Genomic DNA, 113,594 nt, shown 5'->3' on the forward strand with positions numbered 1-113,594 from the left:
CCGGAATGATTGAGCCATGCTTCAAACCCGGTGCGGGTGAAGTGACAACGGTCAATCAAAAGAATCTTGAACATATTTTATTCGCAGTCGGCTAGTGGTTTGGCTTCCTGCCATCAGAAAGCACATCATCATAGAGAAGTCCGATGAGCTATAAATGCCTGAACTCCGTGCCATACTGCGGCTATTTCTGGGCTTAACGCGTTCATCAGAAAATGATTGAAAAAAAATCACACGCTAACCAAAATATGGGGTGTTATCTGCCTTGCGGGACGACCCGTAAGCGCTTCCTTCATCGGGGACGGCCCCAACTGTTTTTAAGTTAAGGAGCCCGAGATGTCCTGGATTATTCTCTTTATTGCTGGTCTGCTCGAAGTGGTATGGGCGATTGGTCTCAAGTACACCCACGGATTTACCCGCCTGACGCCCAGCGTTATTACCGTTACGGCGATGATCGTGAGCATTGTTCTGCTATCGTGGGCAATGCGTTCTCTGCCCGTGGGAACGGCCTATGCCGTCTGGACGGGGATCGGTGCCGTAGGCGCGGCGATTACCGGCATTCTGCTGCTGGGTGAGTCAGCGAGCCTGGCGCGCATTGCCAGCCTCGCTCTGATTGTTGCCGGTATCATTGGGCTGAAGCTCAGTACCCATTAACGGGGCTGTTTTACCCAGATAAGTTTCGACACATCAAACCCCTGTCGGGTCGCGACGTCCAGCATCTGCTGTTTCATTTCTGACGAAATAGTTGGCGTGCGGGAAAGTATCCACAGATAGTCGCGATCCGGCCCGCAGACCAGCGCGTGACGGTACTCTCTGTCGAGTGCTATTACGTTATAGCCGCCATAAAACGGGCCGAAGAAAGAGACTTTGAGCGCGGCCCGTCGCGGGTCGCCAGTGAAATAGGCTTTCCCGACCGACTGCTGCCACATCTCCCGATCGGGATTATAGCCCCGGTTGATCACCTGAATACCGCCATCATCCATTGGGCTGTAATTAGCAGTAACCTTCTCTAAGCCCTGCTCAAACCGATGGTCGAGGCGCGCGATTTCATACCATGTTCCAAGGAAGCGTTGTGCATCAAAAGGCGTGACGACGGTAACGCCAGGAGGTGGGGTAGGGGAACTGCAGGCCACCACTAAAAACGCGGCTGTCACCGCGGCGATAACAGGCAAAATGCGCATAGGAGTTTCCTTACTGTTTTTTGTTAAGTGTAGATGACGGCAAGGAAAATGTGGTTTTTGTGCGGTGTGTTTCGCCGGGTAAGCGCAGCGCTACCCGGCAATGTTTTACTGCAGCGCGTCGAGGATACGGTATGCCGCCTCAACTCGCGCCGGGTTCGGATAGCTTTTATTCGCCAGCATCACAATGCCGAGCTGCTTTTCAGGAATAAAGGCCACGTAGCTGCCAAACCCGCCGGTTGAGCCCGTTTTGTGCACCCATGAGGCCTTAACCGGGGGAACGGGTGGACTCACTTCTCTCGCAGGCAACGGTGCCAGCGCCACCTTGTTATCACTGCCTCCGACGACGGTTTTGGCATCGACCGGCCAGTTAAGCATCTCCCAACCTAACCCCTGATACATGGCACCCACGCGCCAGTAGCGAGACTGCGCCAGCGTAATGCCTTGCTTCAGGGACGTATCCTGCAGTGCGTCAGGGGCCATATTGGCCATCACCCAGCTCGCCATATCCTGCACGTTGGTTTTCACGCCATATGCCTCTGCGTCCAGCATGCCCGGTGAAACGTGGACCGCTTTACCGTCACGATATCCCCAGGCGTAATGCGTCTCCTCCGCTTTCGGAACGTTAATCCAGGTATGATCCAGCTTGAGCGGCTTAAAGACCCGCGTCGTCATGGCCTGCTCATAGCTCATGCCGGAAGGTTTGACCGCCAGCGCGCCAAAAAGACCGATGCTGGAGTTGGCGTAAAGACGCGTTGTGCCCGGCTTCCACTGAGGCTGCCAGTTTTGATAGAAGCGCAGCAGGGATGCGTTATCTGTGACCTCATCGGGCACCTGTAAAGGCAGGCCACCGGCGGTGTAGGTTGCCAGATCCAGCATGCGAATCCCTTGCCACTGCTTGCCGGTCAGATCAGGCCAATATTTGGTTACCGGATCGCCCAGCGAAATTTCGCCGCGGGCAATAGCATCGCCCCCCAGCACGCCGGTGAAGGTTTTACTTATAGAGCCCAGCTCGAACAGGGTTTGCGGGGTGACGGATTTGTTCGCCGCGATATCGGCCTTTCCAAAGGTAAAGTAGTGTGGCTGGCCCTGATAAATCACGGCCACCGCCATGCCTGGAATACCCTGCGCTTTCATCAGGGGCGTAACGTTGCGTTCTACCACGTCAGCCAGCTGTTTTTCCGACATCGGCGCGGCGAGTACAGAGCAGGATGTGCTGAGCAGCAGGGCGCAGCAAAGGAATTTTTTCATCATCAATTATCTTCCATAATAGCAGGTCAAGGGAGTGTCCGGGCCCGGCAGACCGCTGTAGTCTGTTGGATTTGACTATGGCTGACAAACGGTTAAATTTAGCATGAGCTGTTAATTTTTCTAACGGATGGAACAATGACCCGCAGCTATCTTCCGCTTAATTCGCTTCGCGCCTTCGAAGCGGCCGCCCGGCACCTCAGTTTTACGCATGCAGCGATAGAGCTGAACGTTACCCATTCCGCCATCAGCCAGCACGTTAAGGCGCTGGAGCAGCATCTGAATTGCCAGCTGTTTGTCCGCGTCTCGCGCGGCCTGATGCTGACCACGGAGGGGGAAAATCTGCTGCCGGTGCTGAATGATTCATTCGATCGTATCGCCGGAATGCTGGATCGCTTTGCCAGCCAGCGCGCCCAGGAGAAGCTAAAAATTGGCGTAGTAGGGACTTTCGCCACGGGTATCCTGTTCTCTCATCTCGCGGACTTTCGCCGCTGTTATCCGCATATCGATCTTCACCTTTCCACCCATAACAACCGCGTCGATCCGGCTGCTGAAGGGCTTGATTATACGATCCGCTACGGTGGTGGAGCGTGGCACGGCACCGAGGCGCAGTTCCTGTGCCCTGCGCCGCTGGCGCCGCTTTGCTCGCCCGAAATCGCCGCCGTGCTCCAGTCTCCGGCCGACATCCTGAAGTTTACCCTGCTGCGCTCTTACCGACGCGACGAATGGTCGGCGTGGATGCAGGCGGCAGGCGAGCATCCTCCGTCGCCAACGCACCGGGTGATGGTGTTTGATTCGTCTGTCACCATGCTGGAAGCCGCACAGGCAGGTATGGGCATTGCCATTGCGCCTGTCGATATGTTTACCCATTTGCTGAACAGCGAGCGCATCGTGCAGCCGTTTACAACGCAAATTGATCTGGGCAGTTACTGGTTAACGAGACTGCAGTCGCGGGCTGAAACGTCCGCAATGCGTGAATTTGCCCAGTGGCTGGTGGGAAAGATGCAGAAATAAAAGGCCCGCCGGATGGCGGGCCAGAAGCGTCAGATAGTGACCACGGCAATCAGCGTCACCACGGTCAGGATGGTTGCCAGCCCGTAGAACACCCATTTACCGCTCGGCACATGGATTTTCAGGTCATGCATCGCATGGTGAATGCGGTGCAGGCCGCACCACAGCGGCAGGACGATCATCAGGAAGATGAACACGCGGCCAATAAAGCTGCTCGCAAACGCCAGCACGCGCTCGTAGCTCAGCGCATCGCCCGGGAACAGCCCCAGCGGCAGCATAATGCCGACCAGCAGGATGATTACCGGGGCGATGATGGCACTCCACATGCCGCCTGCGCCAAACAGGCCCCAGAAGACCGGCTCGTCTGAACGTTTTGGATTTGGATTGATCACAGTAGTCTCCTTACCAGAACAGTGCGACAAACAGAATGACAACCGTGACCAGGATCGTCACTGCCCATAGCCCTTTAATGACTGGCTCCGGCCCCATTTTTTCGTCTTTAATGATGATGTTTGCCGCTTTTGGCGCCAGTTCAAACCAGGTTTTGGTATGAAGTAGCGCCGCCGCGAGCGCGATCAGGTTCAGAACCACGATGATTGGGTTTTGCAGGAAACCGACAAAGTTCGCCCAGGTTTCCGGCCCGTGTTTAAGGGCAAAAACGCCATACATTAACTCAAGGCTGAACCAGACCGCCGGTACCGCCGTGCCTTCACGCAGCATATAGAAGCGATAAAACGGCAGGTTTTTCCACCAGGTGGACGGCACAGGCCGCACGTAGGCTTTGCGTTTAGTCGTCATCATGCACTCCTTAGCGTGGTTTCAGGGTAGCGATAAGAAAGTCTTTCGAGCTTTCCACTTTACCCTGCTGAATTGCGGCGGCCGGGTCGACGTGCTTCGGACAGACTTCGGAGCAGTAGCCCACAAACGTACAGGTCCAGACGCCGTTCTGGCCGTTTAGCTGCGCCATACGTTCTTTTTTGCCGTGGTCGCGGCTGTCTTCGTTATAGCGGTGCGCCAGGGTAATGGCGGCCGGGCCGATGAACTCCGGGTTCAGGCCAAACTGAGGACAGGCGGCGTAACACAGGCCGCAGTTGATGCAGCCGGAGAATTGATGGTATTTCGCCATCTGCGCCGGCGTCTGGGTGTTCGGACCCTGGTCCGGCGTGCGCGGGTTGCCGATGATGTACGGCTTAATCGCTTCCAGGCTTTCGATAAAGTGGGTCATATCGACCACCAGATCGCGCTCAATCGGGAAGTTGCCCAGCGCTTCAACCTTAATGCCTTTGGTGTAGTCACGCAGGAAGGTTTTACAGGCCAGCTTCGGCACCTTGTTGACCATCATGCCGCAGGAGCCGCAGATCGCCATGCGGCAGGACCAGCGGTAGCTCAGGTCCGGCGCCAGGTTGTCTTTGATATAGCCGAGCGCGTCCAGCAGGGAGGTTTGCTCGTCATAAGGCACTTCGTAGAAAGCGCTGTGGGGGGCGGTATCCACTTCCGGGTTGTAGCGCACCACTTCAACTTTCAATTTTTGCATCTCAGCCATTCGCCTTCTCCTTCTTCTCGGCGGCTTCTGCTTCTGCGCCATACACGCGTTTAGCCGGTGGCAGCGTGGTGATTTTCACGTCGCTGTAGTCCAGACGCGTGGTGCCATCCGCATCGCGCCAGGCGAGAGTGTGTTTCAGGAAATTGACGTCGTCACGTTCGGTGCAACCTTCGTCCAGACGCTGGTGGGCGCCGCGAGACTCTTTACGCGCCAGCGCAGAGTGCGCCATACATTCCGCGACGTTCAGGCCGTGGCCAAGCTCAATGGTATAGAGCAGGTCGGTGTTGAAGACGCTGGAGGTATCGGTGATGCGCACGCGCTTGAAGCGCTCCTGAAGCTCCGCCAGCTTGTCGACGGTTTTCTGCATCAGTTCCGGCGTACGGTAGATACCGCAGCCTTCTTCCATCGACAGGCCCATCTCGTCGCGGATCTTCGACCAGTTCTCGTTGCCTTCCTGGTTCACCAGATCCTTCAGACGTTTTTCAACGTCTGTGACCTGCGCATCCAGCGCCGCACCATTTGCTTCGCCTGCAGTCGCCGCACGCTCCATGGCGCGCTCGCCCGCCATGCGGCCAAAGACGACCAGCTCTGCCAGCGAGTTAGAGCCCAGACGGTTGGCGCCGTGCAGGCCGACGGAGGAACACTCGCCCACCGCGAAAAGCCCTTTAATGCGGGTTTCACACTGCTGGTCGGTTTCAATCCCGCCCATGGTGTAGTGCGCGGTTGGGCGTACCGGTATCGGCTCTTTCACCGGGTCGACGCCCACATAGGCTTTTGCCAGTTCGCAGATAAACGGCAGACGCTCCAGCAGTTTCTTCTCGCCCAGGTGACGCAGGTCGAGATAGACCACGTCGCCGCGCGGCGTTGAGATGGTGTTGCCCTTGCGCCACTCGTGCCAGAAGGCCTGAGAAACTTTGTCGCGCGGGCCGAGCTCCATGTATTTGTTCTTCGGCTCGCCGAGCGGGGTTTCCGGACCCATGCCGTAATCCTGCAGATAGCGGTAGCCGTTTTTGTTGACCAGAATACCGCCTTCACCGCGGCAGCCTTCCGTCATCAAAATGCCGGAGCCCGGCAGGCCGGTTGGGTGATACTGCACAAACTCCATATCGCGCAGCGGCACGCCGTGGCTCAGCGCCATGCCCATCCCGTCACCGGTGACGATGCCGCCGTTGGTGTTGTAGCGATAGACGCGTCCCGCACCGCCCGTTGCCATCACCACCGCATTGGCGCGGATCTGGACGAGCGTGCCTTCCATCATATTCATCGCCACCAGGCCACGTGCATGACCGTCGTCGACCAGAATGTCGAGGACAAAATGTTCATCGAAGCGCTGAATTTGTGGGAACTGAAGGGAGGTCTGGAAGAGGGTGTGCAGCATGTGGAAGCCGGTCTTATCGGCGGCGAACCAGGTGCGTTCGATCTTCATGCCACCAAAGCGGCGGACGTTAACGCTGCCGTCCGGGCGGCGGCTCCACGGACATCCCCACTGCTCGAGCTGGGTCATCTCCGTTGGGCAATGGTGCACGAAGTAGTCAACGACATCCTGTTCGCAAAGCCAGTCGCCCCCTGCAACCGTGTCGTGGAAATGGTATTCGAAGCTGTCATGATCCTGCGCGACGGCGGCGGATCCTCCTTCTGCTGCCACCGTGTGGCTGCGCATCGGATAGACTTTTGAAATCAATGCGATTTTAGCGTTCGGGTTGGCTTGTGCCGCAGCAATTGCAGCGCGTAATCCAGCCCCGCCAGCGCCTATTACGGCAAGATCGGCTTGAAAAGTTTGCACGACATTCCTCCAGATTTTTGTTTTCCCGCAATGCGATGAACTAAAGGAAGTTCACCTGCCCGAACGGGCGATTGCGGAAGCGATTCCACTGCTCCTTTATGGGTATAACAGTATAACCGCGTAGTTGTGAGGGAAATTTGACGTGTTCGATTTTTTTGCTGTTCTGTGCGGTGATTTATCATCGTGATTGATGAATTGCATCACAAAATAATCCACATAAATGAAATACGCGTTTTTACTGCGCAAAATTTGTCTCTGCCACTGCTAACGAGTAGACTTCGTGCCCTTGTCTGAAATCGGAGAAAAACTCATGAGCGAAACGGCCACCTGGCAGCCGAGCGCATCCATCCCAAATCTGTTAAAACGCGCCGCAATTATGACGGAGATCCGCCGTTTCTTTGCCGACCGCGGCGTCCTGGAGGTGGAAACCCCGTGCATGAGTCAGGCAACGGTAACGGATATTCATCTGGTCCCGTTTGAAACCCGTTTTGTTGGCCCAGGCCACTCCCAGGGCATGAATCTGTATCTGATGACCAGCCCGGAATATCACATGAAGCGCCTGCTGGCGGCGGGGTGTGGTCCGGTGTATCAGCTGTGCCGCAGCTTCCGTAATGAAGAGATGGGGCGTCACCACAACCCGGAATTCACCATGCTGGAGTGGTACCGCCCGCACTATGATATGTACCGCCTGATGAATGAGGTGGACGATCTGCTGCAGCAGGTACTGGACTGCTCAGAAGCCGAAACGCTCTCCTATCAGCAGGCCTTCCAGCGCCATCTGGAAATCGATCCGCTGTCGGCGGACAAAGCCCAGCTGCGTGAAGTGGCGGCAAAACTGGATCTGAGCAACGTGGCGGATACCGAAGAGGATCGCGACACGCTGCTGCAGCTGCTGTTCACCTTCGGCGTGGAACCGCAGATTGGCAAAGATCGCCCGACGTTTGTCTATCACTTCCCGGCAAGCCAGGCGTCTCTGGCGCAGATCAGCACCGAAGACCACCGCGTGGCGGAACGTTTTGAGGTCTATTACAAAGGTATTGAGCTAGCGAACGGCTTCCACGAACTGACCGACGCGCGCGAACAGCAGCAGCGTTTCGAGCAGGATAACCGTAAGCGCGCCGCACGCGGTCTGCCGCAGCAGCCGATTGATGTTAACTTGCTGGAAGCATTAAAAGCCGGTCTGCCGGATTGCTCCGGCGTGGCGCTGGGCGTGGATCGTCTGGTCATGCTGGCGCTGGGCGCCGAGCAGCTGGGCGATGTGATTGCCTTTACGGTCGATCGCGCCTAAAGCATGGCCGGGTGGCGCTGTCGCTTACCCGGCATATAGTATCTGTGGCAATATTCCTTTCCATTTCTTCTCCGCAACATTAAAAACTGCCATTTTCTCTGTACACGGGTCTTTTTCTTAAATTGCCTCGTATAGCCACAATATTAGTCTGGTCATCTGCTACCATCCGCGCAGTTTAATTCCTCTTCGGATGGTTATATGTCCCAGTCACTCAAAAAGATGACCCTCACCGGGCTCATTCTGATGATTTTTACGTCAGTTTTTGGCTTTGCCAACAGCCCGTCGGCTTTCTATCTGATGGGCTACAGCGCGACGCCGTTTTATATCGTTTCTGCTCTGTTCTTCTTTATCCCGTTTGCGCTGATGATGGCGGAGATGGGCTCGGCTTACCGGAAAGAAGAGGGCGGTATCTATTCATGGATGAACAACAGCATCGGCCCGCGCTACGCGTTTATCGGCACGTTTATGTGGTTCTCCTCCTACGTCGTCTGGATGGTCAGCACGGCGGCCAAAGTCTGGGTGCCTTTCTCCACGTTTCTTTTCGGCGCGGATAAAACGCAGGTCTGGTCTTTAGCCGGGCTGAGCTCCACGCAGGTGGTCGGAATTCTGGCGGTGTGCTGGATGGTGGTGGTGACGCTGGTGGCGTCAAAAGGCATCAACAAAATTGCCCGTATCACCGCCGTTGGCGGTATTTCCGTGATGTGCCTGAACCTGGTGCTGCTGCTGGTGAGTATCGCCATTCTGTGCCTGAACGGCGGACACTTCGCGCAGGAGGTGAACTTCGTTTCATCGCCTAATCCGGGCTATCAGTCCGGGCTGGCCATGCTCTCCTTCGTGGTATTTGCCATTTTTGCCTACGGCGGTATTGAAGCGGTAGGTGGGCTGGTCGATAAGACCGAGAACCCGGAAAAAAACTTTGCCAAAGGGATTATTTTTGCCGCCATCGTCATCTCCATCGGCTATTCGCTGGCGATTTTCCTCTGGGGCGTTAGCACTAACTGGCAGCAGGTGTTGAGTAACAATACCACTAACCTCGGGAACATCACCTACGTGCTGATGAAAAGCCTGGGAATGACGCTGGGTAACGCCATGCACCTGACGCCGGAAGCATCGGCCACCCTGGGGATCTGGTTTGCGCGCATTACCGGCCTGTCGATGTTCCTTGCCTATACCGGCGCGTTCTTCACGCTAATCTACTCGCCGCTGAAAGCAATCATCCAGGGTACGCCAAAGGCGCTGTGGCCGGCACGCATGACGCAGCTCAATACCGCAGGCATGCCTGCCAACGCCATGTGGATGCAGTGCCTGCTGGTGTGCGTGTTCATTCTGCTGGTGTCATTTGGCGGTGATACCGCGTCTGCGTTCTATAACAAGCTGACCCTGATGGCGAACGTGTCGATGACGCTGCCGTACCTGTTCCTGACGCTGGCGTTCCCGTTCTTTAAGGCGAAGCGGGATCTTGAGCGTCCGTTTGTGATCTTCAAAACCCGCGCGGCAACGCTGCTGGCGACCACGGTGGTGGTGCTGGTCGTGGCGTTTGCCAACATCTTTACCGTTATTCAGCCCGTGGTTGAGGCGAACGACTGGAACAGCGCGCTGTGGATGGTCGGTGGGCCAGTCTTCTTCTCGCTGCTGGCGATGGGGATTTATGAGAATTACTGCCGGCGCTCAATGGCGTACGTCACGGAAGTGGCGTAGCGGTAAAATGCCCCTCCCGAAAGGGAGGGGAGAACGATTACAGACTTCCCGCCGGGCGCGATCTTGCCGCCGACGTGAGCGTTTTACCCATTTTGCGTCCGTCCATGCTTTCCAGACGCATCTGGAACGGTGGGAACGGCATATCAATACCATGCTCGCGGAAGCCCGCCAGAATCAGCTGGTGGATCTCATGGCGCAGCGGCATGCGGTGCCCCATTTCGGCGGCGTAGATACGCAACTCGAAAATCTGGATCCCCTGCTGTAGGTCAACCAGGAATACTTCCGGCGCAGGGTTATCAAGCACCAGCGTACAGCGTTCAGCGGCGGTGTAGAGGATCTGCGTGACCTCTTCACTGTTGGCATCCGACGGCGCCGGTACCGTCAGCACCACGCGCGTAACGGAGTCCGACAGGGACCAGTTGATAAACTGCTCGGTAATAAATGCCTTGTTCGGCACGATGATCTCTTTACGGTCCCAGTCGCTGATCGTGGTAGCGCGGGTGTTGATCTTCGTTACGCTCCCGGTCAGATCGCGGATCGTCACCGTATCGCCAATGCGAATCGGCTTTTCAAACAGGATGATCAGGCCGGATACAAAGTTAGCGAAAATCTCCTGCATGCCAAAGCCAAGGCCAAATGTCAGCGCGGCCACCAGCCACTGCAGTTTAGACCACTCAATACCAATCATTGAGAACCCGACCATTCCGCCAAACAGCAGTATCAGGTATTTCGTAATGGTCGTAATGGCGTATCCCGTGCCGGGGGTTAAATCCAGATGCTGCAGCAGCGCCAGCTCAAGCAACGCCGGGAAGTTACGCACCAGCTGGGTGGTGATGATCAGCACCAGGATGGCAATCAGCACCGCGCCTAAGGTGATCGGCTCCAGGCTTTCAACGCCCTGTACCGTGGACGTCACGTCCCACAGAGAGATGTTCTCCAGGAAGCCAAACGCGGAGTGAATTTCCGACCACAGGAAGATCACCGACAGAAGGGCAATCAGCATCAGGAGGGAGCGCACCAGGCGCAGAGACTGGGTACTGATGGCATCCAGATCCAGTTCGACCTCGTCCGCATCCATCGTGCCTTCCGTGCTGTTGACATGGGTTGGCTCTTCCTCGCCACGGGCACGCTGAGCGAGGATCTCTGCCCGGCGATGCTTGGCGCGGTCAAAGGCCAGACGGCGGCGCTGGATCAGCATCCCGCGCCGGATCACGTGATACACCACCAGCAGCAGGAACCAGATCGCCACCGACGTTTCCAGTCGCGCCAGCAGCGCCTGCGAGGTTGCCAGGTAACCTACCGCTGCTGCCAGCATCGCAATCAGAGGAGCGCTCAGCAGCAGGTTCCAGAGCAGCCGGTTGAACATGTTGTCGCCGCTGCCGGATTTATCCAGATAGAGCGGTATCCCCGCGCGTTTCAGGCTGAGCGTGACGATGGCCAGCGCGCCGCAGATCAGCATAAAGCAGAGGCGGCCCAGCGAGCCTGAGAATTCCCGGTCGTTGAGATTATCAAACATGATCAGCGCCATTATCAGCGGCACAATCAACCCGATGCTCATCAGGTAATAGCGCATGGCGCGCGCCACGCGATTACGAGGCCAGCCAAAGTGGGCGATGAACAGGCCGTTAGGCCGCGCGAACGTCGCGCAAATCATCACCACCCACAGCAACGGTACCGTGGCGGTGACACCATCGCCAATGGCGACCGCGAGCGGATAGGGCCAGGCTTCCCGCAGGCCATAGCCAAGCGTCATCCACAGCACCGGTAGCGGAGACGCGACGAGAATCGACCAGAACACGGTGCGCAGCGTTAGCCAGAAGTGATCCTGAGTGACTTTCCCCACCCGCGCGCTGGAACGCTCCAGGAAGCGGGTGAAATGTCTGCGCGAATAAATGCTGAAGCCTACCAGAACCAACGCGCCCAGCAGCGGGAAAATCGTCTCTTTACTGGTCAGCATCATCACGCTGGCCTGTCCGAGCTGGCTAAAGGTGTCGAGGGAAATCAGGCGGCGCAGATCCTGAACGATCTCAATTGGCCACGAGAAGGTCATTGGACGTACGTCGGATGTCCAGAAGAGATAACGGTGCGTAGCCTCGTTCACCTCTTTCAGCGCGTCTTCCAGCTGGCTGTTAGAGACCTTGAGCTTAGTCAGTTCCAGAATCAGCGTATCCCCGCCCTGCAGCAGGGAGTTCAGCAGTTCGCGCTGGGTGCGCAGCTGGGCTTCCAGAATACGGTTTTGCTCGCTGGTCAGAGGTTGTCCGTCAGCCTGACGGATCTGGCGTATTTGCGGCTGCTTATTGAGAAGATCTTCAAAGTGCAGTCGCTGCACGCGCAGCTGGGCCATCTCGGTATCCAGCTGCTGCGGTTTCGGCATTTCCGGCAGGCGCGCGACCTGGGCGCGTAACGCTTCGCCCAGCAGGTTTGATGACCCGAGCCACTGGGACTGCTCGCGCAGGGTGTTGAGCGCCTGGCGCACCTGCAGGGTTTGATTCGTCGCCTGACGCTGCTGGGAGGCAACCAGATCCATACGCTGCGCCTGCTGATTCAGGGCGGCAGAAAGCTCGCGGTTGACCTTAAACTGATCGACGATACCTTCCGGCAGATTGGCGCTGTTTTCCGCCAGCAGCTCGGTGCTTTCAAGCGCTCGCTCGGCTTCGCGCTGGCGCTGGCTGTTAAGCAAATTACGCAGGGCCTGAAGGTACGCATCCAGCTGCTCGCTCTGCTTCTGAGCGAGTTCAGAGCGCATCCGCGCCAGCTCCTGGCGGTTGTTGGCGGAAAGCTGCGCCAGCTCCAGCTCATCCACAAGGGCCTTCAGACGGGCAGATTCCGCCTGCAGACCCAGATTTTGCGCCTGAGCCTGCGGCGTGTTGCCGCTTTGCGTACCCACGCGGCGCTCAACGTCGTTAAGCTGGCGGCGGGCGTCGGTTTGCTGCTGCGGAAGCTGGCTGAGGGAGTCGGCAATTTCACGCGCTCGCTCCTGCTCCTGCTGAGCCTGGCGGCTCTTTTCCAGGAGCTGGCTGCTGACCTGCAGGATTTCCTGGTTCAGGGCGTCGGTGGTCATGCCTTCCGGCACTTCGCGGGGCTCATCGCGCAGATTAGCGAGCTGCGCGCGCAGCGTTTGCGAGAGTTTAGGGAAGTTGTCGATAACCTGCTGATACTGCTGAGCGCGCTCAAGCGAGCCTTTCCGCTCTTCAAGCGCGTTCAGTGCGGACTGGAGTGACTCAACGGTCTCTGGCTGAGCGGGTTTAGCCGCTTTCGCCTGCTCCAGCTCCTGGGTTATCTGTTTGGCGTCGGGGGCTGTCGCTGCGTACGCCCCCATGCTGAGGCACCAGGCCATCAGTAGAACGATAATCGGGCGCACGTCAGCGATCCTTCTGTTGTTAGCCTTCGTCTTTTTTGTCGTCAACCAGCGGGCTGGCGTCGTGCTCGGCGTCGATCTCTTCTTGCGGCAGCGGAGCAGGTTCTGCATCCGGCGTCACGAAGGTTTCGGTTGAGACCGCCAGTGGCTGACCCAGTTTGGTGACCGACAGGCTTTCGAGCTGCTCAGCCAGCTTCACTTTGCCCGGCGCAAAAAGGTTGATGACGGTAGAGCCCAGCTTGAAGCGACCCATTTCCTGGCCTTTCAGCAGGGCGACAGAACCTTCTTCTTCACCGGCAGGCCACGTCCAGCGCTTGATCACGCCTTCACGCGGCGGGGTAATGGTGCCAGCCCAGACGGTTTCGATGCTGCCGACAATGGTCGCGCCAACCAAAATCTGCGCCATAGGGCCGAACTCAGTATCGAACAGGCAGATGACGCGTTCGTTACGGGCAAACAGGTTCGGTACGTTTTGCGCGGTCAGGTGGTTCACGGAGAACAGATCGCCCGGCACGTAGATCATCTCACGCAGGATACCGTTACACGGCATGTGTACGCGGTGGTAGTCGCGCGGTGACAGATAGGTGGTGGCAAAGGTACCGTTGCGGAACAGGTCCGCCATCAGGTAATTGCCCGCCAGCAGCGCTTCCAGGCTGTAGTTATGGCCCTTCGCCTGCAGGATTTTGTCGTCTTCGATGTTACCCAACTGGCTGATCACGCCGTCTGCTGGCATCACCAGGACGTTAGGGTCGGTGTTTAGCGGGCGCACTTCGTCGCGCAGCGGGCGCACGAAAAACTCGTTGAACGTGCGGTAGCTGGCGGTGTCCGGCTTCTGCGCTTCTTTCATGTCGACCTTGTAATACTTAACGAAAAGGTCGATGACCAGTTTGGTCAGCCAGCCCGCGCGTTTGCTTGCGCCCCAGCCCGCCAGGCGAGTGAGCCACAGTTTTGGCAGAATGTATTGAAGCGAAAGTTTAAATGCGTTTAACAAGGTAGCCTCCAGGCCATTGTTTTGTCGTTCCTGATCCGGCAGTAAGCCGCCGGAACCTGAAAAAAGGGGACGATTTTAGCGATGCTTAGCTTAGTTGTCAGTTATCAGAATCAGAAAAGTTTTTACGCGTTTTTACCTGATCCATGCTCTCAAGAATGCGGTGGTAATTCTCGAAGCGGGTCTCCGCGATTTCACCTTTCTCAACCGCTTCGCGGATAGCGCAGCCTGGATCGTTATCGTGTTTGCAGTCGCGGTATTTGCAAGCGCCTAAATAATCATGGAATTCGACAAATCCATTAAAGATTTGTTCCGGCTCAAGATGCCATAAACCGAATTCACGCACGCCCGGTGAGTCGATCACATCGCCGCCGTGCGGGAAGTGATACAGGCGTGATGCGGTGGTGGTGTGTTGGCCCAGACCCGAGACGTCAGACACATCGTTAGTGAGGATTTCCTGCTGGAGGCCGAGAAGGTTGTTTAGCAGGCTCGATTTCCCCACGCCGGACTGACCCGCAAAGATGCTGATGCGATCGGTAAGCGCCTCTTCCAGCGGTTTCAGTCCGTCTTTGGTGTAGCTGGACACCATCAGAACGCGGTAGCCAATCTTGCGGTAGATATCCATCTGCTCATTAACGAAAGCCATGCCTTCGTCATCCAGCAGATCGATTTTGTTCAGCACGATAATAGGTTCAACCTGCAGCGTTTCACAGGCGACAAGGTATCGGTCGATAATATTGAGCGAAAGTTCGGGCAAAATCGCCGATACGATGACAATCTGGTTAATGTTGGCGGCAATCGGCTTCACCCCGTCGTAAAAATCGGGACGGGTTAACACGGACGTACGCTCATGGACCGCTTCAACGATACCTTTTACCGTAACGCCCTCTGCCGCCTCTTTACCCGGTCGCCAGACGACGCGGTCGCCGGTCACCAGAGAACGAATGGTCCGGCGAATGTTACAGCGGTGGATTTCGCCATCGGCGGATTCCACGTCGGCGTGCATACCGAAACGGCTGATAACTACGCCTTCCGTTGGTTCGCCAAACAGGTTGTCGTCGTAATCGACCTTCTCCGAAGTGGTTTTAAGACGGCGCTGATGATTGGCATTCACGCGGCGCTGCTGCCCTTTGGAGAGTTTATTTTTACTCAATCGCACTGGCTCCTGGTCGCCCGTAAGGGGCAAAACCTCTATGATACACTCTAATTAATACTAGTTAACCTGCTACTGCCGGTTATGCGAGAAGGGTGGAAAATAACATGAGCGCGGATGAAAACAACCTGATTTGGATCGATCTCGAAATGACCGGGCTGGATCCCGAGCGCGATCGCATTATTGAGATTGCAACTCTGGTGACCGATGCCAACCTGAATATCCTTGCCGAAGGGCCAACGATTGCGGTGCATCAGTCCGACGACCAGCTTGCGCTGATGGATGAGTGGAACGTGCGTACCCACACCGGCAGCGGTCTTGTCGAGCGCGTGAAGGCGAGCACGCTGGGCGATCGCGAGGCGGAACTGGCGACGCTCGAATTTCTGAAGCAGTGGGTACCAGCGGGTAAATCGCCGATCTGCGGGAACAGCATCGGTCAGGATCGCCGTTTCCTCTTCAAGTACATGCCGGAGCTGGAGTCTTACTTCCATTACCGCTATCTGGACGTGAGCACCCTGAAAGAACTGGCGCGCCGCTGGAAACCTGAAATTCTGGACGGCTTTAAAAAACAGGGTACGCACCAGGCGATGGACGATATCCGCGAGTCCGTGGCGGAACTCGCGTACTACCGCGAAAACTTTATTAAGCTGTGATTTTGAGATCCGGCACCTTGCGTGGCCGGGTTTTTGTCGTTAAATTGTTCAGCTTGCCGATTAAATAAGCACTTGAACTGAATTTCGAAAAAATCACTTTAAGGGGGGTTGCAGCTAAAAGGATTTCTCGTATAATGCGCCTCCCGTAACGACAGAGAATTACACGTTACGACAGCAACAAAAGCAGTACAGATTTGCGGGAATAGCTCAGTTGGTAGAGCACGACCTTGCCAAGGTCGGGGTCGCGAGTTCGAGTCTCGTTTCCCGCTCCAAAATTTGAAGGTGCTTCCACAGCACAGACTGCCCAAGCGGGAATAGCTCAGTTGGTAGAGCACGACCTTGCCAAGGTCGGGGTCGCGAGTTCGAGTCTCGTTTCCCGCTCCAAAATTTGAAAGTGCTTCTAAAGCACGGACCACCCAAGCGGGAATAGCTCAGTTGGTAGAGCACGACCTTGCCAAGGTCGGGGTCGCGAGTTCGAGTCTCGTTTCCCGCTCCAAATTCTTCTTCATCTCTAAAATATCCACAGCGAAAAGACGCGCTGGGGACGTTTTCTATTGCATCTGAAATACTCTTGTAAACAGAGTTATCCACAGAATTCGCGCTTTACCCAAACCGTACAGAAAGTTAGCAGGGTGAATAATATCTTCCCAAGCCACTGTATTAATTGGATAAAATTTCATTTCAAAATGTTATTGAGATCACTTGACCTCTTCTCAAGTCCAGATGGCGCTTGAGTTTTTATTTTTATTCACAGGCTGTGAATATATCACGCATCCCGCGTAAGCCCTTTTTCAATCACCCTAACCAGCCGCTGTTTCTTAGGAAGCTGCACCTCGACCACACAGGCATTTCGCTTCTCGATTTGCTGCGCAATCGCCCATTCTATGTGTTCATCAAGAAGTGGGTGCTCACCTCTACGGCTTTCGAGCGCCTGAATATTCGCTTCATCCCACGGGGCATTGCCCAGCGCGACGGCCACGTTTCGCAGCCAGCGCAGGTGGCCGATACGCCGAATAGCGGAACCTTCCGTCACCTTCAGGAACCAGGCTTCGGTCCAGGCGAACAGCTCAATAAGCTGTGGCGCATGCAGCGCTTTACGCGGGCTGAAGTCCTCTTCGTCCGTCAGCTGTGAATAGCGGTTCCACGGGCAAATCAGCTGGCAGTCGTCGCAGCCGTAGATGCGGTTGCCGATAAGCGGTCGGAACTCTTCCGGGATCGCCCCTTCAAGCTCTATCGTGAGATAGGAGATGCAGCGGCGGGCATCAACGGTGTAAGGCTCAACGATGGCGCCCGTCGGGCAGATGGTCATGCAGGCCACGCAGCGGCCACAGCCTTCCTCCACCGGGCCATCTACAGGCAGGGGTAAATCTATCAGCAGCTCACCGAGGAAGAAGAACGATCCGGCGTCGCGGCTCAGGATAAGTGAGTGCTTACCTGTCCAGCCAAGTCCGGCTTTTTCGGCGATCGGGCGCTCAAGAACAGGCGCGGAATCGACAAAGGGTCTAAAATTCAGCGAATCACAGTGCTGCTGAATGGTTTCCCCGAGTTTTTTTAAGCGGTTACGCAGAAGCTTATGGTAATCACGCCCCAGAGCGTACCGGCTGACGTAACCCAGGGAGGGATTTTTTAGCGTGCGCGCAAAGGCCGCGTTGGCAGGCAGGTAGTTCATGCGCACGCTGATGACGCGTAGTGTACCCGGTAAAAGTTCATGTGGACGGGCGCGCATCATGCCGTGACGCGCCATCCACTCCATTTCGCCGTGGTATTGTTTGTCCAGCCAGGCCTGCAGTTTTGGCTCGCTGGCAGAGAGGTCGGTATCGGCAATGCCTACCTTCTGGAAGCCAAGCTCAGCACCCCACTGTTTTATTTTTTGCGCTAATTCATTGAGATCGAGGGGCTGTGACATGACGGACCATACGGTGAAGAAAAACCCCGCAAGTATACCACATTCCATCTGGCATGCGGATGACCTCCGGCGCGCCGAAAAAGAGGCCGCAGACAGTCTCGGCATTACCCTTTATGAACTGATGCAGCGCGCGGGAGAGGCGGCGTTTAACGTTGCCCGCAGCGCGTACCCGCAGTCCACTCACTGGCTGATTTTGTGCGGGCACGGCAATAACGGCGGCGACGGTTACGTCGTTGCGCGTCTTGCCGTTGCAGCCGGTCTCCGCGTTACCCTGCTGGCGCTGGAGAGTGATAAGCCCCTGCCGGAAGAGGCCTGCGCGGCGCGGGAGGCATGGCTGAACGCAGGCGGCGTGATTCATGCTCCTGATATTGTCTGGCCGGAAGATGTTGATCTGATTGTTGATGGTCTGCTGGGGACCGGGCTACGCAGCGCGCCTCGCGAAAACATTGCCGCGCTTATTGAACACGCTAACGGGTACTCTGCGCCGGTAGTAGCGTTGGATATTCCGTCGGGCCTGATCGCGCAGACCGGCGCGACGCCTGGCGCCGTTATTCAGGCTGCGCACACCGTGACCTTTATCGCTCTGAAGCCGGGCCTGTTGACCGGAAAAGCGCGGGATGTGGTCGGCGTATTGCACCATAACGCGCTGGGGCTGGAGAGCTGGCTCGTTGGACAGGAAACGCTCCTGTCGCGCTTTGATTCCTCGCAGCTAAAAGAGTGGCTTCCGCCGCGCCGCCCAACGTCTCACAAGGGCGACAACGGCAGGCTGGTGATTATTGGTGGCGATCGCGGTACGGCAGGAGCGGTTCGCATGACCGGTGAGGCGGCACTTCGCAGCGGTGCCGGGTTAGTGCGAGTACTCACTCGCATTGAAAATATTGCGCCAATCATCACAGCCCGACCGGAACTGATGGTCCATGAGCTTACGCCCCAGACGCTGGAAGAAAGCCTCGAATGGGCGGATGTGGTGGTTATTGGTCCCGGGCTTGGGCAACAGACATGGGGTAAACAGGCCCTGCAAAAGGTCGAGAATTTTCGTAAACCGATGCTGTGGGATGCCGACGCGCTTAACCTTCTGGCAATAAATCCGGATAAGCGTCACAATCGCATTCTGACGCCACACCCCGGCGAAGCCGCGCGCCTGCTTAACTGCAGCGTGGCAGAAATTGAAAGCGATCGCTTACTTTCTGCTCAGCGTCTGGTAAAACGTTACGGAGGTGTTGCCGTTTTGAAAGGGGCAGGCACCGTTGTCGCCAGTGACGAGACGCAGGGCATTATTGATGCCGGAAATGCGGGCATGGCGAGCGGCGGTATGGGCGATGTGCTTTCAGGCATCATCGGCGCATTGCTTGGACAGAAACTTCCCCTTTATGATGCAGCCTGTGCGGGCTGCGTGGCCCACGGCGCGGCAGCTGACAGGCTTGCTGCGCGGGAGGGGACACGCGGTATGCTGGCCACCGATCTCTTTTGCACGCTGCGGCGTGTTGTTAACCCGGATGTGATTGACGTAGAAAATGACTAATCGAGCGATTCCTTTACCTGATGAACAAGCCACTTTAGATCTCGGCAAGCGCGTGGCGCAGGCCTGTCAGGGGGCAACCGTCATTTATCTGTATGGCGATTTAGGTGCGGGTAAAACCACCTTCAGCCGGGGTTTTTTGCAGGCGTTAGGGCATAACGGGAACGTGAAAAGCCCTACCTACACGCTGGTCGAGCCGTACACCCTCGACAATCTTATGGTGTACCACTTTGATTTATACCGCCTTGCGGATCCTGAGGAGCTGGAATTTATGGGGATCCGTGATTATTTTGCCAACGACGCCATCTGCTTGGTGGAGTGGCCGCAACAAGGTGCGGGTGTGCTGCCTGACCCGGATGTCGAAATTCACTTAGATTACCAGGCTCAAGGGCGTGAGGCTCGCATCAGTGCGGTTTCCTCATCAGGGTGTTCCTTACTGGCGCGTCTCGCCGGTTAAGAGTAGGGATGACGGGATGATTAGTCGCGTTAAAGGTTGGGTGTTGGCTGCGACGGTGCTGCTGTGCACGCAGGCCGGGGCGGCAAGCCTTTCGGATATTCAGGTGTCAAACGGCGAAAGCCAGGCGCGGATTACGTTCAGCTTTATGGGCGACCCTGAATACGCGTTTTCACAGCCAGACAGCCACAGCGTGGCGCTGGATATCAAACAGACAGGCGTGATCCAGGGGTTACCGCTGCGGTTCAGCGGTAACAACCTGGTGAAAAGTATCCGCTCGGGTACCCCTCAGGACAGCCAGTCACTGCGCCTGGTGGTCGATCTGACCGAAAAGGGCAAAACGAAGGCGGTGAAGCAGCAAAACGGGGCGAACTATACGGTGGTCTTCACCATCAATGCCGATGTTCCGCCGCCTCCGCCGCCACCGGTTGTCGCGAAACGCGTGGAAGAGCCGGTATATACGCCTCGCCCATCGGAACCTGCGCGTAATCCGTTTAAATCGCAGAACGATCGCATCACCGCGGCAACCAGCAGTAACACGGTAACGCGTCCGGCGGTCAGCGCACGGCGTACGGTCAGCGGTGACAAAGTGATTATCGCCATTGATGCCGGGCACGGTGGACAGGATCCTGGAGCGATTGGCCCGGGCGGCACGCGAGAGAAAAATGTCACTATTGCGGTGGCCCGCAAGCTGCGGACGCTGTTGAACGATGATCCGATGTTTAAAGGCGTACTAACCCGCGACGGCGACTATTTTATCTCTGTGATGGGCCGCTCAGACGTGGCGCGTAAGCAAAACGCCAATTTCCTGGTCTCCATTCACGCGGATGCCGCACCGAACCGTAACGCGACGGGCGCCTCGGTATGGGTCCTGTCGAACCGCCGGGCAAACAGCGAAATGGCCAACTGGCTGGAAGAGCATGAGAAACAGTCTGAACTGTTAGGCGGCGCGGGTGATGTGCTGGCAAACAGCCAGTCTGACCCATATCTCAGCCAGGCGGTGCTGGATTTACAGTTCGGTCATTCTCAGCGCGTCGGGTATGATGTCGCCACTAACGTATTGAACCAGTTGCAGGGCATCGGGGCATTGCATAAGCGCCGCCCTGAACATGCGAGCCTGGGCGTTCTGCGCTCGCCGGATATTCCGTCAATTCTGGTAGAGACGGGCTTTATCAGCAATAACAGTGAAGAGCGCCTGCTGGGCAGCGACAGCTATCAGCAGCAAATTGCCGAAGCGATTTATAACGGTTTACGTAAATATTTTGAGGCGCATCCTCTGCAGTCCGCGCCGCAGGGCGGAGCAGCCCAGACGGCCAGCGCCGCGCAGCCGGGTGGGTTGACCGCCACAAATTAAGGAGATTTCATGCCGATTCAGGTTCTGCCGCCGCAGCTCGCGAACCAAATCGCCGCCGGTGAGGTGGTGGAACGCCCTGCGTCGGTGGTGAAGGAGCTGGTTGAAAATAGCCTCGATGCGGGCGCCACCCGCATTGATATTGATATCGAACGCGGCGGCGCAAAGCTTATCCGCATTCGCGACAACGGCTGCGGCATCAAAAAAGAGGAGCTGGCGCTGGCGCTGGCGCGTCATGCCACCAGTAAAATTGCCTCTCTGGATGATCTGGAAGCGATTATCAGCCTCGGTTTTCGCGGCGAAGCGCTGGCCAGTATCAGCTCGGTTTCTCGTTTAACGCTGACCTCCCGCACCGCTGAACAGCAGGAAGCCTGGCAGGCCTACGCTGAAGGGCGGGATATGGACGTCACGGTCAAACCCGCGGCGCACCCTGTCGGTACTACGCTGGAAGTTCTGGACCTGTTCTACAATACTCCCGCCCGCCGCAAGTTTATGCGTACCGAAAAAACCGAGTTCGGCCATATCGACGAGATCATCCGCCGAATTGCGCTCGCCCGTTTCGACGTCACCATCAACCTCAGCCATAACGGCAAGGTGATGCGCCAGTACCGCGCGGTGGCTGAAGGTGGTCAGAAAGAGCGACGGTTAGGCGCTATCTGCGGGACGCCGTTCCTGGAGCAGGCGTTGGCTATCGAGTGGCAGCACGGCGATCTGGCTTTACGCGGCTGGGTGGCCGATCCGAACGCCAGTAGCGCGGCGTATTCTGAAATTCAGTATTGCTACGTGAATGGCCGCATGATGCGCGACCGCCTCATTAACCACGCCATTCGCCAGGCCTGCGAAGACAAGCTCGGGGCCGATCAGCAACCGGCCTTTGTGCTTTATCTGGAGATCGACCCGCATCAAGTGGATGTCAACGTCCATCCTGCCAAGCATGAAGTGCGTTTCCATCAGTCGCGTCTGGTGCATGATTTTATTTACCAGGGCGTGCTGAGCGTGCTGCAACAGCAGCTTGAACCCACGCTGCCGCTGGAAAAAGAAGACTCCGCACCGCGCCCCATTCCGGAAAACCGTGTTGCTGCGGGCCGCAACCATTTTGCGGAGCCTGCCGTCGCGCGTGAACCAGACGCCCCGCGTTTTTCCTCTGCAGGAGCCGCGCCGCGTCCGACGGGCGTGAACTACCCGAACGCTCAGCCCGGCTATCAGAAGCAGCAGGGGGCGCTGTACCGTAAACTGCTGGAAACGCCCGCAGTTGAGCGCAAAGAGCACATTTCGGTGGCGACACCTTCCCTTGAAGGCCATAGCCAGAGTTTTGGCCGGGTGCTGACGATTATCGCACCGGATATGGCCCTGCTTGAGCGCGACGGTAAACTGCTGCTTCTGGCGCTGCCGGTTGCCGAACGCTGGCTCAAGCAGGCGCAACTGACGCCGGGGGAACATGCGGCCTGTGCGCAGCCGTTATTGATCCCGGTTCGCCTGAAAATATCCGCTGAAGAAACAAGGGTATTGCAGCGTGCAGAGGCCCAGCTGGCGCAAATGGGCATTGAAATTGTGCTCGAACCACAACATGTGACAATTCGCGCAGTGCCTTTACCCTTACGCCAACAAAATTTACAAAACTTGATTCCTGAACTGATAGGCTACTTGGCGCAGCAAACATCGTTGGAGGCTGCCAACACCGCGCAGTGGATCGCCCGCCATCTGGCCAGCGAACATTCACCGTGGAGTATGGCGCAGGCGATTACCGTGCTGGCGGAGGTGGAACGCCTCTGCCCACAGTTGGTGAAAGCGCCGCCGGGTGGGTTATTACAACCTGTTGATTTAAAAACGGCGATGACCGCCCTGAAACATGACTGACGTAAGCAAGGCGAGCCTGCCAAAGGCAATTTTTTTAATGGGCCCAACGGCCTCTGGCAAAACAGCGTTAGCCATTGAGTTACGTAAAGTTTTGCCTGTAGAGTTGATTAGCGTTGATTCCGCCCTCATCTATCGAGGGATGGACATCGGCACGGCGAAGCCCGGCGCAGACGAACTGCGTGCGGCACCGCACCGTTTGCTGGATATACTCGACCCGGCAGAGGCTTACTCCGCAGCGGATTTCCGCCGGGATGCCTTAGCTGAGATGGCCGAGATAACGGCGGCGGGGCGTATACCGCTGTTGGTTGGCGGAACCATGCTCTACTTCAAGGCGCTGCTCGAAGGTTTGTCACCCTTACCTTCTGCAGATCCTGAAATCAGAGCAAAGATTGAGCAGCAGGCGGCAGAGCAGGGGTGGGACGCATTGCATAAGCAACTGGCAGAGATTGACCCGATTGCGGCGGCGCGAATCCATCCAAACGATCCGCAAAGGCTTTCCCGGGCACTGGAAGTTTTTTTCATTTCGGGTAAAACTTTAACGGAACTGACGCAAACGTCAGGAGACGCTCTGCCGTATCAGGTGCATCAGTTCGCCATCGCCCCGGCGAGCCGTGAACTGCTCCATCAACGAATTGAGCAGCGTTTTCATCAGATGTTGGCTTCAGATTTTGAAGCAGAAGTGCGGGCGCTATTTGCCCGTGGAGATTTGCATACGGATATGCCTTCCGTTCGTTGTGTGGGATACCGCCAGATGTGGTCGTATCTTGAAGGTGAGATTTCATACGATGAAATGGTTTATCGAGGTGTTTGCGCCACGAGACAGTTAGCGAAGCGCCAGATCACCTGGTTGCGCGGTTGGGAGGGGGTTCACTGGTTAGACAGTGAAAAACCGCAACAGGCGTTAAACGATGTGATTGAGGTTGTTGGTGATATCGCCCACTGAATGTGTACAATTGAGACGTATCGTGCGCAATTTTTCAGAATCGCAAGGTTCTAAGTACAAAACAAGCATATAAGGAAAAGATAGAATGGCTAAGGGGCAATCTTTACAAGATCCGTTCCTGAACGCATTGCGTCGGGAACGTGTTCCAGTTTCTATTTATTTGGTGAATGGTATTAAGCTGCAAGGTCAGATTGAGTCTTTCGATCAGTTCGTGATCCTGTTGAAAAACACGGTCAGCCAGATGGTCTACAAGCACGCTATCTCTACTGTTGTTCCGTCCCGTCCGGTCTCTCATCACAGCAATAACGCTGGCGGCGGCACAGGCAGTAACTACCATCATGGCAGCAACGCGCAGGGTTCTTCTGCTCCTGCGCAGGACAGCGACGAGACCGAATAAGGTTTTAGCTGTTATCCACACGGGGAGCCAGGGATCCTGCGTTCCCCGCTGATCTTTTTAGAGAGGTTTACGCTTGTTTGACCGTTATGATGCCGGTGAGCAGGCGGTGCTGGTACACATCTATTTTTCGCAAGACAAAGATATGGAAGACCTCCAGGAGTTTGAATCTCTGGTCTCTTCCGCCGGTGTCGAAGCAATGCAGGTGATTACCGGTAGCCGTAAAGCGCCGCACCCAAAGTATTTTGTTGGTGAAGGTAAAGCAGTAGAAATTGCGGATGCCGTAAAAGCAACCGGCGCGTCAGTCGTGTTGTTTGATCATGCGCTGTCTCCAGCCCAGGAGCGCAACCTGGAAGCTCTCTGCGAGTGCCGTGTTATCGATCGCACGGGATTGATTTTAGACATTTTTGCTCAGCGTGCCCGTACCCACGAGGGGAAACTGCAGGTTGAGCTGGCGCAGTTGCGCCATCTGGCGACGCGTCTGGTGCGTGGCTGGACCCACCTTGAAAGACAAAAAGGCGGGATTGGTTTGCGCGGTCCGGGTGAAACCCAGCTCGAAACCGACCGCCGTTTGCTGCGTGGCCGTATTACCCAGATCCTCTCACGTCTGGAACGTGTCGAGAAACAGCGTGAACAGGGGCGTCGGGCGCGAACCAAAGCCGACATCCCCACGGTGTCGCTGGTGGGCTATACCAACGCCGGTAAATCCACCCTGTTTAACCAGATAACCGAGGCCCAGGTGTATGCCGCAGACCAGCTGTTTGCGACCCTGGACCCGACGCTGCGCCGCATTGACGTTGCAGACGTGGGTGAAACAGTGCTGGCGGATACCGTAGGGTTTATCCGCCATCTGCCGCACGATCTGGTGGCGGCGTTTAAGGCGACGTTGCAGGAGACGCGTCAGGCGACTCTGCTGCTGCACGTGATTGATGCGGCTGACGTACGCGTGCAGGAGAACATCGACGCGGTGAACGTGGTGCTGGAAGAAATTGACGCCCACGAAATTCCCACCCTGTTGGTGATGAATAAGATCGATATGCTGGAGGATTTCGAACCGCGTATCGACCGTGATGAAGAGAACAAACCGATTCGGGTCTGGCTTTCTGCTCAGGCCGGAATCGGTGTGCCACTGCTTTTCCAGGCTTTGACAGAACGTCTTTCCGGTGAGGTAGCTCAGCACACGCTGCGACTGCCGCCACAGGAAGGCAGGCTGCGCAGCCGGTTTTATCAGCTTCAGGCGATAGAAAAAGAGTGGATGGAGGATGACGGCAGCGTGGGGATGCAGGTGCGTATGCCGATCGTTGACTGGCGTCGCCTCTGTAAACAAGAACCTGCGCTGGCGGACTATATCGTCTGATCAGAAAGGGGAAGCCTGAAAAATTCGCCCTTGCATAACAAATATGGAGCATATACATGGCGTGGAATCAGCCCGGTAATAACGGACAAGACCGCGACCCGTGGGGAAGCAGCAATAATCAAGGCGGCAACTCTGGGGGAAATGGCAACAAAGGTGGTCGCGAGCAGGGGCCGCCGGATCTGGATGATATCTTCCGCAAGCTGAGCAAAAAGCTTGGTGGCCTTGGCGGAGGAAAAGGTTCTGGCTCGGGTGGCAGTTCCAGCCAGGGACCGCGCCCGCAATTAGGTGGCCGCCTGGTGGGCATCGTTGCTGCCGGGCTGGTGATCGTCTGGGCAGCCAGCGGGTTCTACACCATTAAAGAAGCAGAACGCGGCGTGGTCACCCGTTTCGGTAAGTTCAGCCATCTGGTTGAGCCGGGCCTGAACTGGAAGCCGACCTTCATTGATGACGTGACCGCAGTTAACGTGGAGTCCGTCCGTGAACTGGCCGCTTCTGGCGTGATGCTGACGTCTGACGAGAACGTGGTGCGCGTCGAGATGAACGTGCAGTACCGCGTGACCGATCCTGAGCGTTATCTATTTAGCGTGACCAGCGCCGATGACAGCCTGCGTCAGGCGACCGACAGCGCCCTGCGTGGTGTGATCGGCAAATACACCATGGACCGCATCCTGACCGAAGGTCGTACCGTTATTCGTAGCGATACCCAGCGCGAGCTGGAAGAGACGATTCGTCCGTACAACATGGGTATCACCCTGCTGGACGTCAACTTCCAGGCTGCACGTCCGCCGGAAGAGGTGAAGGCCGCGTTTGACGATGCGATTGCTGCCCGTGAAAACGAACAGCAGTACATCCGCGAAGCAGAAGCGTACACCAACGAAGTTCAGCCGCGCGCTAACGGTCAGGCGCAGCGTATTCTGGAAGAGGCGCGTGCGTATAAGACCCAGACCATCCTGGAAGCTCAGGGTGAAGTGGCTCGCTTCGCGCGCATCCTGCCGGAATACAAAGCCGCCCCGGAAATTACCCGCGAGCGTCTGTATATCGAGACTATGGAAAAAGTGCTGAGCCACACCCGCAAAGTGCTGGTTAACGACAGCAAAGGCGGAAACCTGATGGTTCTGCCGCTGGATCAGATGCTGAAAGGCGGTTCTGCACCGGCAGCGAAAGACACCAGCGGAGCGAACAACCTGCTGCGTCTGCCGCCAGCCTCATCAGGCAGCTCCAGCGCGAACACAACGCCTTCTTCGAACGATGGTGACATTATGGACCAACGCCGTGCTAACGCGCAGCGTAACGACTACCAGCGTCAGGGGGAATAAGGATGCGTAAGTCAGTTATTGCGATCATCGTCATCGTACTGGTCGTGCTGTATACCTCGATCTTTGTGGTGAAAGAGGGCGAGCGTGGGATCAAGTTCCAGTTCAGCAGCGTCGTGCGTGATGGCGACAAACGTCCGGTGATTTACGAGCCGGGCCTGCACTTCAAGGTGCCGTTCATTCAGTCTGTGAAAACGCTCGATGCGCGTATCCAGACCATGGATAACCAGGCTGACCGTTTCGTGACTAAAGAGAAGAAAGACCTGATCGTTGATTCTTACATCAAATGGCGCATCAGCGATTTCAGCCGCTACTTCCTGGCAACGGGCGGCGGTGACGTTTCTCAGGCAGAAGTGCTGCTGAAACGTAAGTTCTCTGACCGTCTGCGTTCTGAAATTGGTCGTCTTGATGTGAAAGACATCGTGACCGACTCCCGCGGTCGTCTGACCCTGGAAGTGCGCGATGCGCTGAACTCCGGTACAGCGGGCACCGAAGACGAAGTGGCAACGCCAGCAGCGGATGACGCGATTGCTAAAGCGGCCGAACGCGTTCAGGCTGAAACCAACGGTAAAGTGCCGGTGATCAACCCGAACAGTATGGCGGCGCTGGGTATCGAAGTGGTTGACGTGCGTATCAAGCAGATCAACCTGCCAGCGGAAGTGTCCGAGGCGATCTACAACCGTATGCGCGCCGAGCGTGAAGCGGTTGCCCGTCGTCATCGTTCACAGGGTCAGGAAGAGGCTGAAAAACTGCGTGCGGCAGCGGACTATGAAGTGACCAAGACGCTGGCGGAATCTGAACGTCAGGGCCGTATCCTGCGCGGTGAAGGCGATGCGGAAGCGGCGAAGCTGTTTGCCGATGCATTCAGCCAGGATCCAGACTTCTACGCCTTTATCCGTAGCCTGCGCGCTTATGAGAATAGCTTTAAGAGCAACCAGGACGTGATGGTGCTCAGCCCGGACAGCGATTTCTTCCGTTATATGAAGACGCCGACCAACGCAACGCGATAAACTCAGGCTCGTTTGAGTATTCAAACCACCGCTCCCAACGGAGCGGTGGTTTTCTTTTATAAGGATGAAAAATGAATTCAACGATCTGGCTCGCGCTGGCCCTGGTTCTGGTGCTGGAAGGTCTCGGCCCGATGCTCTATCCGCGCGCGTGGCGTCGTATGATCGCGACCTTGAGCCAGCTGCCGGATAATATTTTGCGTCGTTTCGGCGGTGGTCTTGTGGTTGCCGGTATCGTTATCTACTATATGTTGAGGAAAACGATTGGCTGATCAAAAACTAGCCGCAATTGGCGTATTTTAAGGTCAAAAAGTGCTGTATATCTGAAAAAGCGATGGTAGAATCCATTTTTAAGCAAACGGTGATTTTGAAAAAAATGGGTAACAACGTCGTCGTACTGGGCACCCAATGGGGTGACGAAGGTAAAGGGAAGATTGTCGATCTTCTGACTGAACGGGCTAAATATGTTGTACGCTACCAGGGCGGTCACAACGCAGGCCATACTCTCGTAATCAACGGTGAAAAAACCGTCCTCCATCTTATTCCATCAGGCATTCTTCGCGAAAACGTCACCAGCATCATCGGTAACGGCGTTGTGCTGTCTCCTGCTGCGCTGATGAAAGAGATGAAAGGTCTGGAAGACCGTGGTATCCCTGTTCGTGAGCGTCTGCTGCTCTCCGAAGCCTGCCCGCTGATCCTGGACTATCACGTGGCGCTGGACGTGGCGCGTGAAAAAGCGCGTGGCGCGAAAGCGATCGGCACCACCGGTCGTGGTATCGGCCCGGCTTACGAAGATAAAGTTGCACGTCGCGGTCTGCGCGTCGGTGACCTCTTCGACAAAGCGACCTTCGCTGAAAAACTGAAAGAAGTGATGGAATATCACAACTTCCAGCTGGTGAACTTCTACAAAGCTGACGCTGTTGACTACCAGAAAGTGCTGGATGACGTCATGGCGATTGCAGACATTCTGACCGGTATGGTTGTTGATGTATCCGATCTGCTGGACCAGGCGCGCAAGCGTGGCGATTTCGTCATGTTCGAAGGTGCGCAGGGTACGCTGCTGGACATCGACCACGGTACCTATCCGTACGTCACCTCCTCGAACACCACTGCGGGTGGCGTAGCGACCGGCTCTGGCCTGGGTCCACGTTATGTGGATTACGTTCTGGGCATCATCAAAGCGTACTCCACTCGCGTGGGTGCGGGTCCATTCCCGACCGAACTGTTTGATGAAACCGGCGAGTTCCTGTGCAAGCAGGGTAACGAGTTTGGCGCGACCACCGGTCGTCGTCGTCGTACCGGCTGGCTGGATGCGGTTGCCGTGCGTCGCGCAGTGCAGATCAACTCCCTGTCTGGCTTCTGCCTGACCAAGCTGGACGTGCTGGACGGCCTGAAAGAAGTGAAAATCTGCGTAGGTTACCGTATGCCAGATGGCCGCGAAGTGACCACCACTCCGCTTGCTGCTGACGACTGGGAAGGTATTGAGCCAATCTACGAAACCATGCCGGGCTGGTCTGAGACCACCTTCGGTGTGAAAGAGCGTAGCGGCCTGCCGCAGGCGGCGCTGGATTACATCAAGCGCATTGAAGAACTGACCGAAGTGCCGATCGATATTATTTCTACCGGCCCGGATCGTACTGAAACGATGATCCTGCGCGACCCGTTCGACGCATAATCTTCGTGACTGCTGGCCTGCGGGGAGACCCGTAGGCCGGATAAGCGTAGCGCCAACCGGCGACCGCTCCTGGATCTCCGCTTTTTCGCCCCGTCTGTCAAATAAATTAGCCGCTAACTATCTGGCTGGTTTATCATCATTAATGAATATCTCTGCGGTTTAACCGCGTTTTCCCTTTTTCCTGAGGTTGATGTGCAGTTAACAAGTTTCACCGATTACGGCTTACGCGCGCTGATTTACATGGCGTCGTTACCCGAAGGGAAGATGACCAGTATCTCTGAAGTGACAGAGGTATACGGTGTATCCCGTAATCATATGGTCAAAATAATCAATCAACTTAGCCGTGCCGGATACGTTGCTGCCGTCCGCGGGAAGAATGGAGGGATCCGTCTTGGTAAACCGGCACAGAGTATTCGTATCGGGGATGTGGTACGCGAGCTGGAGCCCTTGTCTCTGGTGAACTGCAGCAGCGCGTTCTGCCACATTACGCCCGCTTGCCGCCTGAAACAGGCGCTTTCTAAGGCCGTGCAAAGTTTTCTCAAGGAACTGGATAACTACACGCTGGCCGATTTGGTTGAAGAGAATCAACCGCTTTATAAATTATTGCTGGTGGAATGAAGAAAATTTCCACCGGAGCTGACAACGGAGGAACCGACATGTCACAAGATCCTTTCCAGGAACGCGAAGCCGAAAAATACGCGAATCCTATCCCCAGCCGCGAGTTCATCATTGAACACTTAACAAAACGCGAAAAACCCGCCAATCGTGAAGAACTTGCCGTTGAATTAAATATTGAAGGTGAAGAGCAAATTGAAGCCCTTCGCCGCCGCCTGCGCGCGATGGAGCGTGACGGGCAACTGGTCTTTACCCGCCGCCAGTGCTACGCGCTGCCGGAACGCCTCGATCTGCTGAAAGGGACCGTCATTGGTCACCGCGATGGCTTTGGCTTCCTGCGCGTGGAAGGCCGTAAGGACGACCTTTATCTCTCATCCGAACAGATGAAAATGTGCATTCACGGCGACCAGATCCTGGCGCAGCCGCTGGGTGCAGACCGTAAAGGCCGCCGCGAAGCGCGCGTGGTTCGCGTGCTGGTGCCAAAAACCAGCCAGATTGTGGGCCGCTACTTTACCGATGCGGGCGTAGGCTTCGTGGTGCCTGACGACAGCCGTCTGAGCTTCGATATTCTGATCCCACCTGAAGAGGTGATGGGCGCGCGCATGGGCTTTGTGGTGGTGGTGGAACTCACCCAGCGTCCGACCCGTCGCACCAAAGCGGTCGGTAAAATCGTCGAAGTGCTGGGCGATAACATGGGCACCGGCATGGCCGTCGATATGGCGCTGCGTACCCATGAAATTCCGTACGTCTGGCCAAAAGCGGTCGAAGAGCAGATCGAAAACCTGCGCGAAGAAGTACCGGAAGAGTCCAAAGCGGGCCGTGTGGATCTCCGCTCCCTGCCGCTGGTCACCATTGATGGTGAAGACGCCCGCGACTTCGATGATGCCGTGTACTGCGAGAAAAAACGCGGCGGCGGCTGGCGTCTGTGGGTGGCTATCGCTGACGTAAGCTATTACGTTCGTCCGCACACGCCGCTGGATAACGAAGCGCGCAGCCGTGGTACGTCGGTCTACTTCCCGTCGCAGGTTGTACCGATGCTGCCGGAAGTGCTCTCCAATGGCCTGTGCTCCCTGAACCCGCAGGTTGACCGTCTCTGTATGGTATGTGAGATGACCATCTCCACCAAAGGGCGCTTAACGGGCTACAAATTCTACGAAGCGGTAATGAGCTCGCACGCGCGTCTGACCTATACCAAGGTCTGGCATATGCTGCAGGGCGACCAGGACCTTCGCGAGCAGTACGCGCCGCTGGTTAAACACATTGAAGAGCTGCATAACCTCTACAAAACGCTGGAGCAGGCGCGCGAAGAGCGCGGCGGGATCTCCTTTGAGAGCGAAGAAGCGAAGTTTATCTTCAACGCCGAGCGCCGCATTGAGCGTATCGAACAGACCCAGCGTAACGATGCGCACAAGCTGATCGAAGAGTGTATGATTCTGGCGAATATCTCGGCGGCACGCTTCGTTGAGAAAGCCAAAGAGCCTGCGCTGTTCCGTATTCACGATAAGCCGACCACGGAAGCCATTACGTCGTTCCGCTCCGTGCTGGCTGAGCTCGGCCTGGAACTGCCGGGCGGTAATAAGCCTGAGCCACGCGATTACGCCGAACTGCTGGAATCCATCAGCGATCGTCCTGACGCAGAAATGCTGCAGACGATGCTGCTGCGCTCCATGAAGCAGGCGATTTACGATCCGGAAAACCGGGGGCACTTCGGCCTGGCGCTGCAGTCTTACGCGCACTTTACCTCGCCGATCCGCCGTTATCCGGATCTGTCACTGCACCGTGCGATCAAGTATCTGCTGGCGCACGAGCAGGGCCATAAAGGCAACACGACCGAAACCGGCGGCTATCACTACTCCATGGACGAAGTGCTGCAACTGGGTCAGCACTGTTCCATGACCGAGCGCCGTGCGGATGAAGCGACGCGCGACGTGGCGGACTGGCTGAAGTGTGACTTTATGCTGGATCAGGTGGGCAACGTCTTTAAGGGCGTGATTGCCAGCGTGACCGGCTTTGGTTTCTTCGTTCGTCTGGATGAGCTGTTTATCGACGGTCTGGTGCACGTCTCCAGCCTGGATAACGACTACTACCGCTTCGACCAGGTCGGCCAGCGTCTGATTGGCGAATCAGGCGGCCAGACCTACCGTCTCGGCGATCGCGTGGAAGTGAAGGTCGAAGCCGTGAATATGGATGACCGTAAAATCGACTTCAGCCTGATCTCCAGCGAGCGCGCGCCGCGTAACGTCGGTAAAACCGAGCGTGAAAGGGCGAAAAAAGGCGGAAACGGCAAAGCGAGCGGTAAACGTCGCCAGGCGGGCAAAAAGGTAAACTTCGAGCCGGACAGCGCGTTCCGCGGCGAGAAGAAACAGAAGCCAAAGGCGGCGAAGAAAGAGGCTCGCTCAGCGAAAAAGCCTTCCGCGAAGACGCAGAAAATCGCTGCCGCGACAAAAGCGAAGCGCGCAGCCAAGAAAAAGCAGGCGGAATAATTCTCCCCTCACCCTGACCCTCTCCCCAACCGGGAGAGGGGAAATATTTATTACGAGAACCATCAATGAGTGAAATGATTTACGGCATCCACGCGGTGCAGGCCCTTCTCGAGCGCGCACCGGAGCGTTTTCAGGAAGTGTTTATTCTGAAAGGGCGTGAAGACAAACGTCTGATGCCGCTGATCCACGCGCTGGAAGCGCAGGGCGTGGTGATCCAGCTGGCGAACCGCCAGTTCCTGGATGAGAAAAGCGAAGGCGCGGTGCACCAGGGGATCATTGCCCGCGTGAAGCCGGGCCGTCAGTATCAGGAAAACGATCTGCCGGATCTGATTGCTGAGCTGGAGAATCCGTTCTTCCTGATCCTCGATGGCGTCACCGACCCACATAACCTCGGCGCGTGCTTGCGCAGCGCGGATGCGGCGGGCGTGCACGCGGTGATCGTACCGAAAGATCGCTCTGCCCAACTTAACGCGACGGCGAAGAAAGTGGCCTGCGGCGCGGCGGAAAACGTTCCGCTGATCCGCGTGACCAACCTGGCGCGCACCATGCGTCTGCTGCAGGAAGAGAATATCTGGATCGTCGGTACCGCGGGCGAAGCGGATCATACTCTGTATCAGAGCAAAATGACCGGCCGTCTGGCGCTGGTGATGGGGGCGGAAGGTGAAGGCATGCGTCGTCTGACGCGCGAGCACTGCGACGAGCTGATCAGCATCCCGATGGCGGGCAGCGTGTCGTCTCTGAACGTTTCCGTTGCAACGGGTATCTGCCTGTTTGAAGCGGTGCGTCAGCGCGGAGAATAAACAGCAAGGCCGTCCTTTGGACGGCCTTTAGTGTTTTCTCCCTCTCCCCGTAGGAGAGGGCCGGGGTGAGGGCACCAGACGGTGACAATCTCACTCCTCTAACGACCGTAAATGGTCATCCTTCCTGAGCGTCATCAGCGCGAAAATACTCACCACCGCCGTTGCCATCACGTAATAGGCCGGAATGTCCAGGTTGCCCGTCTGCTTAATCAGCCCGGTAATAATTAACCCCGCACAGCCCGAAAAAATCGCGTTCGATAACGAATAGGCCAGCCCCAGTCCCGTATAGCGCACGCGCGTCGGGAACATCTCAGACAGCATCGCCGGGCCCGGCCCCGCCAGCATGCCCACCAGACCGCCCGCAATCAGCACCACAATCGCTTTGACCGCCATCGTACTGGACTCTGCCTGCAAAATTTTCAGCAGCGGCAGGGCGAGGATCAGCAGGAGCACGGTGGCGATAATCATCACCGTTCGCCGCCCGATCCTGTCGCTCAGCATTCCCGACGGAATGATGGTGAGCGCAAACCCAATGTTAGAAATCACCGCTATCAGCAGCGCCTGATTAAACCCGGTGTGCAGCGCAGACTGCAGATAGGTCGGCATGATCACGAGGTAGGTATACCCCGCCGCGGACCAGACCATCACGCGGCCAATGCCCATCAGGATGGTTTTGAGCGTGGCGGAAGTACTGGCCTGAGCAATGACCGCTTTTTCCTTCTGCTGCACAAAGCTCGGCGTCTCTTCCATGCTCACCCGCAGCCATAGCGCGACCGCGCCCATCGGCAGGGCAAGGAAGAAAGGAATGCGCCAGCCCCAGTCGTGCAGGGCTTCAGGCGTGAGGAGGGCAGAGAGCAGCGCGACAATACCTGCGCCTGCTAGCAGCCCGAGCGCCACGGTAAAGGACTGCCACGCGCCGTACAGACCGCGCTTGCCGCGCGGGGCGAACTCCGTCATCAGTGAGACCGCACCGCCGTATTCGCCGCCCGCGAACAGGCCCTGCAGGATGCGCAGCAGCGTAACGATCAGCGGCGCAGCAATGCCGATGCTGGCGTAGACGGGCACGATGCCGATGGCCGTGGTGGCGAGCGTCATTAGCACCAGCACAATAATCAGCGTCGGTTTTCGGCCTATCCTGTCACCAATGCGGCCAAATACCACCGCACCCAGCGGACGGAAGAAGAAGGCAATGGCAAACGAGGCCCAGGTGAGGATCAGACTGGTCAGTCCCGCCTCTCCCTCAAGCTGGAAGAAGTTCTTCGCAATCACGGTCGCCAGAAAACCGTAGACCGCAAACTCATACCACTCGATAAAGTTACCAATGGAGCCTGCAATTAATGCTCGCTTGTGCGCATCCTGTTGCATAACGATCCTCACAAAGACGGGTTAAGAATAAATTATTCAACATAAGCGGAGTAATGAAATAGTTTATTCTTATGTTCTGTGAGCTATTTCACGAATGATATCAGCGGGATCGCCATCGTGTGACCTCACTCCCATGCAGCGTTCATACGGTCTGTCCATACTTACCTTCATTGCCACTGAAGGAGGGAGACAGCATGCACTGGCAGACCCATACCGTTTTTAATCAACCAGCCCCACTCTCTAACAGCAACCTTTTCCTCTCTGACTGCGCCCTGCGCGACGCGGTTGTGCGCGAGGGTGCCGAGTGGGATATGGATCTTCTTGCCAGCATTGGACAACAGTTAGGTACGGCGGAGTCGCTGGAGCTGGGCAGGCTGGCGAACGTGAATCCGCCGGAGCTATTACGCTACGACCCCACGGGAGAGCGGCTGGATGACGTCCGCTTTCATCCGGCATGGCACCTGCTGATGCAGGGGCTCTGCGCTAACCGGGTACATAATCTGGCATGGGAGGAAGAGGCACGAAAAGGTTCTTTCGTCGCCAGGGCCGCGCGCTTCGTGCTCCATGCTCAGGTAGAAGCGGGGACGTTATGCCCGGTGACCATGACCTTCGCCGCCACGCCGCTGTTGCAGCAGTCGCTGCCCAAACCGTTTCATGAATGGTTAACGCCGCTGATGAGCGACCGTTACGATCCCCATCTCGCGCCGGGTGGGCAAAAGCGCGGCCTGCTGATCGGCATGGGAATGACGGAAAAGCAGGGCGGCTCGGACGTGCTCAGCAACACCACCAGAGCGGAAAAATGCAGCGACGGCAGCTACCGGCTGGTGGGCCACAAATGGTTTTTCTCCGTGCCACAGAGCGATGCGCATCTGGTGCTGGCGCAGGCGAAAGGCGGTTTGTCCTGCTTCTTTGTCCCGCGTTTCTTACCCGACGGACAGCGCAACGCCGTACGGCTGGAACGTCTGAAAGACAAGCTCGGCAACCGCTCGAACGCCAGCAGCGAGGCGGAGTTCCTCGATGCCTCCGGCTGGCTGCTGGGTGAAGAGGGAGAAGGCGTGCGGCAAATCCTGAAGATGGGCGGGCTGACGCGCTTCGACTGCGCGCTGGGCAGCCACGGGCTAATGCGCCGGGCGCTTTCCGTGGCGCTGTACCACGCCCATCAGCGTCAGACCTTCGGCAAAAACCTTATCGATCAGCCGCTAATGCGTGAAGTGCTAAGCCGTATGGCGCTGGTGCTGGAGGGACACACGGCGCTGCTGTTCCGTCTGGCCCGGGCGTGGGATAACCGCACCGACCCGCAGGAGGCCGCCTGGGCGCGGCTTTTTACCCCAGCCGCAAAATTCAGCGTGTGCAAAGCGGGTATTCCGTTCGTGGCGGAGGCGATGGAGGCACTCGGTGGCGTCGGGTACTGCGAGGAGAGTGAACTTCCACGCCTGTATCGTGAGATGCCGGTGAACAGCATCTGGGAAGGATCGGGCAATATCATGTGCCTGGACGTGCTGCGGGTGCTGGCGAAGCAGCCAGGTATCCACGACCTGCTTGCCGACGAGTTTGCCCAGGTCAAAGGGCAGGACAGACACTTTGACCGCAGCTGGCGGCAGCTTCAGCAAAAGCTGCGTAAACCGCAGGAGGCGCAGGGGAGGGAGATCGCTCAGCAGCTCTTTTTGCTGGGGGCCGGCAGCCAGATGCTGCGGCACGCATCGCCGCCCGTGGCGCAGGCGTGGTGCCGCATGATGCTGGATACCCGTGGTGGTACGCTCATGAATGAGCAGGTGCAAAGCGATCTGCTGCTGCGCGCCACGGGCAGGGTTGGCTAGCGTTTAAGCTGGAACAGGCTGACCAATTGGGTAAGGTGTGACCCTTTCTCGCGCAGCGTGCGTGCGGTTTGCTCGCTGCGTGAGATGCGATCGGCATTGATATGCGACGCTTCGCCAATGTGGGTCATGGCAAGATTGACCTGGCCGATTCCCGCGGACTGCTCGCGTGACGCGTGGTTAATCTCCGTGACCAGCTGGCTGATGTTGTCGATATGAACGATGATGGAATCCATCGCCAGACGCGTCTGTTCAGACAGCGCGTGGCCTTCGCCCACTTTTCGCAGGGTATCGCCAATCAGATGTTCAATCTCCTTCACCGCGTTGGCGCTTCGACCTGCCAGGGCGCGAACTTCCTGCGCGACCACGGCAAAACCTTTTCCATGCTCGCCTGCGCGTGCCGCTTCTACCGCCGCATTCAGCGCCAGAATATTAGTCTGGAACGCGATGGACTCGATCACGCGGGTGATGTCTTCGATACGTTTTGACGCTTCGCGAATGTCGTCCATGGTGGCAACCGCATGGGTCACCGTTTCACCACCCTGATGAACCGTGCTCGAGGTTTCACCTACCAACTGCAGCGTTTGCTCCATGTTGGCGGCATTTTGCTGCACGGTCGCGGCCAGTTGCTCCATGCTGGCGGAGGTCTCCTCAACGCTGCTGGCCTGCTTGTTGATCTGCTCGGAGATGTCTCCGGTATCGGAGGCCAGCGCATTGGTGCCCAGATGGATCTCGCCCGCGGCCTCGCGGACCTGCAGGACAATTTTTTGTAGCCCATCGCCGATACCGTTAATGGCTTCAACCAGCTGGCCAACCTCATCCTGGCGGGTCACGGGCAGGCTGGAGCGTAGATCGCCCGCGGCATACTGGCGGGCAAGGTCAATCACGTTACGCAGCGGACGGGTCAGCATCCGGCGAATAAGCACCACAAACAGGCCCGCGAAGAGGACAGACAACGCTACGCCGGCCAGCAGGAAACGGTCGCGCATGGCGTTAACGCTTGAGAGCAGGACTGATTTATCCACTTCACCGACGATGGTCCAGTTCCAGCCGGGCAGCGGCGTATAGGCCATTTTCAGCGTGCGGCCGTCGTCGCTTACGCGTTCCAGCGAGCCGGAGGAATCGCTCAACAGCTGCTGTTGGGTGGCGCTATCCCACTTCGGCAGTTTTCCCTCTTCGCTGGCGTGGAAAAGATACTGACCGCGCGTTTTGCCGTTGCTGCGGTCCAGCACGAAGAAGTGCCCGCTCTCGCCCAGGCGGCGGTTGAGGATTTTCTCGCGCATGACATTCCAGGAGTGAGTGATATCCACCCCAACGAAGATGATCCCGATAACCTGACCTTCACTGTTCTTCACGGGCTGGTACTGGGTTATGTAGCGCTTGCCAAACAGGAGCGCCAGGCCGCGGTACACCTCGCCTTTCGTGACGGAGGCAAACGCCGGGCTGCTCGTGTCCAAAACCGTCCCCATAGCGCGATCGCCATTCTCTTTGCGCAGGGAGGTGGCAACGCGAATGAAGTCGTTACCGCTGCGAACAAACAGCGTTGAGATCGCTCCCGTACGGCTCAGAAAATCATCAGAAAACGTTGTATTTTCATGGAGTTCAGCGTCGCCCCCTTTCAGCAGGGGAACGGCGAGCCCGTTTATGGTCCGGGTCTGCTGAGTATCGACGCTAAACGGCTGAGGCAGAAATGTCGTAAACAGTCTGGTGTAGCTTTCGACTTCTTCGCTCAGGCTGGTATTAAACATCTGCACCATGTCGACCATACCGGTGGACTGATTATGCAGATCTTCTACCGCGAGGGCTTCAAGCTGCTGGCTGGCTTTTTGGCTGAGCAGGAAAGTGAAAAGCAGAAACAGCGTGGCGACACTGACGCCCGTCAGCAGCGACAGCTTTGTTCCAAGGCCCGCACGGCGGAAAACATTGATCATAAATTGCTCATCATTGAAAAGGTATGGTTCTTCAACGGCAGAGCGGAGATTACGTTTACTGAATTAATGTAACAAAATGTTATCTTATTGTTTTATATTGGTTTTAAATTAGATAAAAAATTTGCAAAAACGAAAAGCCACTAAAAATAAGTGGCTTTTATCAGGAAGGATTTATACGTAGAGAATGGCCTGTACCCGCCACTGGTCGATATGGTTATCTTCCTGCATCTGGATGATGCGATACCATGACGCGCCCTGCTCATCGGCCTTTAATGCCACGATACGTTCAACGTCTTGCGGGCTCCCCGAAATGTTATTGACGGAGATCTGGCCTATTTCATTCAGACCTGTTACGCAATCCGCACTGGCGAATTCTGCTGACTGCGCGGTGGTGCTCACCAGGCCTGCAGAGAGCAACAGAGAGGTCAAAGCAAGAGTTCGTTTCATCGTCAGCTCCATTTCACATATTTCCGGTATCCGCCGGGCAATCCTTCGCGAATAAACTCCCATTCCTTGTCGCTGGCATGGAGTTTATTGTGGACAGGAAAATGTCTATGGACGCAAAGCAGTGTAAATGTCGTTCAAAGGTAAACCATTATTTCCGGTACAAAATGGCTTGTGAATACCACTGTCCCGTTATGATGGTTTCATCGATCATAATAATGACGTAATAATCTGCTTTGGCAGCGACGGCTTGTGCCTTTATTGCGTCTTCTGCGTCATCCGGCGAACCGCGAACGAGCGCGGAGACGGTGCCCATTCGCTGTAATCCTTCCGTCTGATTACGACGAATCTCCTGCGGATGATCGGCAACCGGGGGAGCGGGTTGCGGTGTACCCTGCAGTGCGCTACAGCCGCTGAGCAGAAACACCAGCAATAAAGCAGCAAACCTGTGCATAACCATATCTCGTTTCCTGTTAGCCATAGTGTAGTTGTCTGCGAATTTAGTTTTGGGGGAATGTTCCCGAAGTGTTATCTGGGACGTAATTTTCGAATGAAAATAGCGTCAAACCGTAATCCAGTTCTCAACATTATGAATCATTCATTCGTACAGGGTCGACAATGATTGAAATTGAAATACGCCATCTCGGCGACCATGAAATTTTACACGCTGTGCCGGCAGGGAAACGTGATAAATCGCTGCCTGTTGTGGTTTTTTATCATGGGTTTACCTCATCGAAACTGGTTTACAGTTATTTTGCAGTGGCGCTGGCTCAGGCGGGTTTTCGCGTGGTAATGCCGGATGCGCCTGACCACGGCGCGCGCTTTACGGGCAATGAGCGGGCGCGACTGGGGCAGTTCTGGCACATTCTGCACGGCAGCCTGACCGAGTTTGCCGGGTTGCGCGATGCGCTCTATGAGGCAGGGCTGGTGGCCGACAATCGGCTGGCGGTGGCCGGGGCGTCGATGGGCGGCATGACGGCGCTGGGGATTATGACGCATCATCCTGACGTGCGGTCTGTTGCCTGTCTGATGGGCTCGGGCTATTTTACCTCGCTGGCGAAGACGCTTTTCCCCCCTCAGGATTTAACGGAAATTATGCCGATGCTGGCAGAGTGGGAAGTGACCCGGGCATTGCCGCGCCTGGCCGATCGCCCGCTGCTGCTATGGCACGGTGACGCGGACGATGTTGTCCCGCCCGATGGAACCTTCCGCCTGCAGCAGGCGTTAAAGAATGAAGGACTGGACGCTAATCTGACCTGTTTGTGGGAGTCAGGCGTCCGCCACCGCATCACGCCAGCGGCGCTGGACGCCACGGTGGCGTTTTTCCGCAAGCATCTTTAAACGCGCAGGACTTTCACCCCTTGATCTTCCAGCTTCTGGAGGATCTCGGGGTTCGCCCCTTTGCCGGTGATCACCATGTCGATCTGTTCTGCGCGGCTGAACAGCATGCCTGCGCGTTCACCGACTTTGCTGCTGTCGACCAGCACAACGAGCTTGCCCACCACGTTGAGCATGTTTTGTTCCGCCATCGCGGTCAGCATATCGGTTTTATACAGGCCGTCAGCGGTCAGGCCTTTGCCGCTGGTAAACATCCAGTGCCCGGCGTAGAGACTGTTTTCGCTGTCTTGCGGGCTGAGCGTGATGGACTGGCTTTTGTTGTACTGGCCGCCCATGATCACCACGCTTTCATGTTCCTGATCGATCAGGTAGTTAGCCAGCGGCAAATAGTTGGTAATGATTTGCACCGGCTTGCCGCACATTTCACGGCCCAGCAAAAACGCCGTGGAGCCGCAGTTGATGACGACGCTCTCACCGGGGTTCACCAGCTGTGATGCCGCTCTGGCAATCCTTACCTTTTCATCGTGATTCTGCGCCTGATGAATATTCATCGGCGACCAGCGTGGACGCTGCTGGCTGATGGCTTCTGCGCCGTTGCGGACTTTTTTCAGCTTGCCGCTCTCATCCAGCTTGTTGATGTCTCGCCGCGCGGTGGCGGGGGAGATCCCTAAACGTTCGATCACTTTCTCGACGGTGATAAACCCTGTTTGCGCCAGGAGTTCCAGTAAAATTTGATGCCGTTGCGCTTCCGTCATGAGCTATTCCGATAAGAATTGATTTGAAAAGATGATATTTGAAATAGCGTGAAATTACTAAAATAAATATGAAATCGCCAGACACAGGGTCTGGCGATGTGGCCTCACAATCAGAGGAAGGATTTGAACGGGAGATCTGGCTCAATGGTGAAGCAATCATCGAAGCCGCGCGGGTAGTGATACTCGAGATTGTCTTTGTCCAGCGGCCAGGTGAATTTGCCGCCTACCTGCCAGATAAAGGGCTTGAAGCCGTACTTCAGGCGGTCTTTTTTCATCTCCCACAGCACGCGGATCTCTTGCGGATCGGCCTGGAAGTTTGACCAGATATCGTGGTGGAACGGGATCACTACTTTGGTGTTGAGCGCTTCCGCCATGCGCAGCATATCGGCGCTGGTCATTTTGTCCGTAATACCGCGCGGGTTTTCCCCGTACGAGCCCAGCGCCACGTCAATCTGATGTTCGTTGCCGTGCTTCGCGTAATAGTTAGAGTAGTGGGAATCACCGCTGTGATACAGGGAGCCGCCCGGCGTCTTGAACAGGTAATTCACCGCACGCTCGTCCATGCCGTCTGGCAGTACCCCAGCAGCCTTCTGGTCGGCTGGCAGGGTAATCAGCGCGGTACGGTCAAAGGCATCCAGCGCGTGGATTTCAATGTCTTTAATTTTCACCACGTCGCCAGGCTTCATCACGATGCAGCGCTCTTTAGGCACGCCCCAGCCAATCCAGAGATCTACGCAGGTTTGCGGCCCGATAAACGGTACGTCGTCCGCGCAGTTTTGCATCACCGCTGCCGCCACGTTCACGTCGATATGGTCGTTGTGATCGTGAGTAGAAAGCACGGCATCGATCTGGCGAATGGCAAAAGGATCAAGCACAAACGGCGTGGTGCGCAGGTTCGGCTGGAGCTTTTCCACGCCGGCCATACGCTGCATCTGGTGGCCTTTTTTCATCAGCGGGTTGCCGTGGCTCTGTTTGCCGGTGCCGCACCAGAAATCGACGCAGATATTGGCGCCGCCTTCAGATTTCAGCCAGATACCGGTGCAGCCCAGCCACCACATTGCAAACGTGCCAGGAGCAACCTGTTCCTGCTCGATCTCTTCGTTCAGCCAGCTACCCCACTCCGGAAAGGTGCTCAGAATCCATGATTCACGGGTAATGGTTTTCACTTTACTCATCGTTTTGACTCCTGGTTTAATCAAAAATAATCACATCATGATTCGTTATGATTAATGCTGGCACTATTTGACGTGCTTTGCAATGGTGAAAATGCGGAATTTTATCTGCGCGACTTCACGGACTCTCCACTCTTTACTTGTTAGATTATCCTGCATTAAACATTAATTTGATGAATTATAAGGATTAATTTATTTTTGTGGTGCGGTAGTGAAAATCATTACTAACAGCATGGAAATAAATTGCGTGATGCGTCACAAATAATCAAATGCAATCTTGTGGTGATTATTTGTGATTAATAGAGTGATGGCACCAACCGCACAGGGATTGCCCCTTGTGTTCTCATTTCTGGAGAGAGTTATGGAGATCCTCTACAACGTCTTTACCGTTTTCTTTAATCAGGTAATGACCAACGCCCCGCTGTTGCTGGGTATCGTGACGTGCCTGGGGTACATCCTGCTGCGCAAAAGCGTCAGCGTGATTATTAAAGGCACCATCAAAACCATTATCGGTTTCATGCTGTTGCAGGCGGGGTCAGGCATTCTGACCAGCACGTTTAAGCCGGTCGTCGCCAAAATGTCGGAAGTGTATGGCATCAACGGCGCTATCTCTGATACCTACGCCTCAATGATGGCGACCATCGATCGCATGGGTGATGCCTATAGCTGGGTGGGGTATGCGGTGCTGCTCGCGCTGGCGCTGAACATCATTTACGTGCTCCTGCGCCGCATTACCGGCATTCGCACCATCATGCTCACCGGGCACATCATGTTCCAGCAGGCGGGGCTGATCGCGGTTTCTCTCTATATCTTCGGTTACCCAATGTGGACCACGATTATCTGCACCGCGGTGCTGGTCTCGCTCTACTGGGGTATCACCTCCAACATGATGTACAAGCCAACGCAGATCGTGACCGACGGCTGTGGCTTCTCCATCGGTCACCAGCAGCAGTTTGCCGCCTGGATTGCCTATAAAGTTGCGCCGTACCTGGGCAAAAAAGAGGAGAGTGTCGAAGACCTCAAACTGCCTGGCTGGTTGAATATCTTCCACGACAACATCGTCTCAACGGCGATTGTGATGACCCTCTTTTTCGGCGCCATTCTGCTCTCTTTCGGCATTGACGTCGTGCAGGCGATGGCGGGTAAAACCCACTGGACGGTCTATATCCTGCAGACCGGTTTCTCCTTCGCGGTAGCGATTTTCATCATCACTCAGGGCGTGCGTATGTTCGTCGCCGAGCTGTCGGAAGCCTTTAACGGCATCTCTCAGCGCCTGATCCCTGGTGCGGTACTGGCGATTGACTGTGCGGCTATCTATAGCTTTGCGCCAAACGCCGTCGTCTGGGGCTTTATGTGGGGCACCATCGGCCAGCTGATTGCGGTGGGCATCCTGGTGGGCTGCGGCTCCTCAATCCTGATCATTCCTGGCTTTATCCCGATGTTCTTCTCCAACGCCACCATTGGTGTGTTTGCTAACCACTTCGGCGGCTGGCGCGCGGCGCTCAAGATCTGCCTGGTGATGGGCATGGTGGAAATCTTCGGTTGCGTGTGGGCGGTCAAGCTCACCGGTATGAGCGCCTGGATGGGCATGGCGGACTGGTCAATTCTGGCCCCACCGATGATGCAGGGCTTTGCCTCCGTCGGTCTGGCCTTTATGGCCGTCATCATCCTGATTGCTCTGGCTTATATGTTCTTCGCTGGCCGTTCGCTGCGAGCTGAAGAAGATGCGGAAAAACAAACAGCAGAAGTGTCTGCTCATTAAGGAGTTTCGATTATGACCGTACGTATCCTGGCTGTGTGTGGCAATGGGCAAGGTAGCTCCATGATCATGAAGATGAAAGTGGACCAGTTTTTGACCCAGTCAAACATCGACCACACGGTGAACAGCTGCGCAGTGGGTGAATACAAAAGTGAACTGAACGGCGCGGACATCATCATCGCTTCAACTCATATTGCCGGTGAGATTAGCGTGTCGGGCAACAAATATGTGGTAGGCGTGCGCAACATGCTCTCGCCTGCGGATTTCGGGCCAAAACTGCTGGAAGTGATCAAAGAACACTTCCCACAAGACGTGAAGTAAGGACACCACATGAAACTACGTGATTCGCTGGCAGAGAATAACTCCATCCTTTTACAGGCCGACGCCAGCACCTGGCAGGAAGCGGTGAAGCTGAGTGTGGATCTGCTGGTTAAGGCGGACGTTGTCGAGCCGCGCTATTACCAGGCCATTCTGGATGGCGTGGCGCAGCACGGCCCCTATTTCGTGATTGCGCCGGGCCTGGCCATGCCGCACGGCCGCCCGGAAGAGGGCGTCAAGAAAACCGGGTTTGCGCTGGTGACGCTGAAAACGCCGCTGGTGTTCAACCACGAAGATAACGACCCGGTCGACATTCTCATCACCATGGCGGCCGTTGATGCCAACACCCACCAGGAGGTGGGCATCATGCAGATCGTCAACCTGTTTGATGACGAAGCCAATTTTGACCGTTTACGCGCCTGCCGCACCGCGCAGGAAGTGCTGGATTTAATTGATAACGCCACTGCGGCGGCCGTTTAAGAGGAATTGAATATGTCATTACCAATGTTGCAAGTTGCGCTGGATAACCAGACGATGTCTCACGCTTACGAAACCACCCGCCTGATTGCGGAAGAGGTGGATATCATCGAAGTGGGGACCATTCTGTGCGTGGGCGAAGGCGTGCGCGCCGTTCGTGACCTGAAAGCGCTCTATCCGCACAAAATCGTGCTGGCGGATGCCAAGATTGCTGACGCAGGCAAAATCCTTTCCCGCATGTGCTTTGAAGCCAACGCCGACTGGGTCACCGTGATCTGCTGTGCGGATATCAACACCGCCAAAGGCGCGCTGGACGTGGCAAAAGAGTTTAACGGCGACGTGCAGATTGAACTGACCGGCTTCTGGACCTGGGAGCAGGCGCAGGAGTGGCGCGATGCGGGCATCCAGCAGGTGGTGTATCACCGCAGCCGCGATGCGCAAGCCGCAGGCGTGGCGTGGGGCGAAGCGGATATCAGCGCGATTAAGCGTCTGGCGGATATGGGCTTCAAAGTCACCGTCACCGGTGGCCTGGCGCTGGATGATCTGCCGCTGTTCCAGGGCATCCCTATTCACGTCTTTATCGCTGGCCGCAGCATTCGCGACGCGGCATCTCCGGTGGAAGCGGCGCGTCAGTTCAAACGCTCAATCGCTCAGCTTTGGGGTTAAGGAGCGGGTATGTTGTCAAAACAGGTCCCGCTTGGCATCTATGAAAAGGCACTCCCTGCAGGGGAGTGCTGGCTGGAGCGGTTACGGCTGGCAAAACAGCTGGGTTTCGATTTTGTCGAAATGTCCGTGGATGAGACGGATGTGCGCCTTTCTCGCCTGGACTGGCGTCGCGAGCAGCGCCTGGCGCTGGTGGGCGCCATTGCCGAAACCGGCGTGCGCGTGCCGTCCATGTGTCTGAGCGCCCACCGCCGTTTTCCGCTCGGCAGTGAAGACGATGCCGTGCGCGCTGAAGGGCTGGAGATCATGCGCAAAGCCATTCGTTTTGCGCAGGATGTCGGCATCCGCGTGATCCAACTGGCGGGTTACGACGTTTACTATCAGGAAGCCAACGACGAAACGCGCCGTCGTTTCCGTGACGGCCTGAAAGAGAGCGTTGAGATGGCAAGCCGCGCGCAGGTCACGCTGGCGATGGAGATCATGGACTACCCGTTGATGAACTCCATCAGCAAGGCGCTGGGCTATGCGCACTATCTGAATAACCCCTGGTTCCAGCTTTATCCGGATATCGGCAATCTGTCGGCCTGGGATAACGACGTGCAGATGGAGCTGCAGGCGGGCATCGGGCATATCGTGGCGGTGCACGTCAAAGATACCCGCCCTGGCGTGTTTAAAAACGTACCGTTCGGCACCGGGGTGGTGGATTTCGAACGGTGCTTCGAGACGCTCAAACAGACAGGGTATTGCGGGCCTTATCTGATTGAGATGTGGAGCGAAACGTCAGACGATCCGGCTGCGGAAGTGGCAAAAGCGCGGGACTGGGTGCGCGAGCGTATGGCGCGCGCGGGGTTACTGGAGGCTGAACATGCTTAAGCTGAAACAGCAGGTCTTTGAGGCCAATATGGATCTGCCGCGCTATGGCCTGGTAACGTTCACCTGGGGCAACGTGAGCGCCATCGACCGTGAACAAGGTCTGGTGGTGATCAAGCCGAGCGGCGTGGCGTATGAAATCATGAAAGCGGACGATATGGTGGTGGTCGACCTCGAAGGAAACGTCGTTGAGGGCAAATGGCGTCCTTCTTCTGATACGGCGACCCATCTGGCGCTGTACCAGCGTTATCCATCGCTGGGTGGCGTTGTGCATACCCACTCCACGCACGCCACCGCCTGGGCACAGGCGGGGCTGGCGATTCCGGCGCTGGGAACAACGCATGCGGACTACTTCTTCGGCGACATTCCCTGCACGCGGGCATTATCGCAGGCTGAAGTGGAAGGGGAGTACGAACGCAACACCGGCAAGGTGATTATTGAAACGCTGGGTGAAACTGAACCGCTGCATACGCCGGGGATTGTGGTGTATCAGCACGGTCCGTTCTCCTGGGGTAAAGATGCTCACGACGCGGTACATAATGCTGTCGTGATGGAGGAGGTAGCTAAAATGGCGTGGATTGCCCGCGACATTAATCCACAGCTTCAGGGCATTGACGATTACCTGATGAACAAGCATTTCATGCGCAAGCACGGCCCGAATGCCTACTACGGGCAGAAGTGAATAAGTGCTCTGGAATACCGAAAACAGTTGTAACCGGTGGTATTCCGGAGCCATTCACGAAAAAAGCCCCCGGACAGGGGGCAACGTCAACTATGGCTATGTTCTCGTTGTTGGCTTTCCTGGTGCTAGCGTTAAAGGTTACCGATAGATATCTGCACTGGCGTGCATATTGCCGTTGCTGCCGGGCTCACGGGTTAACATCACGTGGTAATAGGTTGCGCCCTGGGCATCGGTCTCTTCATTTAGTGCCCGATCTGCTTCGCTTTCAGTGGCGAAATTATGATTGATATAGATTACGCCCAAGCTGTGCACATCATCCATGTTTCTGGCCTGCCGGCCGTCTATTTTGATGGCTGCCATCGCGTTTGCACTGAGCAAAAGCACCGCCATTATGGCTACTGCGATTTTTTTCATGATTGCGCTCCACGACTGCGTGCTGTGTGAGGGAAATACTCCTTCTTTAATTCAGCTGATCTCTGATTAAAGTGTAATCATTCCTCCGGCGGGGATGCGTGACCATTTCTGATGCAGTTGTTCAAAAAAACAACGCTTCCTGATGCGATTAATTTTAAATCACCCACTTAGACCAGCTTTACGCTTTGTGCGAATTATTTGTGCAATCAGCTTGAGTTTCCTGGGGGGGAAAGTATTATGACGCGTCAATTTTTCAGCCGACCTTTAACACGTTCCTTGCCTCCCCGGGCCTCGGCTGACCCAGACAGGAGGCTGAATAATCCGTAAGGAGCAATTCGATGCGTCATTACGAAATCGTTTTTATGGTCCATCCTGACCAGAGCGAACAGGTTCCGGGTATGATCGAGCGTTACTCTGCTGCCATCACTGGTGCAGAAGGTACGATCCACCGTCTGGAAGACTGGGGCCGCCGTCAGCTGGCTTACCCGATCAACAAACTGCACAAAGCACACTACGTTCTGATGAACGTTGAAGCGCCGCAGGAAGTTATCGATGAGCTGGAAACTACCTTCCGCTTCAACGATGCCGTTATCCGCAGCATGGTTATGCGTACCAAAAACGCAGTTACCGAAGCATCTCCGATGGTTAAAGCGAAAGACGAGCGCCGTGAGCGTCGCGATGATTTCGCAAACGAAACCGCAGATGATTCTGATGCTGGGGATTCTGAAGAGTAATTTCTGATGACCAACCGTCTGGCGTTGTCCGGCATCGTATGCAGGGCTCCCCTTCGAAAGGTCAGTCCATCAGGAATTCCGCATTGCCAGTTCGTGCTTGAGCATCGTTCTGTGCAAGAGGAAGCCGGGTTTCACCGGCAGGCGTGGTGCCAAATGCCCGTTATTATTAGCGGACACGAAAACCAGGCCATTACTCACAGTTTAACGGTCGGTAGCGCAGTAATCGTTCAGGGGTTCATCTCTTGCCACAAGGCAAAGAACGGCCTGAGCAAAATGGTTCTGCATGCCGAGCAGATTGATTTGATAGATACTGGAGACTAGCCATATGGCACGTTATTTCCGTCGTCGCAAGTTCTGCCGTTTCACCGCGGAAGGCGTTCAAGAGATCGACTATAAAGATATCGCAACGCTGAAAAACTACATCACCGAAAGCGGTAAGATTGTCCCAAGCCGTATCACCGGTACTCGTGCTAAATATCAGCGTCAGCTGGCTCGCGCTATCAAACGCGCTCGCTACCTGTCCCTGCTGCCGTACACTGATCGTCATCAGTAATCGGGCACGGTCCATTAATACGACTTTAAGAGGATAAGGTAATGCAAGTTATTCTGCTTGATAAAGTAGCAAACCTGGGCAGCCTGGGTGATCAGGTTAACGTTAAAGCGGGCTACGCTCGTAACTTCCTGGTTCCACAGGGTAAAGCTGTTCCAGCTACTAAGAAAAACGTAGAGTTTTTCGAAGCACGTCGCGCTGAACTGGAAGCCAAACTGGCTGACGTTCTGGCGGCTGCTAACGCTCGCGCTGAAGCAATCAACGCACTGGGCACTGTTACCATCGCTTCCAAAGCTGGCGACGAAGGTAAACTGTTCGGTTCCATCGGTACCCGCGATATCGCTGATGCAGTTACTGCAGCAGGCGTTAAAGTGGCTAAGAGCGAAGTTCGCATGCCGAACGGCGTTCTGCGTACCACTGGTGAGCACGAAGTTGACTTCCAGGTTCACAGCGAAGTGTTCGCTAAACTGGTTGTTAACGTTGTAGCTGAGTAATTTTTTACTCTGCTCGCGTCGAAGCGCCGGCCTTGTGCCGGCGTTTTGCTTTTTTAAGGCTACCGGAAATTCTCTTTTTATCTCGTATGGTAGCTATTCCTGACGCATTCTCTGATAATAAATTGAAACGCAATTTTATTTATGAGATTTGTCATGGATACCGCTCTGCCCACGCCCGTCTTTGCCCGTCGACATGTGGCCTACGCCTGCGCCACGCTCTGCTGCCTGCTTTGGGGGAGCTCGTACCCGGCCATTAAAAATGGCTACGAACTCTTTCAGATCGCGACCGATGATATTCCCTCCAAAGTCGTTTTTGCCGGATACCGTTTTCTGTTTGCCGGTGCCTTGCTGCTGCTCTTTGCGCTGGCCCAGCGCAAACCGATTGGCAGGCTCACGCCCGCGCAGTTTGGCCAGCTCACGATCCTCGGGCTAACCCAGACCACCATTCAGTACACTTTCTTTTATATCGGACTGGCCTACACGACGGGGGTAAACGGCTCAATCATGAACGCCACCGGGACTTTCTTCAGCGTACTGCTGGCGCACTTTATCTACCACAATGACAAACTCAGCTATAACAAAACGCTGGGCTGTATTCTTGGGTTTGCCGGGGTGATGCTGGTGAACTTTCAAAGTGGGTTAAGCGATTTCCAGTTTATCTGGAAAGGCGACGGCTTTGTGGTGCTGGCGGCCTTTATTCTCTCTGCCGCCACGCTTTACGGGAAACGTATTTCCCAGACCGTCGACCCAACGGTGATGACCGGCTGGCAGCTGGCGATAGGCGGGGCTGCGCTGGTTGCGGGAGGTTATGCCACGGGCGGAACGCTGGAGGTACACAGCATGAAGGCCGTTGCGGTGCTGGGGTATCTGACGCTGCTCTCATCCGTAGCTTTCGCCCTGTGGAGCGCGCTGCTGAAAGTGAACCGGGTAAGCATGATTGCTCCGTTCAACTTTGTCATTCCTGTCGCAGGGACGGTGCTTTCCGCCATTTTCCTCGGCGAAAACATTCTGGATATCAAATACGCGATTGCGCTGGTGCTGGTCTGCTCGGGGATCTGGTGGGTGAATAAACGGGGTGCCTGAGAACAAAAGTGCCGGGTGGTTTACCCGGCATACGCCATTAACGTGCTCTGATGAAACTGCCGTCCGGCTGGCGGGTAAACAGCACCTGCTGCCCATTTCCGGTATCAATGGTCAGCCCGGTGACCACCCCGCTGGCGTTCTGGCGAATCTGCACCATCTGGCCGTTCTGTAAGTTGCTCAGCGGTTTACCTGCGCCTTCCACTTTTGCCATGGCATACACGTCGGTCGGCGGCAGGTTGTGGTCGCGGAAAAGCTGTGCCAGGGTTTTGCCCGGCTCCACGCGATAGGAGCGCCACTGCTGCTCGATGCCGGTCGGCTGCTGGGTTTGCGGCTCAGACGGCGCTGCGGCCTGCTCCTGTTCATCCTGAACGGGTTCGGGTTCAACAGGCGCGACCTGACCCGGATCGTTAGACGGGGTTACCAGCTGCGTCTGCATCGGCTGCGCGTCAGGCTGCGGCCGCGTTTGCGACTGTAGATCCAGCTGCGCATTGCGGGTGACCGGCGCGGTATCAACATCATCACCGCCGGAAGGAAGCAGGAAGCCCACGATCACCATCAGCGCACCAATGATGATCCCCCTGCGGTGCAGAGGAGGCAGCGGGTCCATAATGCGAAAATTGTCCGGCGCCTGCCAGATTTTCGCCAGGGTAGGTTTCAGTTCAAATCGCCCGGGCATGGCTCTCCTCCTGCTCCGCGTCTTTTATATCCTGTGCTTCGAAGTATAGTTCGCTAACTGCCTGAACGACGTAGCAAACCGGACATCCGTGACATCAGTTCGGGATTAATCCTGGTTGTCTCTATTGTTTCTGTTTCGTCGCGGTTTGTCACCTTAACTTCAGACAAAGTTTTACCCATAAGGGCATGGCTGATATGCTGCCCGCTACTTTAAATGTGATGGAAGGAAAACCCATGACCACCCCGACTTTTGACACTATCGAAGCGCAGGCAAGTTACGGTATCGGCTTGCAGGTAGGACAGCAGCTGAGCGAATCCGGCCTGGAAGGTCTGTTACCTGAAGCGCTGGTGGCGGGTATCGCTGATGCGCTGGAAGGCAAACAGCCTGCCGTTCCGGTTGACGTTGTGCATCGTGCGCTGCGTGAAATCCACGAACGTGCTGACGCTGTGCGTCGCGCGCGCTTCGAAGAGATGGCAGCCGAAGGCGTGAAATATCTGGAAGAGAACCGCGAGCGCGAAGGCGTGAACAGCACCGAATCTGGCCTGCAGTTCCGCGTGATCAACCAGGGCGACGGCGCTATCCCGGCGCGTACCGACCACGTTCGCGTGCACTATACCGGTAAGCTGATCGACGGAACCGTGTTCGACAGCTCCGTGGCGCGCGGCGAACCGGCTGAGTTCCCGGTCAACGGCGTTATCGCGGGCTGGATCGAAGCCCTGACCCTGATGCCAGTGGGTTCCAAATGGGAACTGACCATCCCGCACAACCTGGCTTACGGCGAGCGTGGCGCTGGTGCGTCCATCCCGCCATTCAGCACCCTGGTATTTGAAGTCGAGCTGCTGGAAATTCTGTAATCGACTTTTCTTATTTCCTCTCCCCGTCAGGGGAGGGGAAAATAGTGATAAAACCCATAGTTACGACGGAATCAACATTTTATCTTGAAAACGAAACTGTTGCGTGTATTTTTGTGAGCTGTTTCGCGCTGTATGAGTGATATGACACTCACTTTCAACATATTATTAACATAATATCTAAATCATAGTATTCATCCCGCCGATTCTTACCTAATATCGATAAACCCTTACGAAGGGACCGTCATTTATTTGACGTTTTTAAAGGCCAGAAGAGCCTTAACAACACAGACAGGCATAAACAGGAAAAATTACATGGTAGATCAGGTCAAAGTCGCCGCTGCAGAAGAGGCGACGTCTGAACAGTCGCTACGGCGCAATCTCACAAACCGTCATATACAGCTTATCGCCATCGGCGGTGCCATCGGCACCGGGCTGTTTATGGGGTCGGGCAAAACCATCAGTCTTGCCGGGCCGTCGATCATCTTCGTTTATATGATCATCGGTTTTATGCTCTTCTTCGTGATGCGCGCAATGGGTGAATTGCTGCTCTCGAACCTCGAATACAAATCCTTCAGCGACTTCGCGTCGGACCTGCTCGGCCCGTGGGCGGGCTACTTTACCGGCTGGACCTACTGGTTCTGCTGGGTGGTCACCGGCATGGCGGACGTCGTGGCGATTACCGCTTACGCGCAGTTCTGGTTCCCGGGGCTGTCGGACTGGGTCGCCTCGCTGGCGGTGATTATTCTGCTGCTGAGCCTGAACCTTGCCACCGTGAAAATGTTCGGTGAGATGGAGTTCTGGTTCGCGATGATCAAGATTGTCGCTATCGTGGGGCTGATTGTGGTGGGCCTGGTGATGGTCCTGACGCACTTCCAGTCGCCAACGGGCGTTCAGGCGTCCTTCACCCATCTGTGGAACGACGGCGGCTGGTTCCCGAAAGGCATCAGCGGCTTCTTTGCGGGCTTCCAGATTGCGGTGTTTGCGTTTGTGGGGATTGAGCTTGTCGGAACGACCGCTGCGGAAACCAAAGATCCGGAGAAGTCCCTGCCGCGCGCCATCAACTCCATACCGGTGCGTATCATCATGTTCTACGTCTTCGCGCTGATCATCATTATGTCCGTGACGCCGTGGAGCTCCGTGGTGCCCAGCAAGAGCCCGTTCGTTGAGCTGTTCGTGCTGGTAGGGCTGCCTGCTGCGGCGAGCCTGATTAACTTCGTGGTGCTGACCTCTGCGGCATCGTCTGCGAACAGCGGCGTGTTCTCAACCAGCCGTATGCTGTTTGGTCTGGCGCAGGAGGGCGTAGCGCCGAGCGCGTTCGCCAAGCTCTCTAAGCGTGCCGTACCGGCAAAAGGGCTGACCTTCTCCTGCATGTGCCTGCTGGGTGGTGTGGTGATGCTCTACGTGAACCCAAGCGTAATTGGCGCGTTTACCATGATCACCACCGTGTCGGCGATCCTGTTCATGTTCGTCTGGACCATTATCCTGTGCTCGTACCTCGTGTACCGCAAACAGCGTCCGCACCTGCATGAGAAGTCGATCTACAAGATGCCGCTGGGCAAGCTGATGTGCTGGGTGTGCATGGCGTTCTTCGTGTTCGTGCTGGTGCTGCTGACGCTCGAAGATGACACCCGTCAGGCGCTGATCGTCACGCCGCTGTGGTTTATCGCGCTGGGGCTGGGCTGGCTGTTTATCGGTAAGAAACGTATGGCAGGCATGCGTTAAGCATGTTGCCGGGTGGCGCTGACGCTTACCCGGCCTATGTTCGAGGACGTTGTAGGCCCGGTAAGCGCTAGCGCCACCGGGCTTTTTTATTCCCCCGCCAATGCCCGCGGGAACAGCACGTTATTCTCAAGGCTGATGTGCTCCATCAGGTCGTCAATCATCTCGTTAATGCCGTTGTACATCGCTTTCCAGGTGATGCACGCTTCCGGCGGCGGCGTGACGTTGTTAGTAGTGTGTTTGATCACATCCAGCAGTTCGCCCGCGTCATCGTGCTCGCTTTCCATTACGCTGATAGGTCCCATCGCCTGGCTTCCCATTCCCTGTTTAATCATCGGGAAGAGGATCTGCTCTTCTTTCATCATGTGGCTGGAAAGCTCTTCATGCAGCATGGTCAGGTATTTTGCCAGACCGCGCGGCACGGAAGGCTTGTCGGCATGTACGCGCTCAACTTTCGTTGCCTGCAGGATCAGCTCAGGCACCTGTTCACGGTGGCGGTCGTGGTAACGCACGATGATATGGTCGATGATTTCCGTGAGCGGGGCGGTGCGCCAGTCTTTTTCAACAGGCTGTTCGGCCAGCAGCGCCAGCTCCGCTTCGATAGCCTCCACGTCCAGTTCCTTGCGCGAGGCCGCTCGCGCCAGCGTTTGCTTACCGCCGCAGCAGTAATCCATATCGTATTTACGGAACAGCGCGGAAGCGCGAGGGATGGAGAGCGCCAGCTCGCCGAGGGGGTGGTCGCGAAAGGCCATAGCAGTTACCTCGTCATCAAGAATATAAGATGCATATTAAATGCATCTTTAAGGCGGCGCTATAACCCTTTAGAGGGAAGGGAGAAAGTGCGACACGGATCACAAAAAAATGTCCCGTTTAACTCCCTGAATGGATTTAGGAAAGTGGTTTAGAAAGTTTTTAAAGGTGGAGAAACAGTAAACAACCCGCCGCGCGTGCCGATAGATACACGTCAGACAAACCTGCATATAACAAAGGCAACGCATGTTTAAACGTATAAAAGTCATTACTCTTCTTATTTCGGTGCTGCTTGTGCTCGGCATCATGCAAGTGATTTCCGCGGGTATCTTTATCAACGCGCTGAATAACGATAAAGACAACTTCACCGTGTCGCAGCTTTCCAGCCAGAACGTGGCGGAATTTACCGACGCCTGGATCAGCCTGAACCAGGCGCGCGTCACGCTAAACCGCGGGATGCTGCGTCTGCAAAGCAGCATGGCCTCTCAGATTAACGGTGGACAGCTGAACGAGCTGGTTAACACCGCGAAAAATCTGCTGGCCAATGCGCAGGTCCATTACGACAAATACTACGCTCTGCCGAATACCCCGGGTCTGGATGAGAACCTGGCCGATCGGCTGGAAGAGCAGTACCGCATCTACTCCGCCACGTTGACGCAAATGAACGTTCTGCTGAGCCAGGGCAACTTGGAAGATATGTTCAAGCAGAATGCAGAACAGAAGCAGACGGCAATGCAAAAGGTCTATCGAGAGTGGCGCGAGGCGCAGGCTGCGCTCACCAGTAAAGGCATTCAGGATAACGAAAGCGACTACAAGCGCATCCTGTGGATCCTCTCTGCCGTCATGATCCTCGTCATTGCGGTGATTATCTCCAGCTGGATCGCCATGCGCCGGGTGCTGCTGCTGCCGCTGGAAGAGGTGATCAACCATATCCGCGCCATCGCGGCAGGGGATTTAACCCAGCCGATTCAGGCTGAAGGCAGGAACGAAATGGCTATCCTGGCGCGCAACGTGCAGGAGATGCAAACCTCGCTGGCGAACACCGTGGGCGTGGTGCGTGAAGGCGCAGACACCATCTATACCGGTGCGGGTGAAATCTCGGCGGGCAGCAACGACCTCTCTTCCCGTACCGAGCAGCAGGCCGCGTCTCTGGAAGAGACGGCAGCCAGCATGGAACAGCTGACCGCCACCGTGAAGCAGAACGCCGATAACGCGCGTCAGGCGTCTCGTCTGGCGCTGGATGCCTCCTCAACCGCGAAGAAGGGCGGTAACGTGGTGGAAGGCGTGGTGCGCACCATGGACGAGATCGCCACCAGCTCCAGCAAAATCGCGCAAATTACTAACGTTATCGACGGGATTGCCTTCCAGACCAACATTCTGGCGCTGAACGCGGCGGTGGAAGCGGCGCGTGCGGGTGAGCAGGGCCGTGGCTTTGCGGTGGTTGCAGGAGAAGTGCGCACGCTTGCCCAGCGCAGCGCCCAGGCGGCGAAAGAGATTAAGGCGCTGATCGATGATTCCGGCGAGCGCGTGAACGCGGGTTCTCAGCTGGTGAACGAAGCGGGCGCGACGATGGCGGAAATCGTTAACGCGGTTACCCGCGTGACCGACATCATGGGCGAAATTGCCTCTGCCTCTGACGAGCAGAGCCGCGGTATCGACCAGGTTGGTCAGGCGGTAGCCGAGATGGACCGCGTGACCCAGCAGAACGCCTCGCTGGTGGAGGAGTCTGCGGCGGCAGCGGCGGCGCTGGAAGATCAGGCCGCACGCCTGAACGAAGCGGTAGCAGTGTTCAAAATAACGCGTAATCAGGCGGTCAAAGCGGCACCGGTGAAAACCTATGTGCCAAAAGCGCAGCCAGCAGCGACGGCGTCTGAAGCGAACTGGGAAACGTTTTAAAGGCTTGCCCGGTGGCGGCTACGCCTTACAAGACCTACTGTTTTGTAGGCCCTGCAAGCGTAGCGCCGCTGGGCATTACTCACATCTCCGAAGCCGGAACGACCCTCGGTTTTTCCGGCTTCGCTCTTACCGCCATCACCACTCCCACCACCAGCAGCGCGATCCCGCAGGCCGTTAACAGCGGCGGCACGCTCTGGCGCATCAGGAAGGTGTACAGCAGCCCGGCCAGGGTTTCGAACACAATCAGCGGCCCTAAGATCACCGTCGGCAGCTTCTGGCTGGCAATGTTCCAGCACAGCGCGCCCACCCAGGAGCACAGCACCGCAATCGCAACCATTAAGCCAATAAAGACCCAGGGTCTTGGCCCGAAGGGCTGGGCAAATTCCGGCTGCTGATGACCCAGCCAGAGGCATGCGCCGGCATACCCCACTAACGAGACGGGGAGCGTGACCAGCGCCTGCGCCGTTGCCCACATCATCGGGTGTTTGTCCGGGTTCTCCCGCAGCCAGCGCGCATTGCGCAGGGCGTACCAGGCCCAGCACGCGACCGAGATGAACGCTAAAACGATCCCCGAACCGTAACGCCATAAGCTGAAGTCTGCCAGGCCGTGGCGCAGCTCGGCGATATTGACGCACACCAGCCCCACGGCGGTGCAGGCCAGGGCGGGTATCATTTTCGACCACGCCAGCTTGCCGTCCCGATGACTATAGAGCAGATTCGCGAAGATGGGGATGACCACCGGCAGCGTGCCGATAATCATGGTCGACACCGGCGCTCCGGTTCGCTGAATGGCGCTTGCCAGGCAGACGTAATAGATGAGATTGCCCATCATGGTCAGCGCCAGCGCGGTGCCCCAGTCCTGACGGCTGAGCTGTCGCAAGCGCGTACGCCCCAGCCATGCCAGAGGAAGGGCAATCAGCCCGAGCGCCAGATAACGTCCGGTAGACTGCAATATCGCCGGGTATTCCGGCACGATCAGAGGGCCGACAAAGATCAGCCCCCACATCAGACCTGCAAGCAGGGCATACAACACGCCGCTAATCATTTTTCCATCCACATTGATTTACTCTGCACTCAGTCTAGAAGGGGGAAACGCGCGCGTATTGTATGAGATTGCGCATTAGCGCCGGGCGACCTGTTTCTGGTAGCGCACGGGCGTAATGCCGTAGCGGCGGGTGAAGGCGCGTGTTAAATGCGACTGGTCGGTCAGCCCCGTTGCGGCGGCGACTTCGGCGGCGGGCATACCGTGGGTGAGAAACGCCTTGGCGCGCCACAGGCGGATGGCCATCAACATCTGGTGCGGCGTAACGTGAAAATGGGCTTTGAACTGTCGCTGGAAATGGTACGGGCTGAGCGAGACAACGTTCGCCAGTTCGTCCAGCGTCAGGGCGTGCATATAGTTGTCGTGCAAATACTCGCGCACGCGCTCGAAACGGTGTGCGCCTTCCTGAACCACCGGCGCGTGATGGGCTAGCGGCTGAAAGGTCTCGATCAGATCCAGCAATAAGCCTTTTTGCGCCAGCGGATCGTCCGTATGCCACAGGCCGTAAATTAGCCTGCCGATCTGCTGAGAGCGCTGCGGGTCGTAACGGGTTACGTCGCTGAACCACCAGTGGCGCAGGCCGGTTACCTCTTCCAGAAGATCGGGTTCGATGTAGACCATCCGGTAGCGCCAGCCGTCTTCGGTCGCGGACTCCCCGGTATGGATCTCGTCCGGGTTCATGGTAACAACGGATTTTTCAGGTGCGAGATGCTGGGTGCCGCGATAGCGAAAGCGTTCGGCACCGGTTTCGATGGTGCCGATGCCGAAGGCTTCATGGGTGTGGGGCTCAAAGGCGTAGTCAGAGATATGCGCGTGATAGAGTTCAAGGCCCGGCAGCTGCGCCAGATGGCGAAAGCGCGCGCTGTCTCTCTCGTCAGTAAACTGTTCCGGTACGCCTTGCACGATGAGCCTCCTCATGGGTCATCACACCATTATCAGAGATGACCCGAGGGGATGCCACAAAAAATAACCAATCCGTAACAATTACAGAATGGCTTTGACGCTCTCCGCCAGCGGTGTGGTCGGGCGGCCGATCAGCTTGCTCAGGGTACGGCTGTCGTCAAACAGGCCGCCTTTGGACGCGCCCACGTCGGAGTCCGCCAGCATATCCGCCAGCCCGGCGGGTAAACCCACGCTCTTCAATGCGGCTGCAAAGTCCGCTTCGCTCAGGTTTTGATACGCCACAGGTTTACCACTCTGCTTACTCAGTTCCGCCGCCAGCTCGCTCAATGTCCAGCCGTGGTCGCCTGCCAGTTCGTATACCTTGCCCGCATGACCCTCTTCAGCGATCACTTTGGCTGCCGCCGCGGCATAGTCTGCGCGGGTGGCAGAGGCAATTTTGCCTTCGCCTGCGGCACCAATGAATACGCCGTGTTCCAGCGCAGGCGGCGCGCTCGCCAGGTAGTTTTCGGTGTACCAGCCGTTGCGCAGCAGGGCGTATGGCACGCCAGATTCTGCCAACGCTTTCTCGGTTTCGACATGTTCAACGTGCAGACCCAGCGGTGATTTATCCGCGTGTAGCAGGCTGGTGTAGGCGATAAATTTCACGCCTGCCGCTTTGGCGGCGTTGATCACGTTCTGGTGCTGGGTCGCGCGCTGGCCCACTTCGCTTGAGGAGATGAGCAGCAGCTTTTCCACGCCGCTCAGCGCGGCAGTAAAGGCGGCCTTATCGGTGTAATCCGCCTGACGAACCACAATACCCTGGTTGCTTAACGCTTCAGCTTTCGCCAGGTTACGAACAATGGCAACAATCTGGTTTGCTGGAACGGTTTTCAGCAGTTCTTCAATAACGTGCTGGCCAAGCTGGCCGGTAGCGCCGGTAATCGCGATCATGATAAATCTCCTTCGTGTTTGTCTGGTGTTGTGGCACACTATCACCATAGCTAACTTTTAGTAAGTACGTACAAAAAGGTAAGTATGAAAAAAACGATCCCAACGCTCAGCGAGCAAATGCGCGATGGCAATCTCTTCGCGGAACAGTGCCCTTCACGAGAGGTGCTTAAACACGTTACCAGCCGCTGGGGCGTGCTGATCCTGCTGGCTCTGCGCGGAGGAACGCACCGTTTTAGCGAGCTGCGCCATAAAATGGGCGGGGTGAGCGAAAAGATGCTGTCCCAGTCGCTTCAGGCGCTGGAGCAGGACGGGTTTGTCGATCGCGTGTCGTATCCGGTCGTGCCGCCGCACGTCGAGTATAGCCTGACACCGATGGGCATTGAGGTGAGCGAGAAAGTCGCCGCGCTGGCGGACTGGATTGAAGTCAATACGCCGAAGGTGATGGCGAATCGGGATGAGCGTGCGGCGTAAAAGCCGGGTGGCGGTTTCGCCTTACCCGGCACAATCACCGCTACCTGCTCAAATCCACCTGATAAATCGCGAACCCGATATCATCCGTTGCTACCTTCTTCATCGGATACTGTGCCTTATCCTTGATAAACGCGGCGGCCTTATCGGACGGTGATGTTTCAAAGCGGATATCCAGTTTCGCATCGCTGTGGATTGGCGCAAGACGCCAGTTGTTATCCACCGCCGGGTGAATTTCGCCCGCCTTCTTCGACTCCGCGCCGATCCACGCCGCCAGCACCGAGCGGTTTTCGTCCGGTGATGCAAAAGCGATGTGGCTATCGCCCGTACCGGCAAACTTACCGCCGTAGGCACGGTAGTTATTGGTTACCACCAGGAAGGTGGCATCCGGATCGATCGCCTTGCCGTTGAACGTCAGGTTTTTGATGCGTTCGGCCTGCGGGTTAATTGCCTGGCACTCGCCGTCATATTTCGCCGGCTGGGTGACGTCAATCTGGTAATTTACGCCGTCGATCACGTCGAAGTTGTAGGTACGGAAGCCGTCCCAGTTAATCAGCGGCTGTGGTTTACTGCTCTTCGGATCGATCTGGTTAAACTGCCCGGCGGAGCACTCCAGCCACTCCTTCACCTCTTTCCCCGTGGCTTTAACCACCACCAGGGTATTCGGGTATAGATAGAGATCGGCGGCGTTACGGAAGGTCAGTTGGCCTTTTTCGACCTCAACATAGCTTGCCGGGTCGTTCTTGCGTCCGCCCACTTTGAATGGTGCAGCGGCAGACAGCACCGGCAGTTTTGCCAGATCCGGATCGCCCTGAACAAAGTGTTCGGCATAGGCTTTCTGGGCCATGTTGACCACCTGAACGGTCGGGTCATCCTGCACCAGTGCCAGGAAGCTATACATGTTGTCGGCGGATTTGCCGATCGGCTTGCTGACGAATTCGCGGGTGGCGTCGTGGTCGTGCTTCAGCACGTCGACCAGCTTTTTATCTTCACCAGCCAGGGATTTTTTAGCCGCCGCGTCGTAAATCGGGCGCGCTTCGGCTTTTGACTGCGTCACCTTCCAGCTGCCGCTGTCGTTATTTAGCACTAGATCCACCACGCCAAGGTGGTCGCCCCACATGCCCGGCATCACCGACGGCACGCCGTTGAGCGTCCCTTTCTCGATATCCGCCCCTTTAATGCTGGCAAAATCTTTGCCCGGGAAAACAGCGTGCGCGTGGCCGAACAGGATCGCGTCAACGCCCGGGACTTCGCTCAGATAGTAAACGGAGTTCTCCGCCATGGCCTGATACGGATCGGCGGAGAGACCCGAGTGGGCGACAATCACCACCAGATCTGCGCCTTTCGCGCGCATTTCCGGCACGTACTTGCGCGCGGTTTCGGTAATGTCATTAACGGTCACTTTGCCGTCGAGGTTGGCTTTATCCCAGGTCATGATCTGCGGCGGTACGAAGCCGATATAGCCGATTTTCAGCGTCTGCTTTTTACCGTCCCGATCGACAACTTCACTCTCTTTAATCAGGTATGGGGTAAAGAGCGGCTTTTGCGTCTTAACGTCGATGATATTGGCGTTAACGTACGGGAACTTCGCGCCGGCCAGCGCATCGTGCAGGTATTTCAGGCCGTAGTTGAATTCGTGGTTGCCCAGGTTGCCGACGGCATACTCCAGCGTGTTCATCGCTTTATAAACCGGATGGATCTCGCCTTTCTTCAGACCTTTCGCCGCCATGTAGTCGCCGAGCGGGCTGCCCTGAATGAGATCGCCGTTGTCCACCAGCACGCTATTTTTGACTTCACCCCGCGCGGCGTTGATCAAACTTGCTGTACGTACCAGTCCGAATTTTTCCGTAGGGGTATCTTTGTAGTAATCGAAGTCCATCATATTGCTGTGCAGATCGGTCGTTTCCAGAATACGCAGATCTACCGTCGCCGCCTGCACGCTCGCTGCAATCAGCGTCGCCAGAAGCGTTGCACTAAACTTAATCATCAGAGGAGTCCTTTTTTCGATCCGTTCCACAAAAGAGTATGTATCTATCGTTTGTTGCTTACAGAAATGTGAATCCTGACAGAAAAAAGCGACCTGAAACCGGAATTGCTTCACAGATAGCGGAATTGTTCACATTACGATATAACTAAAACAAAGAGTTAACCTCACTGCGTTAACAAAGAGGTGGAAAATGCTAGATAAGATTTGTCAGCTCGCACGGGATGCGGGAGATGCCATCATGCAGGTGTATGACGGTGTTAAACCGATGGAGGTCGTCAGCAAGGCGGACGACTCCCCGGTCACGGCGGCCGATATCGCGGCGCATAAGGTGATCCTGCAAGGTCTGCAGGCCTTAACGCCGGATATCCCCGTTCTGTCTGAAGAAGCGCCGCAAAGCTGGGACGAGCGCCAGCACTGGCTGCGCTACTGGCTGGTCGATCCGCTGGACGGGACAAAAGAGTTCATCAAGCGCAACGGTGAGTTCACCGTCAATATTGCCCTGATTGAGAAGGGTAAAGCGGTGCTCGGCGTGGTCTACGCGCCGGTAATGAAGGTGATGTACAGCGCTGCAGAAGGGAAGGCCTGGAAGGAGGAGTGCGGCGTACGCAAGCAGATCCAGGTGCGCGATGCCCGTCCACCGCTGGTGGTGATTAGCCGCTCGCACAGCGACAGCGAGCTGGAGGAATACCTGCAACAGCTGGGTGAACACCAGACCACCTCGATTGGCTCGTCGCTGAAATTCTGCCTGGTGGCGGAAGGTCAGGCGCAGCTGTATCCGCGCTTTGGGCCAACCAACGTCTGGGATACCGCGGCAGGCCATGCCGTTGCCGCGGCCGCCGGGGCGCATGTCCATGACTGGCAGGGCAAGCCGCTGGACTATACCCCGCGCGAATCATTCCTCAACCCCGGCTTCCGCGTCTCTCTTTACTGAGCCAGCAGTTTGTGCAGCAGGGCGACAACCTGCTGCACCTCTTCCTGAGTTAACGCGCCGTCTTTCACCCACTGCACGCGGCCGTCCTTATCCAGCACGACAATCGCGGAGCTCTCTTCCTCAAGCTGCCAGGCCTTACGCGTCACGCCGTTGCTGTCGACGATAAACTGCGACCACGGGTAGAGCTTTTTATTGCTCTCAAGGCTTGAACGCACAAACATCCCGGAGCCAGGAATGGCATCATCGGTGTTCACAATCGTGGTGGTCTGGTAGCGGTCATGGGGGAATTTTGCGGCCTTGATCGCCTCCACCAGGCTGGCATTCTTCTCTTTTGCGGATGTACGACCGGCAATATGTTGTACAACTCTCACTTTGCCCGCGAGCTGCGCGCTATTCCAGGCTTTATAGCTAAACTTATCATTGTCGAGAATCAATTCTCCCCGGTCAGCAATGCCGACTGGCGGTACACGTTGTCCTTTTTCAATGCTGTGAGCGGAAGCCCACAGGGGCAGCAGCAGACAAGCTGCCGCAAGGATGTTACGTAGGGTCATGGCGTTTCCTTATTGTTTGCAGGTGATCCGACCACTTGGTCATACGCTTTTAATCATAAGTGCGATCAATGTGGTTTTCCCGCAATCCCAGTGCCAGTTTGCGGGTGAACGCACATATCCATGAAAAAACGACGGCTTATACTGCTCTCTATCACGCTTTGCAAAGATTATTCTGAATAATTGTAATCAAACGGTAAATAAACTTATGCACACTGGGTAACACCGTAGTTCTGGTCTATAGTCATTGGGCATCAAAATTTGCGCTCAGGACAGTCGGGCTGATTGTGGCACCGCAAGAGCGTATGATTCGCAGGAGATACAAGAATGAAAATTTTCCAACGCTACAACCCGCTTCAGGTGGCGAAGTACGTGAAGATCCTGTTCCGTGGACGGTTGTACATCAAGGATGTTGGCGCTTTTGAGTTTGATAAGGGCAAGATCCTTGTCCCAAAAGTGAAGGACAAACAGCACCTGTCTGTGATGTCCGAAGTCAACCGTCAGGTTATGCGTCTGCAAACTGAGATGGCTTAACCAACGTGCTATGCAGTAGGTAGTTAAAAAGACGGCTCCCGATGGGAGCCGTTGATGTTTGTGGGGGTAGGTACGTTACGCCGACACCTTCTCTTCCGCGTCCGGCAGCTTCGGCACCAGTACGGTCGGCTTGTTGTCAATACGCGTCACCAGCAGCTGGTCGATGCGGTAGTTATCAATATCCACCACCTCAAACTTGTAGCCGGAGAACTTCACCGAGTCGGTGCGTTTCGGGATTTTACGCAGCATAAACATCATAAAGCCGCCGATGGTTTCGTAGTTACCGGACTGCGGGAACTCGTCGATATCCAGCACGCGCATGACGTCTTCAATCGGCGTACCGCCGTCGATCAGCCATGAATTATCGTCACGCTGAACAATCTGCTCTTCCAGTCCCTGGCCAACCAGGTCTCCCATCAGCGTGGTCATCACGTCGTTCAGCGTGATGATACCCACCACCAGCGCGTATTCGTTCATGATCACCGCGAAGTCTTCCCCGGCGGTTTTGAAACTTTCCAGCGCTTCGGAGAGCGTCAGGGTGTCCGGCACAATCAGGGTATTGCGGATCTGCACGCCGCTGTTGAGCGCCAGGCTCTGGTTTGCCAGCACGCGGTTCAGCAGGTCTTTGGAGTCGACGTAACCGATGATGTGGTCGATATCTTCATTACAGACCAGGAACTTGGAGTGAGGATGCTGCGCTACTTTGTTCTTCAGGCTCTGCTCATCTTCATGTAAATCGAACCAGATAATGTTTTCGCGGCCCGTCATGGAAGAGGGCACGGTACGGGATTCCAGTTCAAAAACGTTCTCAATCAGCTCGTGTTCCTGCTTACGCAGCACCCCGGCCAGCGCGCCGGCTTCCACCACCGCATAAATGTCGTCAGAGGTGATGTCGTCTTTACGCACCATTGGCAGCTTGAAGATGCGGAAAATCACGTTCGCCAGGCCGTTGAAGAACCACACCAGCGGACGAAACACGTACAGACAGAAGCGCATCGGGTTGATGATACGCAAAGCTACAGCTTCTGGCGCAATCATACCGATGCGTTTCGGGGTCAGGTCTGCAAAGAGGATGAACAGGCCGGTTACCAGCGAGAAGGAGAGAATAAAGCTCAGCTGTTCGGCAAGCTCAGCGGACATGTATTTGACAAAGAGGCTATAAAACGCTGGAGAAAAGGCCGCATCGCCCACGATACCGCCGAGAATGGCGACCGCGTTAAGGCCAATCTGCACCACGGTGAAGAACATGCCGGGGTTTTCCTGCATTTTCAGGATGCGGGTGGCATTGATGTTGCCCTCGTCGGCAAGCAGCTTAAGTTTGATTTTACGGGACGCGGCCAGCGAGATCTCAGATATCGAGAAAAATGCACTGACGGCAATTAGACAAAGTATTACTAAAATACTGTTTAACATAGTTTATCCGGCTTCTCGCCAGATCCTCAGAAGGGGAGTTGATACCATTTGTGTGAAAACACGTAGAACGTCAGCTCGTAGCGTTGAGCCGATTATTTCAGCGGTAGTATAGCGTAAAGAGATGTAAATCTGCCAGAGGTCACATTTTTGGCATAAAACAGACCGGACAGCGTGCGCTGTCCGGTACGGGTGACGATTTAACGGTTAATAATCAGGCCAGCTGTGGCGGCAGGCAGACGCCGATGCCCCCGATGCCGCAGTAGCCGTACGGGTTTTTGTGCAGATACTGCTGATGATCGTCCTCGGCATAGTAGAACGGCTTCGCGGTGGCGATTTCCGTGGTCACCTCGCGCGTATCGCCTGCTTCACGCATGGCCTGCTGGAAACGCTCAAGGCTGGCGCGCGCAGCGGCGTCCTGCTCAGGCGTGAGCGGATAAATGGCCGAGCGATACTGTGTGCCGTGGTCGTTGCCCTGACGCATGCCCTGCGCCGGGTCATGATTCTCCCAGAAGACCTGCAGGAGCTGTTCGTAGCTGATGACCGTCGGGTCATATACCACGCGGACCGCTTCCGCATGACCGGTTTCGCCGGAGCAGACTTCGCGGTAGGTTGGATTCGGCGTATAACCGCCCGTGTAGCCGGCCGCGGTGCTGTAAACGCCGGGCAACTGCCAGAAGAGGCGCTCAACGCCCCAGAAGCAGCCCATGGCGAACAGGGCGATTTCCATTCCATCAGGAACGTTGGTCATTGAATGGTTATTGACGGCGTGTAAGGTCGCCACAGGCATAGGGGTGTTGCGTCCCGGTAATGCATCAGCTTGTGAAACCAGATGCTTCTTGTCGAATAAACTCACGATGGGGCCTCCCGGGGTGCGATGTTTCGGTTAAGGTTGTCACGAAGCGTTTAATTGAACACAATAAATGCGCTGAATGAGACTAGATTTAATCATAAGAAATATTTGGGTGTTACACCCGTTTTCAACCCGCGATTTGGGTTTTTGGCTTCCGGGCCGTATTTTGCCGCACGGCGGCGCTTCATTTGCTTCCAGGGTGGAAAAGGGATATTCAGGAGAAAACGTGACAAAAATCCGCCAGTTATGTTTAGTCAGTGTATTGCTGACAAGCGGGGTTGCCAGCGCGGCGAATGTCCGTTTGCAGGTTGAGGGGTTATCCGGGACGCTGGAAAAAAACGTGCGTGCGCAGCTGTCGACCATCCAGAGCGATGAGGTGACGCCGGACCGGCGTTTTCGCGCGCGCGTGGATGACGCGATCCGTGAAGGGCTAAAAGCGCTGGGGTATTACGAACCCACCATTGATTTCGATCTTCGCCCGCCGCCAAAGAAGGGGCGTCAGGTGCTTATTGCCCGCGTCTCGCCGGGCGAGCCGGTGCTGATTGGCGGCACGAACGTCATCCTGCGCGGCGGCGCGCGTACCGACCGCGACTACCTGGACCTGCTCAGCACGCGACCGAAAATCGGCACCGTGCTCAACCACGGTGACTACGACCACTTCAAAAAAGAGCTGACGAGCGTCTCTCTTCGCAAGGGCTACTTCGACAGCCAGTTCAATAAAAGCCAGTTGGGCATCGCGCTGGAGCGACGTCAGGCCTTCTGGGATATTGACTACGACAGTGGCGAACGCTACCGCTTTGGCGATGTAACGTTTGAAGGTTCGCAAATTCGTGAAGAGTATCTGCAAAACCTCGTGCCGTTTAAAAAAGGCGATTACTACCAGTCGAGCGATCTTGCGGAGCTGAACCGTCGCCTCTCCGCTACCGGCTGGTTTAACTCCGTGGTTGTCGCACCGGAATTTGATAAGTCTCGCAAAACCAAGGTGTTGCCGCTGCATGGCGTTGTCTCGCCGCGCACCGAGAACACCATTGAGACCGGTGTTGGCTACTCGACAGACGTCGGTCCGCGCGTGAAGACCTCCTGGAAAAAGCCGTGGATGAACTCCTACGGCCACAGCCTGACCACCAGCGCCAGCATTTCCGCACCGGAACAGCAGCTTGATTTCAGCTATAAAATGCCGCTGCTGAAAAACCCGCTTGAGCAATATTACCTGGTGCAGGGCGGCTTTAAGCGTACCGATTTGAACGATACCGAGCAGGACTCGACAACGCTTGCGGTTTCACGCTTCTGGGATCTCTCCAGCGGCTGGCAGCGCGCCATTAACCTGCGCTGGAGCCTTGATCACTTTACCCAGGCAAACGTCACCAACACCACTATGCTGCTTTATCCGGGCGTGATGATCAGCCGCACCCGCTCGCGCGGCGGCCTGATGCCAACCTGGGGTGATTCACAGCGTTACTCTATCGACTACTCCAATACGATGTGGGGCTCTGACGTCGACTTCACGGTGGTGCAGGCGCAAAACGTCTGGATCCGCACGCTGTATGACAAACACCGCTTTGTAATGCGCGGCAATCTCGGCTGGATTGAGACGGGTGATTTCGAGCGCGTTCCGCCGGACCTGCGCTTCTTCGCCGGGGGCGACCGCAGCATTCGCGGGTATAAGTACAAATCGATCTCACCTGAAAACGAAAAAGGCCAGCTGACCGGGGCATCCAAACTGGCGACCGGATCGCTGGAGTATCAGTACAACGTCAGCGGCAAGTGGTGGGGTGCCATGTTTGTTGACGGTGGTGAAGCGGTGAACGATATCCGCCGCAGCGACTTTAAAACCGGTGCAGGCGTGGGCGTACGATGGCAATCACCCGTCGGGCCTATCAAGCTCGACTTCGCCGTGCCGGTGGGCGACAAAGATGAACACGGATTACAGTTTTACATCGGTCTGGGGCCTGAATTATGAGTTTATGGAAGAAAATAAGCCTCGGGGTGCTGATTTTTATCGTGCTGCTGCTCGGTACGGTGGCGTTTCTGGTGGGAACGACGACCGGGCTGCATCTGCTGTTTAACGCCGCGAACCGTTGGGTGCCGGGGCTGGAAATTGGTCAGGTAACGGGCGGCTGGCGCGACCTGCGTCTGAAGAACATCCGCTACGAGCAGCCGGGCGTGGCGGTCAACGCCGGGGAATTCCATCTCGCGGTGAAGCTGGGCTGCCTGCGGGACAGCAAGCTCTGCGTGAACGATCTGTCGCTAAAAGACGTCAACGTGGCGATAGACTCAAAGAAAATGCCGAAGTCTGCGCCGGTTGAGGAAGAGGACAGCGGCCCGCTGAATCTCTCCACGCCGTACCCGATTGCGCTCTATCGGGTGGCGCTCGATAACGTCAATATCAAAATCGACGACACCACCGTTTCGGTGATGGATTTCACCTCCGGCCTGCGCTGGCAGGAGAAAAACCTCACCCTGACGCCAACCTCGCTGCAAGGGTTGCTGATCGCGCTGCCGAAAGTGGCGGACGTGGCGCAGGAAGAGATCGTCGAACCGAAGATCCAGAACCCGCAGCCGGAAGAGAAGCCGCTGGGCGAAACGCTGAAAGAACTCTTCTCGAAGCCTGTCCTGCCTGAAATGACCGACGTGCATCTGCCGCTGAACCTCAACATTGAGGAGTTCAAAGGCGAACAGCTGCGCCTGACCGGCGACACCGATCTGACGGTCTTTAACATGCTGCTGAAAGTCAGCAGTATTGACGGCAACATGAAGCTCGACGCGCTGGATATCGATACCAACCAGGGCTCGGTGAACGCGTCAGGCAACGCCCTGCTGCGCGACAGCTGGCCGGTGGATATCACCCTCAATAGCGCCCTGAATATCGACCCGCTGAAGGGCGAAAAAGTGAAGGTTAAAGTGGGCGGGGCGCTGCGCGAGAAGCTGGATATCGGGGTGAATCTCTCCGGCCCGGTAGACATGGCCCTGCGCGCGCAAACCCAGCTGGCGGAAGCCGGGCTGCCGCTCAATCTGGAGGTTGTCAGCAAGCAGCTTTACTGGCCGTTTACCGGCGAAAAACAGTATCAGGCCGACGATCTTAAGCTGAAGCTGAGCGGCAAGATGACCGACTACACGCTCTCGTTCCGCACTGCGGTGAAGGGGCAGGGCGTGCCGCCCGCGACCATCACGCTGGATGCAAAAGGCAACGAACAGCAGGTTAACCTCGACAAGCTGACCGTCGCGGCGCTGGAAGGCAAAACGGAACTGACTGCGCTGCTCGACTGGCAGCAGGCGATCAGCTGGCGCGGCGAGCTGAAGCTGACGGGAATTAACACCGCCAAAGAGGTGCCGGACTGGCCGTCGAAGCTGGACGGGCTGATCAAAACCCGCGGCAGCCTCTACGGCGGCACGTGGCAGATGGACGTGCCGGAAATCAAGCTCACCGGGAACGTGAAGCAGAACAAGGTGAACGTTGAAGGCTCGGTGAAGGGCAACAGCTACCTGCAGTGGATTATCCCGGGACTACACGTGGCGCTGGGCCGCAACACGGCGGATATCAAAGGCGAGCTGGGGGTAAAAGATCTCAATCTTGACGCCACTATCGACGCGCCAAATCTGGATAACGCCCTGCCGGGTCTGGGCGGTACGGCGAAAGGACTTGTGAAAGTGCGCGGCACCGTGGACGCGCCGCAGCTGCTGGCAGATATCACCGCCAACAATCTGCGCTGGCAGGAGCTGAGCGTTGCCCGCGTCCGCGTGGAAGGGGATGTGAAATCCACCGATCAGATCGGCGGCAACCTGAACCTGCGCGTGGAGCGTATTTCCCAGCCGGACGTGAACATCAGCCTGGTGACTCTGGACGCCAAAGGTAACGAGAAGCAGCACGACCTCCAGCTGCGCGTGCAGGGCGAGCCCGTCTCCGGCCAGCTTCACCTGACCGGCAGCTTCGACCGGAAGGAAACGCGCTGGAAAGGGACGCTGGACAACACCCGCTTCAACACCCCGGTGGGGCCGCTGGCGCTGTCGCGCTCCATTGCGCTGGACTACCGCAACGCCGAGCAGAAGATCAGCATCGGGCCTCACTGCTGGACCAACCCGAACGCGGAGCTGTGCGTGCCGCAGACCATTGATGCGGGGGCGGAAGGGCGCGCGCAGATCAACCTGAACCGCTTCGATCTGGCGATGCTGAAACCGTTTATGCCGGACACCACGCAGGCCAGCGGCGTCTTCAGCGGGAAAGCCGATGTCGCCTGGGACACCACCAAAGAGGGGCTTCCACAGGGCAGCGTCACGCTTTCCGGGCGCAACGTGAAGGTAACGCAGGAGGTGAACGATGCGACGCTGCCGGTGGCCTTCGACACCCTGAATGTGAGTGCAGACCTGCATAACAACCGTGCGGAGCTGGGGTGGCTTATCCGTCTGACCAACAACGGCCAGATGGACGGGCAGATACAGATTACCGATCCGCAGGGGCGGCGCAATCTGGGCGGCAACGTCAATATTCGTAACTTCAACCTGGCGATGGTCAACCCGATCTTCGCCCGCGGGGAAAAAGCCGAGGGCATGGTGAATGCCAACCTGCGCCTGGCGGGCAACGCGCAAAGCCCTCAGCTGTTCGGCCAGCTGCGGCTCAGCGGTGTGGATATCGACGGTAACTTTATGCCATTCGATATGCAGCCCAGCCAGATTGCGATGAACTTCAACGGCATGAGCTCGACGCTGAACGGCTCGGTATTAACTCAGCAGGGGCAAATCAACCTGAGCGGCGACGCGGACTGGAGCCAGCTCGACAACTGGCGCGCCCGTATTGCCGCGAAAGGCAGTAAGGTGCGCATCACCGTACCGCCAATGGTGCGCCTGGACGTCTCGCCGGACGTGGTCTTTGAGGCGACGCCAAGCCTCTTCACCCTGGATGGCCGCGTGGACGTGCCGTGGGCGCGCATCGTGGTTCACGAGGTGCCGGAAAGCGCGGTCGGCGTCTCCAGTGATGAAGTTATGCTCAATGAAAATCTGAAACCTGCCGAAGAGAAGAGCGCTGGTATACCGATTAATAGTAACCTTATCGTGCACGTGGGAAATAACGTGCGGTTGGATGCGTTTGGGCTGAAGGCGAGGCTCACGGGCGACCTGAAAGTGGCGCAGGATAAACAAGGGCTTGGCCTCAATGGGCAGATCAATATTCCTGAAGGGCGTTTCCATGCCTATGGTCAGGATCTGATTGTCCGTAAAGGCGAGCTGCTGTTCTCCGGCCCACCGGATCAACCGCTGTTGAACATCGAAGCGATTCGTAACCCGGAAGCGACGGAAAACGACGTCATTGCTGGCGTACGCGTCACCGGCTCTGCCGACGAACCGAAGGCGGAGATCTTCTCCGACCCGGCGATGTCGCAGCAGGAAGCCCTCTCTTATCTGCTGCGCGGACAAGGTCTGGACAGCGGACAAAGCGACAGTGCGGCGATGACCTCAATGTTGGTCGGTCTGGGGGTTGCACAAAGTGGGCAGGTTGTGGGTAAAATCGGCGAGACGTTCGGCGTAAGCAATCTGGCGCTGGACACCCAGGGCGTGGGTGACTCCTCGCAGGTGGTGGTCAGCGGCTATGTACTGCCGGGTCTGCAGGTAAAATATGGTGTGGGGATCTTTGACTCACTGGCAACACTCACGTTACGCTATCGCCTGATGCCTAAGCTATATCTGGAAGCAGTGTCCGGCGTAGACCAGGCACTTGATCTGCTCTATCAGTTTGAGTTTTAGCAATGCGAATATTTGTCTACGGCAGTTTACGAACCAGGCAAGGCAACAGTCACTGGATGACCAATGCCCAGCTACTGGGGAATTACAATATCGAGAACTACCAGTTGTACAGCCTGGGCCACTATCCAGGCGCGGTTCCCGGCGAAGGAACAGTACAGGGTGAAGTTTATCGTATTGATAATGCTACACTTGCCGAACTTGATGCCTTGCGCACCAGGGGCGGTGAATACGCTCGCCAGTTGATCCAGACACCGTACGGAAGCGCGTGGATGTATGTCTACCAGCGTCCGGTCGACGGGTTAACGCGGATTGTAAGCGGTAACTGGTTAGACAGAGACCAGTACTGAAAAACGACAACGCCACCGTGAGGTGGCGTTGTTTTTTTCACTTTCAATTCTCTTCTGTATCCCTGCGTCGGGTTAAAAAAAGAGGAACGAACAGCATGATGTATGGGGCAATAAGCCATAAAAAACACAAGGCGCGTGAACGGCCATAGTAGTTTATGCATCGCGTATTGCTTGATATGACGGGCAGGAAAAACAGTAAAAACAGCAAAATCGCATAATCGCTTCGATAAGGGATCCATAAGTAAAACAAAAACCAGGCAAGTTGGAATGTCAGGATGCAGAGATACTGCCATTTGCTGTCTTTGCCGTAACAGTCAAACGCCTTTATGTAGCCCATCTTTATGCTTTGAAGAAAGAAACTTAGCATGTATAACGCTCACGATCGCGACGGTCAGAAGCGTGCTCGTCAGCAACGCTCCTAAAAAATAGCTGTGGGTGATATCAGTAGCACCCGAGCTTAAAGTATGTAATTTACTATATCCTCTATCTACTGCAACAAAAAGCGTATATAGCCCGATGTTAATACAGAACTGAAGCAGACAAGAAGTGACAATATTCGCTGGAATTCTTTTTAATAGAGTGAGTAACGTATAAATAATACTTGCTGAAAGAGCGAAGTAAAGCCCGTTAAATAAACTGGATAGTAAGGAGCTGTTTATTTCGCTGAATATTAAATTATCGCTTCCATAATACCATGCCAGATATTGAGTATACGTACTTCTGCCAAAGATAAAGGAGGCAATAATAATGACGAGTAGACTTACGATATGGATTTTCTTACTCATAATTTTGCTCCCTTAGAAAGCAGTTCCTTCATCGTTTTACTGGCCTCCAGCTGATCTTTGATTATGGCAAGGTCACGATTGTTGTGATTATATTTTGCAATAGCAGTTGGCGTTCCTTTACCACCATTGTCCATAAAGAAGACAATATCCTTACGACCATAAAGAAGGACCTGTGGGATGGGATCACGCCCATAGCTCACCGCCTGAGGAAGGGAGTGAATAGACTCTGTCGTGAGGAAGCGAGGAATATTTTCATGCTCAATATTGCCTAAAGGTGTAGTGGCTACAAGAGAGCCGATAAAATCAGTCGTATACACTAACGTATCTGTATCTTTGGTCGTTACTTTCGAGCCCGTAAGATATTTTATCTGTTGCCAAAGTGTAATATCTTTTGGGGTAACCTTAACACCATCCATAAACATATCTTGCTTGCGTTTTAGCTGAATGACAGTGCGGTGTACCTGTGTCAAAGAGGGGCTGATTTCCCCAACGGAAGGCATAAGTCCATCGCGGGAATATAGCCTTTCAATAATAAAGTAAATTCCAGTTGGGCGGGCAACATCAATGTTAATGGATGACATATGAATCCTGTAATCAATGGGGATTAATGCTCATTATGACAGTATGTGATTAATTGACAGCCTATTCAACCACTCCCACCATAAATGAGAGGGTGTCTTTGTTGTATTAACATAAAAGCCAAAGGGAATGGGATTTATCTTAAAAGCTAATGTATGCTGCTTTTAACAAAGATAAAAAAAGCCCCAGTATGCGGGGCTTTCATCAATCGACAGTAAGAATTACTTCTTAGCAGCGCGTTCGAAGGAGGCGATGATTTCTGCTTTTGCCGCTTCTGCGTTGTCCCAGCCGTCAACCTTAACCCATTTACCTTTTTCGAGGTCTTTGTAGTGCTCGAAGAAGTGGGCGATCTGCGCTTTCAGCAGCTCTGGCAGGTCATTCACATCTTTAATGTGATCGTACTCTTTGCTCAGCTTGGTGTGCGGTACCGCAACCAGCTTCGCATCTTCACCCGCTTCGTCAGTCATCTTCAGCACGCCAACAGGACGGCAGCGAATGACGGAGCCTGGCTGCAGTGGGTATGGCGTTGGAACCAGCACGTCAACCGGGTCACCGTCCAGAGACAGGGTGTGGTTGATGTAGCCGTAGTTGCACGGATAGAACATGGCGGTAGACATGAAACGGTCAACGAACAGCGCACCGGTGTCTTTGTCGATTTCGTATTTGATTGGATCTGCGTTGGCCGGGATTTCAATAACAACGTAGATGTCTTCTGGCAGTTCTTTACCCGCTGGGACGTTGAGTAAGCTCATGTCGGTGTCCTTTAAAATGGATGGTAAACAAGTGGCAGGTATTATAGCCAACTCACGCTGAATGTCTCCGCCTCTTTTCGCTTTCTCTCCCCGCAAGTCCCACTTTTCAGACCGTTTCCATGACAGGAAAATCCATAAACTCAGCCGCATTTTTAATGGTGAAATGAAAGCGATTACAAACTTGTGATTAACATTTTATTCACTTTCCTGAAGTGTGATGTAACGCAATTCGTTACATATTTCATTGGCTATAGTCATTTCGCAGAACATCTTTTAACCAACAATAAACACCCCTACGAGGACGCTCATATGTGGAAGCGCTTACTTCTTGTCACAGCAGTTTCGGCAGCCATGTCGTCTATGGCGATGGCCGCTCCCTTAACCGTAGGTTTTTCGCAAGTTGGCTCTGAATCCGGCTGGCGTGCGGCGGAAACCAACGTTGCGAAAAGCGAGGCTCAGAAACGCGGCATCACCCTGAAAATCGCCGATGGTCAGCAAAAGCAGGAAAACCAGATCAAAGCCGTGCGCTCGTTTATCGCCCAGGGCGTGGATGCCATCTTTATTGCACCAGTGGTGGCGACCGGCTGGGAACCGGTTCTGAAGGAAGCGAAAGACGCTGAAATTCCGGTCTTCCTGCTCGACCGTTCCATCGATGTTAAAGACAAATCTCTCTATATGACCACCGTCACCGCTAATAACGTGCTTGAAGGGCAGTTAATTGGCGACTGGCTGATTAAACAGGTCGACGGCAAGCCGTGTAACGTCGTTGAACTGCAGGGCACCGTCGGCGCGAGCGTGGCCATCGACCGTAAGAAAGGGTTTGCTGAGGCCATTGCCAAAGCGCCAAACATCAAGATTATCCGCTCCCAGTCCGGCGACTTTACCCGCAGTAAGGGTAAAGAGGTCATGGAGAGCTTTATCAAGGCTGAAAACAACGGCAAGAATATCTGCATGGTTTACGCCCACAACGATGACATGGCGATCGGGGCGATTCAGGCGATTAAAGAAGCGGGCCTGAAGCCGGGCAAAGATATCCTCACCGGCTCTATCGACGGCGTGCCGGACATCTACAAAGCGATGATCGACGGTGAAGCCAATGCCAGCGTCGAGCTGACGCCGAACATGGCGGGCCCGGCATTCGACGCGCTGGAGAAATTCAAGAAAGACGGCACGATGCCTGAGAAGGTGACCGTCACCAAGTCCACGCTCTACCTGCCTGATACAGCGAAAGAAGAGTTAGAGAAGAAGAAAAATATGGGCTACTGATCCAGTGAAATTGCCGGGTGGCGCTGCGCTTACCCGGCCTACGGGAACGTGCCGGGGACATGAATATGAAAACTGAACAACACCAGGAAATCCTCCGCACAGAGGGCTTGAGTAAATTCTTCCCCGGCGTAAAGGCGCTGGATAGCGTTGATTTCAGCCTGCGGCGCGGTGAGATCATGGCGCTGCTGGGCGAGAACGGCGCGGGAAAATCGACGCTGATTAAATCGCTGACCGGCGTTTATCACGCCGATCGCGGCACCATCTGGCTGGAAGGCAACGCCATTTCGCCAAAAAATACCGCCCACGCCCAACAGCTGGGGATCGGGACGGTTTACCAGGAAGTGAACCTGCTGCCGAATATGTCTGTGGCGGACAACCTGTTTATTGGCCGCGAGCCACGCCGCTTTGGCCTGCTGCGCCGAAAAGAGATGGAGGCGCGCGCCACGAAGCTGATGGAGTCCTACGGCTTCTCCCTCGACGTCCGCGAGCCGCTGAACCGCTTTTCCGTGGCGATGCAGCAGATCGTCGCCATCTGTCGCGCGATCGATCTCTCTGCGAAGGTGCTGATCCTCGATGAACCCACCGCCAGCCTCGATACCCAGGAAGTGGAGATGCTCTTCACCCTGATGCGCCAGCTGCGCGATCAGGGCGTGAGCCTGATCTTCGTCACGCACTTCCTCGATCAGGTGTATGAGGTGAGCGACCGCATTACGGTGCTGCGCAACGGCAGCTTTGTCGGCTGCCGCGAAACCCGCGAGCTGCCGCAGATCGAGCTGGTGAAAATGATGCTGGGCCGCGAGCTGGAAACCAACGCGCTCCAGCGTGCGGGCCGCACGTTGCTGAGCGAAAAACCGGTTGCCGCGTTCAGCGATTACGGCAAGAAAGGCGTGATATCGCCGTTTAACCTTGAGGTGCGTCCCGGCGAAATTGTCGGGCTGGCGGGCCTGCTAGGCTCGGGCCGAACCGAAACCGCCGAGGTGATCTTCGGGATCAAGCCTGCCGACAGCGGCACCGCGCTGATCAAGGGCAAACCGCAAACCCTGCGATCGCCGCATCAGGCCTCCTGTCTGGGCGTTGGCTTCTGCCCGGAAGACCGGAAAACGGACGGCATCATTGCCGCCGCCTCGGTGCGGGAAAATATCATCCTGGCCCTGCAGGCCCAGCGCGGCTGGCTACGCCCGATCCCTCGTAAAGAACAAAACGCCATCGCCGAGCGCTTTATCCGCCAGCTCGGCATCCGCACCCCGAGCGCGGAACAGCCGATTGAATTTCTCTCCGGCGGTAACCAGCAGAAGGTGCTGCTCTCCCGCTGGCTGCTGACCAAACCGCAGTTCCTGATCCTTGACGAGCCGACGCGCGGTATCGACGTGGGCGCGCACGCCGAAATTATCCGGCTTATCGAAACGCTCTGTGCGGACGGGCTGGCCCTGCTGGTTATCTCATCCGAGCTGGAGGAGCTGGTGGGCTATGCCGATCGCGTCATCATCATGCGCGATCGCAAACAGGTGGCAGAGATCCCGCTGGATAAACTGTCCGTTCCGGCAATCATGAATGCCATCGCGGCGTAAGGAGTGAATCGTGATGTCCCGTTCGCTTTCGCAAACCGGTGAGTCAAAGCGCCGCTTTAGCTGGCCAACCGGCACGCCGCAAATTGCAGCGCTGCTGGTGGTGCTGCTGGTAGATAGCCTTGTCGCACCGCATTTCTTCCAGATTATTGTTCAGGATGGCCGCCTGTTTGGCAGCCCGATCGATATTTTAAACCGCGCCGCGCCCGTGGCGCTGCTGGCGATTGGGATGACGCTGGTGATCGCCACCGGCGGAATAGATCTCTCCGTCGGTGCGGTGATGGCTATTGCCGGGGCCACGGCAGCCTCCATGACCGTGGCCGGTCACAGCCTGCCGGTGGTACTGCTGGCGGCCTTAGGCACCGGCGTGCTGGCCGGACTATGGAACGGCATTCTGGTGGCGGTGCTGAAAATTCAGCCCTTTGTCGCTACGCTGATCCTGATGGTGGCCGGGCGCGGGGTCGCACAGCTGATCACCTCGGGGCAGATTGTTACCTTCAACTCTCCGAGCCTGGCATGGCTTGGCAGCGGTAACCTTCTGTTCTTCCCGACGCCGGTGATTATTGCCCTGGTCACGCTTATTGTCTTTTGGCTCTTCACCCGCAAAACGGCGCTCGGGATGTTTATTGAGGCGGTGGGGATCAACATTCGCGCCGCGCGCAACGCCGGTGTCAACACCCGCCTGATGGTGATGCTGACCTACGTGCTGAGCGGCGTCTGCGCCGCCATTGCCGGTGTCATCGTCGCCGCCGATATTCGCGGGGCCGATGCCAATAACGCCGGGCTCTGGCTGGAGCTGGATGCGATCCTCGCGGTGGTGATCGGCGGCGGGTCGCTGATGGGCGGGCGCTTTAACCTGCTGCTCTCGGTGATCGGCGCGCTGATCATTCAGGGCATGAACACCGGGATCCTGCTCTCTGGATTCCAGCCGGAACTCAACCAGGTGGTAAAAGCGGTAGCTGTACTCTGCGTGCTGATCGTCCAGTCGCCGCGCTTTGTCAGCATCATTAAGGGGATCCGTGGCCATGATAAAACGTAATTTACCGTTAATGATCACGCTGGGCGTGTTTGTGCTGGGGTATCTCTACTGCCTCACGCAGTTCCCCGGTTTTGCCTCAACGCGCGTGATCTGCAACATTCTGACGGACAACGCCTTTTTAGGCATTATCGCCGTCGGCATGACCTTTGTGATCCTCTCCGGCGGGATCGATCTCTCCGTCGGCTCGGTGATCGCGTTTACGGGGGTGTTCCTCGCGAAGGCGATCGGCTTCTGGGGCATCTCGCCGCTGGTGGCGTTTCCGCTGGTACTGGCGATGGGCTGCGCGTTTGGCGCCTTTATGGGGCTTCTGATCGACGCGCTGAAAATTCCGGCCTTTATCATCACGCTGGCCGGGATGTTTTTCCTGCGCGGCGTAAGTTATCTGGTTTCTGAGGAGTCGATTCCGATTAACCATCCGGTGTATGACACGCTCTCCAGCCTGGCGTGGAAAATCCCCGGCGGCGGTCGCCTGAGCGCGATGGGGCTGCTGATGATGGGCGTGGTGGTGATTGGCATTTTCCTTGCCCACCGCACCCGGTTCGGCAATCAGGTATACGCCATTGGCGGCAACGCAACGTCGGCCAACCTGATGGGGATCTCAACCCGCAGCACCACCATCCGCATCTATATGCTTTCGACCGGCCTGGCAACGCTGGCGGGTATTGTCTTCTCGGTGTATACCCAGGCGGGCTATGCCCTTGCAGGCGTCGGCGTGGAACTGGATGCGATTGCTTCTGTGGTTATCGGCGGCACGCTGCTCAGCGGCGGGGTAGGGACGGTGCTGGGGACGCTGTTCGGCGTGGCGATTCAGGGCCTGATACAAACCTATATCAACTTTGACGGCACGCTCAGCTCGTGGTGGACGAAGATCGCCATTGGCATTCTGCTGTTTATTTTTATTGCCCTGCAGCGGGGGCTGACGGTGCTCTGGGAGAACCGTCAAAGCTCGCCTGTTACCCGCGTAAACACATCGGTAACAGAGCGATAACACGCTGAATTTGCTTAAAGTCTAAACATTTTCCGGTAGCGGCCGATAATCTTCTTTTATGCCCAGAAATATCTTGCTACCGGAAATAATATCATGCTTAAAACGCTATCGATTCGTACCGGCTTGCTCTCTTTACTGGCCGTTATGACCCTTCTGCTGCTGATTGTCAGCGGCATCGGCATTTATGCCCTCACACAGAGTTCTTCCTCACTGCAGCGCATTAATCACCTTCAGGGTGAGCAGATGGTGCAGCTGAACACCGGCTATACGCTGATCCTGCGCGCGCGCAATGAGGCGGGTCAGGCCGTCCGCATGATGGAAATCGGCATGCTGGACGATGCGGGCAAAGCGGTAAAAAACATCAATCAGGAAGTCGCCCTGGCCCGGAAAACGTTAAAAGGCGTGATTGACGGCGGCGTGGCTGATGAACAGGGGCAGCAGCTCCTCGACAAAGTTGCGGCCAGCCTGGCGACGTATAACCAGCAGGGGATCGGCCCGATGCTGAAAACCCTGAATGACCAGAGCGCAGACAGCTATTACGATCTGCTGGAGAACACGCTGATTCCGGTGGCGAAGCAGTTCGATAACGACATGCAGGCGTTTCAGAAATGGAGCGAAGCGCGAGGTCAGGCGGAAGTGAGCGCCGTGCAGGCGAGTAAAACCCGCGTGCTGATCCTGATTATTGTCGCCGCGCTGCTGACGGCGGGCATTATCGTGCTCGCCTGGCTGGCGCTGCGCCATATGCTGCTTAAGCCGCTCTCGGCGTCGATTGCTCAGCTGGAGAACGTGGCAGCGGGCGATTTAACCCACACGCTGAATGCCCCGGCGAGCCAGGAGTTTAACCGCCTCAACGCGGCGATAGAGGAGATGCGTCAGTCGCTGATGAGCTCGGTTCTGCGGGTTCGCGATGCCAGCTCGCAAATTGATACCGGCAGCCGCGAGCTGACGGCGGGGAACCGGGATCTTGCCGAGCGCACCGAATCCACCGCCACGTCGCTGGAGCAGACCGCCGCCAGCATGGAGCAGATCACCGCCACGGTGAAGCTTAACGCCGACAACGCCGAGCAGGCGCACCAGCTGGCGAAGTCTGTTTCCGACACCGCCGATCACGGCAGCGAAATGGTCTGCTACGTGATTGAAAAAATGCGCGATATCTCCGGCAGTTCGGCGCGCATCGCCGACATCCTGAGCGTGATTGACGGTATTGCCTTCCAGACCAACATTCTGGCGCTTAACGCCTCCGTGGAAGCGGCGCGCGCGGGCGAGCAGGGGCGCGGGTTTGCCGTGGTCGCGGGTGAAGTCCGCAACCTTGCCAGCCGCAGCGCCGACGCGGCGAAAGAGATCCGCTCTCTGATCGGCGATTCGCAGGCCCACGTTAACGAGGGCAGCGAGCTGGCCCAGCAGGCGGGTGAAACGATGGATGAGATTGCCACTGAAGTGCTGCGCATGACCAAACTGATGCGCGAAATTGCCACCGCGTCTCAGGAGCAGAGCCGCGGCATCGAGCAGGTGAATATTGCGGTGAACCAGATGGATGAAACCGCGCAGCAGAATGCGGCGCTGGTGCAGCAATCCTCCGCCGCGACCCGCTCCCTTGAGGAACAGTCGCGTCAGCTGATGGAAGCCATGTCATCATTTAAAGTGACGGCTCAGACTGCGGCATAATATTTCCCAGCCCCGGTGCGTTCTGTGCCGGGGCTTTATTTTTCGCGGAATTTACCGCCGCAATATTATCGTGAATATCACCCATTAATAATTCCAGCGAGCTGGTTAACGCTAACGCTTTTTCAGTCGGCTCGAGATATAAACCTTTGCGGAAAAATAACGGCTCATCAAACAGTTGATTAAAACGCTTCAACGCCAGGCTCACCGCAGGACGGGACATCTCCAGGCGCAAAGAGGCTTTTGCCATACTGCCGCAGCGGACGACTTCAATAAATACAGGGATAAGATTTAAATCAATGCCGGTATTAGCCCGGGAATAATTTTTCATTGCAATTCTGCTCCAGGAAATAAATGTCAAACTGTTATGGAAATAATGCAGGAGCAGGGGTGAAGATTAAAGCGTGATTTTTATAAACACTTATACGGTAAAATATATAAATGTGTTGGGGAGCCAGACTGGCTCCCCGGGAGAGATATTACGCGTCCGGGTACTCACGGATAAAACGTTCAACGTCTTCAACCATATGGTTGTTGCCAACGAAGAACGAACGACGCTGGTGAAGGCTTTCCGGCACGATGTCCAGAATACGCTGTTTACCGTCGCTCGCCTTGCCGCCCGCCTGTTCGGCCAGGAACGCCATCGGGTTGCATTCGTACAGCAGGCGCAGCTTCCCGTCCGGGTGGCTGGCGGTGCTTGGGTAGAGGTAGATACCGCCCTTCAGCAGGTTACGGTGGAAATCCGCGACCAGAGAGCCAATGTAGCGGGACGTGTAAGGGCGCTGGGTCGCTTTATCTTCTTCCTGGCAGAATTTGATGTACTTCTTCACGCCGTTCGGGAACTTGATGTAGTTGCCTTCGTTGATGGAGTAAGTGCTGCCTTTCTCCGGGAAGCGCATACGTTCCTGGCACAGGCAGAAGACGCCCAGCGACGGATCGTAGGTAAAGGCGTGAACCCCGCATCCGGTGGTGTAGACCAGCATGGTGGACGAGCCATAAACGACGTAACCGGCCGCAACCTGGTTACTGCCTGGCTGCAGGAAATCTTCTTCGGTTACCGGCGTACCAACAGGCGTGACGCGGCGGTAGATGGAGAAAATGGTACCGACAGAAACGTTAACGTCGATGTTGGAGGAGCCGTCGAGCGGATCCATCAGTACGACGTATTTCGCGTGTTCACACCCTTCGAAAACAACAATTTCATCTTCTTCTTCGGAGGCGATACCCGCAACGATGTCGCGCGCGCGCAGTGCAGCTTTCAGTTTTTCATTTGCGAACAGATCGAGTTTCTGCTGAACCTCGCCCTGAACGTTCTCGGCACCGCTGGCACCCAGGATATCGACCAGACCGGCCTTGTTGATATCACGGTGGATGATCTTAGCGCCCAGCTTTATTGCCGACAGCAAAGCAGTGAGTTCACCCGTAGCATGAGAGAACTCGTGCTGCTTTTCGACAATAAATTCACCTAACGTTTTCATAACACTTTCCCTGCATCTTTGTGAGTAGAGCGATTGTATGTTCACTAAAACGACTAAAGCCCAACAATCTTAACAAATATTCAAATAGTAGCGCAGAGGTGAATCGCGCCAGCAACATACGGATTTACCTGAAATGCGTTTCACAGCCGCTAACATGTGAGTAAAATGTGCGCCACATTAAAGAAGGATAGTGACGTATGCGCATTCATATATTGGGGATTTGTGGCACTTTCATGGGCGGACTGGCAATGCTGGCGCGCTCGCTGGGCCATGAAGTGACAGGTTCGGACGCCAATGTGTATCCGCCGATGAGCACACTTCTGGAAAAACAGGGCATTTCTTTAATTCAGGGCTACGATGCCAGCCAGCTGGATCCCGAGCCGGATCTGGTCATCATTGGCAACGCCATGACCCGCGGTAACCCGTGCGTTGAAGCGGTGCTGGAACGCAATATTCCGTTCATGTCCGGCCCGCAGTGGCTGCATGACTTCGTGCTGCGCGACCGCTGGGTGGTTGCCGTAGCCGGTACCCATGGCAAAACCACCACCGCCGGCATGGCGACCTGGATCCTCGAAGCCTGCGGCTACAAGCCGGGCTTCGTGATCGGCGGCGTGCCGGGTAACTTCGACGTCTCTGCGCGTCTCGGCGACAGCCCGTTCTTTGTGATTGAAGCTGATGAATACGACTGCGCATTCTTCGACAAGCGTTCCAAATTCGTGCACTACTGCCCGCGCACGCTGATCCTCAACAACCTTGAGTTTGACCACGCGGATATCTTTGACGACCTGAAAGCCATTCAGAAACAGTTCCACCACCTGGTGCGCATTGTTCCAGGCCAGGGCCGCATTATCCTGCCGGAGAACGACATCAACCTGAAGCAGACCCTGGCGATGGGCTGCTGGAGCGAGCAGGAGCTGGTAGGCGAGCAGGGCCACTGGCAGGCGAAAAAACTCAACGCGGATGCCTCCGAGTGGGAAGTACTGCTCGACGGTGAGAAAGTGGGCGAGGTGAAGTGGGGTCTGGTGGGCGAGCACAACATGCACAACGGCCTGATGGCGATCGCCGCGGCGCGCCACGTGGGCGTACTGCCTGCGGATGCGGCCAATGCGCTGGGGACGTTTATCAACGCCCGCCGCCGCCTGGAGCTGCGCGGCGAAGCGAACGGCGTGACGGTGTATGACGATTTCGCGCACCACCCAACGGCCATTCTGGCGACGCTTGCCGCCCTGCGTGGCAAGGTTGGCGGCACCGCGCGCATTCTGGCGGTGCTGGAACCGCGCTCGAACACCATGAAAATGGGCATCTGCAAAGACGACCTCGCACCGTCCCTGGGACGTGCCGACGAAGTCTTCCTGCTGCAGCCGCAGCATATTCCGTGGCAGGTGGCTGAAGTGGCCGACGCCTGCATTCAGCCTGCGCACTGGAGCGCGGACGTGGATGTCTTAGCGGATATGGTGGTGAAAGCCGCACAGCCTGGCGACCACATTCTGGTGATGAGCAACGGCGGGTTCGGTGGGATCCATCAGAAGCTGCTGGACGGTCTGGCGAAGAAAGCCGCGGCCGCAGAGTAAAAAAAAGCCCGGTGGCGCTAGCGCTTACCGGGCTTACATTATCTCTTCTCCCTCTTCCCTTTGGGGTGAGGGGCTTACTCTGCGTTCTCAGACAGCTCGCGCAGATACTGGAAAATCAGACGCGCGGATTTCGGCGGCTTATTCCCCTCTTTCTCTTTCTTCGCGTTGCGGATCAAAGAACGCAGCTGCTGGCGGTCGGCATCCGGCCACAGGTTCAGCACTTCCGGTACCGCATCATCACCCTGTTCAATCAGACGATCGCGGATCTGCTCCAGCTTATGGAACAGCGCAACCTGCTGGTTGTGGCGGTTTTTCAGCTTGTCCAGCGCCTGACGGATCGGATCCACGTCGCGCTGACGCAGCATTTTACCGATAAGCTGAAGCTGGCGACGACGGCCTTCTTTCTTGATTTTCTGTGCCAGTTCAATGGCATCACGCAGATCCTGGTCGAGCGGGATCTTATCCAGCGCGTTTTTACCCAGTTCTACCATTTCTGCGCCAAGCTGTTTTAACTCTTCGGCGTCACGTTTAATTTCACTTTTACTGACCCAGATGATCTCTTCATCTTCGTCTTCGATGTCATCACCGGGAACGTCGTCGAGCCAGTCTTCGGGCTGCTTAGTCATGTCAGGCTCCTTAAAAAAAGAGGCTAATGTTACCAGTTAAGACGCGCACTGAAAAACGGTTCTCTGTTAGACTTCACTTAACTCTCTCTTACAGTATGGCATTTGCGATGAAAGTAACCTCACAAGTTGAAGCGCAGCGTAAGATTCTGGAAGAAGCCGTCTCCACCGCGCTGACGCTCGCTTCAGGTAAATCAGATGGCGCCGAAGTGGCGGTCAGCAAAACCACCGGCATTAGCGTGAGCACCCGCTATGGCGAAGTGGAGAATGTAGAATTTAACAGCGATGGCGCGCTTGGGATCACGGTGTATCACCAGAACCGCAAAGGCAGCGCGTCGTCCACCGATCTCAGCCCGGATGCCATCGCCCGCACGGTGCAGGCGGCGCTGGATATCGCCCGTTACACCTCTCCGGATCCTTACGCAGGCGTGGCGGATAAAGATCTGCTGGCGTTTGACGCGCCGGATCTCGATCTGTTCCATCCGGCGGAAGTGACCCCGGACGAAGCCATTGAGCTGGCCGCGCGCGCCGAGCAGGCGTCTTTGCAGGCTGACAAGCGCATCACAAATACCGAAGGCGGCAGCTTCAACAGCCACTACGGCATCAAAGTTTTCGGCAACAGCCACGGCATGCTGCAGGGCTACTGCTCCACCCGTCACTCGCTTTCAAGCTGCGTAATTGCCGAAGAGAACGGTGACATGGAGCGTGACTACGCCTACACCATTGGCCGCGCGCTGGGGGATTTGCAGTCTCCTGAATGGGTGGGCAAAGAGTGTGCCGAACGCACGCTGTCTCGCCTGTCGCCGCGTAAGCTCTCCACCATGAAGGCCCCGGTCATTTTTGCCAATGAAGTGGCGACCGGCCTGTTTGGTCATCTGGTGGGCGCTATCGCGGGCGGCTCGGTGTACCGTAAATCCACCTTCCTGCTCGACTCGCTGGGCAAGCAGATCCTGCCGGAGTGGCTGACTATCGAGGAACATCCGCACCTGCTGAAAGGGCTGGCCTCCACGCCATTCGACAGCGAAGGCGTGCGCACGGAACGCCGCGATATTGTTAAAGACGGCATTCTGACCCAGTGGCTGCTGACCAACTACTCCGCACGCAAGCTGGGGCTGAAAAGCACCGGACATGCGGGCGGGATCCACAACTGGCGCATTGCCGGTCAGGGCCTGAACTTCGAGCAGATGCTGAAAGAGATGGGCACCGGTCTGGTGGTCACCGAGCTGATGGGCCAGGGCGTAAGCGGCATCACCGGCGACTATTCTCGCGGTGCGGCAGGCTTCTGGGTCGAAAACGGCGAAATTCAGTATCCGGTGAGCGAAATTACCATCGCCGGAAACCTGAAGGACATGTGGCGCAATATCGTTACGGTCGGTAACGATATTGAAACACGTAGCAATATACAGTGTGGTTCTGTATTACTGCCGGAAATGAAAATCGCCGGCCAGTAATACCCGAAAAGCGTTTTAATAATAAAAAAGGAAGTGAGCAATGCGTAAACACCTGTTAGCGATCGTCGCGGCTTCAACGCTGGTTCTTGGCTCTTCTGCGTTTGCTGCCGATCTCGAAGACAACATGGACATCCTCAGTCAAAACCTGAAGGTAGTGCAGAAAACGGACAATGCGGCGGAAATGAAAGGCGCACTGACCAAAATGCGTGAAGCGGCGCTGGACGCGCAAAAAGCGACGCCGCCAAAGCTGGAAAGCAAAGCGGCAGACAGCGCAGAGATGAAAGACTATCGCCACGGCTTTGACGTGCTGGTCGGTCAGATCGACGGCGCGCTGAAGCTGGCTAACGAAGGCAAAGTGAAGGAAGCCCAGGCGGCGGCCGACCAGTTTGTGGCGACGCGCAACACGTATCACAAGAAATACCGTTAATTGGGTGCCTGAGCTGTACGTCCTTCCTCCGTATGCGGAGGCGCACTAAGCGCCCCCGCATCCTTGCTCCCTACTGGCCGGAGCGACAATCCATCCGCGCTGTCACTTCAAGCGAGCCGTTTCGAAAACGGATCTCGCACAGTGTTTTCCTCGTCACCAGCGTTAAGATGATTATTGTCAAAGCAACAATCATCGAAACCCGGATAATTGGGGATCGGCGTTTCATGGATGCCTCCTTGCTTTAAAGCGGGCGAGGTAGCGAACTCCACGGTCCGACGTGTCGTTTCGAGCCCCCGCCCTGATTTTCTATCAGGCGGGGCTTTCCACTTTCCGTCCCATGCCTGAGACGGTCAGTCTCAAGCACCCGCAGCCACTCTAGCGAATCCCCATAAGAAAACCTTATCCACGTCACATTTCTACGAGCCTGCTCGTAAACTTTTCCACTCCGCTTACCTGTTTAGTGCCGCTTAATAGCGTGATATTCATCACGTAAATGCGGCTGTTAATCCAGATTCACCATATTTATGTGGCACAGATCACTGCTGCGGCTCGCCTTTCCACTTCGAAGTGGAAAACAACTCGCTACAAACCCTTCACGCCCAACGTTAGTTTTATTCCAGAGCCATTAACGGGGTAAGACGAGTGATTAACGGAGCGGTAATGAACGACGTTGGGGAACAGGCGGTGCAAACAGAACAGCTCGCGAACACCATGCTGCAGCAGGTTTATGCCCTGCTGGCCCGGCACAACATCATCCCCAATGCGGTACAGGAGCAGATGCTCACCTCCCACGTTCGCGCAATGGCGCACCGGTCCGTGACCGGCGAGCCGCTGCCGGAGGTTGAAGCAGAGCTGTTCGACGAAATTTCACCAGATTCAATGCAGCTTGCCCGTGAAGTGGTGGCGCAGTTTGGCAACCTTCCTGATGAAGAGGCCTGGCTGCTCTCCGTTCACTTTGAAGTCGCGAAAGACAACCTTTAAGGAGCAACACATGGAACAGATTACAGTCGTGATTGGCGATCGCCTGGGTAAAGGTCAGAAAGTGGCTGCGGGTGTGGAAAAAGCAGGTGGACGCGCAGTGGTTGTGCCGGGCATGGCGGCGGACATGAAGCTCGGGGACGTAATGAAAGCGGAAAACGCCACCTTCGGCATCTCCTTCTGCGGCAGCGGCGGCGCGGGCGCCATCACCGCCCAAACCAAATATGGCTACAAGGCCAAATACGGCATGCGTTCCGTGGAAGAGGGCGTGACCGCCATCAACGAAGGCTGCAACGTGCTGGGCTTTGGCTTTATGGATAAAGAAGAGCTGGGCGAGCGTCTGGTGCAGGCGTGGCAGAAGAAATACGGCGCATAAGCATGAAAGAACAGTTCACAACCACGGTGAGAGTGAAGGGGAAGGGCGATGCCAAAGCGCGCGCCTTTGCCGACGCCCTCAACCACGTTCAGGCAGCGGTGATGAAAGCCTCACCGCATATCTTACTGCGTATTGAGCCACAGGATGTGCAGGTAGTTCAGGCGCAAGAAGCGGTGCGTAAAGAAGCGTTTCTGTTCTTCTTTTTGCGCCGGGAAAGACGCACCTACAGCGTGGAGCTGGATGTGACCGTCAACGTGACCGCCATCAATCTTGACCGGGTGGATTTCGTCACGCAACGCTGATTATTCATAAAAGGGCAGACTGATGTTCTTAATTATATTAATAAAATCGCTCATCATTGGCGGCCTGGTTGGCGTCGGTGTCGGAGCCGGGGCTGCACGCATGTTTCATGCGCCTACCACTCAGGGTATGGGCGCGTTTCGTACGTTGGGGGAACTGAACTCCTGTGAAGGGGATCCGGCGTCCCACTTCTCCTTTGGGTTAGGTTTCTTCTTTAACGCCTGGGCCTCTTCCGTGGCTGCAGGTGCCTTCACACAGGACGTTGACCACCGCATCATCCCGAACTGGGGTGCTGCTGCACTGATGATCAAAAACCGTAACGTCGGCGAAACGCTGCACGATCCCCGCAAAATGGCGATTGCCTGCGGCGTGATTGGCATGCTCGTCGTCACCTTCCTGAACCTGACCGCCTCCTCCGTGCCGGCAGCGCTGCAGGTTACCGCCGTGAAGGTGCTGGTGCCTGCCGCGAACCTGCTGGTTAACACCGTGATGCCGGTGATCTTCTGGCTGGCGGCCATCGACGCGGGTAAAAAATCGGGCTTCTGGGCCACCATCTTCGGCGGCGCGGCGCAGCTGATCATGGGGAACGCCGTACCGGGTCTGGTTCTCGGCATCCTGATCGGTAAAGGCGTGGAAGAGAGCGGCTGGAACCACGTCACCAAAGTGATGATGGCGGCGATCGTGCTGCTGTTCGTGTTGAGCGGCTTCTTCCGCGGCTTCGACATGAAGATGATCGAATCCTTCCATCTGACCGTGCCGAACTGGCTCGACATGATCCACAACTCGCTCAGCGGTAAATAACAGGAGCCTCTAAATGGAACAGAATAAAGGTTTTTGGTATGCCGACTGGTCGTTCCCGATCTTCGTTGGCCTGCTCTCCTCCGGCGTCTTCGCCGGGACGCACATGTACTACCTCTACGGCATCGGCGCGTTTAACGAAGTGGCCTTCGTGGCGATGCTGAAAGCGGGAATCGATACCGGCGTCTACGGCGCGGTGGCGGCGTTCGGCGCGAGCTTCCTGTTCGCCCGCATTATTGAAGGGTCGCTGGTGGGTATTCTCGACATCGGTGGGGCGATCCAGACCGGAGTGGGCCTCGGCGTACCGGCGCTGCTGCTGGGCGCGGGGATCATGTTCCCGGTGACCAACTTCATTGCCTCGCTGATTACCGGCCTGGTGATTGGTCTGGCGATTGGCTACGTCATCATCCTGGCGCGTAAGTTCACCATCAACCAGAGCAACTCCACCTACGGCGCAGACGTGATGATGGGCGCGGGTAACGCCTCCGGCCGCTTCCTCGGGCCGCTGATTATCCTCAGCGCGATGACCGCCTCCATTCCAATCGGCGTCGGTTCGCTGGTAGGCGCACTGCTGTTCTACATCTGGCAGAAGCCGATTACCGGTGGCGCCATCCTCGGCGCAATGATTTTGGGCTGGCTGTTCCCGGTCGCCCTTTAATACCCGCGGGCGCTCCGGCGCCCGCCCTATCAGGAGATCCTCATGTTTGATTTACTCCTGCGCCGTGCGCGCCTCGCCGACGATACCCTGACCGATATCGCCATTCAGGACGGGAAGATCGCCGCGACGGGCGAAATTGACGCTCCGGCCCGTAAAACGGTTGAGCTTAACGGTGACGTGTACGTTAGCGCGGGCTGGATTGACTCCCACGTTCACTGCTACCCGAACTCACCGATTTACCACGACGAGCCGGACAGCGTGGGTATTGCCACCGGCGTCACTACCGTGGTGGACGCGGGCAGCACCGGGGCCGACGACGTGGACGATTTCTACGCGATTACCCGCAAGGCCTCCACCGAGGTCTTTGCCCTGCTGAATATCTCCCGCGTGGGGCTGATTGCCCAGAACGAGCTGGCCAACATGGCAAACATTGACGCCGATGCGGTGAAGCAGGCGGTGAAGCGCCACCCGGATTTTATTGTCGGCCTGAAGGCGCGCATGAGCAGCAGCGTGGTCGGTGAAAACGGCATCACGCCGCTGGAGCGCGCCAAAGCCATCCAGAAAGAGAATGGCGATTTGCCGCTGATGGTGCACATCGGCAATAACCCGCCGAACCTCGATGAAATCGCCGAGCTGTTAAGCTCCGGCGACATCATTACCCACTGCTATAACGGGAAGCCTAACCGCATTCTGACGCCGTCCGGCGAGCTGCGCGCCTCCATCACCTCCGCCCTTAAGCGCGGCGTGCGTCTGGACGTCGGCCACGGTACGGCGAGCTTTAGCTTTGAGGTGGCGAAACGCGCCATCGCGATGGGCATTCTGCCGCACACCATCAGCTCGGATATCTACTGCCGCAACCGCATCAACGGCCCGGTTGGCTCGCTGGCAAGCGTGATGTCGAAGTTTCTCGCCATCGGCATGTCATTGCCGCAGGTGATTGACTGCGTGACCTCGAACGCCGCCGACGGCCTGCGCCTGACGCGCAAGGGCCGCATTCAGCCGGGTCTCGACGCTGACCTGACGCTGTTCACGATTAAACGCCAGCCAACGGTGCTGACGGACGCTGAAAACGACAGCCTGCAGGCTGAACACATTCTGGTGCCGCTTGCCGCGATCCGCGCGGGCAAGGGCTACATGACCGAACAAGGGAGCACGGAACATGCCTTCGATTTATGAGAAGTATAATTTAAAGCAGGTTATCAACACCTCTGGCCGCATGACGGCGCTGGGCGTCTCCACGCCGCGCCCGGAAGTAGTGCAGGCGGCGATGGACGGCATGAATCATTACTTCGAGATGAAGGATCTGGTCAATAAAACCGGGGAATACATCGCGAAGCTGCTGGATGTGGAAGGCGCGACGGTGGTCTCCTGCGCGTCGGCGGGCATCGCCCAGTCCGTGGCGGCGGTGCTGGTGAAAGACAGCGACTGGCTGCTGGAAAACCTGCACGTCACCCCAATCGAGAACAATGAAATCGTCCTGCCGAAAGGCCACAACGTTAACTTTGGCGCGCCGGTCGGCACCATGGTGGCGCTGGGCGGCGGCAAGCTGGTGGAAGCGGGTTACGCCAACGAATGTTCCGCCGACCAGCTGGCGGCGGCCATCACCCCGCGCACGGCGGCGATCCTCTACATCAAATCGCACCACTGCGTGCAGAAAAGCATGCTCAGCGTCGAGCAGGCGGCAGTCGTCGCACGTAAACACTCCCTGCCGCTGATCGTCGATGCCGCTGCGGAAGAAGATCTGCACGTGTACTACCGCTCCGGCGCGGATCTGGTGATTTACAGCGGCGCGAAGGCGATCGAGGGGCCAACCAGCGGCCTGGTGATCGGCAAAACCCAGTACGTCGAGTGGGTGAAACGCCAGACGGCGGGCATTGGCCGCGCTATGAAGGTGGGTAAAGAGGGGATCCTTGGCCTGACCTGCGCCATTGAACACTACCTGACGGCCACCAAGGAAAGCGGTGCCGAGATGGTGGCGAAGATGACACCGTTTATCGACGCGCTCAACACCCTGAACGGCGTCACCGCCCGCGTGGTCTGGGACAGCGCGGGTCGCGATATCGCCCGCACCGAAATTAAGTTCGACGAAGCCACCACTGGCGTCGGCACGGGTGACCTGGTGAACGCGCTCAAGCAGGGCGAGTACGCCATCTATTTCCGTGGCTACAAGGCCAACGAAGGGATTATCGAAGCGGACGTGCGCAGCGTAAGTGCTGACCAGCTGAACATCGTCTACCGCCGCATTAGCGAAGTATTAGGACAGGAGAAAAACGCATGAAACTGACCCCCAATTTTTACCGTGATCGCGTCTGCCTGAACGTGCTGGCCGGCTCAAAGGCCAACGCCAGCGCCATTTACGAGGCGGCGGAAGGTCATGTGCTGGTGGGCGTGCTCTCCAAAAATTACCCGGACGTGGCGAGCGCGGTCGCGGATATGCGTGAATACGCGGCGCTGATTGATAACGCTCTCTCCGTGGGGCTGGGCGCGGGCGATCCGAACCAGTCGGCGATGGTGAGCGAGATCTCCCGCCAGGTGCAGCCGCAGCACGTTAATCAGGTCTTCACCGGCGTGGCAGCGAGCCGCGCGCTGCTGGGGCAGAATGAATCGGTGGTCAATGGCCTGGTCTCTCCGACCGGTACCGTCGGCATGGTGAAAATCTCCACCGGCCCGCTGAGCAGCAAAGCGCCGGACGGCATCGTGCCGGTTGAAACGGCGATTGCCCTGCTGAAAGACTTCGGCGGCAGCTCGATCAAGTACTTCCCGATGGGCGGCCTCAAGTGCCGTGACGAATACCAGGCGGTGGCGGAAGCCTGCGCCCGTCACGACTTCTGGCTGGAGCCGACGGGGGGTATCGATCTGGAAAATTATGAGGCGATCCTGCAGATCGCCCTCGACGCGGGCGTAAGCAAAATCATCCCGCACATCTACAGTTCGATTATCGACAAAGCCAGCGGTGATACGCGTCCCGAAGATGTGCGTACGCTGCTGGCGATGACGAAGAAGCTGGTGAAGTAGAACTCACACATATAAAGGAGCCACCATGCACACCCGTAACCTGCTTGTCGCTTCACTCTCAATGCTCGCCACCGCCGCTATCGCCCAGACGCAATACGCCTGGGTGGGCACCTATAATCCGAACGGTGAAGGGCTGTACCGTTTTACCGTTGACCCGCAAACCGGCGCGCTGGACGATAAAACGCTGGTGAGCAAACTGCCGAACGCGGCGCAGTTGACCCTTTCGCAAGACGGTAAAACGCTGTATCTGGCAAGCGAAGTAGAGCAGGGCGTGGTGCAGGCGCTGCGCGTCGGCGATAACGGTGAGCTGAGCGAGCTGAATCAGGTGGCCTCCGGCGGCGCCGGGCCGGTGTATCTTTCGCTAACGCCAAACGGCAAGCATCTGCTGGTGGCGAACTACGTCAGCGGATCGATTGCCGTTTTGCCCGTCAACGCGGACGGCAGCCTGGGTGACGCGACGGACAGACATCAGGACCAGGGCGAACCGGGCGTGGCGAAGCCGGAAGCGGCCGTTGAGGGCAGTTTCGCGATCAGCGATCACAACGGCCCGCATGCGCACATGATCGCCGCCGATCCGAGCGGGAAGTACGTTTTTTCCACCGATCTTGGGCTGGATCGTATCTATCAGTACCGCTTTGACGATCGAACCGGAAAGCTAACGCCGAACGATCCGCCGTTTATCAGCGCCTCTTCGAAAGGTGCCGGTCCGCGCCACTTCGTCTTTACGCCGAAAGGCGATGCCCTGTGGCTGATTAACGAAGAGGCGTCGACGCTCACCCATTATGTGCTGGACAGCAGCGGCAGGCTGAAAGAGGGCAAAACGGTCTCTGCCCTGCCGGACGGTTACAAAGGCACCAGTTTTGCTGCCGGGCTGGCGCTAAGCGCCGATGGTAAACAGCTGTATGTGGCGAACCGTTTGCATAACAGCATCGGGCACTTTACCGTAACAGCGGAGGGCACGCTGACGCATCAGGAGGATGTTTGGACGCGCGGCGACTACCCGCGCACCCTGACGCTCGATCAGCAGGGACGCTGGCTGTACGTCATGAACCAGCGCAGCGACAACATTACCCGTTTCCGCGTGGCGCCGGACGGCAAGCTGAGCGCCGAGCCAGACTATACCCCGGTCGGCAGCCCATCCCAGATGGTCATTTCACCCTGAGCAGTAAGAGGACAACGACGTGCGATTTCCGAACCAACGTTTAGCGCAACTTTTCGATCTGTTGCAAAACGAGACGCTGCCGCAGGACGAGCTGGCGCAGCGGCTGTCGGTCTCCACGCGAACCGTCCGCGCAGATATCACCGCCCTGAACGCGCTGCTGGCGAGCCACGGCGCGCAGTTTATTCTGAGCCGGGGTAACGGCTACCAGCTTAAAATTGACGATGCCGAGCGCTATCAGCAGCTGCAGGCATCGCACCCGCGCGCGCTGCGTATTCCCCGAACGGGACCGGAGCGCGTGCACTATCTGGTGGTGCGTTTCCTGACGTCGGCGTTTTCACTTAAGCTTGAAGATCTGGCCGACGAGTGGTTTGTCAGCCGCGCCACCTTGCAGAGCGACATGGTGGAAGTGCGCGAGTGGTTCCAGCGCTATAACCTGACGCTGGAAACCCGCCCGCGCCACGGCATGAAGCTGTTTGGCAGCGAGATGTCGGTCCGCGCCTGCCTGACCGATCTTCTGTGGGAGCTGGCGCAGCAGGACAGCCTTAACCCGCTGGTGACGGAGGTCGCGCTCAACGCTGGGGTACCGGAGCAGATGGTGGTCGTGCTTCACGACGCGCTCACCCGCCATCACATTCGTCTGACCGACGAAGGCGAACTGTTCCTGCGCCTGTACTGCGCGGTGTCGGTGCGGCGCATCAGCGAGGGGTATCCGCTGCCGGAATTCCACGCGGATGACGTGGAAGAGAACGTGCGCGAGGCGGCGAAGGATATCGCGGTGGCCATTCAGGAGCTGGCGGGCAAGGCGCTTGCGCCATCGGAAGAGAGCTGGCTGTGCGTCCACATCGCGGCGCGGCAGATTCAGGAGATTGCTCCCAGCGCGATTAACGCCGACGACGACGAAGCGCTGGTCAACTATATCCTGCGCTACATCAACACCCACTATAACTACAACCTGCTCAGCGACGCGCAGCTGCACGCCGATCTGCTCACGCACATCAAAACCATGATCACCCGCGTGCGCTATCAAATCATGATCCCCAATCCGCTGCTGGACAACATCAAGCAGCACTATCCGATGGCGTGGGATATGACCCTCGCGGCGGTGTCGAGCTGGGGGAAATACACGCCATATGCGATCAGCGAAAACGAGATTGGTTTTCTGGTGCTGCACATCGGCGTGGGGCTGGAGCGCCACTATAACATCGGCTACCAGCGCCAGCCACGCGTGCTGCTGGTGTGCGACGCCGGTAATGCGATGGTGCGCATGATCGAGGCGGTGCTCCAGCGCAAATACCCGCAGATCGAGGTGACGCGCACGCTCACTCTGCGCGAGTACGAGCTGGCGGATGCCATCGGTGAAGACTTTGTCATCTCCACCGCCCGCGTGAGTGAAAAATCTAAACCGGTGGTGACGATCGCTCCGTTCCCGACCGATTATCAGTTAGAGCAGATCGGCAAGCTGGTGCTGGTGGACCGCACCCGCCCGTGGATGCTGGAGAAATACTTCGACGCGGCCCATTTCCGCATTCTCTACAAGCCTGTTGACCAGCAAACGCTGTTCCGCGAGCTGTGTGACCAGCTTGAACGCGAAGGCTTTGTCGGCGCGGAGTTTCTGGATTCGGTCGTTGAGCGTGAAGCTATCGTCAGCACCATGCTCGGCGACGGCATCGCGCTGCCGCACTCCCTCGGCCTGCTGGCACAGAAAACGGTGGTCTATACGGTGCTGGCTCCGCAGGGTATTCAGTGGGGGGATGAAACGGCGCACGTCATCTTCCTGCTCGCCATCAGCAAAAGCGAGTACGAAGAGGCGATGGCGATTTACGACATCTTCGTCACTTTCCTGCGAGAACGCGCGATGACGCGCCTGTGCCAGTGCGAGGATTTTGCGGCGTTTAAGGCTGAGGCGATGGAGAGTTTGAGCCGGTTTTGAGGCCAGGCGGATAGAGGTTATCCGCCTTCATTCACCGCAAATGATGCACAACCTGGTTGCTGCTGCCGCGCCAGATCAGGGCCGGGTCTTTTAAATCCTGCACGAACTTGCCGTCCACCAGCACGTTAATCAAATCCACGACTTCCCTCTGAGCAGCATTCAGCTCTTCCAGCTTATATCCCGTCCAGACCCAGATATCTTTTCCCGCACACTCGCGGTGAATGCGCTTCACCAGCTTCAGGATCTCCGGCACGTTTTGCGGATGGAGCGGATCGCCGCCGGAGAGCGAAATCCCCTGGCGTTTGATGCGCGTGTCGTTCAGGTCGTCGATGATGCGGTCTTCCATTTCAGCGGTAAACGGCATGCCGGAATTTACGCGCCAGGTGCTTTTGTTGTAGCAGCCGGGGCACTCGTGAACGCAACCTGAAACGAACAGGGTGCAGCGGGTGCCGGGGCCGTTGACAATATCGACGGGGTAGTACTGATGGTAGTTCATAGCGGTTAACCAAGCCGGGTACAGTGTGAGTGCGGATTGTAGGCCCGGTAAGCGTAGCGCCACCGGGCATAAATGTGGCAGTGGCTCAACCGATCTGCCCATTCCCCAGATGTTTCACCCGGCGCTTCACCTCTTCCTGCTTGCCGGCGTTAAACGGACGGGCATCCGGGCTGCCGAGATAGCCGCACACGCGACGGGTCACGGACACGCGGGCTGCATCGTGGTTGCCGCATTTCGGGCAGGTAAAGCCTTTGCTCGTACACTCGAACTCACCGGTAAAGCCACACTCGTAGCATTCGTCGATTGGCGTATTGGTCCCGTAATACGGCACGTGCTGATAGCTATAATCCCATACGTCTTCCAGCGCCTTCAGGTTGTGCTGGATGTTCGGGTACTCGCCGTAGCAGATGAACCCGCCGCTGGCGATGGGCGGATAGGCCGCTTCGAAGTCGATCTTGTCGTACGGGTTTACCTTTTTCTCCACGTCGAGGTGGAAGCTGTTGGTGTAGTACCCTTTGTCGGTCACGCCTTCCACAATCCCGAACTCGGCGGTGTCCAGACGGCAGAAGCGGTCGCACAGGTTCTCGCTCGGCGTACTGTAGAGGCTAAACCCGTAGCCAGTTTCCTCTTTCCACTGGTCAACCGCGTCGCGCAGGCGCTGGACAATCGCAATGCCTTTTTCGCGCAGGGCCGCGCTGTCGTAAATATGCGCGTCGCCAGACAGGGCGTTGATGGTTTCGTGGATGCCGATATAGCCCAGCGAAATCGACGCGCGGCCGTTTTTGAAGATCTCGGACACGTCATCGTCCGCCTTCAGGCGCACGCCGCAGGCCCCTTCCATATAGAGGATGGGCGCCACGCGGGCTTTCACCCCTTCAAGGCGTGCGATACGGGTCATCAGCGCCTTACGCGCCAGCTGCAGGCGTTCATCCAGCAGTTTCCAGAATTCAGCTTCATTGCCTTTGGCCTCCAGCGCGATGCGCGGCAGGTTCAGGCTGATGACGCCCAGGTTGTTACGCCCGTCGTGGATCTGCTCGCCGTTTTCATCCTCGTACACCCCGAGGAAGCTGCGGCAGCCCATAGGCGTTTTAAACGAGCCGGTGACTTTTACCACCTGGTCGTAGTTCAGAATGTCCGGGTACATGCGCTTGCTCGCGCACTCCAGCGCCAGCTGTTTGATGTCGTAGTTCGGATCGCCAAACTTGTGGTTCAGGCCGTCGCGGATGGCGAACACCAGTTTCGGGAACACCGCGGTTTTGCGGTTCTTGCCGAGGCCGGAAATACGGTTGCGCAGAATGGACTGCTGGATCAGGCGTGATTCCCAGCTGGTGCCCAGGCCAAAACCGAAGGTTACAAACGGCGTCTGCCCGTTGGCGGTGTGCAGCGTGTTCACTTCATATTCCAGCGACTGGAACGCGTCGTAGCACTCTTTTTCGGTACGGGAGTGCGCATAGCCGTCCGCGTCCGGGATCTGCCACTCTTCGGCAGTTTTCCGATGCTTGTTGAAGCTCGCCGTCACGAACGGGGCCAGCACTTCGTCAATGCGGTTAATGGTGGTCCCGCCATAAATGTGGCTCGCCACCTGAGCGATAATCTGTGCCGTTACCGCTGTCGCCGTGGAGATCGACTTAGGCGGTTCAATCTCGGCGTTACCCATTTTAAAGCCCTGGGTCAGCATGCCTTTCAGGTCGATCAGCATGCAGTTGAACATCGGGAAGAACGGCGAGTAATCAAGGTCGTGATAGTGGATCTCGCCGCGCTCGTGTGCCGAGACCACGTCGCGCGGCAGCAGATGCTGGCGGGCATAGTGTTTGGCGACGATACCGGCCAGCAGATCGCGCTGGGTCGGGATCACTTTGCTGTCTTTGTTGGCGTTTTCATTGAGCAGGGCAGAGTTGGTCTGCTCCACCAGGCCACGGATCTCCTGATTCAGGCGACCGCGCTTCTCACGCTGCACGTCGCGATCGTGGCGATACTCAATGTAGGCGCGGGCTAACTGTTTGTAGGGGCCAGCCATCAGTTGGTTTTCAACCGCGGTCTGGATCTCGTTGATATCGACCTGGCTGCGTTCAGTCATCTGGCTGCTAACGACTTCTGCGACGGTGGCGCAATAATCTGCGTCATCGACTCCCGCTGCTTTAGCTGCACGCAGAATGGCTTCCTGGATGCGCTCTGATTTAAACGGCACTTTACAGCCATCACGTTTCATCACATGCGGTGTCATGATCACTCCATTTTTAAAAACAGGTTATCCACAGAGGTGGAGAAGTATTCACCGGACGTATTCCCCGTCAGGCCAAAGACTTCCCCCGTTCCCAGCTCGTGTTATCCACAATTCCGGCCAGCGTCAGCGCCGTCTTGTTGTTGGAATAGTAGACGATTAATACAAGATGTTGGGTCGGCGTGCATTTTAAGTTCTACATATAGTGATTTGCATCAAACATGTTTGCGATTTTTTTGATTCAGAACAAAGTAAAAAGACGAGAGTACAAACGGCGGGCGCTTCAGCCTTTGTAAAGACGCGAAGGAAAAATCTGATTAATTATTCAACAAAAACAAGCGCTCAACGCGGTGCGTGCTGAGCGCCGTTCGGTTAATTCATCGCGCAGGCCCAGCTCAATCCTGCCTGTAAAAAGGCTGCGGTAGCGATACTGCCCAGTATCACCGGAATGAGAAGGGAGCGGTCAGGGGCCGCATCCTGTTTTTGAGGTTCTTCAGCACTCAGGGCGGACATCGCCTCTTCCCGGGTGCGCGCCGCCAGAAGCTGCGCGCGCACTCGATCTTCTGTCAATAAACTGGTCAGCGTCGTCAGCAGTTGCATATGGGTACTACCTGCTTCCGCGGGCGGAATGGCGAGCAGGAAAACCATTCTGACCTCTTCATCACCGTCCAGCCCCGGCCAGCGTATCGGGTCGTCAAAGAGTGCCAGACAAAACGCCGCCTGCTGCACCGCCTCGGTTTTACCGTGCGGAACGGCGAGCGCTTCACCCAGCGCGGTAGGGCCTTCGCTTTCGCGCTGTAACACGCTCTGGATGAATGTTTCTTCATCGCAGATGATTTCTCGCCTGGCGAGCGGTTCGGCGAGCCAGCGGATCAGCGCTTCAGGCGTACGGTGCGGCGGGTTGATAAAAACCAGATTGGGATGCGTCAATGCAAGCAAGTTCATATTAAGCCTCCATCAAAAAATCGCAGGTTGCGAAAGGGGGGATTGCCGTTACCGGCGGCACAGGCTCTTCCAGATAGTTGATCTGACGTAGCCCCGCCAGACTTTCCGGGACGGGAACCGGCTGCGTCCCGGCGTTAAACACCCGGACGACGGTGCCCTTCGACCGTTGCGCATGGGGCAGGGCAGAAAGGACTAGCGGCTCCGGCAGGGTCAATAATGAGAATTGTGCCGGAAGCTGATGCTCGGGCAGACGCAACGCAAAGCGTTCAAGGCGGTGATCGAGCGTATGTAGCGTTTGCCGCTGATAGGTGAAAGGCTGTCCCGCAGCCTGGTTTTCCAGCTGGCGAAGCGTGAGATGGTCGGCGTTGTCGGCCAGCGCGACGGTAAATGAAAAGTGCAGCGGTTTCAGTAACTGGGCGTCGGGGGTCTCAACCACCGTATTATTAATGCCGGACGCACGTCCCGGTCGCCAGTCGAGATCGTTGCGCCCGAGCACGCCCGTCGCTTTAAACAACGTCAGGGCAATCGTCGCGGGTTCGCTGCCGATAATCTGAAATTCCTTCATACCACGACTATTCACCACCAGCGCTTTGCCCGCTTCCGCGACAGCAATAATGCCTTCGGTGGTTTCGATATCCACGGGCATCTCGCGATAGCGCTCCTGCCAGTTTTCACTCTCACACCCCGTATCGCGCTGGATTATCGCGAAGGGCTGGGAGGCGATAGCATGACGGGTGCGAATATCGCTGCCGATCAGTAAACGTAGCCGGTGATCGCAGTGGCTGTTTTCCAGCGAAGCCTCGACGTACAGGTTCGGATCGTCTTCGCGTAATGTGCACTCCAGACGAATGGATAACGGCGTTCGGGCAGTATCCTGGCGTCCGGCGAGATCTGGCGGAAGAAACAGGGTGGCTTCAACGATCAGCTTTTCTACAAGCGGCGTTTTCAGGCAGCCGACGAGCGTGAAATGGTCGCATCGCGTCGGGGTATCGCCCGCAAGCGGTGAGAAATCGTAGCTGTCGCCCGCATCCGCACAGTCTTCAAGGGTAAAGAACGAGGGGATGCATCTGCCGCTGCGTTTGTCGTGCAGGGTTAGCGTTCCGTCGTCCAGCGTTAATCGATACTGTGCATTCTCTATCTCGCTGCCCGTTGTCTGTTGAGGCTGCCGGAAAGGCGCCGGGTCATCTTCAACGTTAACGCTGAGATAGCCGACCGGCGGCAGAACCGGTGTTTTCACAGCAACGTGCCAGCGGTAATAAGGGGGAAGGGGCGTTTCACACTCGCCTTCGGCGTTAAGGGAGATCGCCGTTCCGCCGGGCAACACGTCTCTTTTCAGGACGTCGAAGGGGATGGCCTGCCCCTGATACATCAGGGCGATATTTTCAGCGCGGCTATAGAGAGTGGTTTTCACCACGCGCTGCGTTTGCGTGCCCAGCGGGTTAAAAATCAGCAGATCGCCTTCCCGAGCGCAGGCGGCGGCCAGGGTTTTCACCACCAGATTCCACAGGCTGTGGCACAGCTGTTCGGTTTGCTCCAGTCGATGCAGAATATCGCGGTTGGTGGCATCGCTGTTACAGCCGCCGATGGAGTCATGAGCATGGCTTCGCAACAGCTTCTTCCAGAGCGTATCGACCACCGAGAGGTTGACCGGCAGCCCCTGATGACGCGCCATGGCGATTGTCGGCTCCAGCTGCCGCAGGATGAACTGCTCAACTGCATCATTTTTCTTTTTAATGTCGTAGCGCACGGAGCCGATCGTTTTATGGATGCGGGTGTAGCGCGGCGATTTCAGCTCTCCTTCCCAGAATTCAAACTGCTCACGCTGCGCGCGCAGAATGTCGACGTAGCGCTCCAGCGAACTGATGACGTACCGGTCCTCATCCGGGGAGCGTGCGCTGGCGACCTGCAGGATTTTCGGCAGCGCCGGGTCGATGCTGACCTGATCGCCGCCGCAGGGCAGCAGCAGGTCATTTATTCCGGCCCGCGAGCGCAGGAGATTGACCATCGGGAAGATTTTTCCCTGCAAATGGCTCGCGTCTGAAGAGATGTTTTTAGCCGCGCCATAACCGAGCGCCATCGCGCAGGCGATAACGGTCGCCCCTGACGGCGCGCGCCAGAGGAACTGGCTGCTTTTCGCCTGTCTGTCGTGATCGATGCCGCGCCAGAAGACGATGTTGTCGATATTGCAGCCCTGCAAAATTGTGGGCATCTGCGCATTGTGGCCGAAGGTATCCGGAAGATACCCAACCTGCATGGCGTGCCCCAGCTTACGGGCAGAGAAGATGCCGTATTTGAGGTTGCGGATAATGGATTCGCCATGCACGTTGTAGGTGTCCGTCTGGGTATACCACGGCCCCACAAAAATCCTTTTCTCTCTGACCAGCGTCTCCAGCCTGGTGCGATACTCGGGATTGATGGCGAGAAAGTCTTCTACCACCGCCATCTGTCCGTCAAGGTGATAGCAGCTGTAAGCCGGGTCCTGCTCCAGCGTGTCGATGACGTCCGCAAAGTTATATGATGCCAGCACCATGCTGTCCTGACGGGTGAAATACCACTCCTGATCCCAGTGCGTATGGGCAATGACGTGGATCTGATTCATGACCTTCCCCTTAGCTGGCGTTCTTTGGGCTGACGTAAAGCACGCCCAGGGCGCAAATCAGTGCGCCAATAAAGACGCTCGCCAGGTAGCCCGCCACGTTGGTTGCCAGCGGCCAGCCCCAGATGGCCGGCAGCGGCAGCGTCTGCTTCACGCCGAGTGCAATGGCGACCAGCGCGCCGGCGACGGCACCGGTCATGAACACCGGGATCAGACGTGGGTTTTTCAGGATGAACGGGATCGCGCCTTCGGAGATCCCAATCACGCCCAACAGCAACGAGGTGCTGCCAACGGTTTTCTCTTCCCGGCTAAAAACATCCGGTAGTCCAAAGCGGCCGTTGAGGAACGCGGCAAAGCCGACGCCAATAGAGGGGATCACGATGGAGAGTTCGCGGGCGGTGAGATCAAACGTTTCGCTCATGCCATTCAGGCCGAGCGCGACTGAGCCTGCCGCCTTGTTGACCGGGCCGCCCAGGTCGAACGCGGTGCCTGCGGCGATCATCGCGGAATAGAATCCGCGCCCGGTGTCACCTGCCGAGGTAAAAAAGACCACCATCAGCTGGTTAAGCGAGCCGAAAATCGGGTTAATCAAATATTCCATGACCATCACCAGCGTAATGCCGGTGATCAGTGGGACGACCAGCATGGTCTTGATGGTGGTGAGCTGCTGGCGGACGTGAATGGAATCATTCAGCCAGCGCACCAGATAGCCCACAAAAAAGCCAATGCCGATCGCGCCGAAAAAGCCGGACGGCATGAAGCCTTCGATATCAAAGAAGCGCTTGTAGACCTCGTCTGACATGATGCCGCCGATAAGTCCGGGGATCAGCGCCGGTTTGCCGGCAATGGAAAACGCCAGATACATGGCGAAAACCGGATACATGAACTTAATGGTCATAAAGCCCACTTTATCCAGCACGCTGAACGGCGAATGGTCGATGTTAATAAACTGGCCGGTAATTTTGGCCGTTGCCATCATCAGCCCGCCCATGACCACCACCGGCAGCATATAGCTGATGGCCGCCATGATATGGCCGATAAAAATCTGGTAAGCCGAAGGCTGGAGTTCGTCTTCATGTACGACAGTTGTGACGTTTTTTTTCATGGCAAGCGCCTGACGCAGATAGCGATCGGTATGCTTGATCAGCTCTTGCGTGCGGGTCTGAAGGTGGGGAATGTTTTCAAAGCGCTCGGCATCCTGAATGGGGACGTCGGTTGCCAGAATAATGGCCGTGGCGGAGGCAATATCCTGCTTCGTTAAGCGGTTTTTAACGCCGTCGCTGCCCTGCGTTTCGACCTTAACCTCAATATTGTGCTCTTTAGCCCATGCAATAATTTTATTCGCCGCCATAAAGGTATGTGCAATGCCCGTCGGGCACGCCGTTACCGCGACAACTTTCTGTTTCGTCATTGTCATAATTCCCTGGATGTGAAAACAGGGAAAGTATAAAGAGAACCTAAAACAGTTTTTAACGTTTGCTAATACTAATTACGTATCGCGATACGCGTAAATGCAATGTGTGAAGCGCCTTCCAGAGACTATTTCTCTGTTGTGTTAATATCATGCCGGGATTAAACAGGGTGTAATATATGAATTCATTCCAGGGAAGTGAACGCTTGATATTTGAATACATTCAGCATCACGCGTGTAATATTTCTAATATTTCGGCAAAAGAGATTGCCCGTGATACCTTTACAACGACAACATCCGTTAATCGTGTGTGTAAAAAAATGGGGTATAAAAGCTATACCGAGCTTCGGTATCGTTTTTTACGCGATCATTTTACCCCGGCGCCTGCAGTGCCCGACGCGGGTCCGCAGGCGGACGACATTGTGGCGGAGGTGTCCAGGCTGCTCATCCATTCCAGCCATATCTATCTGTACGCACGCGGCGCCTCGCTTACCAGCCTCAACTACCTGTCGCGCTTTTTATCGCTGGCGAGCCTGCCGCATCTTATTTTGAATGACATGCACCAGCTGACACGGGTATCGAAGGGGACGCTGGTGCTGATCAGCAAATCCGGGGAGACACAGTCGCTGATAGAAATGGCGCGAAACGCGCTGCGCAAGGGCTTAAAGATTATTGCAATTACCCGTCAGGGGGCGACGCTGGCGTCGATCTCAACGCTATGCTGGCCGTTATCGATCGACATTAATGCGGTATCGCTGTATCAGCGGGAGGGCCAGCTTGAACTGTTAAGCGCCGTGGACCGTATCGGCTGCAGGCTGCTGCAGCACGATACGGTGTAGTCAGGCCGTCAGAGCTGCTTCACTATCCCCAGACGTACGGCATAATCATTTTCATGGTTGCCGTCATTGTTGATATAGGTTTTATCCAGTGACACCAGCTCGACGTAAGGCGTCCAGCCATCGTCGAGCTGGTAGTTGAACGCAACGGTATGCTCCCAGTAGGTATCATCCCCGGTTCCCTGATCGACATTATCCTGCCAGCGGAAGCGCGGGTTGTAGGACATACCGAATTTGCCAATGTTGTACGCGAACCAAATGTCGAACTGGTGTGACTGACGTCGGGTATAGCCGCTGCCGTCGAGTTCTTTGTCGCTGTGCGCGTCATTGATGGTGTTATAACGGTAACGGGCAGAGAGGTTCAGACCGTTATCGAACGCTTTCCAGCCCTGAATGAAGGGGCGATAGTGGGTATTACTGGGGGTGAAAACCGTCACCATGCCAGGCGCAACGGCAAAGCCATTGCCCAGATTGAAGCGCCAGCGCGTTTCAATCTCCTGTGCCGCCTCCGTTAATCCTTTGTCATCGGGATTATTTCGGTCGGTATCACCAAAAAAGGTGTCGTTATGGTTTTGTGCGGCTTCAACGGAGAAGTAAAAACCGTTATCCGCCTGATGCATAACCTTAATACGAGAATCATTTACGTCAGAGCGCGTATTATGGCCAAAGCGAAGGTCGACGGACGTATTTCCGCACCATCCCTGTGTGCTCAATAATAATGCGCTAATACACGTTACTTTAATAATTGTCTTTTTCATCATGTCCTGCCGAGGTTATTTAATTGGCAGGGCTATTTTTATTTTCGGTACGCCGTGATGTAAAAGTTATCGTCGTACATTTAACGTATCGCTAAACATAAAAAAGGAGATACAGCATGCTGTATCTCCTGACGTTTATTCCTGCACCCACCAGATGGCTTCAAACGGGCGCAGTTGCAGCGTATCGGGACGAGAGGGGACGTCCTCATAGTTGCTGAGTGCGACCTGCCATGCGCCCTGTACCGGGTCCGGCTGCCACTGCTGGCGCTCTCGGCTCAGGTTTGCCACCACCATCAGCGTCTGGCCCTGCCACTGGCGGCGATAGCACCACAGGGAAGTGTGTTCCGGCAGCAGATCGTCATAATCTCCCCACGTCAGCACCGGGAGGGTCTTGCGCAGACGAATCAGCGACTGATAGGTGTAGAACACTGAATCCGGGTCGTCCAGCGCCGTACGGGCATTCACGGTTTCATAGTTATCGCAGACCCCAATCCACGGCTCGCCCTCGGTAAAGCCCGCATTGTGCGACGCGTCCCACTGCATTGGGGTTCGCCCGTTATCGCGGGATTTACTCGCCAGAATCGCCAGTAATTCATCCGGCTCACGGCCATTGGCCCGCAGTTCGGCGAACATGTTCAGGCTTTCCACGTCGCGGTAGTCGGTGATGCGGCTGAAGTGCGGGTTGGTCATGCCCAGCTCTTCACCCTGATAGATGTACGGCGTGCCCTGCATGCCGTGCAGCACCATGCCGAGCATCTTTGCAGCGTGAACACGGTGTTCCCCTTCGTCGCCAAAGCGCGACACGATGCGCGGCTGGTCGTGGTTACACCAGAACAGCGCGTTCCAGGCTTTGTTGTGCATCCCCTGCTGCCAATGGCGGAAAAGGGTTTTCAGCGCCACAAAGTCCGGCTTTGCCTTCGTCCACTTTTCGCCGCCGGGGTAGTCCACCTTCAGGTGGTGGAAGTTAAAGGTCATCGACAGCTCGCGCCCGTCGAGCGACGCGTACTGCTGGCAGTTCTCCAGCGAGGTTGACGACATCTCGCCCACCGTCATCAGGTTGCGCGGGGTGAAGACGTCGCGGCTCATCTCCTGGAGATATTCGTGGATGCGCGGGCCGTCAGTGTAGAAGCGGCGACCGTCGCCAATGGTGTCGTCCGGGAAATCCTGATCTTTAGAGATGAGGTTAATCACGTCCAGACGCAAGCCGTCCACGCCGCGATCGGCCCAGAACTCGCATACCTTTTTCAGCTCGGCGCGCACCGCCGGGTTTTCCCAGTTGAGATCCGCCTGCTCGGGCGCGAAAAGGTGAAGATAATACTGCTCGCTCTCGGCGTGCCAGCGCCAGGCGTTGCCGCCAAACTTGGAGCGCCAGTTGTTGGGGAGCTGCTCCGGCGTGCCGTCGCGCCAGATGTAGAACTGGCGGTACGGGCTCGCTTTGTTCAGCGACTCGCGGAACCAGGCGTGCTGCGTGGAGGTATGGTTAAACACCATATCCAGCACGATGCGAATGCCGCGTTCGTGCGCTTCGGCAACCAGCTCGTCAAAGTCATCCAGCGTGCCGAAGGACGGGTCGATGGCGGTGTAATTCGCCACGTCGTAGCCGTTATCCACCTGCGGGGAAATATAAAACGGCGTCAGCCAGATGGCGTCGATGCCGAGGGTTTTCAGGTAATCCAGCCGCTGCGTCACGCCGCGCAGATCGCCGGTGCCGCTGCCGGTGGTGTCCTGAAAACTCTTTGGGTAAATCTGGTAGATGACGCCGTTCTGCCACCAGTGAGGAAGGGTATTCATAGTGCGTTCCTGCAAATGCGAAGGGGCGCAACTGCGCCCCGAAAGATGAAGTTAAACAATCTGCAGCGTGCCCTGACGGAACTTACGCTGGTAAACCACGGTGGTGAGCGCCATGGGGACGATAATCGCCACCGCCATTGCCAGGGCAAACACCTGCCAGAAAGTAGGCTGGATGGAGAGGATGCCCGGCAGGCCGCCGACGCCAATCCCGTTCGCCATCACGCCGTTCAGGCCGCACAGCAGGCCCGCCAGGCCGGAGCCGATCATCGCGCAGAGCATCGGGAAGCGATACTTCAGGTTGATGCCGTACATCGCCGGTTCGGTGACGCCGAGATAGGCGGAGATGGCCGCCGGAACGGAGATCTCACGCTCGTTGTGCTTACGGCTAATGATAATGATGCCGGTCACCGCAGAGGCCTGCGCAATGTTAGAGAGGGCGATAATCGGCCAGACCGGGGTACCGCCGAGGCTCTGGATCATCTGCATATCGATGGCCAGCGTGGTCTGGTGCACGCCGGTGATCACCAGCGGGGCATACAGGAAGCCAAACAGCGCGGCACCGATTGGCGCGAAGCTGCCGGTCATCAGATGACGCACCGCGAAGGCCACGCCGTCGCCGATCATGCGGCCAAACGGACCGATAAAAGCGTGCGCCAGGAAGACGGCCAGGATCAGCGAGCAGACCGGCACTACCACCAGGTAGAGGTAATCCGGCACGATGCGCTTCAGTCTCGTCTCAATAAAGCCCAGCGCCAGACCCGCCAGCAGGGCCGGAATGACCTGCGCCTGATAGCCCACCTTGGCGATGGTAAACAGGCCGAAGTTCCATACCTCAGGCACCTGCTGACCAAGTAAGTAAGCGTTCATTAACTGCGGAGAGACCAGCGTGACGCCCAGTACGATACCGAGAATTGGCGTACCGCCCATCTTGCGTACCGCGGACCAGCAAATTCCCACCGGCAGATAGAAGAAAATCGCCTCGCCAATCAGCCACAGGAAGTCATAGATGCTTTGCAGCGCCGGGTACATCTGCGCCAGGGTTTTACCGTCGCTCATTGGCACATCGCCGATGACGTTACGGAAGCCCAAAATTAAGCCCCCGCTGATCAGCGCCGGCAGCAGCGGGAAGAAGATTTCTGCAAAGTGGGAAATCAGCTGCTCGTGCCACTTCATATTCTGGCGCGCCGCCTTCTTCGCCTGCTCTTTATCGGCAGAAGAGTGTCCGGTGGTCGCCAGCAGAGCCTGATAGTAATCGCCCACTTCGGTACCAATCACCACCTGGAACTGTCCGGCGTTGGTGAAGCAGCCTTTCACCATGGAAAGCTCTTCAATCGCCTTCGGGTTGGCCTTGGCCGGATCGTTCAGCACGAAGCGCAGGCGGGTAATGCAATGGCTGACGGTGGCGATGTTCTCGCGGCCGCCGACCAGGACGATCAGCCGATCGATATCTGCTTGTTTGACTTTACTCATCATGAAACCTCATGACAGATGTTGAGGGGGGTAATGATCTGAGCGCAAGCCTACTCCTTCAGCGTGACGGCGAAAATGGGAACGTTCCCGAAATCGGGCGAAGATCACAATAAACGATTCAGGGGGGTTATGAGAGACGGGCAGGAATAACGATCTGGCGCGGCTCGCTCCGCCCGTTGATCTGTTCGATCAGCTGCGCGGCGGCCTGTCTGCCGGACTCGGCGTAGCCCGGATCGACGGTGATAATTTCAGGGTGCAGGAACTTCATCAGCGGCGTGCTGCCGACGCTCGCCACCTGCAGGTTATCAATGCGCTGCTCCTGCAGATACTTGCTGGCACCCAGCGCAAGGGTGTCCGTGGCGCACACCAGCGCGGTGGTCTGCGGCGTCAGGACGCTGGCGACCTGCTCGTAGCCCTGCTTCATGCCCAGCCCCGGCAGGGAGGCCACGGCAGGGAGATTGTGCTTTTTGCAAAAGGCCAGATAGGCCTCGTGGCGGCGCTTGCCGGTGGTAACGTCCGCGTGCGGCACGCCCAGATAGCTGATGTGGCGGTGGCCTTCTTCGTACAGGCGCTGCATCAGGGTGATAATCGCCCCCTCATCGTCATAACAGACGGAGGCAAAATCGTGGGCATCGCGCGCCAGCAGCACCAGCGACGGCTGCCAGTGTTTCAGCATCTCCTCGTCAATGCCGGTAAAACCAAACAGCACCACGCCGTCAATGTTACGGCGCTGGAGCATGCCGAGATGTTCTTCCACCAGCTGTGGCGAGAACTGGCTCTCCATCATGATCGGATCATAGCCCTGCTCGTAGAAGGCAGGCAGCATGGTCTGAACGGCGAGGTTTTCGGAGAGGGAATCCAGACGCGAAACGATGATCGCCACCACTTTATCGCTCTGCCCGCGCATGGCGCGCGCGGAGCGGGAAGGGGAAAAACCGTGCTGATTCATGACCGCCTCAACGCGCTCGCGGGTGCGTTCGCTGACGCCGCTTTCGTTGTTCAGCACGCGTGAGACGGTTGATTTCCCCACGCCGCTTAAACGCGCGATGTCTTTAATCGTAAGGCGGTTCTGCATGCTGTTTTCCCTGTAACAACGACAAAATGGTCAATTGAGCCTAATGCTATAGCGCGATTTCGCTATGGGCAAAGTCTGGTTTACGTACTGTTTATTTGCAGGCGCGTATAATACCGCCCGAATCGTCACAAAGGGTACGCTTAAATCTTTATACTGCGCGGCGACACCCTGTTTTTTTACTTACCGGAGGCTTTATGGATCCCGATCCCACACCTCTCCTGAACGGGAGAATTTGTTCTTTCCGGTAAGCCAGCTTTTGCTGTCTCACCGGTAATGTGAGGCAGCAACGTCCCAAACGTTCCTGCTTGAAAAATTGAGTGCCTGACAGGTACGGCTTTGCCACGCCTGAAGGGAATGCTGCGTCCGCCTGGCGGATGCGGAGGAATGTCTATGTTTAAAAATATCACCCGGCAGCTGCAGGCGCTGCTGAGCCGCCATCTGCCACACCGTCTTGTTCAGCGCGACCCGCTGCCCAATGCCAAAAACATGGCGGGAGCGGCGATCCCGGCGTCCCTGACCGAACGCTGCCTGAACGTGGCGGCGATGGATGAAAACGAAGTCTGGCGCGCCTTTGGCGGCCATCCGGAAGGGCTGAACGCGGCAGAAGTGGAAAAAATCCGCGCCGTGCACGGCGATAACCAGATCCCGGCGCAGAAGCCCTCTCCGTGGTGGGTGCACCTGTGGCTCTGCTACCGCAACCCGTTCAACCTGCTGCTGACCGTGCTCGGCATCATCTCTTACGCGACGGAAGATCTCTTTGCCGCGGGCGTGATTGCCCTGATGGTGGGTATCTCCACGCTGCTGAACTTCATTCAGGAAGCCCGCTCCACCAAAGCGGCGGACGCCCTGAAGGCGATGGTCAGCAACACCTCGACCGTCTCGCGCGTGATTAACGACCTCGGCGAAAACGCCTGGGTTGAGCTGCCTATTGACCAGCTGGTGCCGGGCGATCTGGTGAAGCTGGCGGCGGGAGACATGATCCCGGCGGATTTACGCATCATCCAGGCGCGCGATTTGTTCGTGGCGCAGGCCTCCCTGACCGGGGAGTCCCTGCCCGTTGAGAAGGTATCGCGCAGCCGCGACCCGCAGCAGATGAACCCGCTCGAGTGCGACACCCTGTGCTTTATGGGCACCACGGTGGTCAGCGGCACGGCGCAGGCAATTGTCACCGCCACCGGCGGCAATACCTGGTTTGGACAGCTTGCCGGGCGCGTCAGCGAGCAGGAGAGCGAGCCGAACGCGTTCCAGAAAGGGATTGGCCGCGTCAGCATGCTGCTGATCCGCTTTATGATGGTCATGACGCCGATTGTCCTGCTGATCAACGGGTACACCAAAGGCGACTGGTGGGAGGCGGCGCTGTTTGCGCTCTCCGTGGCCGTCGGCCTGACGCCGGAAATGCTGCCGATGATCGTTACCTCCACGCTGGCGCGCGGGGCGGTCAAACTCTCTAAACAAAAGGTGATCGTCAAACACCTCGACGCCATCCAGAACTTTGGCGCGATGGACATTCTCTGCACCGATAAAACCGGCACCCTGACGCAGGATAAAATCGTGCTGGAGAACCACACCGACATCGCCGGTAAAACCAGCGAGCGCGTGCTCCACAGCGCGTGGCTGAACAGCCACTACCAGACCGGGCTGAAAAACCTGCTCGACGTGGCGGTGCTGGAAGGCGTGGACGAGGAGGCCGCCCGTACGCTCTCCGGCCGCTGGCAGAAGGTGGACGAAATCCCGTTCGACTTCGAGCGCCGCCGCATGTCGGTGGTGGTCAGCGAGCAGCCGGACGTGCACCAGCTGATCTGCAAAGGCGCGCTGCAGGAGATCCTGAACGTCTCCACGCAGGTGCGCCATAACGGGGAGATCGTGCCGCTGGACGACACCATGCTGCGCCGCATCAAGCGCGTCACCGACAACCTGAACCGTCAGGGGCTGCGCGTGGTGGCGGTGGCGAGCAAATTCCTGCCCGCGCGGGAGGGGGACTATCAGCGTATCGACGAATCCGATTTGATCCTCGAGGGTTACATCGCATTCCTCGATCCGCCGAAAGAGACCACCGCACCGGCGCTGAAGGCGCTGAAGGCGAGCGGCATCACCGTCAAAATTCTCACCGGTGACAGCGAGCTGGTGGCGGCCAAAGTGTGTCACGAAGTGGGGCTGGACGCGGGCGACGTGGTGGTGGGGAGCGACATTGAGCACCTCACCGACGACGAACTGGCGCAGCTTGCCCAGCGCACGACGCTGTTTGCCCGCCTGACGCCGATGCACAAAGAGCGCATTGTGACGCTGCTGCGTCGTGAAGGGCACGTGGTGGGCTTTATGGGCGACGGCATCAACGATGCGCCCGCGCTGCGTGCGGCGGACATTGGCATCTCCGTGGACGGCGCTGTGGATATCGCCCGTGAAGCGGCGGATATCATCCTGCTGGAAAAGAGCCTGATGGTGCTGGAGGAGGGCGTCATCGAAGGGCGTCGCACCTTCGCCAACATGCTCAAATACATCAAAATGACCGCCAGCTCCAACTTCGGTAACGTCTTCAGCGTGCTGGTGGCGAGCGCGTTTCTGCCGTTCCTGCCGATGCTGCCGCTGCACCTGCTGATCCAGAACCTGATGTACGATGTCTCTCAGGTAGCGATCCCGTTTGATAACGTGGACGACGAGCAAATCCAGAAGCCGCAGCGCTGGAACCCCGCCGATCTGGGCCGCTTCATGCTGTTCTTTGGGCCGATCAGCTCCATCTTCGACATTCTGACCTTCTGCCTGATGTGGTTTGTGTTCCACGCCAACACCCCGGAACACCAGACGCTGTTCCAGTCCGGCTGGTTCGTGGTAGGTCTGCTGTCCCAGACGCTGATTGTGCATATGATCCGCACCCGCCGCATTCCGTTCATTCAGAGCCGCGCCGCGTGGCCGCTGATTGTAATGACGGGCATTGTGATGGCGCTGGGTATCGCGCTGCCGTTCTCCCCGCTGGCAAGCTACCTGCAGCTGCAGGCGCTGCCGCTGAGCTACTTCCCATGGTTGGTGGCGATCCTCGCGGGTTATATGGTGCTGACCCAGATGGTGAAAGGGTTCTATGCGCGTCGATATGGGTGGCAGTAAGCTCATTTTGCCACAATCCAGACGTAGGCCGGGTAAGGCAAAGCCGCCACCCGGCATCTGGCTTTCCTCCCAAATTCAACAACCTGTGATCTCCGTCGGCGCATTCGCTTGACGACAATTTGTACGCATGTTAACAGAATGTTTTGCCTGTATTTGGCCCGTCAGATAAGGAACATTCATGTTACGGTACAGTCTCTTAACCGCCGGGCTTATGCTCGGCGCCTCCGCTTTTGCCGCGCCGGCAGGCGACCTTCCCCTGATGCCCTGGCCTGCGAAGGTTGAACGCCCGACGACTCAGGGTGCGCTGGTGCTTAACAATCAACTCTCCGTGAGCGTCAGCGGCGACGATCTGGGGGACGCGGTCAACCGCCTGCGCCAGCGCATTGCGCTGCAAACCGGCTGGACGCTACAGCCACAGGCCGAAAAACCTGACAAGCCGACCATCCGTATCGCCATCGCTAAAAAGGTGAAGCCGCAGCCGCTGCCGGACAGCGATGAGAGCTACAAACTCATAGTGGATGCCAACGGCGTGAACATCTCCGCTAACACCCGCTTTGGCGCATTGCGCGCAATGGAAACCTTGCTCCAGCTGATGCAGAACGGTGCCGAAAACACTTCGATTCCGTGGGTTACCATCGAAGATTCACCGCGCTTCCCGTGGCGCGGGCTGCTGCTCGATTCGGCGCGCCATTTCATCCCGTTACCCGATATCAAGCGTCAGATCGACGGCATGGCTGCGGCTAAGCTCAACGTCCTGCACTGGCATCTGACTGACGATCAGGGCTGGCGCTTTACCTCGAAGCGTTATCCAAAATTAACCCAGCTTGCCAGCGACGGGCTGTTCTACACCCCTGAGCAGATGCGCGAGATTGTGCGTTACGCTGCCGAACGCGGCATACGCGTGGTGCCGGAAATCGATATGCCGGGCCACGCCTCAGCGATTGCCGTCGCCTATCCAGAACTGATGAGCGCGCCGGGGCCGTACGCTATGGAGCGCCACTGGGGCGTACTAAAGCCTGTGCTGGATCCCACCAAAGAGGCGGCCTACACCTTTGCCGACGCGATGGTCAGCGAACTGGCGGCGATCTTCCCCGATCCGTATCTGCATATTGGCGGCGATGAGGTGGACGACAGCCAGTGGAAGGCAAACGCGGCGATCCAGAGATTTATGCGCGACAATAAACTGGCGGATAGCCACGCGCTGCAGGCGTATTTCAACCGCAAGCTGGAGACGATCCTTGAGAAGCACCACCGGCAGATGGTCGGCTGGGACGAGATCTACCATCCCGATCTGCCGAAAAGCATTCTGATCCAGTCCTGGCAGGGACAGGACGCGCTGGGGCAGGTGGCGCAGAATGGCTATAAGGGCATTCTCTCAACCGGCTTCTACCTCGACCAGCCCCAGTCCACCGCCTATCACTACCGCAACGAAATCGTGCCGCAGGGGCTGAATGGCGTGGACGTGATAGCGGACACC

105 protein-coding genes and 3 tRNA genes (2 of these 108 running past the window's edge) are annotated in these 113,594 nt (G+C 56.7%); 65 read left to right on the forward strand and 43 right to left on the reverse strand.

Going from position 1 to position 113,594, the window contains the following annotated elements; genetic code table 11:
- Positions 1-74, reverse strand: partial view of a response regulator transcription factor gene (locus ACMGGH_RS07410; protein ID WP_232948704.1) — the start only. Its footprint begins 526 nt before the window's first position; 74 of the gene's 600 nt are visible here — the first part of the coding sequence; it begins with the start codon at positions 72-74; its stop codon lies beyond the left edge, outside the window.
- A 259-nt stretch (positions 75-333) separates the two neighbouring features.
- Between ACMGGH_RS07410 and sugE the strand changes: the two genes are divergently transcribed.
- Positions 334-651 carry a quaternary ammonium compound efflux SMR transporter SugE gene (sugE, locus tag ACMGGH_RS07415; RefSeq protein WP_006178944.1) on the forward strand — a complete coding sequence of 106 codons (318 nt, stop codon included), beginning with the start codon at positions 334-336 and terminating at the stop codon, positions 649-651.
- On the opposite strand, the gene ACMGGH_RS07420 is transcribed toward sugE, so the two are convergent.
- On the reverse strand, positions 648-1,178 hold the full coding sequence (locus ACMGGH_RS07420; protein WP_028015236.1) for a lipocalin family protein: 531 nt from the start codon (positions 1,176-1,178) through the stop codon (positions 648-650). The two genes, sugE and ACMGGH_RS07420, sit on opposite strands and share 4 nt — an antisense overlap.
- A gap of 105 nt (positions 1,179-1,283) precedes the next feature.
- Complete coding sequence (gene blaACT, locus ACMGGH_RS07425; protein ID WP_150144618.1) at positions 1,284-2,429, reverse strand: ACT family cephalosporin-hydrolyzing class C beta-lactamase; 1,146 nt, start codon at positions 2,427-2,429, stop codon at positions 1,284-1,286.
- A 132-nt stretch (positions 2,430-2,561) separates the two neighbouring features.
- Between blaACT and ampR the strand changes: the two genes are divergently transcribed.
- Complete coding sequence (ampR, locus tag ACMGGH_RS07430) at positions 2,562-3,437, forward strand: LysR family transcriptional regulator AmpR (protein ID WP_045261281.1); 876 nt, start codon at positions 2,562-2,564, stop codon at positions 3,435-3,437.
- 29 nt (positions 3,438-3,466) lie between these two features.
- Here ampR and frdD read toward each other — a convergent pair whose 3' ends face one another.
- Genes frdD through frdA form a run of 4 tightly spaced genes read right to left on the reverse strand, consistent with a single transcriptional unit; the run spans position 3,467 to position 6,760 of the window.
- Positions 3,467-3,826: a fumarate reductase subunit FrdD gene (gene frdD, locus ACMGGH_RS07435; protein WP_000609653.1), complete on the reverse strand. Its 360-nt coding sequence runs from the start codon at positions 3,824-3,826 to the stop codon at positions 3,467-3,469.
- 10 nt (positions 3,827-3,836) lie between these two features.
- Entirely contained in the window at positions 3,837-4,232 is a 396-nt protein-coding gene (gene frdC, locus ACMGGH_RS07440) for a fumarate reductase subunit FrdC (RefSeq protein ID WP_028015239.1), read from the reverse strand.
- Between the two features lie 10 nt (positions 4,233-4,242).
- Positions 4,243-4,977 carry a succinate dehydrogenase/fumarate reductase iron-sulfur subunit gene (locus tag ACMGGH_RS07445; protein WP_041911494.1) on the reverse strand — a complete coding sequence of 245 codons (735 nt, stop codon included), beginning with the start codon at positions 4,975-4,977 and terminating at the stop codon, positions 4,243-4,245.
- A complete protein-coding gene (gene frdA, locus ACMGGH_RS07450; RefSeq protein ID WP_028015241.1) occupies positions 4,970-6,760 on the reverse strand; it encodes a fumarate reductase (quinol) flavoprotein subunit in 1,791 nt (596 codons plus the stop codon). The genes ACMGGH_RS07445 and frdA overlap by 8 nt, the downstream gene beginning before the upstream one ends.
- Positions 6,761-7,070: 310 nt before the next feature.
- On the opposite strand from frdA, the gene epmA reads away from it, so the two are divergent.
- Both epmA and yjeM read left to right on the forward strand, forming a co-directional pair.
- Positions 7,071-8,048 carry an elongation factor P--(R)-beta-lysine ligase gene (gene epmA / locus ACMGGH_RS07455; RefSeq protein WP_041911493.1) on the forward strand — a complete coding sequence of 326 codons (978 nt, stop codon included), beginning with the start codon at positions 7,071-7,073 and terminating at the stop codon, positions 8,046-8,048.
- A gap of 198 nt (positions 8,049-8,246) precedes the next feature.
- Positions 8,247-9,746 carry a glutamate/gamma-aminobutyrate family transporter YjeM gene (yjeM, locus tag ACMGGH_RS07460; protein WP_232948703.1) on the forward strand — a complete coding sequence of 500 codons (1,500 nt, stop codon included), beginning with the start codon at positions 8,247-8,249 and terminating at the stop codon, positions 9,744-9,746.
- 37 nt (positions 9,747-9,783) lie between these two features.
- On the opposite strand, the gene mscM is transcribed toward yjeM, so the two are convergent.
- From mscM to rsgA, 3 genes are all read right to left on the reverse strand, one after another.
- A complete protein-coding gene (mscM, locus tag ACMGGH_RS07465; protein ID WP_028015244.1) occupies positions 9,784-13,107 on the reverse strand; it encodes a miniconductance mechanosensitive channel MscM in 3,324 nt (1,107 codons plus the stop codon).
- Positions 13,108-13,126: 19 nt separating this feature from the next.
- Positions 13,127-14,095: an archaetidylserine decarboxylase gene (gene asd, locus ACMGGH_RS07470; RefSeq protein ID WP_028015245.1), complete on the reverse strand. Its 969-nt coding sequence runs from the start codon at positions 14,093-14,095 to the stop codon at positions 13,127-13,129.
- A 97-nt stretch (positions 14,096-14,192) separates the two neighbouring features.
- Positions 14,193-15,245, reverse strand: coding sequence for a small ribosomal subunit biogenesis GTPase RsgA (rsgA, locus tag ACMGGH_RS07475; protein WP_032644955.1), 1,053 nt, complete (start codon positions 15,243-15,245; stop codon positions 14,193-14,195).
- Positions 15,246-15,352: 107 nt separating this feature from the next.
- Here rsgA and orn point away from each other — a divergent pair, with 107 nt between their 5' ends.
- From orn to ACMGGH_RS07495, 4 genes are all read left to right on the forward strand, one after another.
- A complete protein-coding gene (gene orn, locus ACMGGH_RS07480) occupies positions 15,353-15,898 on the forward strand; it encodes an oligoribonuclease (protein WP_028015247.1) in 546 nt (181 codons plus the stop codon).
- Between the two features lie 196 nt (positions 15,899-16,094).
- Positions 16,095-16,170 (forward strand) — tRNA-Gly (locus tag ACMGGH_RS07485).
- A 36-nt stretch (positions 16,171-16,206) separates the two neighbouring features.
- Positions 16,207-16,282, forward strand: a tRNA-Gly gene (locus ACMGGH_RS07490).
- 36 nt (positions 16,283-16,318) lie between these two features.
- Positions 16,319-16,394: transfer RNA gene (locus tag ACMGGH_RS07495), tRNA-Gly, on the forward strand.
- 270 nt (positions 16,395-16,664) lie between these two features.
- Here the strand turns inward: ACMGGH_RS07495 and queG are convergent.
- Positions 16,665-17,804 (reverse strand): tRNA epoxyqueuosine(34) reductase QueG, encoded by a 1,140-nt coding sequence (queG, locus tag ACMGGH_RS07500; protein ID WP_155026591.1) that lies wholly within the window; start codon positions 17,802-17,804, stop codon positions 16,665-16,667.
- On the opposite strand from queG, the gene nnr reads away from it, so the two are divergent.
- The 14 genes from nnr (at position 17,803) to rlmB (ending at position 33,572) form a co-directional block, all read left to right on the forward strand.
- Positions 17,803-19,326 (forward strand): bifunctional ADP-dependent NAD(P)H-hydrate dehydratase/NAD(P)H-hydrate epimerase, encoded by a 1,524-nt coding sequence (nnr, locus tag ACMGGH_RS07505; protein ID WP_048961000.1) that lies wholly within the window; start codon positions 17,803-17,805, stop codon positions 19,324-19,326. The two genes, queG and nnr, sit on opposite strands and share 2 nt — an antisense overlap.
- Positions 19,319-19,780 carry a tRNA (adenosine(37)-N6)-threonylcarbamoyltransferase complex ATPase subunit type 1 TsaE gene (gene tsaE, locus ACMGGH_RS07510; RefSeq protein ID WP_028015250.1) on the forward strand — a complete coding sequence of 154 codons (462 nt, stop codon included), beginning with the start codon at positions 19,319-19,321 and terminating at the stop codon, positions 19,778-19,780. The genes nnr and tsaE overlap by 8 nt, the downstream gene beginning before the upstream one ends.
- Before the next feature lie 16 nt (positions 19,781-19,796).
- Positions 19,797-21,131 carry an N-acetylmuramoyl-L-alanine amidase AmiB gene (gene amiB / locus ACMGGH_RS07515; protein WP_232948702.1) on the forward strand — a complete coding sequence of 445 codons (1,335 nt, stop codon included), beginning with the start codon at positions 19,797-19,799 and terminating at the stop codon, positions 21,129-21,131.
- Positions 21,132-21,140: 9 nt separating this feature from the next.
- On the forward strand, positions 21,141-22,985 hold the full coding sequence (gene mutL, locus ACMGGH_RS07520) for a DNA mismatch repair endonuclease MutL (RefSeq protein WP_047364110.1): 1,845 nt from the start codon (positions 21,141-21,143) through the stop codon (positions 22,983-22,985).
- Positions 22,978-23,928 carry a tRNA (adenosine(37)-N6)-dimethylallyltransferase MiaA gene (miaA, locus tag ACMGGH_RS07525; protein ID WP_232948701.1) on the forward strand — a complete coding sequence of 317 codons (951 nt, stop codon included), beginning with the start codon at positions 22,978-22,980 and terminating at the stop codon, positions 23,926-23,928. Before mutL ends, miaA begins: the two co-directional genes overlap by 8 nt.
- 85 nt (positions 23,929-24,013) lie before the next feature.
- Positions 24,014-24,325: an RNA chaperone Hfq gene (gene hfq / locus ACMGGH_RS07530; RefSeq protein ID WP_013095287.1), complete on the forward strand. Its 312-nt coding sequence runs from the start codon at positions 24,014-24,016 to the stop codon at positions 24,323-24,325.
- Between the two features lie 73 nt (positions 24,326-24,398).
- Complete coding sequence (gene hflX, locus ACMGGH_RS07535) at positions 24,399-25,679, forward strand: ribosome rescue GTPase HflX (RefSeq protein WP_023331851.1); 1,281 nt, start codon at positions 24,399-24,401, stop codon at positions 25,677-25,679.
- Positions 25,680-25,735: 56 nt separating this feature from the next.
- A complete protein-coding gene (hflK, locus tag ACMGGH_RS07540) occupies positions 25,736-26,995 on the forward strand; it encodes an FtsH protease activity modulator HflK (RefSeq protein WP_028015254.1) in 1,260 nt (419 codons plus the stop codon).
- 2 nt (positions 26,996-26,997) lie between these two features.
- Positions 26,998-28,002 carry a protease modulator HflC gene (gene hflC / locus ACMGGH_RS07545; protein WP_028015255.1) on the forward strand — a complete coding sequence of 335 codons (1,005 nt, stop codon included), beginning with the start codon at positions 26,998-27,000 and terminating at the stop codon, positions 28,000-28,002.
- Positions 28,003-28,073: 71 nt separating this feature from the next.
- Positions 28,074-28,271, forward strand: a complete 198-nt coding sequence (locus tag ACMGGH_RS07550; protein ID WP_013095291.1) for a DUF2065 domain-containing protein — start codon at positions 28,074-28,076, stop codon at positions 28,269-28,271.
- 104 nt (positions 28,272-28,375) lie between these two features.
- Positions 28,376-29,674, forward strand: a complete 1,299-nt coding sequence (locus ACMGGH_RS07555) for an adenylosuccinate synthase (protein WP_006178975.1) — start codon at positions 28,376-28,378, stop codon at positions 29,672-29,674.
- A gap of 192 nt (positions 29,675-29,866) precedes the next feature.
- Entirely contained in the window at positions 29,867-30,292 is a 426-nt protein-coding gene (gene nsrR / locus ACMGGH_RS07560; protein WP_028015256.1) for a nitric oxide-sensing transcriptional repressor NsrR, read from the forward strand.
- Between the two features lie 38 nt (positions 30,293-30,330).
- On the forward strand, positions 30,331-32,772 hold the full coding sequence (gene rnr / locus ACMGGH_RS07565; RefSeq protein WP_028015257.1) for a ribonuclease R: 2,442 nt from the start codon (positions 30,331-30,333) through the stop codon (positions 32,770-32,772).
- A gap of 65 nt (positions 32,773-32,837) precedes the next feature.
- Positions 32,838-33,572, forward strand: coding sequence for a 23S rRNA (guanosine(2251)-2'-O)-methyltransferase RlmB (gene rlmB, locus ACMGGH_RS07570; protein WP_028015258.1), 735 nt, complete (start codon positions 32,838-32,840; stop codon positions 33,570-33,572).
- Positions 33,573-33,662: 90 nt separating this feature from the next.
- Here rlmB and ACMGGH_RS07575 read toward each other — a convergent pair whose 3' ends face one another.
- Positions 33,663-34,937: an MFS transporter gene (locus tag ACMGGH_RS07575; protein ID WP_028015259.1), complete on the reverse strand. Its 1,275-nt coding sequence runs from the start codon at positions 34,935-34,937 to the stop codon at positions 33,663-33,665.
- A gap of 194 nt (positions 34,938-35,131) precedes the next feature.
- Here ACMGGH_RS07575 and ACMGGH_RS07580 point away from each other — a divergent pair, with 194 nt between their 5' ends.
- Positions 35,132-36,754, forward strand: coding sequence for an isovaleryl-CoA dehydrogenase (locus tag ACMGGH_RS07580; protein ID WP_028015260.1), 1,623 nt, complete (start codon positions 35,132-35,134; stop codon positions 36,752-36,754).
- Here ACMGGH_RS07580 and ACMGGH_RS07585 read toward each other — a convergent pair.
- The 3 genes from ACMGGH_RS07585 to bsmA all read right to left on the reverse strand — a co-directional run bounded on the left by ACMGGH_RS07585 (position 36,751) and on the right by bsmA (position 39,607).
- Positions 36,751-38,682, reverse strand: a complete 1,932-nt coding sequence (locus ACMGGH_RS07585) for a methyl-accepting chemotaxis protein (RefSeq protein ID WP_232948700.1) — start codon at positions 38,680-38,682, stop codon at positions 36,751-36,753. The genes ACMGGH_RS07580 and ACMGGH_RS07585 overlap by 4 nt on opposite strands.
- 171 nt (positions 38,683-38,853) lie before the next feature.
- Positions 38,854-39,141, reverse strand: a complete 288-nt coding sequence (yjfN, locus tag ACMGGH_RS07590) for a DUF1471 family protease activator YjfN (protein ID WP_416172905.1) — start codon at positions 39,139-39,141, stop codon at positions 38,854-38,856.
- Between the two features lie 136 nt (positions 39,142-39,277).
- A complete protein-coding gene (gene bsmA / locus ACMGGH_RS07595; protein WP_028015263.1) occupies positions 39,278-39,607 on the reverse strand; it encodes a biofilm peroxide resistance protein BsmA in 330 nt (109 codons plus the stop codon).
- A gap of 137 nt (positions 39,608-39,744) precedes the next feature.
- Between bsmA and yjfP the strand changes: the two genes are divergently transcribed.
- Positions 39,745-40,467 (forward strand): esterase, encoded by a 723-nt coding sequence (gene yjfP / locus ACMGGH_RS07600; protein ID WP_047366981.1) that lies wholly within the window; start codon positions 39,745-39,747, stop codon positions 40,465-40,467.
- Here yjfP and ulaR read toward each other — a convergent pair.
- Both ulaR and ulaG read right to left on the reverse strand, forming a co-directional pair.
- Entirely contained in the window at positions 40,464-41,219 is a 756-nt protein-coding gene (gene ulaR, locus ACMGGH_RS07605; protein WP_024907324.1) for an HTH-type transcriptional regulator UlaR, read from the reverse strand. The two genes, yjfP and ulaR, sit on opposite strands and share 4 nt — an antisense overlap.
- A gap of 110 nt (positions 41,220-41,329) precedes the next feature.
- On the reverse strand, positions 41,330-42,394 hold the full coding sequence (gene ulaG, locus ACMGGH_RS07610) for an L-ascorbate 6-phosphate lactonase (protein WP_006810379.1): 1,065 nt from the start codon (positions 42,392-42,394) through the stop codon (positions 41,330-41,332).
- Between the two features lie 358 nt (positions 42,395-42,752).
- Here ulaG and ulaA point away from each other — a divergent pair, with 358 nt between their 5' ends.
- The 6 genes from ulaA to ACMGGH_RS07640 are packed head-to-tail and all read left to right on the forward strand — an operon-like array spanning position 42,753 to position 47,160.
- Positions 42,753-44,153: a PTS ascorbate transporter subunit IIC gene (gene ulaA / locus ACMGGH_RS07615; RefSeq protein WP_028015265.1), complete on the forward strand. Its 1,401-nt coding sequence runs from the start codon at positions 42,753-42,755 to the stop codon at positions 44,151-44,153.
- A gap of 12 nt (positions 44,154-44,165) precedes the next feature.
- On the forward strand, positions 44,166-44,471 hold the full coding sequence (ulaB, locus tag ACMGGH_RS07620) for a PTS ascorbate transporter subunit IIB (protein ID WP_003856022.1): 306 nt from the start codon (positions 44,166-44,168) through the stop codon (positions 44,469-44,471).
- Positions 44,472-44,480: 9 nt separating this feature from the next.
- A complete protein-coding gene (gene ulaC / locus ACMGGH_RS07625; RefSeq protein WP_028015266.1) occupies positions 44,481-44,948 on the forward strand; it encodes a PTS ascorbate transporter subunit IIA in 468 nt (155 codons plus the stop codon).
- A 12-nt stretch (positions 44,949-44,960) separates the two neighbouring features.
- Positions 44,961-45,611: a 3-keto-L-gulonate-6-phosphate decarboxylase UlaD gene (gene ulaD, locus ACMGGH_RS07630; protein WP_232948698.1), complete on the forward strand. Its 651-nt coding sequence runs from the start codon at positions 44,961-44,963 to the stop codon at positions 45,609-45,611.
- Between the two features lie 9 nt (positions 45,612-45,620).
- Positions 45,621-46,481 carry an L-ribulose-5-phosphate 3-epimerase gene (locus tag ACMGGH_RS07635; RefSeq protein WP_045259632.1) on the forward strand — a complete coding sequence of 287 codons (861 nt, stop codon included), beginning with the start codon at positions 45,621-45,623 and terminating at the stop codon, positions 46,479-46,481.
- Positions 46,474-47,160 (forward strand): L-ribulose-5-phosphate 4-epimerase, encoded by a 687-nt coding sequence (locus ACMGGH_RS07640; RefSeq protein ID WP_232948697.1) that lies wholly within the window; start codon positions 46,474-46,476, stop codon positions 47,158-47,160. Before ACMGGH_RS07635 ends, ACMGGH_RS07640 begins: the two co-directional genes overlap by 8 nt.
- A gap of 138 nt (positions 47,161-47,298) precedes the next feature.
- Here ACMGGH_RS07640 and yjfY read toward each other — a convergent pair whose 3' ends face one another.
- Entirely contained in the window at positions 47,299-47,574 is a 276-nt protein-coding gene (yjfY, locus tag ACMGGH_RS07645) for a DUF1471 family protein YjfY (RefSeq protein ID WP_028015269.1), read from the reverse strand.
- A 338-nt stretch (positions 47,575-47,912) separates the two neighbouring features.
- On the opposite strand from yjfY, the gene rpsF reads away from it, so the two are divergent.
- The 5 genes from rpsF to ACMGGH_RS07670 all read left to right on the forward strand — a co-directional run bounded on the left by rpsF (position 47,913) and on the right by ACMGGH_RS07670 (position 50,435).
- Positions 47,913-48,308: a 30S ribosomal protein S6 gene (gene rpsF, locus ACMGGH_RS07650; protein WP_014068637.1), complete on the forward strand. Its 396-nt coding sequence runs from the start codon at positions 47,913-47,915 to the stop codon at positions 48,306-48,308.
- 6 nt (positions 48,309-48,314) lie between these two features.
- Positions 48,315-48,629, forward strand: coding sequence for a primosomal replication protein N (gene priB / locus ACMGGH_RS07655; RefSeq protein ID WP_028015270.1), 315 nt, complete (start codon positions 48,315-48,317; stop codon positions 48,627-48,629).
- A gap of 4 nt (positions 48,630-48,633) precedes the next feature.
- On the forward strand, positions 48,634-48,861 hold the full coding sequence (gene rpsR, locus ACMGGH_RS07660; RefSeq protein WP_000135199.1) for a 30S ribosomal protein S18: 228 nt from the start codon (positions 48,634-48,636) through the stop codon (positions 48,859-48,861).
- A 41-nt stretch (positions 48,862-48,902) separates the two neighbouring features.
- Positions 48,903-49,352: a 50S ribosomal protein L9 gene (gene rplI, locus ACMGGH_RS07665; protein ID WP_006810372.1), complete on the forward strand. Its 450-nt coding sequence runs from the start codon at positions 48,903-48,905 to the stop codon at positions 49,350-49,352.
- 153 nt (positions 49,353-49,505) lie between these two features.
- The gene (locus tag ACMGGH_RS07670) at positions 49,506-50,435 is read left to right on the forward strand and encodes a DMT family transporter (RefSeq protein WP_232948696.1); all 930 of its coding nucleotides are present in this window, start codon (positions 49,506-49,508) and stop codon (positions 50,433-50,435) included.
- A gap of 37 nt (positions 50,436-50,472) precedes the next feature.
- Here the strand turns inward: ACMGGH_RS07670 and ACMGGH_RS07675 are convergent, their stop codons facing one another.
- The gene (locus ACMGGH_RS07675) at positions 50,473-51,111 is read right to left on the reverse strand and encodes an OapA family protein (RefSeq protein WP_028015272.1); all 639 of its coding nucleotides are present in this window, start codon (positions 51,109-51,111) and stop codon (positions 50,473-50,475) included.
- 233 nt (positions 51,112-51,344) lie between these two features.
- On the opposite strand from ACMGGH_RS07675, the gene fklB reads away from it, so the two are divergent.
- On the forward strand, positions 51,345-51,965 hold the full coding sequence (fklB, locus tag ACMGGH_RS07680) for an FKBP-type peptidyl-prolyl cis-trans isomerase (RefSeq protein WP_008502892.1): 621 nt from the start codon (positions 51,345-51,347) through the stop codon (positions 51,963-51,965).
- 312 nt (positions 51,966-52,277) lie between these two features.
- The gene (gene cycA / locus ACMGGH_RS07685; RefSeq protein ID WP_041911474.1) at positions 52,278-53,687 is read left to right on the forward strand and encodes a D-serine/D-alanine/glycine transporter; all 1,410 of its coding nucleotides are present in this window, start codon (positions 52,278-52,280) and stop codon (positions 53,685-53,687) included.
- Between the two features lie 86 nt (positions 53,688-53,773).
- Here cycA and ytfE read toward each other — a convergent pair whose 3' ends face one another.
- Complete coding sequence (gene ytfE, locus ACMGGH_RS07690) at positions 53,774-54,436, reverse strand: iron-sulfur cluster repair protein YtfE (protein WP_028015274.1); 663 nt, start codon at positions 54,434-54,436, stop codon at positions 53,774-53,776.
- A gap of 244 nt (positions 54,437-54,680) precedes the next feature.
- Between ytfE and ACMGGH_RS07695 the strand changes: the two genes are divergently transcribed.
- On the forward strand, positions 54,681-56,330 hold the full coding sequence (locus ACMGGH_RS07695) for a methyl-accepting chemotaxis protein (protein WP_101865853.1): 1,650 nt from the start codon (positions 54,681-54,683) through the stop codon (positions 56,328-56,330).
- Between the two features lie 79 nt (positions 56,331-56,409).
- Here the strand turns inward: ACMGGH_RS07695 and ACMGGH_RS07700 are convergent, their stop codons facing one another.
- The 3 genes from ACMGGH_RS07700 to ACMGGH_RS07710 form a co-directional block, all read right to left on the reverse strand.
- Positions 56,410-57,375, reverse strand: a complete 966-nt coding sequence (locus tag ACMGGH_RS07700; protein ID WP_041911471.1) for a DMT family transporter — start codon at positions 57,373-57,375, stop codon at positions 56,410-56,412.
- Positions 57,376-57,450: 75 nt separating this feature from the next.
- A complete protein-coding gene (locus ACMGGH_RS07705; protein ID WP_028015277.1) occupies positions 57,451-58,275 on the reverse strand; it encodes an AraC family transcriptional regulator in 825 nt (274 codons plus the stop codon).
- An 81-nt stretch (positions 58,276-58,356) separates the two neighbouring features.
- Positions 58,357-59,205 (reverse strand): SDR family oxidoreductase, encoded by an 849-nt coding sequence (locus tag ACMGGH_RS07710; protein ID WP_193051135.1) that lies wholly within the window; start codon positions 59,203-59,205, stop codon positions 58,357-58,359.
- 84 nt (positions 59,206-59,289) lie between these two features.
- Between ACMGGH_RS07710 and ACMGGH_RS07715 the strand changes: the two genes are divergently transcribed.
- The gene (locus ACMGGH_RS07715; RefSeq protein ID WP_028015279.1) at positions 59,290-59,676 is read left to right on the forward strand and encodes a winged helix-turn-helix transcriptional regulator; all 387 of its coding nucleotides are present in this window, start codon (positions 59,290-59,292) and stop codon (positions 59,674-59,676) included.
- Positions 59,677-59,716: 40 nt separating this feature from the next.
- Here ACMGGH_RS07715 and ACMGGH_RS07720 read toward each other — a convergent pair whose 3' ends face one another.
- A complete protein-coding gene (locus ACMGGH_RS07720) occupies positions 59,717-61,660 on the reverse strand; it encodes a bifunctional 2',3'-cyclic-nucleotide 2'-phosphodiesterase/3'-nucleotidase (protein WP_232948695.1) in 1,944 nt (647 codons plus the stop codon).
- 190 nt (positions 61,661-61,850) lie between these two features.
- Between ACMGGH_RS07720 and cysQ the strand changes: the two genes are divergently transcribed.
- Positions 61,851-62,591, forward strand: coding sequence for a 3'(2'),5'-bisphosphate nucleotidase CysQ (gene cysQ, locus ACMGGH_RS07725; protein ID WP_126326212.1), 741 nt, complete (start codon positions 61,851-61,853; stop codon positions 62,589-62,591).
- Here cysQ and ACMGGH_RS07730 read toward each other — a convergent pair.
- Positions 62,585-63,142 (reverse strand): YtfJ family protein, encoded by a 558-nt coding sequence (locus ACMGGH_RS07730; protein WP_028015282.1) that lies wholly within the window; start codon positions 63,140-63,142, stop codon positions 62,585-62,587. The genes cysQ and ACMGGH_RS07730 overlap by 7 nt on opposite strands.
- Positions 63,143-63,466: 324 nt before the next feature.
- Here ACMGGH_RS07730 and ACMGGH_RS07735 point away from each other — a divergent pair, with 324 nt between their 5' ends.
- On the forward strand, positions 63,467-63,673 hold the full coding sequence (locus ACMGGH_RS07735) for a DUF1107 domain-containing protein (RefSeq protein WP_008501430.1): 207 nt from the start codon (positions 63,467-63,469) through the stop codon (positions 63,671-63,673).
- A 75-nt stretch (positions 63,674-63,748) separates the two neighbouring features.
- Here ACMGGH_RS07735 and ACMGGH_RS07740 read toward each other — a convergent pair whose 3' ends face one another.
- Positions 63,749-65,086, reverse strand: a complete 1,338-nt coding sequence (locus ACMGGH_RS07740; protein WP_028015283.1) for a hemolysin family protein — start codon at positions 65,084-65,086, stop codon at positions 63,749-63,751.
- Between the two features lie 211 nt (positions 65,087-65,297).
- Positions 65,298-65,939 carry a peptide-methionine (S)-S-oxide reductase MsrA gene (gene msrA, locus ACMGGH_RS07745; protein WP_028015284.1) on the reverse strand — a complete coding sequence of 214 codons (642 nt, stop codon included), beginning with the start codon at positions 65,937-65,939 and terminating at the stop codon, positions 65,298-65,300.
- A 223-nt stretch (positions 65,940-66,162) separates the two neighbouring features.
- Here msrA and tamA point away from each other — a divergent pair, with 223 nt between their 5' ends.
- The 3 genes from tamA to ACMGGH_RS07760 are packed head-to-tail and all read left to right on the forward strand — an operon-like array spanning position 66,163 to position 72,016.
- On the forward strand, positions 66,163-67,896 hold the full coding sequence (gene tamA / locus ACMGGH_RS07750; RefSeq protein WP_048999479.1) for an autotransporter assembly complex protein TamA: 1,734 nt from the start codon (positions 66,163-66,165) through the stop codon (positions 67,894-67,896).
- Positions 67,893-71,669: an autotransporter assembly complex protein TamB gene (tamB, locus tag ACMGGH_RS07755; RefSeq protein WP_126326214.1), complete on the forward strand. Its 3,777-nt coding sequence runs from the start codon at positions 67,893-67,895 to the stop codon at positions 71,667-71,669. The genes tamA and tamB overlap by 4 nt, the downstream gene beginning before the upstream one ends.
- Before the next feature lie 2 nt (positions 71,670-71,671).
- Entirely contained in the window at positions 71,672-72,016 is a 345-nt protein-coding gene (locus ACMGGH_RS07760) for a gamma-glutamylcyclotransferase family protein (protein WP_008501424.1), read from the forward strand.
- 314 nt (positions 72,017-72,330) lie between these two features.
- On the opposite strand, the gene ACMGGH_RS07765 is transcribed toward ACMGGH_RS07760, so the two are convergent.
- The 3 genes from ACMGGH_RS07765 to ppa form a co-directional block, all read right to left on the reverse strand.
- On the reverse strand, positions 72,331-72,801 hold the full coding sequence (locus ACMGGH_RS07765) for a hypothetical protein (protein ID WP_047366994.1): 471 nt from the start codon (positions 72,799-72,801) through the stop codon (positions 72,331-72,333).
- Positions 72,798-73,382: a hypothetical protein gene (locus tag ACMGGH_RS07770; RefSeq protein ID WP_028015288.1), complete on the reverse strand. Its 585-nt coding sequence runs from the start codon at positions 73,380-73,382 to the stop codon at positions 72,798-72,800. The genes ACMGGH_RS07765 and ACMGGH_RS07770 overlap by 4 nt, the downstream gene beginning before the upstream one ends.
- A gap of 219 nt (positions 73,383-73,601) precedes the next feature.
- Positions 73,602-74,132, reverse strand: a complete 531-nt coding sequence (ppa, locus tag ACMGGH_RS07775; RefSeq protein ID WP_041911466.1) for an inorganic diphosphatase — start codon at positions 74,130-74,132, stop codon at positions 73,602-73,604.
- A 309-nt stretch (positions 74,133-74,441) separates the two neighbouring features.
- On the opposite strand from ppa, the gene ytfQ reads away from it, so the two are divergent.
- From ytfQ to ACMGGH_RS07800, 5 genes are all read left to right on the forward strand, one after another.
- Positions 74,442-75,398 (forward strand): galactofuranose ABC transporter substrate-binding protein YtfQ, encoded by a 957-nt coding sequence (gene ytfQ, locus ACMGGH_RS07780; RefSeq protein WP_021240696.1) that lies wholly within the window; start codon positions 74,442-74,444, stop codon positions 75,396-75,398.
- 65 nt (positions 75,399-75,463) lie between these two features.
- The gene (gene ytfR / locus ACMGGH_RS07785; protein ID WP_041911465.1) at positions 75,464-76,966 is read left to right on the forward strand and encodes a galactofuranose ABC transporter, ATP-binding protein YtfR; all 1,503 of its coding nucleotides are present in this window, start codon (positions 75,464-75,466) and stop codon (positions 76,964-76,966) included.
- 10 nt (positions 76,967-76,976) lie between these two features.
- On the forward strand, positions 76,977-78,002 hold the full coding sequence (gene ytfT, locus ACMGGH_RS07790) for a galactofuranose ABC transporter, ATP-binding protein YtfT (RefSeq protein WP_232948693.1): 1,026 nt from the start codon (positions 76,977-76,979) through the stop codon (positions 78,000-78,002).
- Positions 77,989-78,990, forward strand: coding sequence for a galactofuranose ABC transporter, permease protein YjfF (gene yjfF / locus ACMGGH_RS07795; RefSeq protein WP_232948692.1), 1,002 nt, complete (start codon positions 77,989-77,991; stop codon positions 78,988-78,990). The genes ytfT and yjfF overlap by 14 nt, the downstream gene beginning before the upstream one ends.
- A 93-nt stretch (positions 78,991-79,083) precedes the next feature.
- On the forward strand, positions 79,084-80,655 hold the full coding sequence (locus ACMGGH_RS07800) for a methyl-accepting chemotaxis protein (protein WP_232948691.1): 1,572 nt from the start codon (positions 79,084-79,086) through the stop codon (positions 80,653-80,655).
- Here the strand turns inward: ACMGGH_RS07800 and ACMGGH_RS07805 are convergent.
- Together ACMGGH_RS07805 and fbp are read right to left on the reverse strand one after the other, a co-directional pair.
- Positions 80,627-80,983 carry a helix-turn-helix domain-containing protein gene (locus ACMGGH_RS07805; RefSeq protein WP_028015292.1) on the reverse strand — a complete coding sequence of 119 codons (357 nt, stop codon included), beginning with the start codon at positions 80,981-80,983 and terminating at the stop codon, positions 80,627-80,629. The genes ACMGGH_RS07800 and ACMGGH_RS07805 overlap by 29 nt on opposite strands.
- Positions 80,984-81,131: 148 nt before the next feature.
- Complete coding sequence (gene fbp, locus ACMGGH_RS07810; protein WP_028015293.1) at positions 81,132-82,130, reverse strand: class 1 fructose-bisphosphatase; 999 nt, start codon at positions 82,128-82,130, stop codon at positions 81,132-81,134.
- A gap of 197 nt (positions 82,131-82,327) precedes the next feature.
- Here fbp and mpl point away from each other — a divergent pair, with 197 nt between their 5' ends.
- Positions 82,328-83,701, forward strand: coding sequence for a UDP-N-acetylmuramate:L-alanyl-gamma-D-glutamyl-meso-diaminopimelate ligase (gene mpl, locus ACMGGH_RS07815; protein WP_048999482.1), 1,374 nt, complete (start codon positions 82,328-82,330; stop codon positions 83,699-83,701).
- A 74-nt stretch (positions 83,702-83,775) separates the two neighbouring features.
- Here mpl and yjgA read toward each other — a convergent pair whose 3' ends face one another.
- A complete protein-coding gene (gene yjgA, locus ACMGGH_RS07820) occupies positions 83,776-84,327 on the reverse strand; it encodes a ribosome biogenesis factor YjgA (protein ID WP_232948690.1) in 552 nt (183 codons plus the stop codon).
- Between the two features lie 95 nt (positions 84,328-84,422).
- Between yjgA and pmbA the strand changes: the two genes are divergently transcribed.
- Together pmbA and cybC are read left to right on the forward strand one after the other, a co-directional pair.
- Positions 84,423-85,775 carry a metalloprotease PmbA gene (gene pmbA, locus ACMGGH_RS07825; protein ID WP_032644960.1) on the forward strand — a complete coding sequence of 451 codons (1,353 nt, stop codon included), beginning with the start codon at positions 84,423-84,425 and terminating at the stop codon, positions 85,773-85,775.
- Between the two features lie 40 nt (positions 85,776-85,815).
- Positions 85,816-86,202 carry a cytochrome b562 gene (cybC, locus tag ACMGGH_RS07830; protein WP_028015297.1) on the forward strand — a complete coding sequence of 129 codons (387 nt, stop codon included), beginning with the start codon at positions 85,816-85,818 and terminating at the stop codon, positions 86,200-86,202.
- A gap of 70 nt (positions 86,203-86,272) precedes the next feature.
- On the opposite strand, the gene ACMGGH_RS07835 is transcribed toward cybC, so the two are convergent.
- Positions 86,273-86,428, reverse strand: coding sequence for a Hok/Gef family protein (locus ACMGGH_RS07835; protein ID WP_072032036.1), 156 nt, complete (start codon positions 86,426-86,428; stop codon positions 86,273-86,275).
- A 416-nt stretch (positions 86,429-86,844) separates the two neighbouring features.
- Here ACMGGH_RS07835 and ACMGGH_RS07840 point away from each other — a divergent pair, with 416 nt between their 5' ends.
- The 10 genes from ACMGGH_RS07840 to ACMGGH_RS07885 are packed head-to-tail and all read left to right on the forward strand — an operon-like array spanning position 86,845 to position 95,419.
- Positions 86,845-87,183 carry a PRD domain-containing protein gene (locus ACMGGH_RS07840; RefSeq protein WP_026080657.1) on the forward strand — a complete coding sequence of 113 codons (339 nt, stop codon included), beginning with the start codon at positions 86,845-86,847 and terminating at the stop codon, positions 87,181-87,183.
- Between the two features lie 10 nt (positions 87,184-87,193).
- Entirely contained in the window at positions 87,194-87,556 is a 363-nt protein-coding gene (locus tag ACMGGH_RS07845; protein ID WP_023293430.1) for an SFCGS family glycine-rich protein, read from the forward strand.
- Between the two features lie 2 nt (positions 87,557-87,558).
- Positions 87,559-87,858, forward strand: a complete 300-nt coding sequence (locus ACMGGH_RS07850; protein ID WP_008501409.1) for a DUF4312 family protein — start codon at positions 87,559-87,561, stop codon at positions 87,856-87,858.
- Between the two features lie 22 nt (positions 87,859-87,880).
- Complete coding sequence (locus ACMGGH_RS07855) at positions 87,881-88,657, forward strand: DUF4311 domain-containing protein (protein WP_023310182.1); 777 nt, start codon at positions 87,881-87,883, stop codon at positions 88,655-88,657.
- A gap of 13 nt (positions 88,658-88,670) precedes the next feature.
- Positions 88,671-89,312 (forward strand): DUF4310 family protein, encoded by a 642-nt coding sequence (locus ACMGGH_RS07860; protein ID WP_003856081.1) that lies wholly within the window; start codon positions 88,671-88,673, stop codon positions 89,310-89,312.
- Between the two features lie 42 nt (positions 89,313-89,354).
- Entirely contained in the window at positions 89,355-90,488 is a 1,134-nt protein-coding gene (locus tag ACMGGH_RS07865; RefSeq protein WP_048960841.1) for an amidohydrolase/deacetylase family metallohydrolase, read from the forward strand.
- A complete protein-coding gene (locus ACMGGH_RS07870) occupies positions 90,472-91,590 on the forward strand; it encodes a DgaE family pyridoxal phosphate-dependent ammonia lyase (RefSeq protein ID WP_028015299.1) in 1,119 nt (372 codons plus the stop codon). The genes ACMGGH_RS07865 and ACMGGH_RS07870 overlap by 17 nt, the downstream gene beginning before the upstream one ends.
- Positions 91,587-92,327, forward strand: coding sequence for a 2-dehydro-3-deoxy-phosphogluconate aldolase (gene dagF / locus ACMGGH_RS07875; protein WP_041911457.1), 741 nt, complete (start codon positions 91,587-91,589; stop codon positions 92,325-92,327). Before ACMGGH_RS07870 ends, dagF begins: the two co-directional genes overlap by 4 nt.
- Before the next feature lie 25 nt (positions 92,328-92,352).
- Complete coding sequence (locus ACMGGH_RS07880) at positions 92,353-93,489, forward strand: lactonase family protein (RefSeq protein WP_193052607.1); 1,137 nt, start codon at positions 92,353-92,355, stop codon at positions 93,487-93,489.
- Positions 93,490-93,508: 19 nt separating this feature from the next.
- Complete coding sequence (locus ACMGGH_RS07885) at positions 93,509-95,419, forward strand: BglG family transcription antiterminator (protein WP_193052606.1); 1,911 nt, start codon at positions 93,509-93,511, stop codon at positions 95,417-95,419.
- A 31-nt stretch (positions 95,420-95,450) separates the two neighbouring features.
- Here ACMGGH_RS07885 and nrdG read toward each other — a convergent pair whose 3' ends face one another.
- The 5 genes from nrdG to ACMGGH_RS07910 all read right to left on the reverse strand — a co-directional run bounded on the left by nrdG (position 95,451) and on the right by ACMGGH_RS07910 (position 103,088).
- Entirely contained in the window at positions 95,451-95,915 is a 465-nt protein-coding gene (gene nrdG, locus ACMGGH_RS07890) for an anaerobic ribonucleoside-triphosphate reductase-activating protein (RefSeq protein ID WP_060573503.1), read from the reverse strand.
- A gap of 85 nt (positions 95,916-96,000) precedes the next feature.
- Positions 96,001-98,139: an anaerobic ribonucleoside-triphosphate reductase gene (nrdD, locus tag ACMGGH_RS07895; RefSeq protein WP_193541702.1), complete on the reverse strand. Its 2,139-nt coding sequence runs from the start codon at positions 98,137-98,139 to the stop codon at positions 96,001-96,003.
- Between the two features lie 369 nt (positions 98,140-98,508).
- Positions 98,509-99,081 (reverse strand): fructose PTS transporter subunit IIA, encoded by a 573-nt coding sequence (locus tag ACMGGH_RS07900; RefSeq protein WP_232948689.1) that lies wholly within the window; start codon positions 99,079-99,081, stop codon positions 98,509-98,511.
- Position 99,082: 1 nt separating this feature from the next.
- Positions 99,083-101,680: a glycoside hydrolase family 38 C-terminal domain-containing protein gene (locus tag ACMGGH_RS07905; RefSeq protein ID WP_232948688.1), complete on the reverse strand. Its 2,598-nt coding sequence runs from the start codon at positions 101,678-101,680 to the stop codon at positions 99,083-99,085.
- A gap of 10 nt (positions 101,681-101,690) precedes the next feature.
- Positions 101,691-103,088, reverse strand: a complete 1,398-nt coding sequence (locus tag ACMGGH_RS07910) for a PTS fructose transporter subunit IIC (protein WP_232948687.1) — start codon at positions 103,086-103,088, stop codon at positions 101,691-101,693.
- Positions 103,089-103,267: 179 nt separating this feature from the next.
- Between ACMGGH_RS07910 and ACMGGH_RS07915 the strand changes: the two genes are divergently transcribed.
- Positions 103,268-103,927 carry a MurR/RpiR family transcriptional regulator gene (locus ACMGGH_RS07915; RefSeq protein ID WP_041911449.1) on the forward strand — a complete coding sequence of 220 codons (660 nt, stop codon included), beginning with the start codon at positions 103,268-103,270 and terminating at the stop codon, positions 103,925-103,927.
- Positions 103,928-103,935: 8 nt separating this feature from the next.
- On the opposite strand, the gene ACMGGH_RS07920 is transcribed toward ACMGGH_RS07915, so the two are convergent.
- The 4 genes from ACMGGH_RS07920 to treR form a co-directional block, all read right to left on the reverse strand.
- On the reverse strand, positions 103,936-104,682 hold the full coding sequence (locus ACMGGH_RS07920) for an oligogalacturonate-specific porin KdgM family protein (RefSeq protein ID WP_028015309.1): 747 nt from the start codon (positions 104,680-104,682) through the stop codon (positions 103,936-103,938).
- Positions 104,683-104,817: 135 nt separating this feature from the next.
- Positions 104,818-106,473: an alpha,alpha-phosphotrehalase gene (gene treC / locus ACMGGH_RS07925; RefSeq protein WP_232948686.1), complete on the reverse strand. Its 1,656-nt coding sequence runs from the start codon at positions 106,471-106,473 to the stop codon at positions 104,818-104,820.
- 51 nt (positions 106,474-106,524) lie between these two features.
- Complete coding sequence (gene treB, locus ACMGGH_RS07930) at positions 106,525-107,943, reverse strand: PTS trehalose transporter subunit IIBC (protein WP_232948709.1); 1,419 nt, start codon at positions 107,941-107,943, stop codon at positions 106,525-106,527.
- Between the two features lie 127 nt (positions 107,944-108,070).
- Complete coding sequence (gene treR, locus ACMGGH_RS07935) at positions 108,071-109,018, reverse strand: trehalose operon repressor TreR (protein WP_420299085.1); 948 nt, start codon at positions 109,016-109,018, stop codon at positions 108,071-108,073.
- 390 nt (positions 109,019-109,408) lie between these two features.
- Between treR and mgtA the strand changes: the two genes are divergently transcribed.
- The gene (gene mgtA, locus ACMGGH_RS07940) at positions 109,409-112,117 is read left to right on the forward strand and encodes a magnesium-translocating P-type ATPase (protein ID WP_232948685.1); all 2,709 of its coding nucleotides are present in this window, start codon (positions 109,409-109,411) and stop codon (positions 112,115-112,117) included.
- 178 nt (positions 112,118-112,295) lie between these two features.
- On the forward strand, positions 112,296-113,594 hold the 5' portion of the coding sequence (locus ACMGGH_RS07945; RefSeq protein ID WP_232948684.1) for a beta-N-acetylhexosaminidase. It continues 1,086 nt past the right edge of the window; the window shows 1,299 of its 2,385 coding nt (coding positions 1-1,299); its start codon is at positions 112,296-112,298; its stop codon lies beyond the right edge, outside the window.

Source organism: Enterobacter sp. BNK-16 (assembly GCF_048684955.1).
In the GTDB taxonomy this organism is placed as follows: Bacteria; Pseudomonadota; Gammaproteobacteria; order Enterobacterales; family Enterobacteriaceae; genus Enterobacter; species Enterobacter bugandensis.

What these genes read in the sequence shown, in the direction of transcription:
- ACMGGH_RS07580 (WP_028015260.1), top strand. Translation starts at nt 35,132, where the DNA reads ATGCACTGGCAGACCCATACCGTTTTTAATCAACCAGCCCCACTCTCT.
- ACMGGH_RS07760 (WP_008501424.1), top strand. Translation starts at nt 71,672, where the DNA reads ATGCGAATATTTGTCTACGGCAGTTTACGAACCAGGCAAGGCAACAGT.
- epmA (WP_041911493.1), top strand. Translation starts at nt 7,071, where the DNA reads ATGAGCGAAACGGCCACCTGGCAGCCGAGCGCATCCATCCCAAATCTG.
- bsmA (WP_028015263.1), bottom strand. Translation starts at nt 39,607, where the DNA reads ATGGCTAACAGGAAACGAGATATGGTTATGCACAGGTTTGCTGCTTTA.
- hflC (WP_028015255.1), top strand. Translation starts at nt 26,998, where the DNA reads ATGCGTAAGTCAGTTATTGCGATCATCGTCATCGTACTGGTCGTGCTG.
- rpsF (WP_014068637.1), top strand. Translation starts at nt 47,913, where the DNA reads ATGCGTCATTACGAAATCGTTTTTATGGTCCATCCTGACCAGAGCGAA.
- ulaC (WP_028015266.1), top strand. Translation starts at nt 44,481, where the DNA reads ATGAAACTACGTGATTCGCTGGCAGAGAATAACTCCATCCTTTTACAG.
- ACMGGH_RS07770 (WP_028015288.1), bottom strand. Translation starts at nt 73,382, where the DNA reads ATGTCATCCATTAACATTGATGTTGCCCGCCCAACTGGAATTTACTTT.
- pmbA (WP_032644960.1), top strand. Translation starts at nt 84,423, where the DNA reads ATGGCATTTGCGATGAAAGTAACCTCACAAGTTGAAGCGCAGCGTAAG.
- priB (WP_028015270.1), top strand. Translation starts at nt 48,315, where the DNA reads ATGACCAACCGTCTGGCGTTGTCCGGCATCGTATGCAGGGCTCCCCTT.
- yjfP (WP_047366981.1), top strand. Translation starts at nt 39,745, where the DNA reads ATGATTGAAATTGAAATACGCCATCTCGGCGACCATGAAATTTTACAC.
- ppa (WP_041911466.1), bottom strand. Translation starts at nt 74,132, where the DNA reads ATGAGCTTACTCAACGTCCCAGCGGGTAAAGAACTGCCAGAAGACATC.
- treR (WP_420299085.1), bottom strand. Translation starts at nt 109,018, where the DNA reads ATGCAGAACCGCCTTACGATTAAAGACATCGCGCGTTTAAGCGGCGTG.
- ACMGGH_RS07635 (WP_045259632.1), top strand. Translation starts at nt 45,621, where the DNA reads ATGTTGTCAAAACAGGTCCCGCTTGGCATCTATGAAAAGGCACTCCCT.
- treC (WP_232948686.1), bottom strand. Translation starts at nt 106,473, where the DNA reads ATGAATACCCTTCCTCACTGGTGGCAGAACGGCGTCATCTACCAGATT.
- sugE (WP_006178944.1), top strand. Translation starts at nt 334, where the DNA reads ATGTCCTGGATTATTCTCTTTATTGCTGGTCTGCTCGAAGTGGTATGG.
- queG (WP_155026591.1), bottom strand. Translation starts at nt 17,804, where the DNA reads ATGTCACAGCCCCTCGATCTCAATGAATTAGCGCAAAAAATAAAACAG.
- ACMGGH_RS07910 (WP_232948687.1), bottom strand. Translation starts at nt 103,088, where the DNA reads ATGACGAAACAGAAAGTTGTCGCGGTAACGGCGTGCCCGACGGGCATT.
- miaA (WP_232948701.1), top strand. Translation starts at nt 22,978, where the DNA reads ATGACTGACGTAAGCAAGGCGAGCCTGCCAAAGGCAATTTTTTTAATG.
- dagF (WP_041911457.1), top strand. Translation starts at nt 91,587, where the DNA reads ATGAAACTGACCCCCAATTTTTACCGTGATCGCGTCTGCCTGAACGTG.
- yjeM (WP_232948703.1), top strand. Translation starts at nt 8,247, where the DNA reads ATGTCCCAGTCACTCAAAAAGATGACCCTCACCGGGCTCATTCTGATG.
- ACMGGH_RS07670 (WP_232948696.1), top strand. Translation starts at nt 49,506, where the DNA reads ATGGATACCGCTCTGCCCACGCCCGTCTTTGCCCGTCGACATGTGGCC.
- ACMGGH_RS07765 (WP_047366994.1), bottom strand. Translation starts at nt 72,801, where the DNA reads ATGAGTAAGAAAATCCATATCGTAAGTCTACTCGTCATTATTATTGCC.
- yjfY (WP_028015269.1), bottom strand. Translation starts at nt 47,574, where the DNA reads ATGAAAAAAATCGCAGTAGCCATAATGGCGGTGCTTTTGCTCAGTGCA.
- ytfQ (WP_021240696.1), top strand. Translation starts at nt 74,442, where the DNA reads ATGTGGAAGCGCTTACTTCTTGTCACAGCAGTTTCGGCAGCCATGTCG.
- ACMGGH_RS07880 (WP_193052607.1), top strand. Translation starts at nt 92,353, where the DNA reads ATGCACACCCGTAACCTGCTTGTCGCTTCACTCTCAATGCTCGCCACC.
- ACMGGH_RS07710 (WP_193051135.1), bottom strand. Translation starts at nt 59,205, where the DNA reads ATGATCGCGATTACCGGCGCTACCGGCCAGCTTGGCCAGCACGTTATT.
- ampR (WP_045261281.1), top strand. Translation starts at nt 2,562, where the DNA reads ATGACCCGCAGCTATCTTCCGCTTAATTCGCTTCGCGCCTTCGAAGCG.
- treB (WP_232948709.1), bottom strand. Translation starts at nt 107,943, where the DNA reads ATGAGTAAAGTCAAACAAGCAGATATCGATCGGCTGATCGTCCTGGTC.
- blaACT (WP_150144618.1), bottom strand. Translation starts at nt 2,429, where the DNA reads ATGATGAAAAAATTCCTTTGCTGCGCCCTGCTGCTCAGCACATCCTGC.
- ACMGGH_RS07735 (WP_008501430.1), top strand. Translation starts at nt 63,467, where the DNA reads ATGAAAATTTTCCAACGCTACAACCCGCTTCAGGTGGCGAAGTACGTG.
- ulaR (WP_024907324.1), bottom strand. Translation starts at nt 41,219, where the DNA reads ATGACGGAAGCGCAACGGCATCAAATTTTACTGGAACTCCTGGCGCAA.
- tamB (WP_126326214.1), top strand. Translation starts at nt 67,893, where the DNA reads ATGAGTTTATGGAAGAAAATAAGCCTCGGGGTGCTGATTTTTATCGTG.
- rpsR (WP_000135199.1), top strand. Translation starts at nt 48,634, where the DNA reads ATGGCACGTTATTTCCGTCGTCGCAAGTTCTGCCGTTTCACCGCGGAA.
- ACMGGH_RS07445 (WP_041911494.1), bottom strand. Translation starts at nt 4,977, where the DNA reads ATGGCTGAGATGCAAAAATTGAAAGTTGAAGTGGTGCGCTACAACCCG.
- ACMGGH_RS07835 (WP_072032036.1), bottom strand. Translation starts at nt 86,428, where the DNA reads ATGAAACGCCGATCCCCAATTATCCGGGTTTCGATGATTGTTGCTTTG.
- orn (WP_028015247.1), top strand. Translation starts at nt 15,353, where the DNA reads ATGAGCGCGGATGAAAACAACCTGATTTGGATCGATCTCGAAATGACC.
- ACMGGH_RS07850 (WP_008501409.1), top strand. Translation starts at nt 87,559, where the DNA reads ATGAAAGAACAGTTCACAACCACGGTGAGAGTGAAGGGGAAGGGCGAT.
- nrdD (WP_193541702.1), bottom strand. Translation starts at nt 98,139, where the DNA reads ATGACACCGCATGTGATGAAACGTGATGGCTGTAAAGTGCCGTTTAAA.
- ACMGGH_RS07695 (WP_101865853.1), top strand. Translation starts at nt 54,681, where the DNA reads ATGTTTAAACGTATAAAAGTCATTACTCTTCTTATTTCGGTGCTGCTT.
- ACMGGH_RS07640 (WP_232948697.1), top strand. Translation starts at nt 46,474, where the DNA reads ATGCTTAAGCTGAAACAGCAGGTCTTTGAGGCCAATATGGATCTGCCG.
- mpl (WP_048999482.1), top strand. Translation starts at nt 82,328, where the DNA reads ATGCGCATTCATATATTGGGGATTTGTGGCACTTTCATGGGCGGACTG.
- ACMGGH_RS07845 (WP_023293430.1), top strand. Translation starts at nt 87,194, where the DNA reads ATGGAACAGATTACAGTCGTGATTGGCGATCGCCTGGGTAAAGGTCAG.
- ACMGGH_RS07550 (WP_013095291.1), top strand. Translation starts at nt 28,074, where the DNA reads ATGAATTCAACGATCTGGCTCGCGCTGGCCCTGGTTCTGGTGCTGGAA.
- ACMGGH_RS07800 (WP_232948691.1), top strand. Translation starts at nt 79,084, where the DNA reads ATGCTTAAAACGCTATCGATTCGTACCGGCTTGCTCTCTTTACTGGCC.
- cycA (WP_041911474.1), top strand. Translation starts at nt 52,278, where the DNA reads ATGGTAGATCAGGTCAAAGTCGCCGCTGCAGAAGAGGCGACGTCTGAA.
- fklB (WP_008502892.1), top strand. Translation starts at nt 51,345, where the DNA reads ATGACCACCCCGACTTTTGACACTATCGAAGCGCAGGCAAGTTACGGT.
- ytfR (WP_041911465.1), top strand. Translation starts at nt 75,464, where the DNA reads ATGAAAACTGAACAACACCAGGAAATCCTCCGCACAGAGGGCTTGAGT.
- ACMGGH_RS07740 (WP_028015283.1), bottom strand. Translation starts at nt 65,086, where the DNA reads ATGTTAAACAGTATTTTAGTAATACTTTGTCTAATTGCCGTCAGTGCA.
- ACMGGH_RS07700 (WP_041911471.1), bottom strand. Translation starts at nt 57,375, where the DNA reads ATGATTAGCGGCGTGTTGTATGCCCTGCTTGCAGGTCTGATGTGGGGG.
- tsaE (WP_028015250.1), top strand. Translation starts at nt 19,319, where the DNA reads ATGACTAATCGAGCGATTCCTTTACCTGATGAACAAGCCACTTTAGAT.
- ACMGGH_RS07915 (WP_041911449.1), top strand. Translation starts at nt 103,268, where the DNA reads ATGAATTCATTCCAGGGAAGTGAACGCTTGATATTTGAATACATTCAG.
- ulaG (WP_006810379.1), bottom strand. Translation starts at nt 42,394, where the DNA reads ATGAGTAAAGTGAAAACCATTACCCGTGAATCATGGATTCTGAGCACC.
- ulaA (WP_028015265.1), top strand. Translation starts at nt 42,753, where the DNA reads ATGGAGATCCTCTACAACGTCTTTACCGTTTTCTTTAATCAGGTAATG.
- ACMGGH_RS07715 (WP_028015279.1), top strand. Translation starts at nt 59,290, where the DNA reads ATGAAAAAAACGATCCCAACGCTCAGCGAGCAAATGCGCGATGGCAAT.
- ACMGGH_RS07870 (WP_028015299.1), top strand. Translation starts at nt 90,472, where the DNA reads ATGCCTTCGATTTATGAGAAGTATAATTTAAAGCAGGTTATCAACACC.
- amiB (WP_232948702.1), top strand. Translation starts at nt 19,797, where the DNA reads ATGATTAGTCGCGTTAAAGGTTGGGTGTTGGCTGCGACGGTGCTGCTG.
- ACMGGH_RS07555 (WP_006178975.1), top strand. Translation starts at nt 28,376, where the DNA reads ATGGGTAACAACGTCGTCGTACTGGGCACCCAATGGGGTGACGAAGGT.
- ACMGGH_RS07860 (WP_003856081.1), top strand. Translation starts at nt 88,671, where the DNA reads ATGGAACAGAATAAAGGTTTTTGGTATGCCGACTGGTCGTTCCCGATC.
- cybC (WP_028015297.1), top strand. Translation starts at nt 85,816, where the DNA reads ATGCGTAAACACCTGTTAGCGATCGTCGCGGCTTCAACGCTGGTTCTT.
- ACMGGH_RS07720 (WP_232948695.1), bottom strand. Translation starts at nt 61,660, where the DNA reads ATGATTAAGTTTAGTGCAACGCTTCTGGCGACGCTGATTGCAGCGAGC.
- ACMGGH_RS07675 (WP_028015272.1), bottom strand. Translation starts at nt 51,111, where the DNA reads ATGCCCGGGCGATTTGAACTGAAACCTACCCTGGCGAAAATCTGGCAG.
- mutL (WP_047364110.1), top strand. Translation starts at nt 21,141, where the DNA reads ATGCCGATTCAGGTTCTGCCGCCGCAGCTCGCGAACCAAATCGCCGCC.
- hfq (WP_013095287.1), top strand. Translation starts at nt 24,014, where the DNA reads ATGGCTAAGGGGCAATCTTTACAAGATCCGTTCCTGAACGCATTGCGT.
- frdC (WP_028015239.1), bottom strand. Translation starts at nt 4,232, where the DNA reads ATGACGACTAAACGCAAAGCCTACGTGCGGCCTGTGCCGTCCACCTGG.
- yjfF (WP_232948692.1), top strand. Translation starts at nt 77,989, where the DNA reads ATGATAAAACGTAATTTACCGTTAATGATCACGCTGGGCGTGTTTGTG.
- rnr (WP_028015257.1), top strand. Translation starts at nt 30,331, where the DNA reads ATGTCACAAGATCCTTTCCAGGAACGCGAAGCCGAAAAATACGCGAAT.
- ulaD (WP_232948698.1), top strand. Translation starts at nt 44,961, where the DNA reads ATGTCATTACCAATGTTGCAAGTTGCGCTGGATAACCAGACGATGTCT.
- yjgA (WP_232948690.1), bottom strand. Translation starts at nt 84,327, where the DNA reads ATGACTAAGCAGCCCGAAGACTGGCTCGACGACGTTCCCGGTGATGAC.
- ACMGGH_RS07920 (WP_028015309.1), bottom strand. Translation starts at nt 104,682, where the DNA reads ATGAAAAAGACAATTATTAAAGTAACGTGTATTAGCGCATTATTATTG.
- fbp (WP_028015293.1), bottom strand. Translation starts at nt 82,130, where the DNA reads ATGAAAACGTTAGGTGAATTTATTGTCGAAAAGCAGCACGAGTTCTCT.
- ACMGGH_RS07575 (WP_028015259.1), bottom strand. Translation starts at nt 34,937, where the DNA reads ATGCAACAGGATGCGCACAAGCGAGCATTAATTGCAGGCTCCATTGGT.
- cysQ (WP_126326212.1), top strand. Translation starts at nt 61,851, where the DNA reads ATGCTAGATAAGATTTGTCAGCTCGCACGGGATGCGGGAGATGCCATC.
- ACMGGH_RS07855 (WP_023310182.1), top strand. Translation starts at nt 87,881, where the DNA reads ATGTTCTTAATTATATTAATAAAATCGCTCATCATTGGCGGCCTGGTT.
- hflK (WP_028015254.1), top strand. Translation starts at nt 25,736, where the DNA reads ATGGCGTGGAATCAGCCCGGTAATAACGGACAAGACCGCGACCCGTGG.
- nrdG (WP_060573503.1), bottom strand. Translation starts at nt 95,915, where the DNA reads ATGAACTACCATCAGTACTACCCCGTCGATATTGTCAACGGCCCCGGC.
- ACMGGH_RS07905 (WP_232948688.1), bottom strand. Translation starts at nt 101,680, where the DNA reads ATGAATCAGATCCACGTCATTGCCCATACGCACTGGGATCAGGAGTGG.
- ulaB (WP_003856022.1), top strand. Translation starts at nt 44,166, where the DNA reads ATGACCGTACGTATCCTGGCTGTGTGTGGCAATGGGCAAGGTAGCTCC.
- rplI (WP_006810372.1), top strand. Translation starts at nt 48,903, where the DNA reads ATGCAAGTTATTCTGCTTGATAAAGTAGCAAACCTGGGCAGCCTGGGT.
- ACMGGH_RS07865 (WP_048960841.1), top strand. Translation starts at nt 89,355, where the DNA reads ATGTTTGATTTACTCCTGCGCCGTGCGCGCCTCGCCGACGATACCCTG.
- nnr (WP_048961000.1), top strand. Translation starts at nt 17,803, where the DNA reads ATGACGGACCATACGGTGAAGAAAAACCCCGCAAGTATACCACATTCC.
- ytfE (WP_028015274.1), bottom strand. Translation starts at nt 54,436, where the DNA reads ATGGCCTTTCGCGACCACCCCCTCGGCGAGCTGGCGCTCTCCATCCCT.
- ACMGGH_RS07900 (WP_232948689.1), bottom strand. Translation starts at nt 99,081, where the DNA reads ATGAACTTGCTTGCATTGACGCATCCCAATCTGGTTTTTATCAACCCG.
- mgtA (WP_232948685.1), top strand. Translation starts at nt 109,409, where the DNA reads ATGTTTAAAAATATCACCCGGCAGCTGCAGGCGCTGCTGAGCCGCCAT.
- ACMGGH_RS07585 (WP_232948700.1), bottom strand. Translation starts at nt 38,682, where the DNA reads ATGATCAATGTTTTCCGCCGTGCGGGCCTTGGAACAAAGCTGTCGCTG.
- yjfN (WP_416172905.1), bottom strand. Translation starts at nt 39,141, where the DNA reads ATGGAGCTGACGATGAAACGAACTCTTGCTTTGACCTCTCTGTTGCTC.
- ACMGGH_RS07420 (WP_028015236.1), bottom strand. Translation starts at nt 1,178, where the DNA reads ATGCGCATTTTGCCTGTTATCGCCGCGGTGACAGCCGCGTTTTTAGTG.
- rlmB (WP_028015258.1), top strand. Translation starts at nt 32,838, where the DNA reads ATGAGTGAAATGATTTACGGCATCCACGCGGTGCAGGCCCTTCTCGAG.
- ACMGGH_RS07730 (WP_028015282.1), bottom strand. Translation starts at nt 63,142, where the DNA reads ATGACCCTACGTAACATCCTTGCGGCAGCTTGTCTGCTGCTGCCCCTG.
- ACMGGH_RS07805 (WP_028015292.1), bottom strand. Translation starts at nt 80,983, where the DNA reads ATGAAAAATTATTCCCGGGCTAATACCGGCATTGATTTAAATCTTATC.